The sequence below is a fragment of the Streptomyces griseus genome, from assembly GCF_900460065.1.
Taxonomy (GTDB): domain Bacteria; phylum Actinomycetota; class Actinomycetes; order Streptomycetales; family Streptomycetaceae; genus Streptomyces; species Streptomyces griseus.
In genome coordinates, this window is the sequence record NZ_UAVD01000028.1 from 1 (window position 1) to 115,343 (window position 115,343).

General features: G+C 72.6%; 94 protein-coding genes and 2 pseudogenes. 51 read left to right on the forward strand and 45 right to left on the reverse strand.

The features are described 5' to 3' along the window. The 6 genes from DTB53_RS17795 to DTB53_RS17820 all read right to left on the reverse strand — a co-directional run. On the reverse strand, positions 1-844 hold an 844-nt coding region (locus DTB53_RS17795), incomplete at its 3' end, for a histidine kinase dimerization/phospho-acceptor domain-containing protein (RefSeq protein WP_305889197.1). Then, entirely contained in the window at positions 841-1,941 is a 1,101-nt protein-coding gene (locus DTB53_RS17800; protein WP_172595274.1) for an ATP-binding SpoIIE family protein phosphatase, read from the reverse strand. The genes DTB53_RS17795 and DTB53_RS17800, both read right to left, overlap by 4 nt. Continuing rightward, positions 1,938-2,360 carry an ATP-binding protein gene (locus DTB53_RS17805; RefSeq protein ID WP_003966703.1) on the reverse strand — a complete coding sequence of 141 codons (423 nt, stop codon included), beginning with the start codon at positions 2,358-2,360 and terminating at the stop codon, positions 1,938-1,940. The genes DTB53_RS17800 and DTB53_RS17805 overlap by 4 nt, the downstream gene beginning before the upstream one ends. Then, entirely contained in the window at positions 2,357-2,731 is a 375-nt protein-coding gene (locus tag DTB53_RS17810; protein ID WP_012379300.1) for an STAS domain-containing protein, read from the reverse strand. Before DTB53_RS17810 ends, DTB53_RS17805 begins: the two co-directional genes overlap by 4 nt. Beyond that, positions 2,728-3,579: an STAS domain-containing protein gene (locus DTB53_RS17815; RefSeq protein ID WP_012379299.1), complete on the reverse strand. Its 852-nt coding sequence runs from the start codon at positions 3,577-3,579 to the stop codon at positions 2,728-2,730. Before DTB53_RS17815 ends, DTB53_RS17810 begins: the two co-directional genes overlap by 4 nt. Before the next feature lie 136 nt (positions 3,580-3,715). After that, entirely contained in the window at positions 3,716-4,246 is a 531-nt protein-coding gene (locus DTB53_RS17820; RefSeq protein ID WP_003966700.1) for a MarR family winged helix-turn-helix transcriptional regulator, read from the reverse strand. A gap of 157 nt (positions 4,247-4,403) precedes the next feature. Between DTB53_RS17820 and ilvA the strand changes: the two genes are divergently transcribed. From ilvA to DTB53_RS17840, 4 genes are all read left to right on the forward strand, one after another. After that, entirely contained in the window at positions 4,404-5,633 is a 1,230-nt protein-coding gene (ilvA, locus tag DTB53_RS17825) for a threonine ammonia-lyase (protein ID WP_003966698.1), read from the forward strand. Positions 5,634-5,782: 149 nt separating this feature from the next. Then, positions 5,783-6,805 carry a daunorubicin resistance protein DrrA family ABC transporter ATP-binding protein gene (locus DTB53_RS17830; protein WP_003966697.1) on the forward strand — a complete coding sequence of 341 codons (1,023 nt, stop codon included), beginning with the start codon at positions 5,783-5,785 and terminating at the stop codon, positions 6,803-6,805. Further along, positions 6,802-7,665: an ABC transporter permease gene (locus DTB53_RS17835; protein WP_003966696.1), complete on the forward strand. Its 864-nt coding sequence runs from the start codon at positions 6,802-6,804 to the stop codon at positions 7,663-7,665. Before DTB53_RS17830 ends, DTB53_RS17835 begins: the two co-directional genes overlap by 4 nt. A 27-nt stretch (positions 7,666-7,692) precedes the next feature. Beyond that, on the forward strand, positions 7,693-8,508 hold the full coding sequence (locus DTB53_RS17840) for a DUF899 family protein (RefSeq protein ID WP_012379298.1): 816 nt from the start codon (positions 7,693-7,695) through the stop codon (positions 8,506-8,508). A gap of 138 nt (positions 8,509-8,646) precedes the next feature. On the opposite strand, the gene greA is transcribed toward DTB53_RS17840, so the two are convergent. Both greA and DTB53_RS17850 read right to left on the reverse strand, forming a co-directional pair. Continuing rightward, a complete protein-coding gene (greA, locus tag DTB53_RS17845) occupies positions 8,647-9,144 on the reverse strand; it encodes a transcription elongation factor GreA (protein WP_003966692.1) in 498 nt (165 codons plus the stop codon). A 213-nt stretch (positions 9,145-9,357) separates the two neighbouring features. After that, entirely contained in the window at positions 9,358-9,774 is a 417-nt protein-coding gene (locus tag DTB53_RS17850) for a DUF4307 domain-containing protein (RefSeq protein ID WP_012379297.1), read from the reverse strand. Between the two features lie 222 nt (positions 9,775-9,996). Between DTB53_RS17850 and mca the strand changes: the two genes are divergently transcribed. Further along, positions 9,997-10,878 (forward strand): mycothiol conjugate amidase Mca, encoded by an 882-nt coding sequence (gene mca, locus DTB53_RS17855; protein ID WP_012379296.1) that lies wholly within the window; start codon positions 9,997-9,999, stop codon positions 10,876-10,878. A gap of 1 nt (position 10,879) precedes the next feature. Next, a complete protein-coding gene (locus DTB53_RS17860; RefSeq protein ID WP_042496271.1) occupies positions 10,880-11,119 on the forward strand; it encodes a hypothetical protein in 240 nt (79 codons plus the stop codon). Between the two features lie 191 nt (positions 11,120-11,310). On the opposite strand, the gene DTB53_RS17865 is transcribed toward DTB53_RS17860, so the two are convergent. After that, entirely contained in the window at positions 11,311-14,556 is a 3,246-nt protein-coding gene (locus DTB53_RS17865) for a tetratricopeptide repeat protein (RefSeq protein WP_012379294.1), read from the reverse strand. 186 nt (positions 14,557-14,742) lie between these two features. Beyond that, positions 14,743-15,885, reverse strand: a complete 1,143-nt coding sequence (locus DTB53_RS17870; protein ID WP_012379293.1) for a DUF4190 domain-containing protein — start codon at positions 15,883-15,885, stop codon at positions 14,743-14,745. Between the two features lie 361 nt (positions 15,886-16,246). On the opposite strand from DTB53_RS17870, the gene DTB53_RS17875 reads away from it, so the two are divergent. After that, entirely contained in the window at positions 16,247-18,265 is a 2,019-nt protein-coding gene (locus DTB53_RS17875; protein ID WP_012379292.1) for a thioredoxin domain-containing protein, read from the forward strand. A 67-nt stretch (positions 18,266-18,332) separates the two neighbouring features. Here the strand turns inward: DTB53_RS17875 and trhA are convergent, their stop codons facing one another. Next, complete coding sequence (gene trhA / locus DTB53_RS17880; RefSeq protein ID WP_030705184.1) at positions 18,333-19,025, reverse strand: PAQR family membrane homeostasis protein TrhA; 693 nt, start codon at positions 19,023-19,025, stop codon at positions 18,333-18,335. Positions 19,026-19,249: 224 nt separating this feature from the next. Here trhA and DTB53_RS17885 point away from each other — a divergent pair, with 224 nt between their 5' ends. Next, the gene (locus DTB53_RS17885) at positions 19,250-21,076 is read left to right on the forward strand and encodes a phosphoenolpyruvate carboxykinase (GTP) (protein WP_012379291.1); all 1,827 of its coding nucleotides are present in this window, start codon (positions 19,250-19,252) and stop codon (positions 21,074-21,076) included. Between the two features lie 313 nt (positions 21,077-21,389). On the opposite strand, the gene DTB53_RS17890 is transcribed toward DTB53_RS17885, so the two are convergent. The 3 genes from DTB53_RS17890 to DTB53_RS17900 all read right to left on the reverse strand — a co-directional run bounded on the left by DTB53_RS17890 (position 21,390) and on the right by DTB53_RS17900 (position 24,368). After that, entirely contained in the window at positions 21,390-21,788 is a 399-nt protein-coding gene (locus DTB53_RS17890) for an SCO4983 family protein (protein WP_012379290.1), read from the reverse strand. Positions 21,789-21,996: 208 nt separating this feature from the next. Beyond that, entirely contained in the window at positions 21,997-23,208 is a 1,212-nt protein-coding gene (locus tag DTB53_RS17895) for a pyridoxal phosphate-dependent aminotransferase (RefSeq protein ID WP_012379289.1), read from the reverse strand. Positions 23,209-23,555: 347 nt separating this feature from the next. Next, positions 23,556-24,368 (reverse strand): arylamine N-acetyltransferase family protein, encoded by an 813-nt coding sequence (locus DTB53_RS17900; RefSeq protein WP_012379288.1) that lies wholly within the window; start codon positions 24,366-24,368, stop codon positions 23,556-23,558. Between the two features lie 180 nt (positions 24,369-24,548). Here DTB53_RS17900 and DTB53_RS17905 point away from each other — a divergent pair, with 180 nt between their 5' ends. The 3 genes from DTB53_RS17905 (at position 24,549) to DTB53_RS17915 (ending at position 26,567) form a co-directional block, all read left to right on the forward strand. Then, positions 24,549-24,905 carry a hypothetical protein gene (locus DTB53_RS17905; protein ID WP_012379287.1) on the forward strand — a complete coding sequence of 119 codons (357 nt, stop codon included), beginning with the start codon at positions 24,549-24,551 and terminating at the stop codon, positions 24,903-24,905. Between the two features lie 134 nt (positions 24,906-25,039). Further along, entirely contained in the window at positions 25,040-25,543 is a 504-nt protein-coding gene (locus DTB53_RS17910) for a winged helix-turn-helix transcriptional regulator (protein WP_012379286.1), read from the forward strand. Between the two features lie 157 nt (positions 25,544-25,700). Beyond that, entirely contained in the window at positions 25,701-26,567 is an 867-nt protein-coding gene (locus DTB53_RS17915) for a S1 family peptidase (RefSeq protein ID WP_012379285.1), read from the forward strand. Positions 26,568-26,609: 42 nt separating this feature from the next. Here DTB53_RS17915 and DTB53_RS17920 read toward each other — a convergent pair whose 3' ends face one another. Next, entirely contained in the window at positions 26,610-27,422 is an 813-nt protein-coding gene (locus tag DTB53_RS17920; RefSeq protein ID WP_012379284.1) for a TetR/AcrR family transcriptional regulator C-terminal domain-containing protein, read from the reverse strand. A gap of 126 nt (positions 27,423-27,548) precedes the next feature. On the opposite strand from DTB53_RS17920, the gene DTB53_RS17925 reads away from it, so the two are divergent. Then, positions 27,549-28,397, forward strand: coding sequence for a siderophore-interacting protein (locus DTB53_RS17925; RefSeq protein WP_012379283.1), 849 nt, complete (start codon positions 27,549-27,551; stop codon positions 28,395-28,397). Positions 28,398-28,433: 36 nt separating this feature from the next. Here the strand turns inward: DTB53_RS17925 and DTB53_RS17930 are convergent, their stop codons facing one another. Both DTB53_RS17930 and DTB53_RS17935 read right to left on the reverse strand, forming a co-directional pair. After that, positions 28,434-30,062, reverse strand: coding sequence for an N-acyl-D-amino-acid deacylase family protein (locus DTB53_RS17930; protein WP_012379282.1), 1,629 nt, complete (start codon positions 30,060-30,062; stop codon positions 28,434-28,436). A gap of 51 nt (positions 30,063-30,113) precedes the next feature. Next, complete coding sequence (locus tag DTB53_RS17935) at positions 30,114-31,451, reverse strand: alanine racemase (RefSeq protein ID WP_012379281.1); 1,338 nt, start codon at positions 31,449-31,451, stop codon at positions 30,114-30,116. A 134-nt stretch (positions 31,452-31,585) separates the two neighbouring features. Between DTB53_RS17935 and DTB53_RS17940 the strand changes: the two genes are divergently transcribed. The 4 genes from DTB53_RS17940 (at position 31,586) to DTB53_RS17955 (ending at position 35,573) form a co-directional block, all read left to right on the forward strand. Then, positions 31,586-32,761, forward strand: coding sequence for a sugar kinase (locus DTB53_RS17940; RefSeq protein ID WP_012379280.1), 1,176 nt, complete (start codon positions 31,586-31,588; stop codon positions 32,759-32,761). Next, positions 32,758-33,516: an IclR family transcriptional regulator gene (locus tag DTB53_RS17945; protein WP_012379279.1), complete on the forward strand. Its 759-nt coding sequence runs from the start codon at positions 32,758-32,760 to the stop codon at positions 33,514-33,516. Before DTB53_RS17940 ends, DTB53_RS17945 begins: the two co-directional genes overlap by 4 nt. A gap of 6 nt (positions 33,517-33,522) precedes the next feature. Continuing rightward, on the forward strand, positions 33,523-33,933 hold the full coding sequence (locus tag DTB53_RS17950; RefSeq protein WP_003966665.1) for a RidA family protein: 411 nt from the start codon (positions 33,523-33,525) through the stop codon (positions 33,931-33,933). Between the two features lie 164 nt (positions 33,934-34,097). Continuing rightward, positions 34,098-35,573 (forward strand): GntP family permease, encoded by a 1,476-nt coding sequence (locus tag DTB53_RS17955; RefSeq protein WP_003966664.1) that lies wholly within the window; start codon positions 34,098-34,100, stop codon positions 35,571-35,573. Positions 35,574-35,618: 45 nt separating this feature from the next. Here the strand turns inward: DTB53_RS17955 and DTB53_RS17960 are convergent, their stop codons facing one another. Continuing rightward, a complete protein-coding gene (locus DTB53_RS17960) occupies positions 35,619-36,704 on the reverse strand; it encodes a class I SAM-dependent methyltransferase (protein ID WP_012379278.1) in 1,086 nt (361 codons plus the stop codon). Positions 36,705-36,857: 153 nt separating this feature from the next. On the opposite strand from DTB53_RS17960, the gene DTB53_RS17965 reads away from it, so the two are divergent. Continuing rightward, positions 36,858-38,168, forward strand: a complete 1,311-nt coding sequence (locus DTB53_RS17965; RefSeq protein WP_012379277.1) for an Nramp family divalent metal transporter — start codon at positions 36,858-36,860, stop codon at positions 38,166-38,168. Positions 38,169-38,219: 51 nt separating this feature from the next. On the opposite strand, the gene DTB53_RS17970 is transcribed toward DTB53_RS17965, so the two are convergent. Continuing rightward, positions 38,220-38,825 (reverse strand): recombinase family protein, encoded by a 606-nt coding sequence (locus DTB53_RS17970; RefSeq protein ID WP_012379276.1) that lies wholly within the window; start codon positions 38,823-38,825, stop codon positions 38,220-38,222. A gap of 250 nt (positions 38,826-39,075) precedes the next feature. Here DTB53_RS17970 and DTB53_RS17975 point away from each other — a divergent pair, with 250 nt between their 5' ends. Genes DTB53_RS17975 through DTB53_RS17985 form a run of 3 tightly spaced genes read left to right on the forward strand, consistent with a single transcriptional unit; the run spans position 39,076 to position 41,380 of the window. Continuing rightward, the gene (locus tag DTB53_RS17975; protein ID WP_012379275.1) at positions 39,076-39,480 is read left to right on the forward strand and encodes a GntR family transcriptional regulator; all 405 of its coding nucleotides are present in this window, start codon (positions 39,076-39,078) and stop codon (positions 39,478-39,480) included. Then, positions 39,477-40,373 (forward strand): ABC transporter ATP-binding protein, encoded by an 897-nt coding sequence (locus DTB53_RS17980; RefSeq protein WP_012379274.1) that lies wholly within the window; start codon positions 39,477-39,479, stop codon positions 40,371-40,373. Before DTB53_RS17975 ends, DTB53_RS17980 begins: the two co-directional genes overlap by 4 nt. Next, positions 40,370-41,380, forward strand: coding sequence for an ABC-2 membrane transporter-related protein (locus DTB53_RS17985; RefSeq protein WP_012379273.1), 1,011 nt, complete (start codon positions 40,370-40,372; stop codon positions 41,378-41,380). Before DTB53_RS17980 ends, DTB53_RS17985 begins: the two co-directional genes overlap by 4 nt. A gap of 163 nt (positions 41,381-41,543) precedes the next feature. Here the strand turns inward: DTB53_RS17985 and DTB53_RS37435 are convergent, their stop codons facing one another. The 3 genes and pseudogenes from DTB53_RS37435 to DTB53_RS17995 all read right to left on the reverse strand — a co-directional run bounded on the left by DTB53_RS37435 (position 41,544) and on the right by DTB53_RS17995 (position 46,480). Continuing rightward, entirely contained in the window at positions 41,544-42,812 is a 1,269-nt protein-coding gene (locus tag DTB53_RS37435; RefSeq protein WP_236586384.1) for a Tn3 family transposase, read from the reverse strand. Between the two features lie 1,324 nt (positions 42,813-44,136). Continuing rightward, positions 44,137-44,529, reverse strand: a pseudogene (locus DTB53_RS37440) (DUF4158 domain-containing protein); the annotation flags it as partial. A 226-nt stretch (positions 44,530-44,755) separates the two neighbouring features. Beyond that, entirely contained in the window at positions 44,756-46,480 is a 1,725-nt protein-coding gene (locus DTB53_RS17995; protein WP_012379270.1) for a chitinase, read from the reverse strand. Between the two features lie 804 nt (positions 46,481-47,284). Between DTB53_RS17995 and DTB53_RS18000 the strand changes: the two genes are divergently transcribed. From DTB53_RS18000 to DTB53_RS18075, 16 genes and pseudogenes are all read left to right on the forward strand, one after another. Next, a complete protein-coding gene (locus tag DTB53_RS18000; protein WP_030705211.1) occupies positions 47,285-48,151 on the forward strand; it encodes a hypothetical protein in 867 nt (288 codons plus the stop codon). 295 nt (positions 48,152-48,446) lie between these two features. After that, complete coding sequence (gene cpaB, locus DTB53_RS18005; RefSeq protein WP_003966659.1) at positions 48,447-49,154, forward strand: Flp pilus assembly protein CpaB; 708 nt, start codon at positions 48,447-48,449, stop codon at positions 49,152-49,154. 7 nt (positions 49,155-49,161) lie between these two features. After that, positions 49,162-50,475 (forward strand): CpaE/TadZ family protein, encoded by a 1,314-nt coding sequence (locus tag DTB53_RS18010; RefSeq protein ID WP_012379268.1) that lies wholly within the window; start codon positions 49,162-49,164, stop codon positions 50,473-50,475. 153 nt (positions 50,476-50,628) lie between these two features. Next, the gene (locus DTB53_RS18015) at positions 50,629-50,970 is read left to right on the forward strand and encodes a septum formation initiator (protein ID WP_343236610.1); all 342 of its coding nucleotides are present in this window, start codon (positions 50,629-50,631) and stop codon (positions 50,968-50,970) included. Further along, positions 50,967-51,374, forward strand: a complete 408-nt coding sequence (locus tag DTB53_RS18020; RefSeq protein WP_003966655.1) for a TadE/TadG family type IV pilus assembly protein — start codon at positions 50,967-50,969, stop codon at positions 51,372-51,374. The genes DTB53_RS18015 and DTB53_RS18020 overlap by 4 nt, the downstream gene beginning before the upstream one ends. Positions 51,375-51,477: 103 nt before the next feature. Continuing rightward, positions 51,478-52,815 carry a TadA family conjugal transfer-associated ATPase gene (locus tag DTB53_RS18025; protein ID WP_003966653.1) on the forward strand — a complete coding sequence of 446 codons (1,338 nt, stop codon included), beginning with the start codon at positions 51,478-51,480 and terminating at the stop codon, positions 52,813-52,815. Positions 52,816-52,825: 10 nt separating this feature from the next. After that, positions 52,826-53,770, forward strand: a complete 945-nt coding sequence (locus tag DTB53_RS18030) for a type II secretion system F family protein (RefSeq protein WP_003966651.1) — start codon at positions 52,826-52,828, stop codon at positions 53,768-53,770. A 30-nt stretch (positions 53,771-53,800) separates the two neighbouring features. Beyond that, entirely contained in the window at positions 53,801-54,688 is an 888-nt protein-coding gene (locus DTB53_RS18035; RefSeq protein ID WP_003966648.1) for a DUF5936 domain-containing protein, read from the forward strand. A 158-nt stretch (positions 54,689-54,846) separates the two neighbouring features. After that, positions 54,847-56,268 carry a DUF8745 domain-containing protein gene (locus DTB53_RS18040; RefSeq protein ID WP_042496264.1) on the forward strand — a complete coding sequence of 474 codons (1,422 nt, stop codon included), beginning with the start codon at positions 54,847-54,849 and terminating at the stop codon, positions 56,266-56,268. Positions 56,269-56,294: 26 nt separating this feature from the next. Beyond that, positions 56,295-57,328: pseudogene (locus DTB53_RS18045) on the forward strand (response regulator). A gap of 204 nt (positions 57,329-57,532) precedes the next feature. Then, the gene (locus tag DTB53_RS18050) at positions 57,533-57,763 is read left to right on the forward strand and encodes a Flp family type IVb pilin (protein WP_012379264.1); all 231 of its coding nucleotides are present in this window, start codon (positions 57,533-57,535) and stop codon (positions 57,761-57,763) included. After that, a complete protein-coding gene (locus DTB53_RS18055; RefSeq protein WP_012379263.1) occupies positions 57,760-58,377 on the forward strand; it encodes a pilus assembly protein TadG-related protein in 618 nt (205 codons plus the stop codon). The genes DTB53_RS18050 and DTB53_RS18055 overlap by 4 nt, the downstream gene beginning before the upstream one ends. A 34-nt stretch (positions 58,378-58,411) precedes the next feature. Next, the gene (locus DTB53_RS18060; RefSeq protein WP_012379262.1) at positions 58,412-59,029 is read left to right on the forward strand and encodes a hypothetical protein; all 618 of its coding nucleotides are present in this window, start codon (positions 58,412-58,414) and stop codon (positions 59,027-59,029) included. A gap of 8 nt (positions 59,030-59,037) precedes the next feature. After that, on the forward strand, positions 59,038-59,685 hold the full coding sequence (locus DTB53_RS18065) for an OmpA family protein (RefSeq protein ID WP_030705223.1): 648 nt from the start codon (positions 59,038-59,040) through the stop codon (positions 59,683-59,685). 345 nt (positions 59,686-60,030) lie between these two features. Continuing rightward, a complete protein-coding gene (locus DTB53_RS18070) occupies positions 60,031-61,626 on the forward strand; it encodes a hypothetical protein (RefSeq protein ID WP_052295623.1) in 1,596 nt (531 codons plus the stop codon). Between the two features lie 244 nt (positions 61,627-61,870). Next, entirely contained in the window at positions 61,871-63,331 is a 1,461-nt protein-coding gene (locus DTB53_RS18075; protein ID WP_012379259.1) for an amidase, read from the forward strand. 10 nt (positions 63,332-63,341) lie between these two features. Here DTB53_RS18075 and DTB53_RS18080 read toward each other — a convergent pair whose 3' ends face one another. The 3 genes from DTB53_RS18080 to DTB53_RS18090 form a co-directional block, all read right to left on the reverse strand. Further along, entirely contained in the window at positions 63,342-64,145 is an 804-nt protein-coding gene (locus tag DTB53_RS18080; protein WP_012379258.1) for a haloacid dehalogenase type II, read from the reverse strand. 64 nt (positions 64,146-64,209) lie between these two features. Then, a complete protein-coding gene (locus tag DTB53_RS18085; protein WP_042496250.1) occupies positions 64,210-64,824 on the reverse strand; it encodes a hypothetical protein in 615 nt (204 codons plus the stop codon). Positions 64,825-64,843: 19 nt separating this feature from the next. Beyond that, positions 64,844-66,862, reverse strand: a complete 2,019-nt coding sequence (locus DTB53_RS18090) for an MFS transporter (protein ID WP_012379256.1) — start codon at positions 66,860-66,862, stop codon at positions 64,844-64,846. A 262-nt stretch (positions 66,863-67,124) separates the two neighbouring features. Between DTB53_RS18090 and DTB53_RS18095 the strand changes: the two genes are divergently transcribed. Both DTB53_RS18095 and DTB53_RS18100 read left to right on the forward strand, forming a co-directional pair. Continuing rightward, positions 67,125-67,718 carry a hypothetical protein gene (locus DTB53_RS18095; RefSeq protein WP_003966633.1) on the forward strand — a complete coding sequence of 198 codons (594 nt, stop codon included), beginning with the start codon at positions 67,125-67,127 and terminating at the stop codon, positions 67,716-67,718. 97 nt (positions 67,719-67,815) lie between these two features. Continuing rightward, complete coding sequence (locus DTB53_RS18100) at positions 67,816-69,015, forward strand: putative hexosyltransferase (RefSeq protein WP_042496247.1); 1,200 nt, start codon at positions 67,816-67,818, stop codon at positions 69,013-69,015. A gap of 40 nt (positions 69,016-69,055) precedes the next feature. Here the strand turns inward: DTB53_RS18100 and DTB53_RS18105 are convergent, their stop codons facing one another. Beyond that, entirely contained in the window at positions 69,056-69,451 is a 396-nt protein-coding gene (locus DTB53_RS18105) for a DUF192 domain-containing protein (protein WP_042496245.1), read from the reverse strand. Between the two features lie 104 nt (positions 69,452-69,555). Between DTB53_RS18105 and DTB53_RS18110 the strand changes: the two genes are divergently transcribed. The 3 genes from DTB53_RS18110 to DTB53_RS18120 all read left to right on the forward strand — a co-directional run bounded on the left by DTB53_RS18110 (position 69,556) and on the right by DTB53_RS18120 (position 71,910). Further along, a complete protein-coding gene (locus DTB53_RS18110; RefSeq protein WP_012379253.1) occupies positions 69,556-70,413 on the forward strand; it encodes a prepilin peptidase in 858 nt (285 codons plus the stop codon). A gap of 80 nt (positions 70,414-70,493) precedes the next feature. Continuing rightward, a complete protein-coding gene (locus DTB53_RS18115; RefSeq protein WP_012379252.1) occupies positions 70,494-71,315 on the forward strand; it encodes a class I SAM-dependent methyltransferase in 822 nt (273 codons plus the stop codon). A 148-nt stretch (positions 71,316-71,463) separates the two neighbouring features. After that, positions 71,464-71,910 carry a hypothetical protein gene (locus tag DTB53_RS18120; protein WP_003966626.1) on the forward strand — a complete coding sequence of 149 codons (447 nt, stop codon included), beginning with the start codon at positions 71,464-71,466 and terminating at the stop codon, positions 71,908-71,910. 282 nt (positions 71,911-72,192) lie between these two features. Here DTB53_RS18120 and mgrA read toward each other — a convergent pair whose 3' ends face one another. Continuing rightward, positions 72,193-73,242 carry an L-glyceraldehyde 3-phosphate reductase gene (gene mgrA / locus DTB53_RS18125; protein ID WP_012379251.1) on the reverse strand — a complete coding sequence of 350 codons (1,050 nt, stop codon included), beginning with the start codon at positions 73,240-73,242 and terminating at the stop codon, positions 72,193-72,195. Between the two features lie 262 nt (positions 73,243-73,504). Here mgrA and DTB53_RS18130 point away from each other — a divergent pair, with 262 nt between their 5' ends. The 4 genes from DTB53_RS18130 (at position 73,505) to DTB53_RS18145 (ending at position 78,659) form a co-directional block, all read left to right on the forward strand. After that, on the forward strand, positions 73,505-74,266 hold the full coding sequence (locus tag DTB53_RS18130) for an isoprenyl transferase (RefSeq protein ID WP_003966624.1): 762 nt from the start codon (positions 73,505-73,507) through the stop codon (positions 74,264-74,266). A gap of 388 nt (positions 74,267-74,654) precedes the next feature. Next, positions 74,655-75,977, forward strand: a complete 1,323-nt coding sequence (phoH2, locus tag DTB53_RS18135; protein ID WP_003966623.1) for an RNA 5'-3' helicase PhoH2 — start codon at positions 74,655-74,657, stop codon at positions 75,975-75,977. Positions 75,978-76,365: 388 nt separating this feature from the next. Beyond that, complete coding sequence (locus DTB53_RS18140; protein WP_030705238.1) at positions 76,366-77,079, forward strand: aggregation-promoting factor C-terminal-like domain-containing protein; 714 nt, start codon at positions 76,366-76,368, stop codon at positions 77,077-77,079. Between the two features lie 164 nt (positions 77,080-77,243). Next, positions 77,244-78,659 carry an AI-2E family transporter gene (locus DTB53_RS18145; protein WP_012379248.1) on the forward strand — a complete coding sequence of 472 codons (1,416 nt, stop codon included), beginning with the start codon at positions 77,244-77,246 and terminating at the stop codon, positions 78,657-78,659. Positions 78,660-78,779: 120 nt separating this feature from the next. On the opposite strand, the gene DTB53_RS18150 is transcribed toward DTB53_RS18145, so the two are convergent. Both DTB53_RS18150 and DTB53_RS18155 read right to left on the reverse strand, forming a co-directional pair. Continuing rightward, on the reverse strand, positions 78,780-79,313 hold the full coding sequence (locus tag DTB53_RS18150) for an alkyl hydroperoxide reductase (RefSeq protein ID WP_003966620.1): 534 nt from the start codon (positions 79,311-79,313) through the stop codon (positions 78,780-78,782). A gap of 12 nt (positions 79,314-79,325) precedes the next feature. After that, positions 79,326-79,880, reverse strand: a complete 555-nt coding sequence (locus DTB53_RS18155) for a peroxiredoxin (protein WP_003966619.1) — start codon at positions 79,878-79,880, stop codon at positions 79,326-79,328. Positions 79,881-80,013: 133 nt separating this feature from the next. On the opposite strand from DTB53_RS18155, the gene DTB53_RS18160 reads away from it, so the two are divergent. Beyond that, on the forward strand, positions 80,014-81,000 hold the full coding sequence (locus DTB53_RS18160) for a hydrogen peroxide-inducible genes activator (RefSeq protein ID WP_012379247.1): 987 nt from the start codon (positions 80,014-80,016) through the stop codon (positions 80,998-81,000). A gap of 62 nt (positions 81,001-81,062) precedes the next feature. Here DTB53_RS18160 and DTB53_RS18165 read toward each other — a convergent pair whose 3' ends face one another. From DTB53_RS18165 to DTB53_RS18185, 5 genes are all read right to left on the reverse strand, one after another. Continuing rightward, a complete protein-coding gene (locus DTB53_RS18165; protein WP_012379246.1) occupies positions 81,063-83,450 on the reverse strand; it encodes an FtsX-like permease family protein in 2,388 nt (795 codons plus the stop codon). Next, a complete protein-coding gene (locus DTB53_RS18170; protein ID WP_003966615.1) occupies positions 83,447-84,133 on the reverse strand; it encodes an ABC transporter ATP-binding protein in 687 nt (228 codons plus the stop codon). The genes DTB53_RS18165 and DTB53_RS18170 overlap by 4 nt, the downstream gene beginning before the upstream one ends. After that, complete coding sequence (locus DTB53_RS18175; protein ID WP_003966614.1) at positions 84,130-84,654, reverse strand: PadR family transcriptional regulator; 525 nt, start codon at positions 84,652-84,654, stop codon at positions 84,130-84,132. Before DTB53_RS18175 ends, DTB53_RS18170 begins: the two co-directional genes overlap by 4 nt. An 88-nt stretch (positions 84,655-84,742) precedes the next feature. After that, a complete protein-coding gene (locus tag DTB53_RS18180; protein WP_012379245.1) occupies positions 84,743-85,075 on the reverse strand; it encodes a type II toxin-antitoxin system antitoxin in 333 nt (110 codons plus the stop codon). After that, on the reverse strand, positions 85,072-86,043 hold the full coding sequence (locus DTB53_RS18185; RefSeq protein ID WP_012379244.1) for an SPFH domain-containing protein: 972 nt from the start codon (positions 86,041-86,043) through the stop codon (positions 85,072-85,074). The genes DTB53_RS18180 and DTB53_RS18185 overlap by 4 nt, the downstream gene beginning before the upstream one ends. A 239-nt stretch (positions 86,044-86,282) precedes the next feature. On the opposite strand from DTB53_RS18185, the gene DTB53_RS18190 reads away from it, so the two are divergent. Next, entirely contained in the window at positions 86,283-88,517 is a 2,235-nt protein-coding gene (locus DTB53_RS18190; RefSeq protein WP_012379243.1) for a transglycosylase domain-containing protein, read from the forward strand. Between the two features lie 68 nt (positions 88,518-88,585). On the opposite strand, the gene DTB53_RS18195 is transcribed toward DTB53_RS18190, so the two are convergent. The 3 genes from DTB53_RS18195 to DTB53_RS18205 all read right to left on the reverse strand — a co-directional run bounded on the left by DTB53_RS18195 (position 88,586) and on the right by DTB53_RS18205 (position 92,973). Beyond that, positions 88,586-90,409 (reverse strand): fused response regulator/phosphatase, encoded by a 1,824-nt coding sequence (locus tag DTB53_RS18195; RefSeq protein WP_075025235.1) that lies wholly within the window; start codon positions 90,407-90,409, stop codon positions 88,586-88,588. 384 nt (positions 90,410-90,793) lie between these two features. Continuing rightward, positions 90,794-91,480: a cytidylyl-2-hydroxypropylphosphonate hydrolase gene (gene fomD, locus DTB53_RS18200; RefSeq protein ID WP_012379241.1), complete on the reverse strand. Its 687-nt coding sequence runs from the start codon at positions 91,478-91,480 to the stop codon at positions 90,794-90,796. A gap of 77 nt (positions 91,481-91,557) precedes the next feature. After that, on the reverse strand, positions 91,558-92,973 hold the full coding sequence (locus tag DTB53_RS18205; protein ID WP_012379240.1) for a class II fumarate hydratase: 1,416 nt from the start codon (positions 92,971-92,973) through the stop codon (positions 91,558-91,560). Positions 92,974-93,078: 105 nt separating this feature from the next. Here DTB53_RS18205 and DTB53_RS18210 point away from each other — a divergent pair, with 105 nt between their 5' ends. After that, positions 93,079-94,632 (forward strand): ricin-type beta-trefoil lectin domain protein, encoded by a 1,554-nt coding sequence (locus DTB53_RS18210; RefSeq protein ID WP_042496238.1) that lies wholly within the window; start codon positions 93,079-93,081, stop codon positions 94,630-94,632. A gap of 46 nt (positions 94,633-94,678) precedes the next feature. On the opposite strand, the gene DTB53_RS18215 is transcribed toward DTB53_RS18210, so the two are convergent. The 7 genes from DTB53_RS18215 to DTB53_RS18245 are packed head-to-tail and all read right to left on the reverse strand — an operon-like array spanning position 94,679 to position 110,836. Continuing rightward, entirely contained in the window at positions 94,679-97,282 is a 2,604-nt protein-coding gene (locus DTB53_RS18215; protein ID WP_012379238.1) for an amino acid adenylation domain-containing protein, read from the reverse strand. A 37-nt stretch (positions 97,283-97,319) separates the two neighbouring features. After that, entirely contained in the window at positions 97,320-98,207 is an 888-nt protein-coding gene (locus tag DTB53_RS18220) for an SDR family oxidoreductase (RefSeq protein ID WP_012379237.1), read from the reverse strand. Beyond that, positions 98,204-98,941 carry a thioesterase II family protein gene (locus DTB53_RS18225; RefSeq protein WP_012379236.1) on the reverse strand — a complete coding sequence of 246 codons (738 nt, stop codon included), beginning with the start codon at positions 98,939-98,941 and terminating at the stop codon, positions 98,204-98,206. The genes DTB53_RS18220 and DTB53_RS18225 overlap by 4 nt, the downstream gene beginning before the upstream one ends. Before the next feature lie 55 nt (positions 98,942-98,996). After that, positions 98,997-100,298 (reverse strand): M18 family aminopeptidase, encoded by a 1,302-nt coding sequence (locus DTB53_RS18230; protein ID WP_012379235.1) that lies wholly within the window; start codon positions 100,296-100,298, stop codon positions 98,997-98,999. Continuing rightward, positions 100,295-106,177 (reverse strand): MupA/Atu3671 family FMN-dependent luciferase-like monooxygenase, encoded by a 5,883-nt coding sequence (locus tag DTB53_RS18235; protein WP_012379234.1) that lies wholly within the window; start codon positions 106,175-106,177, stop codon positions 100,295-100,297. Before DTB53_RS18235 ends, DTB53_RS18230 begins: the two co-directional genes overlap by 4 nt. Next, positions 106,174-109,431 (reverse strand): type I polyketide synthase, encoded by a 3,258-nt coding sequence (locus tag DTB53_RS18240; RefSeq protein ID WP_042496235.1) that lies wholly within the window; start codon positions 109,429-109,431, stop codon positions 106,174-106,176. Before DTB53_RS18240 ends, DTB53_RS18235 begins: the two co-directional genes overlap by 4 nt. After that, positions 109,376-110,836: an MFS transporter gene (locus DTB53_RS18245; protein WP_012379232.1), complete on the reverse strand. Its 1,461-nt coding sequence runs from the start codon at positions 110,834-110,836 to the stop codon at positions 109,376-109,378. Before DTB53_RS18245 ends, DTB53_RS18240 begins: the two co-directional genes overlap by 56 nt. An 83-nt stretch (positions 110,837-110,919) precedes the next feature. Here DTB53_RS18245 and DTB53_RS18250 point away from each other — a divergent pair, with 83 nt between their 5' ends. Continuing rightward, on the forward strand, positions 110,920-111,924 hold the full coding sequence (locus tag DTB53_RS18250) for a LuxR C-terminal-related transcriptional regulator (protein ID WP_012379231.1): 1,005 nt from the start codon (positions 110,920-110,922) through the stop codon (positions 111,922-111,924). A 220-nt stretch (positions 111,925-112,144) separates the two neighbouring features. Here DTB53_RS18250 and DTB53_RS18255 read toward each other — a convergent pair whose 3' ends face one another. Next, positions 112,145-113,812 carry a fumarate hydratase gene (locus DTB53_RS18255; protein WP_003966597.1) on the reverse strand — a complete coding sequence of 556 codons (1,668 nt, stop codon included), beginning with the start codon at positions 113,810-113,812 and terminating at the stop codon, positions 112,145-112,147. A gap of 196 nt (positions 113,813-114,008) precedes the next feature. Here DTB53_RS18255 and DTB53_RS18260 point away from each other — a divergent pair, with 196 nt between their 5' ends. Next, positions 114,009-114,701 carry a DUF1707 SHOCT-like domain-containing protein gene (locus DTB53_RS18260; RefSeq protein WP_003966596.1) on the forward strand — a complete coding sequence of 231 codons (693 nt, stop codon included), beginning with the start codon at positions 114,009-114,011 and terminating at the stop codon, positions 114,699-114,701. 184 nt (positions 114,702-114,885) lie between these two features. Further along, positions 114,886-115,260 carry a WhiB family transcriptional regulator gene (locus tag DTB53_RS18265; protein WP_003966595.1) on the forward strand — a complete coding sequence of 125 codons (375 nt, stop codon included), beginning with the start codon at positions 114,886-114,888 and terminating at the stop codon, positions 115,258-115,260. The last annotated feature ends 83 nt before the right edge of the window (positions 115,261-115,343 follow it).

Below are 115,343 nucleotides of genomic sequence, written 5' to 3' on the forward strand. Positions count from 1 at the left end.
GATCGCCCACCAGCGCCAGCAGGGATTCCCCGGAGGCGTCGATCAGGGAGAGCTGCCGGCGCTGCTCGTCGGTGAGCGGGGCGGAGTCCGGGGCCAGCATCAGCCGGGTCAACGCCACCACCGCGTTCACCGGGGTGCGGAGCTCATGGCTGATGTTGCGCCAGAACCGCGTCTTCGCCTCGCTGGTCTCGCGCAACCGGGCCGACTTCTCCTCCAGCTCGGCATGGAGGGCCACGACGCCGCTGTTCGTCTCCTCCAGCTCCCGCGACAGCTCGGTGTAGAGCGCCAGGACGCCGCGGTTGGTCTCCTCCAGCTCCTCGTTGAGCCGGCGCAGCTCCTCGCGCTGGGCCCGGGTCTCCTCCAGGGCGGTGATCAGGTCGCGGGTCTGCGCCCGCTGGTCGTCGGCGAGGGACGGGGACGCGCGGCGGCCGAGCGCCTCCACGACCCGGCGCCGGGCGTCCGGGCCGTCGGCCCAGCCCGCCGGCAACGGATGCTCCGCGACGATCCGCTCCCGGCCGGCGCCCGGCTCGTGGCGGACGCGGAGCAGGAGCCGGGAGGCCGGTTCGAGATCGGGGTCCGGCTTCGTACCGCCGGTCCACGCGAAGACCACGGCGAGGACGCGTTCCGGGCCCGCCGGGAGGGCGAAGTCCACGGTCAGCCCCTCGCAGCCCAGCCGGTCGCGTCCCAGCTCGCTCAGCGCGGTGGCGAAGCGCACCTGGTCCTGGCGTTCCATGCCCAGCGCTTCGGCCGCGCCCTGCCCGATGCGCCGCAGGGCGAAGACGTCCCGCGGGGTGGCGAGGCCGTACGTCGCCAGCACGTCCGGGGCCGTCGCACCCCCGCTCACCAGGCCTCCTTGACGACCACGATCCCGGCGTCGTCGCGGCGGACCCCGGCCTCGCGCAGCAGCTGCCCGGCCAGCACCGCCGGGGTGTGCCGGAGCAGCCCCGGCAGGTCGTCGGCCTTCCACCGTTCGGTCAGCCCGTCGGAGTGCATGACGAGGGCCCCGCCCGGCTTCCACGGCAGCTCGAACGTCCGCAGGCCGCGCATCTGCTGCCCGACGATGCCCGGTGCCGAGAGCAGGCCGTTGCGGGAGCCGGGCCCCAGCAGGATCCCGCTCACGTTGCCGATGCCGCAGTAGAGCACGCGCCCCCTGGCCGGCTCGATCCTGGCGACGGCGACGGCGCCGCCCCGGGTGCCCCGCAGCGCGGCGTGGATGTCCCGCAGCAGGCCCTCGGGGTGGCGTGCGGTGCTCCGGCGGAACGCCGCCACCGCGGCCTCGGAGGCGAGCGCGGCGAGCGGCCCGTGGCCCAGCCCGTCGCACAGCACGACCAGGACCGCCGGCTCCGGGGACGGTGCCGAGCGGGAGCCCCCGCGGGCGGAGGCGGCCGACCGCGGGTCCTCCTGCCCGCCGTCGTCCACGCGTACGGCCCAGGCGTCGCCGCAGCTCGTCTCCCCGCTGATGGGCCGGGTCAGCCCCGAGGCGACCGACGGAGCCCCGCCGGTGGGGCCCGCACCGGCCCCGCGCGCCCAGAACTGGGCGGCCACGACGGTGCCCCGGCCCGGCAGGGAGTGGATGTCGAAGGCGTCGGCGAGCCGGGCCACCGCCCCCAGCCCGATGCCGAGGGTCCCCGCCGAGGAAACCCCGTCCGACAGGGCCGCCCCGACGTCGGGGATGCCCGGGCCGCCGTCGATGGTGAGGAACTCGACGCCGGCCCGGTCCGGGGTGCGCAGGACCCGCAGCAGCAGAGCGCCGTCGTTCGCGTGCCGTTGGAGGTTGGTCGCGGCCTCGCTGACCGCGAGGGCGACCTCGGAGGACCGGTAGCCGTCCAGCCCGATGCGCCGGGCCAGGGTGGCGGCCGCGCCCCGCGCCGCCGAGGGCATCTCCGCGCCGTCCCGGAACCAGGCCACGTCCTCGCAGTCGACGACGGGCAGCCCGGTCATCGCGCCCACTTGACGATGGTGACGGTGGTGCCGCGCTCCACCTCGGTGTCCAGGACGAAGTCGTCGACCAGCCGACGCGCCCCGCTCAGCCCGAGCCCCAGCCCGCCCCCGGAGGTCCAGCCGTCGGTCAGGGCCAGCTCGGTGTCGGGGATGCCGGGCCCGGAGTCCGCGAAGACCGCGGCGACCCCGCGCCGGCCGTGCCGCTCCACCAGCCCGGCCCGCATCTCCCCGCCGCCGCCGTACACCAGGGTGTTGCGGGCGAGTTCGCTGGCGGCCGTGATGAACTTCGTCTGCTCCACCAGTGACAGCCGGCACTCCTGCGCGAGCGCGCGGACCTGCTGCCGCGAGCGTACGACGTCATCGTTCTGGGTGATCGGCTGTGTCTGCGGCGGGGCCTCGGCCGCCCAGGGGACGGTCACTGCAGTTCCGCGCCGGTCGCAGACCGGCGCAGCAGCGCGAGTCCCTTCTCCAGGTCGAGCGCCGTGCGTACGCCGCCCAGGGAGAGGCCCAGTTCGACGAGGGTGATGGCCACGGCGGGGCGCATGCCCACCACGACGGTCTCGGCGTCGAGCAGCCGGGAAATGGAGGCGATCGTGGCCAGCATGCGGCCGACGAAGGAGTCGACGATCTCGACCGCCGTGATGTCGATGATGACCCCGCGGGCCGACCGGGCGACGATCTGGTCGGCCAGGTCCTCCTGGAGGTCCAGCACCGTCTGGTCCTCCAGATCCACCTGGATCGAGACCAGGAGGATGTCACCGATCCGCAGGACCGGAACGCGTTCGCTCATCGGCCGACGCCCTGGTGCGCGACGAGGTCGACACCGGACGCGCGCAGCGCGTGCTGGAGGGCGTCGGCGAGCGTCGCCTTGGTGATGATGTCGCCGAACTCGATGCCCAGCGCCACGATGGTCTGGGCGATCTGCGGGCGGATGCCGGAGACCGTGCACTCCGCGCCCATCAGCCGGGCCGCCACGACCGTCTTGAGCAGGTGCTGCGCGACCTGCGTGTCGACGGCCGGCACCCCGGTGATGTCGATGATGGCCTGCTCGGAGCCGGTGTCCACCAGGGCCTGGAGCAGCTTCTCCATCACGACCTGGGTACGCGCCGAGTCCAGGGTGCCCACGAGGGGCACGGCGATGACCCCGTTCCAGAGCTTGACCACGGGCGTCGACAGCTCCATGAGCTGGGCCGCCTGCGAGCTGATGATCTCCTCGCGGGTGCGGGTGTACGCCTCGACGGTGAACAGGGCCAGGTCGTCGAGGACGCGGGCCAGCCGCAGGTAGGCGGTGGTGTCGTCGGCGGAGTCGTTCCGCAGCGCGGGCTCCAGCGCCTGCTTCAGCGCCAGCACGCTGATCGCGGTCTCACTGGGCGTGAAGCCCTGCCGGGCCCGGTTGCGCGACAGCTCGGTGAGCAGCGCCCGCGCCTCGGAGAGGCTCTCGCCGCGGGTGTCGTCGCCCCCCTCCCGCAGCCCCTCCACGAGCGCCCCGTAGAGTTCGCGCAGCTCCCGGTCGACCTCGGCCCTGCTGATGCGGCCCTGGAGCGACCCGGCCACCGTGTCGATCCAGTCGGCGGTGACCTTCTCCCGGTCGGTGGTCAGCAGCTCCACCGGACCTCTCGGACTAACCTGCTTCGCCACGTCCCGCCCCTTTACTTCTAAAAAGTATTCATCAGGCAACTCTTCTCGAAGCGTACGGCAAGGCCCCCACCACGCCGAGCGGGCAGGGGCCTCCAACGGATGCGACGAGCGGGCCGGCCGGACCGCGGCGGCCGGGTCAGTCGGGCTGCGGCGGCTGGTACGCGGCCTGCCGGGCGGCCAACGACCCGTTGAAGCGGGTGAGCAGGGCGCAGAACGTGTCCCGTTCCTCCTGCGTCCAGCCGTCCGTCACCTGGGACATCAGCTCACGCCGCGAGGCGCGGACCTCCTCCAGCCGGGCCTGACCGCGCGGCGAGAGCTGGAGCACCACGGCCCGGCCGTCCTCCGGGTGCGACGTGCGCTTCACCAGACCGGTGTCGACGAGCGGCGCGACCTGCCGCGTCACCGTCGAGGAGTCGATGCCCATCCCGGCCGCCAGCGCCTTGACGCCCATCGGGCCCTCCCGGTCCAGCCGGTTCAACAGCAGATAGGCCGCCCGGTCCATCGAGTTGCGGACCTGGCCGACACCGCCGAGGCGGGTCTGCTCGGCACGGCGGGCGAAGACCGCCACCTGGTGCTGGAGGGAGTCCAGCAGGCGGTCGGGGCCCGGGTGTTCGGGGACGGCGCCCCCGGAAGGAGACGCAGCAGTCGTCATGTCCTGAGGGGGCATGGCCGGGGGCTCTCTTCGTGCGGTGTCGGATGGGTGGGGGACAGAGTACGCGGCCCCGGGGCAACGCGTACCAGTGCCGCACAAACCTGCGGACACCACCGCAGGCCGCCATGAGACAAGTCTGCCGCGCCCGGTCGGAGCTGCAAGACTTGCGGACATGAGCTTCCGCGCGACCGCCCGCCATCCGGCCCTGATCCTCGACGACGTCCGGGGCGCGCAGAAGATGCTGTCCGGGGTGGCGCGGGTGACCGCCCTGGAGGGCAGCCGCCACCTGACCGAGCTGGTCGGTTCCCCGGTGCACCTCAAGTGCGAGAACCTCCAGCGCACCGGCTCCTTCAAACTGCGCGGCGCCTACGTCCGCATCTCCTGCCTCACCCCGGTGGAACGGGCGGCCGGGGTGGTCGCCGCCAGCGCCGGGAACCACGCCCAGGGCGTCGCCCTCGCCTCGTCCCTCCTCGGCGTGCGCTCCACCGTCTTCATGCCCGTGGGGGCGCCCCTGCCCAAGGTCGCCGCGACCCGGGAGTACGGGGCCGAGGTGCGGCTGCACGGCCAGGTCGTCGACGAGACCCTCGCCGCCGCCCAGCGGTACGCGGAGGAGACCGGCGCCGTCTTCATCCACCCCTTCGACCACCCCGACATCATCGCGGGCCAGGGAACCGTCGGGCTGGAGATCCTGGAGCAGTGCCCCGAGGTCCGCACGATCGTCCTGGGCATCGGCGGCGGCGGGTTCGCCGCGGGCGTCGCCGTCGCGGTGAAGGCCCTGCGCCCCGACGTCCGGATCGTCGGCGTCCAGGCGGAGGGGGCCGCCTGCTACCCGCCCTCCCTGGCCGCGGGGCACCCCGTCTCCCTCGACTCCCCGGCCACGATGGCCGACGGCATCAAGGTCGGCCGGCCCGGCGACGTACCGTACCGGCTGATCGAGGAGCTGGTCGACGAGGTCCGCACGGTCACCGAGGACGAGCTCTCCAGCGCGCTGCTGCTCTGCCTGGAGCGGGCCAAACTGGTCGTCGAACCGGCCGGGGCCAGCCCGGTGGCCGCGCTGCTCAGCGACCCGGGGGCGTTCCGGGGCCCGGTGGTGGCCGTGCTGTCCGGCGGCAACGTCGACCCGCTGCTGATGCAGCGCATCCTGCGCCACGGGATGTCCGCCGCCGGCCGCTACCTGAGCCTGCGGCTGCGCCTCACCGACCGCCCGGGGGCGCTGGCCGCCCTGCTGGCCGCGCTGACCGTGGCCGACGCCAACGTCCTCGACATCAGCCATGTCCGCACCGATCCGCGCCTCGGCCTGACCGAGGCGGAGGTCGACCTGCACCTGGAGACCAAGGGGCCGCAGCACTGCGCGGAGGTCGAGGCGGAGCTGCGGGCGGCCGGCTTCCGGGTGATGGGCTGAGGGACCCGTCGCGGAAGGACCGGTCGGGCCGGGGCACGGCCCGGGTGCGCCCGTTCGCCGGGCGGTGGCGGCCCGCCGATCCTAGGATCGGACCGGAAGGCCGCCACCGGCGACACATCACCATCCGCGAGTGACGGGGGAGCCCCTCCATGCCAGGTGCGATCCACGCCGAAGGTCTGGTGAAGACGTTCGGCGACGTACGAGCCCTCGACGGCGTCGACCTCGACGTCCCCGAAGGCACGGTCCTCGGGCTGCTCGGGCCCAACGGCGCGGGCAAGACCACCGCCGTACGCGTGCTGACCACGCTGCTGCGCCCGGACAGCGGTACGGCGGTCGTGGCCGGGATCGACGTCCTGAAGAGGCCGAACGAGGTACGCCGCTCGATCGGGCTCTCCGGACAGTTCGCCGCGGTCGACGAGTATCTGACCGGCCGGGAGAACCTCCAGATGGTCGGACAGCTCTACCAGCTGAGCGCCCGGGACGCGAAGGCCCGGGCGGGCGTCCTGCTGGACCGGTTCAACCTCGGCGACGCCGCCGACCGCACCGCCAAGACGTACTCCGGAGGCATGCGCCGTCGCCTCGACCTCGCGGCGGCGCTCGTCGTGTCGCCGCCCGTGATGTTCATGGACGAGCCGACGACCGGCCTCGACCCGCGCAACCGGCAGCAGCTCTGGGACGTGATCGAGGACCTGGTGGCGGGCGGCACGACGCTGCTGCTGACCACGCAGTACCTGGAGGAGGCCGACCGCCTCGCGAACGACATCTGCGTCATCGACCACGGCAGGGTCATCGCCCGCGGCACCTCCGACGAGCTCAAGGCCCGCACCGGCGGCGAGCGCGTCGAGGTCGTCGTGCACCGCCCCGACGAGATCGAGCCCGCCCGGTCGGTCCTGACCTCACTCGGCAAGGGCGAGGTCACCGTCGTCCGGCTCTCCCGCAAGCTCACCGCCCCGGTCAGCGGCGGGGCCAAGCTGCTGGCCGAGATCATCCGCGACCTGGACGCCCGGGGCGTGGAGATCGACGACATCGCCCTGCGCAGGCCCACCCTGGACGACGTCTTCCTCTCCCTCACCGGCCACGCGGCCGAGGCGCACGAGAACGGCGACGAGGAGCCCGGCAGGGCCCCGGCGGAACGTTCCCCCGACCCCCGGAGCAAGGAGGACACCCGGTGAGCGCGATCGCCAAGGACGGCCCCTCGCTGGTCCCCCGCCCCGCCGGGGGCGTCACGCAGTCCGTGAAGGACTCCCTCGTCGTCGCCAAGCGGAATCTGATCCGGATGACCCGGATCCCCGAGATGGTGATCTTCGGACTGATCCAGCCGATCATGTTCGTGGTGCTCTTCACCTACGTCTTCGGCGGCTCCATCAGCATCGGCGGCTCCACCGACCCGCAGCTGTACAAGGAGTTCCTGATGGCGGGCATCTTCGCCCAGACCGTCACCTTCGCCACGGCGGGCGCCGGCGCCGGCATCGCCGACGACATGCACAAGGGGCTCATCGACCGCTTCCGCTCGCTGCCCATGGCCCGGGGGGCGGTCCTCACCGGACGGACGCTCGCCGACCTCGTCCAGACCACGCTCACCCTCGTCGTGCTCGCGGGCGTCGCCCTGCTCGTCGGCTGGCGCACCCACGAGAACATCGGCAAGGTGATCTGCGGTTTCCTGCTGCTGCTCCTGCTCGGCTACGCGTTCTCCTGGATCGGGGCCCTGATCGGCCTGTCCGTGCGCACCCCGGAGGCGGCGACCTCCGGCGGACTGATCTGGCTGTTCCCGCTGACGTTCATCTCGAACGCCTTCGTGCCGGTCACCGGCATGCCGACGTTCCTCCAGCACGTCGCCGAGTGGAACCCCTTCAGCGCCACGGTCGCGGGCGCCCGCGAGCTGTTCGGGAACACGATGCCGGGCGTGCCGAAATCCGTCACCGGGGCCTGGCCGATGGAGCACCCGATCCTCGCCTCGGTCATCTGGTCCGTGCTGATCATCGTGGTCTTCCGCACCCTCGCGGTCCGCAAGTACCGCTCGGCCGCCGTCTGACACCCACGCGAGACCACGGAGGCAGCCATGACCAGCACACCGGACGAACCGGCCACCGGGCTGCCCGGCGCCCCGCCCGTCGTCGACGCGGCCACCTGGCAGGCGGCCCGGGACGAGCTCCTGGTCCGGGAGAAGGCCCACACCCGCCAGGGCGACGCCATCGCCGCGGCCCGCCGCCGGCTGCCGATGACGGAGATCGACGCAACGGCCGAGGTGGTCGGAGCCGAGGGCCCGGTCCCGTTCCTGGACCTCTTCGAGGGCCGCCGGGAGCTCGTCGTCTACCAGCACATGTGGTACGACGGCGCCCCGCACCAGGGCCAGTGCGAGGGCTGCACCGACGCGGTCTGGCACATGAGGGACGCCGTCTACCTCAACGCCCGGGGCGTCTCGTTCGCCATCCTGACCACGGGGGCCTGGGACGAGGTGGCCGCCTACACCGCGTTCATGGGCTACACCCAGCCCTGGTACTCGGTACGGGGCCTGGACGCGCCGATCGGCGGCGCGATGGGACACCTCGCCTGCTTCCTGCGCGACGGCGAGCGGGCGTTCCTCACCTACTCCACGATCGGCCGCGGCATCGAGGCGGCCAACGGCTCCTTCGGCCTGCTCGACCTGACGCCCTACGGCCGCGGTGAGGCGTGGGAGGACCGGCCCGAGGGCCGCCCCGCGATCGGCCGCGTCCGCGACGGCTACCCGGGCGAGGGCGGCCAGGTCTGCTGGTACTGGCGCACCGACGCCGACTCCACCGCGAGCTGGGGCCCGGCCAGCCGCCCCACCCCGCAGTGGACCCGCCCCGGAGCGACGCCCGAGAAGACGCTCGGCCGCACCGGCGACTGCTCCTGACCCGCCCCGCGGGAACGGCCGGGACGCGGCCGGTGACGCACGGGAGCCCCGGCCGTCCGTGGCCGGGGCTCCCGTGGCGTTGTGCCGTGATCGTGCCGTTCGGTCGAGACGCGGCCGGTCGGCCGGCGCGGGGTTCGCTCAGCCGGTGTAGGGCTTCGCCGCCAGGATCTTCACCGACGCCGTCTTGCCGTTCGGCAGCTCGTAGTCCGCGTCGTCGCCCGTCCGCTTGCCGTTCACGCCGAGGCCGAGCGGGGACTGCGGGGAGTACGTCTCGATCTCCGTGCTGGCGTATTCACGGGAGGCGAGCAGGAAGGTCAGCGTGTCGTTCTCATCGCCGTCGAAGGCGATCGTGACGACCATGCCGGGCTCGACCACGCCGTCGTCGGCCGGCGCCTCGCCGACCTTCGCGTGCTCCAGGAGCTGGGTGAGCTGGCGCACCCGCAGCTCCATCTTGCCCTGCTCCTCCTTGGCCGCGTGGTACCCGCCGTTCTCCCGGAGGTCACCCTCCTCACGGGCCGCCGCGATCTTGACGGCGATCTCCGTGCGCGCGGGACCAGACAGGTGCTCCAGCTCGGCCTTGAGCTGGTTGTACGCCTCCTGCGTGAGCCAGGTGACGTTTTCGCTGGTCTGGGTCACAGGTGCTCCTCGTCGGTGCTGGGAAGTGCTGGGAATGCTGGGAAGTGTCGGGAATACAAAGCATCGCCCTACCCAGAAGCATGTGCCTCTGCGGGTGGGCGAAACCACGAGCCTAACAATTCCGCAGGAAAAGGGGGAGAAGGTAAACCGTCACACCCCTCACACGGCCGAGGTGACCCGTATCGTCGCAGGTCACAGCGGGTGTGGCGGGGATCAGCCGGTCGGGCCGCCGTCGGCGGTGCAGCCCATCGGCTCGACCGCGGTCGCCCGGGACCGGGTCACCACGGTCACGACCTCGTCGATCCGGTCCGCGGCCCGGTCGAAGCGGACCTCCTTGCGCCCCACCTCGGAGCCGTCCTCGCTGAGCGCCCGCACCACGCAGTAGCCGTGGCCGTCGCGGTCCTTGCGGACCTCCAGGTGGACGTCGGCCCGAGCATCGGAGACGACCTTGAACTTGATCATCTCGGCGCTGATGCCCTGGCCGCCGACGTAGTCGAAGCCGATCCAGCCGATCACGCCGAGCAGGGCGACGCCCAGGACCGATCCGACGATCTTCAGCTTGCGGTCCGCACGCTGATCCTCGGTCCGGCCGTACCGCCCCTCGGGCAGGGCCTCACGAACCGTCGTCATGATCGTTCCCTCCGGACCGGGCATCGAGGAATTTTCCGGCCCTCCGTTCAGTCACTATAGAAGCCGCCCGACACGCATCCGACCGCGCCCCACAGCGATGCCGCGCGGGCGCGGCACCTCTCGGGACGGAGCCGGGTCTCCGTCGACGGAGACCCGGATCGACCTGACCGACCCACGACCGACCCTGATCGACCAGAGCGACCAATGACTGAGGATCGAGCTTTGACTGAGCAGCTGCGACTGATGGCCGTTCACGCCCACCCCGACGACGAGTCGAGCAAGGGCGCGGCCACCATGGCCAAGTACGTGTCCGAGGGGGTGGACGTGCTGGTCGTGACCTGCACGGGAGGCGAGCGCGGCTCCATCCTCAACCCGAAGCTCCAGGGCGACGCGTACATCGAGAAGAACATCCACGAGGTGCGCAAGAAGGAGATGGACGAGGCCCGGGAGATCCTGGGCGTCCAGCAGGAGTGGCTCGGATTCGTCGACTCGGGGCTGCCCGAGGGCGACCCGCTGCCGCCGCTGCCCGAGGGCTGCTTCGCCCTGGAGGACCCCGAGGCCGCCGCGGGGCGCCTGGTGGCGAAGATCCGCGCGTTCCGGCCGCAGGTCATCACCACGTACGACGAGAACGGCGGCTACCCGCACCCCGACCACATCATGACGCACACGATCTCGATGATCGCGTTCGACGGTGCGGCCGACGCGGAGCGGTTCCCCGAGGAGGAGTTCGGCCCGGTCTGGACGCCGCGCAAGCTCTACTACAACCAGGGCTTCAACCGGCCGCGGACCGTCGCCCTGCACGAGGCGCTCCTCGCCCGGGGCCTGGAGTCCCCGTACGGCGACTGGCTGGCGCGCTGGGAGGAGTTCGAGCGCGTGGAACGCACGCTGACCACGCACATCCCCTGCGACGACTTCTTCGAGATCCGCGACAAGGCGCTCATCGCGCACGCCACGCAGATCGACCCCGAGGGCGGCTGGTTCCGGGTCCCGATGGACATCCAGCGCGAGGTGTGGCCCACCGAGGAGTACGAGCTGGCGAAGTCTCTGGTCGATACCTCCCTCCCCGAGAGCGACCTCTTCGCGGGCATCCGCGACAATGCCTGATATGTACGCGACCCAGGCACTGACGCACCTCGTCCCGCTCGCCGCCGAAGAACTCGACAAGAACAAGGTCACCCCCGGCGTCCTCGGCTTCCTCGTCTTCGCCGCGCTCGCCGTCGGCGTGTGGGCCCTGATGAAGTCGATGAACCGCCACATGGGCCGGGTGAACTTCGAGGAGGCCCCCGACCCGGACGCGGTGGCCGCCGAGCCCGGCGGGGACAAGGCGGCCTCGCCCGGCAAGTAGCGCGCCGACGTCGCGCGTACGGGGACGGGAAGGCGTCCGGCCATGCTGCCGGACGCCTCGCTCCCGTTTCCCTGTCCGGCAGGGCCGAGCTCTCCTTCCGGTCGGGTCCGGCCCGGTCGGGCCGGGTTCCTTACGGTGCGGTCGGGCCCGCCCGCCCGCCGCACCGCCCGCCCGCCGCACCGCCCGGCCGGTCACCGCCCGGCCGGCTCCACCGCCACGCCCATGATCTGGCCGGCCGCGCGGGTCGGGGTCAGCCCGAGGCGCCACGCCTGCCAGCCGTCCTCCAGGTTCACGCCCCGCTCCAGGGCCACCGCGAACGCCGCCGCCGACTGCTCCAGCTTGGCGTCCCGGGCCGGATGCCGGGCCTCGACCAGCTCGGCCAGCTCCTGCTGCGCCACCACCGTGCCCACCTCGCTGCCCCCGGGCGAGGCGTACGGCAGCAGCGTGCAGCGCAGGAACCGGGCCCAGTCGCCGCCCCGCGCGTCCCCGTACGAGGCGAACAGCTCCGCCGCCTCACCGCACAGCTCCAGCGCCTGCGGCGCACGCCCGTTGCCCGCGTCGATCAACGCCAGCTCCACGCACGCCCACGCCTCCCCGTACGGCACCTTGATCCGCCGGAAGTCGGCCCGCGCGTCCATCAGCAACTGCCGGGCGAACCCCGAATTGCGCAGGTTGCCCGTCTGCCCGGCCCGCTGGTCCCGGGTCACCCGGCCCGAATGGTGCCGGGCGCACGCCAGCCCGTACACGTCCCGCATCCGGGAGAACATCGTGCGGGACCGCTCCAGCTCCCGCACCGCCTGATCGATGTCCCCGTCCTCCTCCAGCGCCTGCCCCAGGTAGAACAGGGTCCACGCCTCGCCGCGCGCGTCCTCGTTGTCCCGGTGCCGGGCCAAGGCGTCCCGCAACTGCTCCAGCGCGGCGGCCGGGTCCTCGTCCAGCAGCCGGGCCCGGGCCAGCTGGGTGAGCGCCCACGCCTCGCCGCGCCCGTCGCGGGTGCGCCCGTACAGCTCCAGGGCGGTGTTCAGCGCCTCCTCGGCCGGGGCGACCTCGCACGTACGCAGCCGCACCTGCCCCAGCTGGAACTGCGTCCAGGCCTCACCGTGCAGCGACTCGCCCTCCCGGTGCAGCCGCAGCGCGTCCGCCAGCAGGGCCAGCGCCCGCGCCAGATCGCCCCGGTCACGCTCCACGGCCGCCAGCGCGTGCAGGGTCCAGGCCCGGTCCTCGGCCTGCGCGTCGGACGACTGGAGCGCCAGCGCCTCGCCGAGCCGGGCCGCCGCCTCCGTCAGATTGCCCTGGTGGTGCAGGGTGATGCCGAGCGAGCACAGCGCCAGCGCCTCGCCCGCGTCGTTCTGCGCCTCGTGGTAGAGACCGACGACGGACGACAGCGTGGTGCGGGCCTTGTCCAGCTCGCCGAGCTGCCGGGCCGCGATCCCCGTACGCCACTGCACCGACCGCTCCAGCAGCCCCTGGTCCACGGCCTGCGTCAGCTCGCTGATCTCACCCAGCCGGTACAGGTCGCCGCGGAGCAGGCAGTAGTCGCACAGGGCGCCCAGCAGATGCAGCACCGTCGCCTGGTCGACGCCCTCCGCGTGCCGCAGCGCCGCCGTGATGAAACTCGACTCGTCGTCCAGCCAGCGCAGCGCCGAGTCCAGCGAACCGAAACCGTGCGAGCCGAACTGCCCGGCCCGGGTCGACATCTTCCCGTCGACCATCCGGATCACCGCGTCGGCCAACTCCGCGTAGTTCGTCAGCAGCCGCTCCTGCGCCGCCGCCCGCTCGGCCGGCTCCTCCTCATCGAGCAGCCGGGCCAGCGCGAAGGCCCGCACCAGATCGTGCAGCCGGTAACGCGACCCCCGTACGCGGGTCAGGAGCCCCGCCCCGGTCAGCACCGTGAGCAGCCGCTCCGCCTCCTGCTCCTCCGCCGCGAGCAGCGAAGCGGCCGCCGCCGCCCCCAGGCTGGCCCGCCCCGCCAGCGCGAGCCGCCGCAGCAGCCGACGGGCCTGATCGCCCTGGTCGGTGTAGCGCAGCCACAGGGCCCTCTCCACCGCGCCCGCGGGCCCGTGCGCGGCGGCGGGGGCCGGCCCCGCCGCACCCAGATCCTCCGCCAGCGTGTGGCGGCTACGGGCCCCGAGCGCGGAACCGGCCAACCGCAGCGCCAGCGGCAGCCCGCCGCACAGCTCCACCACGGCTTCCGTGGACGGGTAGTCGTAGGGCCCGGCCTCCTCTTCCTCGGCGACCTCGCGCAGCAGTTCCTCCGCGCCGGCGGCGTCCAGCGGGCCGACCGGCAGCTGGTGCACCCAGGCCGGCAGGTCGTCGGGCAGCTCCAGCGGCTCCCGGGAGGTGACGATCACCAGACTGTCCGAGCGTTCCGGCACCAGGGTGCGCACCTGCACGGCGTCCGTGGCGTCGTCCAGCACGATGGTGACCGGCGTTCCCGTGAGGTGCTGGTGGTACAGCTCGGAGAGCCGCCGCACCTGCTGTTCCGCCGACGCGCCCTCCCGGAACAGCAGTTGCTCGCGCGGGGCGCCCAGCCGGTTCAGCAGGTGCAGCAGGGCGTCCCGGGTCGGCAGCGGGTTCTCCCCGGCGACCTGGCCGCGCAGATCGACCACGCACGCACCCCGGAACTGGTCCTTGAGCGCGTGGGCGGCCCGCACCGCGAGCGCCGTGCGCCCCGCCCCCGGCTCACCGTGCAGCACGACGACGGTGGGCCGGGTCCGCGTGGAGGCCCGGGCCGCGTGCACCCACTGGGCGATCTGCGCCAGCTCGGCCCGCCGCCCGGTGAACGGCCCCTCCGTCTTGGGGAGATGCCCGAAGGACTGCTCCAGCACCACCCGGGTGCGGGCCGCCGCGCTGCGGTTCCCGCCGCGCAACTGCCGCCCCACCGGGGCGGCCTGCTTCTTCGGGGTGCGCGCGGCGGGCGTCAGCATGCGCTGCTGGTCGAGGTACGGGCGGATGCCCCGTACCTCCAGGGCGGTCAGCCACTGGAGCCGCAACTGCTCGGCCCCGCCCGGCTGTCCGGCCGCTGCGGCGCGGCGGTGGGCGGCCGGCCAGTGCGAGGCGGTCGCCTTCGCCACCGTCGTCGCCGTGCCGGCCACCGCGACGGCCGCGCCCGCGCCGAGCGCCAGGCCGGTGTTCGCGCCGAGCGCCAGATCCGCGCCGAACGCGGCAGCGGCGGCAACACCCGTCACCAGCATGGGCGTTCCGAGCGTCGCTCGGCTGAACCGCTCCGAGAGCGGACGCTCTCCCGCCGCCACCGAGTCCAGCGCCCGCGTGTACGCGGCGTACTCCTCGCCCGCGCTGGCGGCCATGGTGTCGAGCGCGGCCCGCGCCCGTGACATCAGCGCACCGGCATCGGTCCGCCCGCCGGTCCGCCGCGTCTCCTCCTCCACGGCGCGCACCAACAGCCTCTCCGCTTCTGCCCGATGGCTGTCCCGCATATATGTCCCCCTCCGAATGCCGCGCTCCGGAGCTCGGGTTCCGGAGCGCCGGATACCAAGCGTCGGATACCGAGCGTCGGGGTCAAGTGTCCTGCGTGGCGCGCTCCGGCGCGAGGGGCGCAGGGCAAGGGGCGGGTCAAGCCGGGGCCGCGGGGCAAGGGGCGGGTCAAGCCGGGGCCGCGGGGCTCACCCCTGTTGCCCCCTGCCGTCCTCCTCCTCGTCCTCCACCGGCAGCCCCAGAGCGAGCCGGGCCTCCCATTCCTCGCCGGACGCGTCCTCGTCGCCGTCGTTGTCCCAGCGCTTGTCGAACTCCGCCAGGGTGGGGGCCCTCGACGCGGACCGCCGGACGCCGGCCAGGGCGTCGAGCCGGTTCGCGAGCGCGACGACCGGGCCGCGCGCCCGCTCCGGAAGGCCGTCGATCTCGCGCAGCAGGCTCGCCGACTCGGCCTCGCCCCGCGCCAGCCGGCCGGCCCACGCGGTGGCCGCGGCCAGGTCGGTCTCCTCCTCCCCGGAGGCGCTGAACCACGCCTCGGACGAGGGCCGCATCGCCTTCAGGTAGGCCCGTTGACGGGCGTCCCACGCGCCCGGGTCCTGCCGCAGCGAAGCCTCCGGCAGGCCGGCCTCCGCGCCCAGCCAGCACCGCACGGTCCGGTCCCCGCCGGTCGCGCTGACCGACTCCGGGTAGTAGGAGGAGAAGTCGACGGCCGGCAGGACCCAGGTGTCCGGCGCGAAGTCGTGGAGCAGCGGCACACAGCCCTCGAAGGCCTGCGCGGCGATGGCCGCGGGGTCGGAGACGGCGTGGTCGCCCTTCAGCCGGAACGTTCCGTAGACCTGGGCCGGATGCGGCCCGTCGCACGGCATGATCTCGACCGACGGGTCCGTCATCCGTTCGTGCTCGCCCTCCCGGCCGGAGAACAGCCCGCCCGCAGGCGCGAAGCAGTCCCCGGCCTTCAGGTCGACCAGCGTGGCCGCCTTCGCGTCCCGGGCGCCGATGAGCCCTTCGGCCTCCTCCGTCCAGGTGTCGAACCGTGCCCCGCCGACCACCAGCAGCAGGGTGGCCAGCGCGACCACGGCCCCGCCCACGGCCGTCCCGGCAACGGCGATCCCCTTGCCGCGCCTGCCGTTGCCGGGTATCCGGACGAGAGCGACGATCCCGAGGACCAACCCCAGCGGGGCGAGGCAGACCAGCGAGGACAGCACGAGCGAGGCGACGGCGAGGCCGCTGAGCGGAGGCTGCGGGACCCGGCCGCCCCCGGGACCGTACGGCCCCACCGCGGGCGACGAAGGCGGCCCGGCAGGTTCGGGGGAGGGAGGCGGCGGCACGGTCATGGTCCTGTGCCCTTTCGTCCGAGGTGAGCAGCGCAGGAGTCCGTGTGGGGCCGGGGTGCCGGAACGGTAGCACCGCGCGCCACCGGGTTCGCGACCCGCCCACCCTGTTCCACCTGCACGTTCCTCCACCGCACCGGACCGCGTCCCGGCCGCTCGCCGCGGCCTCGTGGCGCCGCGTCAGGACCCGCCGCCGGGCCGGTGCCCGCCACGTCGTGCGGCGGGGAGCCGAGGCACGAGCGCCCTGTCGGGAGGCGCGTGCCCGACGTGCGCCCTCGGCGCGGCGGCGACCGGGAGGCGGGACACCGGAGCATCCCGCCGTTTCGGCAACTGCCTCGCTGCCCGCCATGAGTAGGGTGGCGTCGTGAATCGCCTTGCTGATGAGACCTCGCCGTACCTGCTCCAGCACGCCGACAACCCGGTCGACTGGTGGCCATGGTCCCCGGAGGCGTTCGCGGAGGCCCGGGAACGGGGGGTGCCGGTGCTGCTGAGCGTCGGCTACAGCTCCTGCCACTGGTGCCATGTGATGGCCCACGAGTCCTTCGAGGACGAGACCGTCGCCACCTACCTCAACGCCCACTTCGTGCCCGTGAAGGTCGACCGCGAGGAGCGGCCCGACATCGACGCCGTCTACATGGAGGCCGTCCAGGCGGCGACCGGGCACGGCGGGTGGCCGATGACCGTCTTCCTCACGCCGGACGCCGAACCCTTCTACTTCGGGACCTACTTCCCGCCCGAGGCGCGGCACGGCTCGCCCTCCTTCCAGCAGGTCCTGGAGGGTGTGGTGGCCGCCTGGACCGACCGGCGTGAGGAGGTCGCCGAGGTGGCGGAGCGGATCGTCGCCGATCTGGCGGGGCGGTCGCTGGTCCATGGCGGGGACGGGGTGCCGGGGGAGTCGGAGATCGCCCAGGCGCTGCTCGGGCTGACCCGGGAGTACGACGAGCAGCACGGCGGGTTCGGGGGCGCGCCCAAGTTCCCGCCGTCCATGGTGGTGGAGTTCCTGCTGCGGCACTACGCCCGTACGGGGTCGGAGGGGGCGCTCCAGATGGCCGCCGACACCTGTTCGGCGATGGCCAGGGGCGGGATCTACGACCAGCTCGGCGGGGGCTTTGCGCGCTACTCCGTGGACCGGGAGTGGGTGGTGCCGCACTTCGAGAAGATGCTGTACGACAACGCGCTGCTCTGCCGCGTGTACGCCCATCTGTGGCGGACCACCGGGTCGGACGAGGCCCGGCGGATCGCCCTGGAGACGGCCGACTTCATGGTGCGGGAGCTGCGGACCGCCGAGGGCGGCTTCGCCTCCGCGCTGGACGCGGACAGTGAGGACGCGGACGGCAGGCATGTCGAGGGCGCCTACTACGTGTGGACGCCCGCCCAGCTCCGTGAGGTGCTGGGCGAGGACGACGCCGCCTTCGCCGCCGCGTACTTCGGGGTGACGGAGAAGGGGACGTTCGAGGAGGGGGCGTCCGTGCTCCGGCTGCCGGGGGACACGGGGCCCGTGGACGCCGCCCGGGTCGCGGACGTACGGGGCCGGCTGCTGGCGGCCCGCGAGGAGCGGCCGCGCCCGGGGCTGGACGACAAGGTGGTCGCCGCCTGGAACGGGCTCGCCATCGCCGCGCTCGCCGAGACCGGCGCCTACTTCGACCGGCCCGACCTCGTGGAGCGGGCCACGGAGGCCGCCGACCTGCTGGTCCGGGTGCACCTGGGCGAGGTGGCCCGGCTGGCCCGCACCTCCAAGGACGGGCAGGCCGGTGACAACGCCGGGGTGCTGGAGGACTACGGCGATGTCGCCGAGGGCTTCCTCACGCTGGCCGCGGTGACGGGGGAGGGCGCCTGGCTGGAGTTCGCCGGGTTCCTGCTGGACATCGTGCTGGAGCAGTTCACGGGGGAGGGCGGTCAGTTGTACGACACCGCCCATGACGCCGAGCAGCTCATCCGGCGGCCCCAGGACCCCACCGACAGCGCCACCCCGTCCGGGTGGACGGCCGCCGCCGGCGCGCTGCTCTCCTACGCCGCGTACACCGGCTCCGAGGCCCATCGGACGGCCGCCGAGGGCGCGCTCGGTGTGGTGAAGGCGCTGGGGCCGCGCGTGCCCCGGTTCGTCGGCTGGGGGCTCGCGGTGGCCGAGGCGCTGCTGGACGGGCCCCGTGAGGTCGCCGTCGCCGGGCCGGTCGGCGGGGAGCTGCACCGTACGGCGCTGCTGGGGCGGGCCCCGGGTGCGGTGGTCGCGGCGGGGGAGGGGCCGGGGGCGGGGGCCGAGTTCCCGCTGCTGGTGGACCGGCCGCTGGTGGGCGGGGAGCCGACCGCGTACGTCTGCCGCCACTTCGTCTGCGACGCGCCGACGACGGATGCGGGGGAGTTGGCGGCCAAGCTGGGCGGGTGAGGCCCGCACCGGGGTGAGGGGCCGGTCGTCGCGTGCGGCCGGCCCCTCGTGTGTGACGCCCGGGTGGTCACCCGTGCTGGTAGGCCACCATCGAGATGCCCACGTAGTGCGCGACGAAGGCCGCCAGGGTCAGCGAGTGGAAGACCTCGTGGAAGCCGAACCAGCGCGGCGACGGGTTCGGCTTCTTGATCCCGTAGATCACGCCGCCCGCGCTGTACAGCAGTCCGCCGACCACGACGAGGACCAGGACCGCGATGCCGCCGGCCCGCATGAAGTCGGGGAGGAAGAAGACCGCCGCCCAGCCCATCGCGATGTAGCACGGGGTGTAGAGCCAGCGCGGAGCGCCGACCCAGAACACCCGGAACGCGATGCCCGCCGCCGCGGCCGCCCAGACCGCCCACAGCAGGGGCCGGGCGGTGGACTCGGGGAGCAGCAGCAGCGTCAGCGGGGTGTAGGTGCCCGCGATGATCAGGAAGATGTTCGCGTGGTCCAGGCGGCGGAGCACCGCCTCGCCGCGCGGCCCCCAGGTGCCGCGGTGGTAGACCGCGCTGACGCCGAACAGCAGGCAGGCGCTGAGGACGTAGACCGCGCAGGCGATCCGGGCCGCCGTGCTGTCGGTCAGGGCGATCAGGGTGATGCCGGCGATCACGACCGCCGGGAACATCCCGGCGTGCAGCCAGCCGCGCATCCTCGGTTTGACGGGGGTGGGGTCGAGTACGACGGGGCCCGGGGTCGCGGCGTCAGCGGCAACGTCAGTCATGACCCGCATGCTACCTACGCCACCGTAAGTACAGGATTTGGGGCGCAAATGAGTGGCGATGCTCACGTGTGAGCCCCCCTGGACATATGGGCGGAACGGTCGGATGATCAAATGAGTGCAGTCGGCACCGGATGAGCGCCAGGGGAATTCGAAGGGTACGAAGCATCCGGGTCGCAGCCCCCACGGGGCCTTAAGACAACTGACACCCTCAACAAGGAGCGATCGTGGCGCGCGACATCGCGGCTCCCCTCACTGTCCCCACCCACCACCAGGAGCTGGTCTCCTGGGTCGACGAGATCGCAGCCATCACCCAGCCGGACCGGGTGGTCTGGTGCGACGGTTCCGAGGCCGAGTACGAGCGCCTGTGCGGGGAGCTCGTGGCCAAGGGCACGTTCACCAAGCTGGACGAGATCAAGCGGCCGAACTCGTACTACGCCGCGTCCGACCCGAGCGACGTCGCCCGCGTCGAGGACCGTACGTTCATCTGCTCCAAGGAGGAGAAGGACGCCGGCCCCACGAACCACTGGAAGGACCCCGCCGAGATGCGGGAGATCTTCACCGGCGGGAACGGTGTCTTCCGTGGGTCCATGCGCGGTCGGACCATGTACGTCGTGCCCTTCTGCATGGGGCCCCTCGGCTCGCCGCTCTCCGCGATCGGCGTCGAGATCACCGACTCCGCGTATGTCGCCGTCTCCATGCGCACCATGACCCGCATGGGCCGGGCCGTCCTGGACGAGCTGGGCACCGACGGCTTCTTCGTGAAGGCCGTCCACACCCTGGGCGCTCCCCTGGAGGAGGGCCAGAAGGACGTCCCGTGGCCCTGCAACACCACCAAGTACATCTCGCACTTCCCCGAGGACCGCGAGATCTGGTCGTACGGCTCCGGCTACGGCGGCAACGCCCTGCTCGGCAAGAAGTGCTACGCCCTGCGCATCGCCTCCGTCATGGCCCGCGACGAGGGCTGGCTCGCCGAGCACATGCTCATCCTGAAGCTCACGCCGCCGCGCGGTGAGTCGAAGTACGTCGCTGCCGCGTTCCCCTCGGCCTGCGGCAAGACCAACCTCGCCATGCTGGAGCCGACCATTCCCGGCTGGACCGTGGAGACCATCGGCGACGACATCGCCTGGATGCGGTTCGGCGAGGACGGCCGCCTCTACGCCATCAACCCGGAGGCCGGCTTCTTCGGCGTCGCGCCCGGCACCGGCGAGCACACCAACGCCAACGCCATGAAGACCATGTGGGGCAACTCCGTCTTCACCAACGTCGCGCTCACCGACGACGGCGACGTGTGGTGGGAGGGCATGACCGAGGAGGCGCCCGCGCACCTCACGGACTGGAAGGGCAACGACTGGACCCCCGAGTCCGGCACCCCCGCCGCCCACCCCAACGCCCGCTTCACCGTCCCCGCCGGACAGTGCCCGACCATCGCGCCCGAGTGGGAGGACCCCAAGGGCGTGCCGATCTCCGCGATCCTCTTCGGCGGCCGTCGCGCCTCCGCCGTCCCGCTGGTCACCGAGTCCTTCGACTGGCAGCACGGTGTCTTCCTCGGCGCCAACGTCGCCTCCGAGAAGACCGCCGCCGCCGAGGGCAAGGTCGGCGAGCTGCGCCGCGACCCGTTCGCCATGCTGCCGTTCTGCGGCTACAACATGGGCGACTACATGAACCACTGGGTCAAGGTCGGCGCCGACAAGGCCGACCAGTCGAAGCTCCCGAAGATCTACTACGTCAACTGGTTCCGCAAGAACGACGCGGGCAAGTTCGTCTGGCCCGGCTTCGGCGAGAACAGCCGTGTCCTGAAGTGGATCGTGGAGCGCCTGGAGGGCACGGGCGAGGGCGTCGAGTCCCCGATCGGCATCCTGCCGGCCAAGGGCGCGCTCGACACCGAGGGCCTGGACCTCTCCGAGGCCGACCTCGACTTCCTCCTCACGGTCGACAAGAAGGTCTGGCGCGAGGAGGCCGCCCTGGTCCCCGAGCACCTGAACACCTTCGGCGACCACACGCCCAAGGAGCTGTGGGACGAGTACCACGCGCTCGTCGAGCGCCTGGGCTGAGCCCGGCGCTCCTCTTGGACCCCGCGGCCGGGTCCGTCGGACATCCGCCCTGACCTGTGGGGCCGAACGACCCGCCGCGGTACGGGGCCTGTCGCAGCCGCCGCTCGCCGGCTCGTGCCGACAGAAGCCCCGGAGGGCCTGTCCCCGACCAAGGACGCCCCTCCCGGCCCCCGGAACCCCTCGTGGTTCCGGGGGCCGACCCGTATCGGGCGGCCCGACCGGCCCGGACGGAGTGCGACGGGCGCCGCCGCCGGCTGGGGCGTCGGCCGTGGCACCCGGTCCGCGCGCCTCGCCGGCACGCGGACCGGGGCCGTCAGTGGGCGCCGACCAGGTGCCCGGAGAGGGCGGGGTCGGCGAGGGCCGCCGTGTGGGCGTCCATCCGTTCGGCGGAGAGGATGGCGGCGGTCGTGTCGGCGCGGGACGCCGCCACCAGCAGGGCGCGGCCCGCGAGGGCGTGCGCGCGGCGGTGGAGGTCCGCGGGGGCGGCGTCGGTCAGGCCGGCGTGCCGGGCGGGCGGAGCGCCGCGCAGCCGGGCCACCTGCTCGGCGATCCGGTCGCCCGCCGCGGTGAGGCCCAGTTCGTCGGTGACCGCGAGGAGCGCGGCCAGGTGGCCGGCGAGCTGGATGTCCAGCTCCTCCTCGCGACTGCGGTGCGGAAAGTCCGCCTCATCGGCCGTGCTGTGGACCGAGGGGCTGCGGATCGGCTCGTACATGGATGGCCTCCCGAAGGTGCGTGGGACCATCCTACATTGGAATCAGTCTAAAGTTGTGCGCGTTCCGGACGGGTGGGTCCCTCGGGGCGTGCCGGTGGCTTCCGGGGCGTGCCGGTGGCCCTCGGGCCGGGACGGCGGACCGCCGGCCTCGGCCGCAAGGCCGCCGCCGGGCAGCCGCTAGGGTCCCAGGGTCCCCCTCGGACAACCGCTAGGGCTGTCCGTAACCGTCCAGGAAGGTGCCGATCCTGGTCACCGCGTCGGTCAGGTCCTCCACCGTCGGCAGCGTGACGATCCGGAAGTGATCGGGCTCGGGCCAGTTGAAGCCGGTCCCCTGCACCACCATGATCTTCTCGGCCCGCAGCAGGTCCAGCACCATCTGCCGGTCGTCCTTGATCTTGTAGACCTTGGGGTCGAGGCGGGGGAAGAGGTACAGCGCCCCCTTCGGCTTCACGCAGCTCACCCCGGGGATCGAGGTCAGCAGGTCGTACGCCGCGTCCCGCTGCTCCAGGATCCGGCCGCCCGGCAGCACCAGGTCCTGGATCGACTGCCGGCCGCCGAGCGCGGTGGCCACCGCGTGCTGCGAGGGCATGTTGGCGCAGAGCCGCATGTTGGCGAGGATCGTCAGCCCCTCGATGTACGAGGTGGCGTGCGCCTTCGGGCCGCAGACGGCCATCCAGCCGGAGCGGTAGCCGGCGACCCGGTAGTTCTTGGAGAGCCCGTTGAAGGTCAGCACCATGAGGTCCGGGGCCAGCGCCGCGGTCGGGGTGTGGGTCGCGCCGTCGTAGAGGATCCGGTCGTAGATCTCGTCGGAGCAGACGATCAGGTTGTGCCGCCGGGCGATCTCGGTGAGACCGCGCAGCATCTCGTCGTCGTAGACCGCACCGGTCGGGTTGTTCGGGTTGATGATCACCAGGGCCTTGGTGCGGTCGGTGATCTTCCGCTCGACGTCCGCGAGGTCCGGCATCCAGTCGGCCTGCTCGTCGCACCGGTAGTGCACGGCCGTCCCGCCCGCCAGCGAGACCGACGCGGTCCACAGCGGATAGTCGGGAGCCGGTACGAGGACCTCGTCGCCGTCGTCCAGCAGCGCCTGCATCGACATCTGGATCAGCTCGGAGACGCCGTTGCCCAGGTAGATGTCCTCGACGTCGAGCTCGATGCCCTTGGTCTGGTAGTGCTGCACCACCGCGCGGCGCGCCGACAGCAGGCCCTTCGCGTCGCCGTAGCCGTGCGCGCCCGCGACGTTGCGCAGGATGTCCTCGAGGATCTCCGGCGGGCATTCGAACCCGAAGGCGGCGGGGTTGCCCGTGTTCAGCTTGAGGATGCGCTGACCGGCCGCTTCCAGCCGCATCGCCTCCTCCAGCACGGGACCCCGGATCTCGTAACAGACGTTGGAGAGCTTCGTGGACTGGATGACCTGCATGTCCGCGAGCTTACGGCGGCGTTTCGCGAGGTGCGCGGGGATTGCTCCCGGCGTACTCCCTCCGGGGCCCCTCCGCGCCCCGCCCCGTCTTCCATCGCCATGCCCGCCGCCGCCCCGGACCGTGGGATCGCCCGGTCGGGGTGGCGTCGCGGCTTGGAAAGGGGCGTGGGCGGCCGGAACGGGTGAGATGCGCCACGCGGGTTCCGGCGGCCGGAGGGCGTCACGGAGACCGGCGGACGAGCCTCCTGGGCGTCACGGAGACCGGCGGACGCGCCTTCGGGGTCGTCACTCCGGCAGCCCGACGCCCTCGGGGAGTCACTCCGGCAGCCCGACGCCCTCGGGGGTCGTCACTCCGGCAGCCGGACGCCCTCAGGGAGCCGGATGCCGAAGTCGTCCGTCAGGACGCGCAGCGCCTCGTCCCCGTCCTCCAGCCGCCGCTCCCGGATCGTGCCGTCGTCGGCCGTCTCCACCAGGTCGAGCCCCGACAGCGCCAGGTGGGAGCCGATCCGGGTGCGCTGCGCGTACACCGCCTGCCGGAACGGTGAGCGCGGGTGCGTCGCGATGAACCAGTTGATCACCTCGTAGTCCGGCTTCTCGTACGGGTCCAGCGTGAAGTCGTACTGCGGCTCCCAGGACCCGCCCTGGCCGGCCTGGAGCTCCCACAGGGGCAGCGGACCGTGGTGCGGTGCGTGGACCAGCCGGTGGCGGCGCGGCGCGTCGGACAGTTCGGCGTCCTCCACCAGCTCGATCGGCTCCAGCAGGGCGCCCACCGCCCCGAACCCGACGTCCGCCAGGTACGGGTGCGGCTCGCCCGCCACGTCCACCCGCATGAGCATGTGCGTACGGGGCCGGATGTCGCCCGGCGCGGCGCCCAGCACCACCCGGGCCGTCAGCGGTGTCACGGAGAAGCCGATCTGCCGCAGCACGGCGGAGAACAGGGTGTTGTGCTCGTAGCAGTAGCCGCCGCGCCCGCCGTGCACGAGCTTCGCCTCCAGGTCGTCGAGGGCCAGCGACGGGGCGGAGCCGAGGACCGGCTCCAGGTTCTCGAACGGGATGCCGATCAGGTGGGCGCGGTGCAGGGACCGCAAAACCTCCAGCGTGGGGCGGGGATTTCCGGTCCAGCCGATGCGGGCGAAGTACGCGTCGAGGTCGAGAGTCATACGCCGACCGTACGCAGCCGGGGCGCGGGCGCGCCTCCTACCGCGGACCGAAGTGCGCGACCCGACGGCCTCGGTCCACGGACCGATGCCCCGGGTCCGCGCAGGTGGCGCGGGGTGCGGCTCGCTCAGATCTTGCTCAACTCGGGTGAGAGCGGGGCCGGGCCGGGTAGCGGTGGTCACATGAGCCTGTTCCGGAAGCCCCAGCCCCTCGCCGTACACGTCCTCCGGGACGCCCCCGAACTCGTCGCCGGGCTCCGGCGTGCGCTGGAGAGCGCCACGGACTCCGACCGCCCCGGACTGGAGCGCGCCCTCGCCCTGGCCGAGGACGCCGCCGCGCGCCCGGACGCGGAGCTGCGCGGCCGGTGGGTGCGGCAGCGGCTCACCGCCGCCGGGCACGAGGGCCCGGCGGACTCCGTGGAGGCCATCAAGATCCTGCGTCGGGCCGAGCCCGGACTGACGCTGCTCCAGGCGGTGACGTACGCGAAGGAGGCGAAGGAAACAGAGGCGTCGGAGGGCGGTGAGGGGGCGGCGGCCTGAGGTGGTCGGGGCGGGAGCGGCATGGTTGTCGGAGCTCCCGCTTAGGCTGGTCGAAAGTGCCGGAGGCGGTCGAGAACCCACTGCGCGGTGGGTGGTCGCCTCGCGGCCGGCGACCGGGCAGGGGAGGGCGGACGATGCGGATCGTACGGAGGCCGGGGGCTTTCGTCTGCGGGATCGACGCGGCGATGGACGTGATCGGCGGCAAGTGGAAGGTGCTCATCCTGTGGGCGTTGAACGAGCGGACCTGCCGCTTCGGTGAGCTGCGCCGGGCCGTGACCGGGGTGACCGAGAAGGTGCTCAGCTCCCATCTCAAGGAGCTGGAGGACGACGGCATCGTGCACCGCGAGGTGTACGCCGAAGTGCCTCCGCGCGTGGAGTATTCGCTGACCCCGCTGGGCCTCTCGCTCAACGCGGCGCTGGAACCGCTGGGGCAGTGGGGGCGCGACCACATCAGCCGCGGTGAGGAGGAGACCGGAGCCGATGGGCCCCTCGGCGCGGAGCGGGCCGGTGCCGACGCGCCGGTCGCTGTCCCGGACGATGCCGGAGCCGGAGCCGGAGCCGGAGCCGCAGCGGGAGTTGCGGCCGGAGTCGGAGCGGGAGCCGGTGCCGGTGCCCAGGCGGTGGCGGGGGTGAGGTAGCGGCGGCTGCGGGGCTGGGGCGGCCACCGCCGCGGCCCCGTCCGGAAGCCGCCCCCGGTGAGGGGACCCCTTGTGATGGCCCGCCATCTGCGCAAGCATGCGCATGTCAAAAGCCGGAAGATCTCCGGCCCTTGGCATCACTGGAGGTACCCCCCACATGAACAAGCCTCTCGTCGGTGCGTTTCTCGCTGCCCTGCTCCTGGGGGCCGGCGCCGCGCCCGTCGCCCAAGCCGCCCCCGCGCCGCAGCCGCAGACCCGGGAAGCCGCGCCCCAGGCCGATCCCGCCGCGAAGGCCGTGACCTTCGCCGGGACCGTCGCGCTCAGCAACTGCTCCGGCTCCGTCGTCCGTTCGCCCGACGCCGCCCCCACCGACCCCGCCCTCGTGCTCTCCAACGGGCACTGCCTGGAGTCCGGCTTCCCGGGGCCCGGTGAGGTCGTCGTCGACCAGCCGTCCTCCCGCACGTTCACCCTGCTCAACGCCTCGGGCAGCGGTGTCGGCACCCTGAAGGCGAGCAAGGTCGCGTACGGCACCATGACCGACACCGACCTCTCGCTCTACGAGACCACCTCCACCTACCAGCAGATCGAGGACAGCTACGGCATCCAGGCGCTGGAGCTGGAGACCGCCCACCCGACGGCGGGCACCGCCATCACGGTCGCCTCCGGCTACTGGAAGCGCACCTACAGCTGTGACATCGACGGCTTCGTCCACCAGCTCAAGGAGGGCCGGTGGACCTGGAAGGACTCCGTCCGCTACACCCCGGAGTGCCGGACCATCGGCGGCACGTCCGGCTCGCCGGTGATCGACGACGCCACCGGCAAGGTGGTCGCCGTCAACAACACCGGTAACGAGAGCGGCCAGGAGTGCACGGACAACAACCCGTGCGAGGTCGACGAGAACGGCGAGGTCACCGTCCGCGAAGGCATCAACTACGCCCAGCAGACGTACACCATGGTCCCGTGCATCGGAGCCGGCAGCAAGATCGACCTCGACCGTGAGGGCTGCGCGCTGCCCAAGCCGTAAACCCCTCCGCCCCAGGAGCGCGCAGGCCGGTCCCGACCCCGGTCAGGGCCGGTCCGCGCGCGCCGCCTCGATGCCGTCCAGCAGCACCCCGAGCCCCACCCGGAACGTCTCGCGCGCCTCCCGCTCCGGGTACGGCACCGCCTCGGCGCCCTCCGGAGCGTTTCCCGGGTACGGCTCCACCGGCCCCTCCGCCTCCAGGCCGCTCACCGCCGGGAAGCGCTCCGCGAAGTCCGGGACCAGCTCCAGCAGGGCCGCCGAGCGCGCCGCCCACCACTCCTCGTCGGAGCTCCCGGTCGCCGCCGCGGCGAGCCGGGCGTCGGCCACCGCCTGCGCCGAGCCCCGGACGAACGGGAACAGGGTTCCCACCAGCCGCCGCACCGCCCCGGCCGGCAGTCCCGTCGCCCGCAGCAGGGTCACCAAGGTGTCCAGACCCGCGTATTCGTGCGGCCCCAGCACCGGACGCGCCTGCGAGACCTGGAGCACCCAGGGGTGCCGGACGTAGAACTCCAGGACCTCCCCGGCCCAGGCGGTGAGCGCCCCCCGCCAGTCGTCCGGGTCCGGTTCGCGGCGGGGGAGCTCCGCGTGCACCGCGTCGTACATCAGGTCCAGCAGCTCGCTCTTGCCGGGGACGTAGGTGTAGAGCGCCATCGCCGTGCGCCCGAGCCGGTCGCCGACCGCGCGCATCGACAGGGCCCCCATCCCCTCCTCGTCCGCGAGCGCCACCGCCGCCGCCACGATCGCGTCCACGCTCAGCCGGGGTCTGGGCCCCGGACCGCCGCGCGTCGGCGGCGCGTCCGCGCGCCACAGGAGGGAGAGGGAACGGCGCGGATCGCCCTGCCCGGCGAAGACCACCACTTGCGACTCCTTACGGCGTAAAGTAACGTCCGGCGGGTAATTCATTACGCCGTAAGGTATCAGCGCCGCCGGGACGGCGGTCGTCGTCGGCCGCGGCGGTCACCAGCGGAAAGGGGTCGGGTCGCGATGAGTCAGGCGCTGCCGGTCACGTACGTACGGGTCGTGGACGTCGAGCGGGTCACCCCGGGGACGGCGAGGATCGGCTTCACCGCCGACGAACTGCCCGGGCTCATGGAGGACCGTCCGGACCAGCAGATGAAGCTCTGTCTGCCCCGCGCCGGACAGGCCGTGCCCCGGCTGCCGGAGCGGGACGCCGACGACCCGCACGGCATGCGCTGGTACGAGGCGTACCTCGCGATCCCGGAGGCGGAGCGGCCCTGGATGCGCGGCTTCACCGTCCGCGCCTACGACCGCGAACGCAACGTGATGACCGTGGACTTCGTGCTCCACGGCGAGGACGGGCCCGCCTCCCGCTGGGGTGCGGTGGCCCGGGCCGGCGACGTCCTCGGCATGGTCGGCCCGTCCTCCCTCTACGCCCGCCCGCTGCCCGCCGCCCGGCGGATGCTCCTCGCCGGGGACGAGACCGCGCTCCCGGCCATCGCCACCGTGCTGGCGGCGCTGCCCGCCGGGACCGGGGCCGTGGTGTACGCCGAGGTCGCGGACGCGGCGGAGGAACGGGAGCTGCCGCCCGCGGCCGGGGGAGCCGAGGTCCGCTGGGTGCACCGCGACCGGGGCGGCTCGCTGGTGGACGCCGTGCGGGGCGCCGGAGCGGACCTCGCCGGGGTGGACGCGGCCTGGGTGGCCGGCGAGGCGTCCGCCGTGCGGGCGCTCCGCCGCCATCTGGTCGAGGACCGCGAACTGCCCAAGGCGGCCGTCGAGTTCAGCGGCTACTGGCGGCGCGCGCTCACCCAGGACGACGCCCCCACCGAGGAGGACCTCGCCTGGGCGGCGGAGCGCGCCGCGGACACCGCCTAGGACTTCGGGCGGCGGAAGCCCCGGGGCCTCGTGGGCTCAGGCCGTGGCCGCCGCCCCCGCTCCCCGGACCGCCTTGCCCGCCAGCACCGACGTCCGCTTGCCGTCCTCGATGACGAACCGGCCGTCGATCAGAACGTGCGGGATGCCCACCGGCAGCGTGCGCGGCTCCTCGAACGTGGAGCCCGCCGCCACCGTCTCCGGATCGAACAGCACCAGGTCCGCGCGGTAGCCCTCGCGCACCAGGCCCCGGTCCGCGAGCCGCAGCCGGGCGGCCGGGCGCGAGGTCAGGTGGGCGACGCACTCCTCCAGCGAGAGGATCCCCAACTCCCGGGCGTACCTGCCGAGATACTGCGGGAAGGTGCCGTACGCCCGGGGGTGCGGCTTGTCGCCCTGGAGGATGCCGTCGCTGCCCCCGGTGTGCACCGGGTGCCGCATGATCTGCTGGACGTTCTCCTCGTGGCCCACGTGCTGGAGGATCGTCGTCCCGAGCCGGTCCTCGGTGAGCAGCCGCCGCGCGGTCACCCAGGGCTCCTCGCCCCGCAGCCGCGCCGACTCCTCGACCGTACGGCCGACGTACTCGCCCAGGTGCGGCACGCTCACGCCGGAGATCTCGATGGTGTCCCACTCGATCGGCACCCCGTGGCAGCCGTCCGAGCCCAGCACCTCCAGGTGGTGCCGGATCCTCTCCGCGCTCGCCGGGTCCGCGAGCCGGGTCAGGACCGACTCCGGCCCGCCCTCGCTCGCCCAGCTCGGCAGCATGGCCACCAGGGTGGTGCAGCCCGGGGTGTACGGGTAGGTGTCGAGCGAGATGTCGGCCCCGGCGGCCAGCGCGCCGTCCAGGAGGGCCAGGAGGTCGGGCGCCCTGCCCTTGTTCACGCCGAAGTTCATGGTGGCGTGGGCGAGATGGAGCGCGCACCCGGCGTTCCGGGTGAGCAGCACCATCTCCTCGTACGCCTCCAGGGCGCCGGCGCCGTAACTGCGGTGGTGCGGGCAGTAGTAGCCGCCGTGGCGGGCCACCACCCGGCAGAGTTCGGTGAGTTCGGCGTCGTCCGCGTACATCCCGGGCGTGTAGGTCAGCCCGGACGACAGGCCCACCGCGCCCTCCCGCATGCCCTGGTCCACCAGCTCCTTCATCCGGGCCAGCTCGGCGGTGGTGGCGGGCCGGTCGTCCCAGCCCACCGCGTACATCCGGACCGTGCCCTGCGGGACGAGGTAGGCGGCGTTCACCGCGATGCCCTGGCCGCCGAAGTTCCGGTCGAGGCGGTCCAGGTAGCCGCCGACGGTGCGCCAGTCGAAGTCGATGTCGCTCCCGTCGCCGTTCCAGCCGGTGATGGAGCGCCGGACCTCGGCGAGCGTGCGGTCGTCGGCCGGGGCGTACGACATCCCGTCCTGGCCCAGGACTTCGAGGGTGACGCCCTGCGCCGCCTTCGCGCTGTGGTCGGGGTCGCGCAGCAGCGCCAGATCGCTGTGGGCGTGCATGTCGATGAAGCCGGGGGCCAGCGCGAGACCGTCCGCGTCCACGGTCCGGGCGGCGGTGGGGCGGGGGCCGGGGGAGCCCTCGGGGTGGATCTCGGCTATGCGGCCGCCGTCGAGGGCCACATCGGCGCGGTAGGAGGGCGCGCCGGTGCCGTCGACGACGAGCGCGTCACGCAGGACCAGGTCCATGGGTCGCCTTTCCGATCGGGGTGGTGGTGCTCGCGGCTCTGGGCCGTGTCCCTAGAAGAACGTGCGGAGGTAGTCGGTGACCGTGCCGTCCGCCTCGACCAGCGGGATCAGCTGCCACTTGTCGAAGCTCGTGCAGGGGTGCGAGAGGCCCATGCCGACCCAGTCGCCCACCTCCAGCTCGGCCCCTTCCTCCGTGCGCACCCAGGTGTGCTGGTCGGAGAGGCCGGTGACCGTGACCCCGGTGGCGGGCCGCACCGAGCCGTCCCGGCCGGAGCGGACCACCTGCGCCTCGGGCAGATCCAGGTCGTACGCCGCGTCGCGCTTGCCCGCGTTCAGGAACGCCTGCTCGCCACAGGGGCGGGAGACGACCTGCGCCCAGAGCCGGAAGGCGGGCTCCAGCGCACCTTCCTCGGGGACGCGGTTGAACGGGGTGAGGTGCTTGTAGTGCCCGTCGTCGTGCGAGACGTACGCGCCGGAGCGCAGCAACTTCAGGACCGGGGCGCCCAGTTCGGGAATCTCCGCGAAGACGTCCGCGACCGCGTCGAACCAGGCGCTGCCGCCCGCGCTCACGACGATCTCCTCGACCCCGGCGAACCGCCCGTCGCCGTCGAAGGAGGCCGCCAGCGCGACGAGCCGCCGCAGCCACGCCCGTACCCGCTCGGGGTCGGCGTCCGGCACCTCGCCCTCGTACCCGGCGACGCCCACCAGACGCAGCGAACCGGCCGCCGCCACCGCGTCGGCCACCGCCGCGCAGTCGGCCTCCGTGCGGGCCCCGGTGCGCGCGCCCTCGCCCGCGCCCAGCTCCACGACCACGTCGACCGGGCGGGTGGCGCCCGCCGCGCCGAGGGCCTCCTCCATCAGCTCGACGCCGCGCACGGAGTCCACGTAGCAGACGAAGCGGAACTCCGGGTCGGCCGCCATCTCGCCGGCCAGCCAGCGCAGGGCGACGGCGTCGACCAGCTCGTTGGCGAGGAAGATCCGGCCGATCCCGTACGCCCGGTAGACCCGCGCCTGGTGCGGCACGGCGGCCGTGATGCCCCACGCGCCGCGCTTCAACTGGTCCACGAAAAGCCGCGGGGACATGGACGTCTTGCCGTGCGGGGCGAACGCGAGGCCGTGCCGCTCGGCGTACGTCTCCAGGAGGTCGAGGTTGTGGGCGACCGACTCGGCGGAGAGCGCGAGGACGGGGGTGGTGAACCCGCCGGTGAAGAGGTTGCGCCGCTCGGCGGCCAGCGCCCCGACGGTCAGTCCCGCCGCGTCCGGGGGCAGGGCCTTGAAGCGGTGGTCGACGCGCTCGTCGGCGAGGCCGGACGCCAGGGACGCGGGGGAGGCGCCGGGGGCGGAAGGCGCGGGGACGGCGGTGTGGCCGGTGGGGCGTACGGCTGCCAAGGGGGGCTCCTCGAAGTTCGTTGCAACATATGCAACACCCATTGCGTATATCGCTCAACGCTGTCTAACATCCGAGCCGATGCCCGGTCAATGGTGACCACCGGCCCGCACGCCGAACAGCGAGGAGCCCTCCAGTGTCCGGACCCGCAGCAGGGACGGCCGACGCCGCCACGAGCACCGATGTCGTCTGCCTCGGTGAGTCCATGGTGACGTTCCTGCCCTCGCAGCCCGGCCGCCTCGCCGACGTGCCCTCCTTCGGGCGCGGGATCGGCGGCGCCGAGTCCAACGTGGCCTGCGCCCTCGCCGCCGCCGGACACCGGGCGGCCTGGGTCGGCCGCGTCGGCGCGGACGGCTTCGGCGACCACCTCGTCGAGACCATCGCGTCGTACGGGGTCGACACGTCGGCGGTCCGCCGGGATCCGGCACGGCCCACCGGCATCTACTTCCGCACGGCCACGGACCGGGGAACCGACACCCACGAGGTCGCGTACTACCGGGCGGGGTCCGCCGCCTCCGCGATGTCCCCGTCGAACGTGCCGTACGAGGAACTGTTCGCGGGCCGCGTCCTGCACCTGTCCGGGATCACGGCCGCGCTGTCCGCCGACTGCCTCGCGCTGCTGCGGGACCTCACGGCCGCGCGGCCGGGGCGCCCGCTGGTGTCGTTCGACGTGAACCACCGGCCGCGACTGTGGCGGGACGGCGAAGCGGACGCGTCCGTGCTGCTGGAGCTGGCCCGCCGCGCCGACCTCGTGTTCGTGGGGGAGGACGAGGCGGAGGAGGCCTGGGGGATCGTCGGCGCGGAGGCGATCCGGGCGGCGCTGCCGGAGCCGGCCGTGGTCGTCGTGAAGCGGGGGAGCGCCGGCGCGACGGTGTTCGCCTCGGGGCTCCGCCCCGGACCCCGCTCCTTCGCCGCCGGAGGGGCCGCCGGACCCCGCTCCTCGGCCGCCGGAGGGGCCGGAGACGCCGCCGGAGCCGGATCCGCGGGAGCCGGAGGGGCTGGAGGCGCCGACACCGTCACCCTCGTCCCCGCCCTCCGCGTCGACGTCGTGGCCGCCGTCGGGGCCGGAGACGCGTTCGCCGCCGGGTTCCTCTCCGCCACCCTGCGCGGGCTGCCCGTGCGGGAGCGCGCCCGGCACGGGCACCTCATGGCCGCCGCCGTGCTCACCGTCCCCGGCGACCTCACCGACCCGCCCGCCCGCGACCACGCCGACCGCCTCGCCGCTCTCGACGACGAGGCCTGGGGGAGACTTCGTCTCGGCCCCGGCTGGACCGCAGCCGACCGGGCCCCCGAGGAGGTACGCACACCATGAGCCAGACCGTCGACCGGGCACTCAGCATCCTGCCGCTGCTCGCCCAGGGACCCGCCGACCTCGGCCAGGTCGCCGAGCGCCTCGGCGTCCACAAGTCCACGGCGCTGCGCCTGCTGCGTACGCTCCACGAGCACGGCCTCGTCTACCGCCAGGAGGACCAGCGCTACCGCCTCGGCGCCCGGCTGTTCGCGCTCGCCCAGGAAGCCGTCGAGAACCTCGACGTCCGCGAGATCGCCCACTCCCACCTGGTCGCACTCAACGACCGGTGCGGCCACACCGTCCACCTCGCCGTGTACGAGGAGCAGGAAGTCCTCTACATCGACAAGGTCGAGAGCCGCTACCCGGTCCGGATGTACTCCCGGATCGGCAAGCCCGTCGCGATCACCGTCGCGGCCGTCGCCAAGCTGCTGCTGGCCGACCTCCCCGAGCCCGAGCGGCGCGCCATCGCCGAGAAGCTCGACTACCCCATGTACACGTCCCGTTCGACGCCGGGCGCCGCCGCGTTCCTCAAGGAGCTCGCCGTCGTCCGCGAACAGGGATGGGCCACCGACCTCGGTGGCCACGAGGAGTCCATCAACTGCATCGGCGCCCCCATTCGCGGCGCGGACGGACGGGTCGTCGCGGCCATGTCGGTCTCCGCGCCCAACGTGGTCGTCACCGCCGAGGAACTCCTCACCCTCCTCCCGTTGGTCCGGCGCACCGCCGAGACCATCAGCCGGGAGTACTCCGGCACCACCCGACCCAAGAAAGCCTGATCAGCCATGACCGAGAAGACCGCGCTCACCCCCTCCACCCACACCACCCCGCCCGCGAAGTTCTCGCACGGCGTGAAGAAGGGGAACATCCTCCAGGTCGCCGGCCAGGTCGGCTTCCTCCCCGCCGTGGAGGGCCAGGCCCCCACGCCCGCCGGCCCCACGCTCCGCGAGCAGACCCTCCAGACCTTCGCCAACGTCAAGGCGATCCTGGAGGAGGGCGGCGCGAGCTGGGACGACGTGATGATGATGCGCGTCTACCTCACGGACGTGGACCACTTCGCGGAGATGAACGAGATCTACAACGCGTACTTCGCCGAGCAGAACCTCAAGGAGGCCCCCTCCGCCCGCACGACGGTCTACGTCGGCCTCCCCAAGGGGCTGCTCATCGAGATCGACGCCCTCGCGGTGCTCGGCTGACCCGTTCCGGCCGCCCGGCCGTTCCCTCCCCCCGAACGCCGCGTCCCACGGATCGCCTTGCCCCACCCGCGTAACCCCTTCCGCACGCCGTACGGCACGGCGCCCCGCTCCCCGGGGGCGCCGTGCCGCGCTCCCCCCTGCCCTCCAGCACCACCGGAGTCCCCATGCTGCTCGCCGCCACCCCACCGCCGGCCGAAGCCCCACCGCACACCGGTGGACTGCTCCTCCTGATCGACGGCACCGCGGGTCTGCTGACCGTCGCCGCCCTCGGCATCGCCCTGCTCCTCTTCCTGATCATCAAGGTCAGGCTCCAGCCGTTCGTCGCGCTGCTCGCGGTCTCCATAGCCGTCGGCCTCGGCGCCGGTCTGTCGGTCACCGAACTCTTCGGCACCGTGCAGAAATCCGCCGCGGTCTCGGTCATCGAGTCGGGCATGGGCGGCATCCTCGGCCATGTCGCGATCATCATCGGGCTCGGCACCATGCTCGGCGCGATCCTCGAAGTCTCGGGCGGGGCCGAGGTGTTGAGCGCGCGTCTGCTGAACGCCTTCGGCGAGAAGCGCGCCCCGCTCGCCATGGGGATGACGGGCCTCGTCTTCGGCATCCCGGTCTTCTTCGACGTCGGCATCTTCGTCCTCGCGCCGATCGTGTACGCCGCCGCCAAGCGCTCCGGCAAATCGATCCTGCTCTACGCGATGCCGCTGCTGGCGGGCCTGTCGATGACCCACGCGTTCCTGCCGCCGCACCCGGGGCCGGTGGCCGCCGCCGGACTCTTCAACGTCTCGCTCGGCTGGGTCATCCTGATGGGCGTCGTCGTCGGCGTCCCGTCCGTCATCGCCGCCTGGGGCTACTCCGCCTGGATCGGCAAGCGCGTCTTCGTCGACGTCCCGCAGGACATGGTGGAGGCCGCCGAGGAGGCCAAGGCCGCCGTCGCGGCCGAACAGCGCGCCGCCGGGGTCACCCCGCACGAGAAGCCGGTGCCGCTCGCCACGGTCCTCGCGATCATCGGCACCCCGCTGATCCTCATCCTCGCCGCGACGTTCTCCTCGATCGCCCTGGACCCGTCCACGCTCCGCTCGGTCATCGAGTTCTTCGGCAACCCGTTCGTCGCCCTGACGATCGCCCTGTTCCTCGCCTACTACCTGCTGGGCATCCGGCGCGGCTGGTCCCGCAAGTCCCTGGAGTCCGTCTCCACGTCCTCGCTGAAGCCGGTCGGCAACATCCTGCTGGTGGTCGGCGCGGGCGGCATCTTCGGCGCGGTCCTCAAGGGCAGCGGCATCGCCGACGCGCTCGCCGACACCTTCAACGACGTCGGCCTGCCGGTCATCCTGCTCGCCTGGCTCATCTCGGTCGTGCTGCGCGTCGCCCAGGGCTCCGCCACGGTGGCGATCGTCACGACCGCGGGCATCGTGGTCCCGCTGGTCGAGGGCCAGGACCTGTCCCAGGCCCACCTCGCGCTGATCATCATGGCGATCTCGGCGGGCTCGATCTTCGCCTCCCACGTCAACGACGGCGGCTTCTGGATGGTGTCGAAGTACTTCGGGATCAGCGAGCGCGACACCCTCAAGTCCTGGACCGTCCTGGAGACGGTGCTCTCGGTCGCCGGCTTCGTCGTCGCCGCGCTGCTGAGCCTGGTCGTCTAGGGCAACCGAGGGCGGGGCCACCCCGCCCCGCCCTCGGGAGACCCCTCAACTCCCCTTGCGCGCCACGTAGTACACGTTCAGGATGTCGCCCTCCACCTCGCGCACCGCCACCTCCCCGAAGCCCGCCTCCGCCAGCATCCGCAGCGCGGTCTGCCGGCCCCAGACGGTCCCCAGCCCCGCACCGCCCTCGCCGAGCGAGACCGTCATGCAGTAGAAGACGGAGAAGGTGTAGAGCGCTGGGCCGAGCGGCAGGCCGAGGTTCTCCTCCAGCCTGCTGGAGGCCGCGATGTCGCCCATCAGGAACACCCCGTCGTCCCGCAGCGCACCGGCGACGGCCGCCAGGGTCTCCGCCGGACGGGCCAGGTCGTGGATCACGTCGAAGGCGGTCACCAGGTCGTACCCGCCGGTCACCCCGGCCGCGTCCGCCACCTCGAAGCGCGCGTTCGGCAGGCCCAGCCGCTCCGCCTCGTCCCGGGCCGCCGCGATGCCGCTCCGCGACATGTCCACCCCGGTGAACCGGCCGGCCGGGAACGCCCGCGCCAGCAGGTTGACCGCGTGCCCCTGGCCCGTCCCGACGTCGAGCACGTCCAGCCCGGCGTCCGAGGCCAGCCGTTCCGGCAGGCCCGGCACCAGTGGGATGATCGCGTCCACCAGCGCCGCGTCGTACACGCGGGCCGTCTCCTCGGCCTGGAGCTCCTGGAACCTCGGGTACGAGGAGTAGGGCACCCCGCCCCCGTCCCGGAACGCCGTGACCACCTCGTCCTCGACCAGCCCGATCAGCGCGAGGTCCTGGAGGAAGGAGGCGAGGTTGTCGGGCCCGGCGTCGCGGCACAGGGAGGCGGCGTGCTCGGGCGGCAGCCGGTACGTGCGGTCCGCCGGGTCGTACACGACGATCCCGCCCACGGTGACCCCGCCGAGCCACTCGCGCACATAGCGTTCGTGCAGCCCGGCCGCCCCGGCGATCTCCTCGCTGGTCGACGGCGGCAGCCGCGCCATCACGTCGAAGAGCCGCGTCCGGTGCCCGAGGCTGCACAGATACCCCAGGCAGGAATCGTTCAGCACCCGCACCATCCGGCCGGCGAACTCCTCCTGCCGGGCCGGGTCCCCTGTCCGCCGGATCGTGTGCGACATGGCGCCTCCTTCGGAAGGTCACGGCGCGCGGCGGGCATCGCACCCGCTTCGTCCCCGGTCCGCCGCTCGCCGCCGGCCGATGGGTCCACCAAAGATTTTACCGCCGTGCACACCCCTTGTGCTGCCCCCGCCGACTGCGCTTCCTTGATCGGCATGGCGGAGACAAGCGCAACCACAGGGACAGGGGAGCCGGCCTCCCGGCCCCGTCGGTCGAGTTGGAAGTACATCGGGCCCGGCATCGTCGTCGCGGCGACCGGGGTCGGGGCCGGGGACCTGGTCGCGACGCTCATCGCGGGCAGCAAGTTCGGGTACACCCTGATGTGGGCGGCGGTGATCGGCTGCGTCGTCAAGATCTCGCTCGCCGAGGCGGCCGGCCGCTGGCATCTGGCGACCGGCAGGACGCTTTTCGACGGGTGGCGCAGCCTGGGCCCCTGGACCACGGTCTACTTCGCGATCTACGTGGTCGTCTGGGGCTTCATCTACGGGGCGACGGCGATGTCCTCCAGCGCCCTGCCCATCGTGGCGCTGTTCCCCGACGGTCCCGGGCTGAAGTTCTGGGCGATCGTGACCGGGCTGATCGGGCTGGCCTTCGTCTGGTTCAACCGGTACGCCGTCTTCGAGAAGGTCATGACGGTCCTGATCGGCATCATGTTCGTGGTGGTCGTGTACGTGGCCGCCCGGGTCGTGCCGGACGTCGGGGCCTCGTTCGCCGGGCTGCTGCCCGTGCTCCCGGACGGCTCGCTCCTCTACACCCTCGGGCTGATCGGCGGCGTCGGCGGCACGATCACCATGGCCGCGTACGGGTACTGGGTCAACGCCAAGGGCTGGAGCAACGCCTCCTGGATGAAGGTGATGCGGCTCGACAACCGGGTCGCCTACATCACCACCGGGGTGTTCGTCGTGGCGATGCTCATCGTCGGCGCCGAGCTGCTGCACGCCTCCCAGGTCGCCCTCACCTCCGGCGACCGGGGCCTGGTCGATCTGGGCGAGGTGCTGGAGGACCGCTTCGGCACGGGCACCGCCAAGCTGTTCCTGGTGGGCTTCTTCGCCACGTCGTTCTCGTCGCTGATCGGCGTCTGGCACGGGGTCAGCCTGATGTTCGCCGACTTCGTGGAGCGGTTCCGGGCCCCGGCGGCCGGTGCGGCGAAGACCGAGGAGCACGAGGGGGCGCGATCCGCCGAGCGCAGGCAGCGGTCGCTGCCGTTCCGCGCCTACCTCCTGTGGCTGACCTTCCCGCCGATGACCCTCCTCTGGCTGGACGAGCCCTTCGGCCTGGTCATCGCCTACGGGGTGCTCGGCGCGTTCTTCATGCCGTTCCTCGCCCTGACCCTGCTCTGGCTGCTCAACTCCTCCCGTACGCCCGCGCAATGGCGCAACGGCGTCGTCAGCAACCTGATGCTCGCCCTGTCCGGGCTGCTGTTCGTCGTGCTGTGCGTCCAACAGGTGCGCGAACTGCCCTGGTGACGGCCTCGGAGTCCTAGCCCGGACACCAGGGAACAAGTAACCCATCGGTAGCTATCTCGGCTTCGTGACCGTGCTCTTCTTCGGTTGGCGTGGGACGGTCCTGGTCTTGTCGAGGTGTCCATACACCGTGGAGCGGGGCACGCCGAACATGTCGGCGATCTGCTGGACGGTCTTCTCCCGCTCGTCGTAGAGGCGTTGGGCGAGCGCGGCTTGGTCCTCGGTGAGGCGCGGCCGGCGCCCGCCGACCCGGCCGCGGGCCCGTGCGGAGGCGAGCCCGTCGTTGGTGTTCGCCACGATCAGCTCGCGCTGGAGCTCGGCGAGTACGGACAGCATCCCGAACATCGCCCTCCCCTCCATTGTGGACGTATCGATGCCCTGCTCGATGACGTGCAGCCCGATGCTGCGCCCACGCAGCTCGGCGCCGAGGGTCACCAGGTGGAGCACGGAGCGGGAGAGTCGGTCGAGCCGGGTGACTTTCAACGTGTCGCCCTCGCGCAGCAGCTGCATGACGAGGTCGAGTTTCGGGCGGGATGCCTTCGCGCCGCTCGCCTTGTCGACGTGGATGTGGTCGCGGTCGACGCCGGCCCGCAGCAGTGCGTCGATCTGGTGGTCGGGGTTCTGGTCGGCGGTCGAGACCCGCGCGTAGCCGATGAGCATGTGTCGGAATCTATCGGCCAGACCGTTCACCGACGTTGATTCCCGACGCGAGTTGCCGACAGTGCCCACCTGCGGGTTCGTGATCACGGTCACGAGTGTCGGTAGACGGTCGTTTCTCGACACCCGAACGAGGTCTGAGGAGCGCCAACCTTGCGCGGCTGGGTCCCCTCGGTGCCGGGCGGCTGGTGCCGGAGTGCACGCCTTGCGTAATGGTCGACGTAGAGGACTATAGTGCTAGGCAACTAGATAAATGGAGGAACCGGTGATTGAGTTCCACCTGAACAGCCGGTCCGGCCTGTCCCCGTACCAGCAGCTGGTCCAGCAGGTTCGGCATGCACTGCGCCTGGGTCTACTGAAGGAGGGGGACCGGCTGCCGACCGTCAAGGACGTGGCGAAGCAGATGGCGGTCAACCCGAACACGGTGCTCAAGGCGTACCGGGAGCTGGAGCACGACGGCCTGGTGGCTGCCCGTCCCGGCGTCGGGACGTTCGTGACCCGGACGCTGGCCGACGGCACGCTCGCCGCGCAGGGACCACTGCGCAAGGAGCTGCAGCGCTGGCTGACCAAGGCCCGCCTGGCCGGGCTCGACGACGAGAGCATCGAGGCGCTGTTCGTGAGCACGTTTCGTAACGCCGCCGGAGAGGACGTAGCGTGAGCGCTGTCTTGCGAGCCCAGGGCCTGGGCAAGAGGTACAAGCAGCGCTGGGCGCTGCAGAACTGCGATCTGGACGTCCCGGCCGGCCGGGTGGTGGGCCTGGTCGGCCCCAACGGCGCCGGCAAGTCGACCTTGTTGAACCTGGCCTCCGGCATGCTGACCCCGACGGCCGGCACCATCGAGGTGTGCGGTGGCCGTCCTGCCGAGGGTGTGGAACAGCTGGCCAAGGTCGGCTTCGTCGCCCAGGACACCCCGATCTACGCCGCGCTGAGCGTCGCCGACCACCTCGATTTCGGCAAGCGTCTCAACCTGAACTGGGACGACGCCGTGGCGCGCGACCGGATTCGTCGCCTCGGTCTGGACCCGAAGCAGCGGGCCGGCAAGCTGTCCGGCGGCCAGCGCGCGCAGCTCGCTCTCACCCTGGGCATCGCCAAGCGCCCGGAGCTGCTGATCCTGGACGAGCCGGTCGCGGCTCTGGACCCGCTTGCCCGACGGGAGTTCATGCAGGACCTGATGGAGGCTGTTGCCGAGCACGAGCTGAGCGTCGTGCTCTCCTCCCACCTGGTCTCCGACGTGGAGCGAACCTGCGACTACGTCATCGTCCTGGTCGACTCCCGGGTACAGGTGGCCGGCGAGATCGACGACCTGGTCGCCTGCCACCACCGGCTCACCGGACCGCGCCGGGACCCGGGCACGCTCCCGGCCGGTCAGCACGTCATCACCGCCAGCCACACCGATCGGCAGACCACTCTCCTGGTGCGTACCGACACCGCGGTCCACGATCCGTCCTGGACCGTCGGCCCGCTCGGTCTGGAAGACATCGTCCTGGCCTACATGACCCGGCCCGCCGATGCGGTACGTGACACCCGACCCGCACTGGAGGTACTTCGATGATCTGGCTGACCTGGCGCCAGTTCCGTACTCAGGCCGCCGTGATGTTCGCCGCCGTGGCTGCGCTCGCCGCCACCCTCGCGGTTACCGGCCCGCAGCTGGCCGAGCTCTACCGGACGGCCGGCAGCGGCCTGGTGGACCAGGTCTCCAGTTCGGACCAGACCCTCTACTACACGGGACTGTTGGTCGTGCTCGCCGTGCCGGCGGTCATCGGGATGTTCTGGGGCGCGCCGCTGATCTCCCGCGAACTGGAGACCGGTACCCACTACCTCGCGTGGAACCAGGGCGTCACCCGCACGCGCTGGCTGGCGACCAAGCTGGGCCTCGGCGCGGCGGCCTCCATGACCGCCGCCGGACTGACCAGCCTCGCGGTGAGCTGGTGGAGCAGCCCCATCGACCGGGCTGTCAACGGCGGCGGCGCGACGGACACGTACTTCCCGCGACTCGACCCCGTGGCCTTCGCCGCACGGGGTGTCGTCCCCATGGCCCACGCTGCCTTCGCCTTCGTCCTGGGCGTCGCCCTCGGCCTGGTCATCCGCCGCACCCTGCCCGCGATGGCCACTACGTTCGCCCTCTACACCGCCGTCCAGATCGCCGTACCGATGTGGATCCGGTCTCACCTGACGGCCGCGGACCAGACCATCCTGCCGATCGAGCCCGACGGCGCCCCTATCAGCATCCAGGACGGAGCCAGGCAGATCGTCGCGCACCCCGAAGAAGTGCCCGGGGCCTGGGTCACCTCCCAGCAGACGCTGAACGCCGCCGGTCAGCCGACCCCGGTGCCGTCGTCCTTCGCCGACTGCCTGCGCACGGAGTCGGGCCCGCCCACCCTGCAGCAGGTCGACCGCTGCGTCGCCGACCTCGGCGCCCTGGGCTACAAGCAGCAGGTGACGTACCAGCCCGCCGGCAACTTCTGGGCCCTTCAATGGGCCGAGACCGGGCTCTATCTCGGCCTCGCCCTGGCCCTGACCGGGTTCTGCGCCTGGTGGATCCGCCGCCGAGTGACCTGACAGGCGCAAGCCCTATTACAGGAGCAGCCGGGAGGGGCAGCCGGGACCCGGCCGCCCCTCCCGGACTCGGCAGGGTCCTCTCACCATTCAAGATCAAGCTCGCCGGTATCGGCTGTCCCTGTGGCCCAAGGCCGGTGCAGGCACCGGCCCGTCGGCACGGGGCTCAACTCGGCTCCGCCGGGGCCTGGTCGGAGGCGTCCGCCGGGGTGCGGGGACGGGGCACTGAGAGAAGCGGCGCGAGGTCGAGTCGCTTGTCCATCTCCAGGCGGAAGGTGCCGTACGGGTTGATGTTGGACCAGAACAGCGCGGTGAGCCCGCGCCGGTCCTCGTCCGAGAGTTTCTTCGCCCAGGCCGGTTCGGCGAGGACCTGCTGAAGCAGCAGCGTGTTGACGTGCACGAGCGCGGACTGGAGCAGGTGCAGGGCGAGCATGGAGGTCTCGGCGTGTTCCTTGTCCGGGCCGGTGAGCGCGCCGTCCTTGCCGTAGTGGAGCACGGTGTTCGCCGAGTTCCAGTTCTCCACGACCTGGAGCCCGCCGTGGATCTCCCGGCGCAGGCCGGGAGCGGCGAGGTAGTCGCAGGCGAAGACCGTACGGACCGCGCGGCCGAGTTCTTCGAGCGCGGCGTACGTGGGGTGCTTGGGCCCGCCGCGGGTGAAGCGCCGCAGCACCTGCTCCGCCTCCGCCGTCCCCAGCCGGAGCGCAGTGGCGTACTTGACCATCTGGTCGTACTGCTGCTCGATCAGGTCCCACCTGATGGCCCGGGTCAGGGAGGCGCCGAGCGCCGGCCAGCCGGGCGGGTCGTCGTCCGGGCGGTACAGGCGGATACTGCCGATGTTCTTCAGCCGGGGCAGCAGGCGGAAGTTGAGCAGCTCGGTGAAGGCGAACCCGACCACACTCGCGCCATGGGTGTCCACGTAGTTCGACTCGATCTCGGCGTCCGTGCAGTGCCGCAGCAGTCCCTCGATCATCGCCGCGACCTCGGACGACGAACAGGACTTCAGCTGCGAGTAGATGCAGACGTTCTTCCGCTCCACGTGCCAGTAGATCATCACGCCGTTGCCGCCGTAGCGTGCGTGGTACTCGGTCATGAAGTTGCTGGACCAGGACCCGAACTTCTTCGAGTCCGAGGCACACGCGTTGCCCTGCCCCCACCAAGCGGTGTCGCGGGCGGCGAAGGTCGCGTTGACCAGCCGGGTGACGGCAGCGCGGAGGTTGTCGACGGTGATGAAGTGCCGCCGGATATGGCGCAGAGCGGCTTCACTCTCGCCATGCTCGCCGGTCGCGACGATCGAGCGGATGCCCATGTTGGTGCCCAGTGCGAACAGCGCGAGCAGCAGACGGCGCTGGAGGGTGGCCCGGTCGATGCGCTCGTACGCGGCGACGGAGGTGAACTCGTCGGTGAAGCCGGAAAGGAAGTCGGCGTTCTTCAGCACGTCCAGGAGGTCGAGGACTCCCCATCGGCGTACGACCTCGTCCTTGAGTGCCTGGAGGCCGGTCGGCTCGTCCAGCTTCTCCAGCTTCGGCACGGTGATCCACGGGTCGCCGTGCCGCGTGGTCACCTTCACCCCGCCCGCCGAGCCGTCCGCGAGCGCCGCCGACAACCTGTCCAGGCCGTCGGTCATCCGCTGCTTCAGGCTCGTGATGAACGCCTGCGGGTCCTGGGGCTGGCGGATCGCCGCGTAGTGCACGGTGCGGGCGGCCTCGAAGTCGCCCGGCAGGTCGTCCTCCGGGTTTCGCCAGCGCAAGGCTCCCTCGACGTAGATCTCCCCGGCGCCGGATCGCGTCCCGCAGCGCGACCAGGACGCACAGCTCGTACGGGATGCGTTCGACCTTGCCCTTGTCGTCCACGACGGCCTCGCGCCAGTCCTTGCGTACGACGCCGTCCATCGGCACCGTGTCGCCGGCGTCGTAGAAGCGGGTCTTGCCGTCGACTTCCGCGTACTTCTCCAGCAGCGCCATCGCGTCCATCACCGGCCGGTAGGCGGTGTTGTTGCACTTGAAGCCCAGCGTCCTCAGCAGCGGCGGCAGCATCTGCCGGTAGTACGAGCTGTAGGAGGACCGCAGGGTGGTGCGGACCTTGGCCTTGAAGACCTTCTCGTTCGCCTTCGCCTCCGCGACCAGGTCGCGCAGCGTCTTCTCCCCGACCACCGGGTACAGGGCCTCGCGTACCACGTCGTCGGGCTTGCCGATCGCCGCGTCAGCGAGCTTGAAGAGGATCCCTTCCTTGCCCCGGACCTTCTTCAACTCCGCGGTGAGCTGCCTCTCCACCCGCCGCTCGGCACGCGCATTGATCTTGTGGACCAGTGCAACCAGCAGCTCCACCAGAGCATCGGTGATCTCCGCCTGACGAGAAGAGCACAGGGCCGCGAGCAGTGTGATCCGGGCGTCCTCGGCGGTGTCCCGGAAGTCCGAGGGGTACATCTTGATCGCCCTCGACCGCCACCCTGCCAGCAGTTTCTCCGAGCAGTCCGCGAACAGTCCCTCCGGAAGCCCGAGTCTGCGTACGTCGTTCAGCTTGGTGATCTCCGTCAGCAGCGAGTCCAGGCCGACCGCGCCGGGATCACGCTTGAGCAAGGCCAGCAGGCCGGCCCCGTCCTCGTTGTCCTCCGCGACCAGCGCAAGCAGCCGGGCCACCCCGACATCGCCCAGGCGCTCGATGGTCCGGGCACAGAACACCTTCTCCCACCGGTTGCGGGCGGCGACCAGCACCTTCTCGATCCGGGTCCGGCCCGGCGGCTCGATCTTCCTCGCCCGGCACTCGACCAGCAAGGCCTCCCGCTGCCGGTCCTCCACCAGCTCTACCGGGCACACCTCCACCGCCAGCCACGCGGTCAGACGCTCCTCGTCGTCCAGCGTCGCAGGCCGGAAGTGCAGAGCTTCCCGGATCTGCTTACGGTGCCGCTTCGCCCCCGCCAGGTCGTACTTCGCAAGCTCGGTCGCAGGGACCTTCACCAGGCCGGCAACGTACTCGACGGCGGGCTGCGGGAACTCCTCGATGAACTCCGGGAATCGGCCCTCCATCTCGAAGAACTTGAGCATCAGGCAAAAGCCGAGCCGGGTCGGACCAGTCTTGTTCGCCACCAGGTCCCAGTCGCCGTCCACCAGCGTCCAACACGCCACCACGTCTTCCGGCGACCACTCCTGCCGCACACCCGCCCCATTTCATCGCCCCACCCTGGGATTCGCTCGTTCAGCCCAACGAGGCGCATGACGACGAGAAACGGGTGGCCTGACCCACTGATATCTACCGGTGGGTTACTTGCTCCCTGGTGTCCGAGCTAGGACTACGGGGCCGTGACCGGGCGGTCGCCGGCAGAACGCCGCAGCGCCGCCGGGGGAGCGGCGGCGCTGCGGGTTTCCGGGTGGTGCGGTGTCGCTACGGCAGGCTGCGGACGTGCGGTCCGACCGCCTTCGACCAGGCGAACCCGGCCGTCGCGTCCCAGTTCGTCGACCAGGTCATCGCGCCGCGCAGCGACGGGTAGGTCTTGGACGGCTTGAACGAGCCGCAGCTGGTGCCCTTGGCGAGGCAGTCCAGCGCCGCGTTCACGATGGACGGGGAGACGTAGCCGCTGCCCGCACCGCGGGTGGAGGCGGGGACGCCGATGCCGACCTGGGACGGGTCGAGGCCGCCCTCCAGCTGGATGCAGGCGAGCGCGGTGAGGAAGTCCACCGAGCCCTGCGAGTAGACCTTGCCGTCGCAGCCGAGCATCGAACCGCTGTTGTAGTACTGCATGTTGACGACCGTCAGGATGTCCTTGACGTTGAGGGCCGTCTTGAAGTACTCGCCCGACGTCGACTGCATGTCGATGGTCTGCGGGGCCATCGTGAGGACCAGCCCGGGGCCGGCCTTCGCGGACAGCTGGCGCAGGGCCTTCGTCATGTAGGTGGCGTTGAGGCCGTTCTCCAGGTCGATGTCGACCCCGTTGAAGCCGTAGTCCTGCATCAGCGCGTACACGGAGTTGGCGAACGCGGTGGCGGAGGCGTCGTTGTCGACGCGGACCGTGCCCAGCTCGCCGCCGATCGAGATGATGACGTTCTTGCCCGCCGCCTGCTTGGCCCTGATGTCCGAGCGGAACTGGGCGTCGGTGTAGCCGTTGAGGCCGGCGGTGTCCAGGTTGAAGGTGACCGCGCCCTGGGTGGCCGTGGCGTCCGCGAAGGAGACCGCGATGATGTCGTAGTCGGCCGGGACGTCGCTCAGCTTCTGGACGGTGGCGCCGTTGTTGAAGTTCTGCCAGTAGCCGGTCACCGCGTGCTTGGGCACGCTGGTCACCGGGCCGGTGCCGTTCTTGGCCGTACGGGCGCTGATGGCGGCCGACTTGACCGACTCGCCGGCCGCGTTGGTGGCGGACACCGAGAACTGGTAGGCGGTGTCCGCGGTGAGACCCGAGACGGTCGCCGAGGTTCCGGTGGAGGTGGTGGCCTGCACGCCGTCCCGGTACACCTTGTAGCCCGTGGCGCCGGAGACGGCGTTCCAGGACAGGGATACGGAGGACGTGGTCGTGGCGCCCGCCGTGAGGCCCGCGGGGGCCCCGGGGATGACCGGTCCGGGCTCCTCGCCGCCACCGCCGTCGGGGCCGGTCACCTCGAAGTCGTCGGCCAGGTAGGCGGCCTGCCCGTACCAGCCGTGGGTGTAGACGGTCACCGAGGTGGTGTTCGCGCCGGTCTTGAAGCTGGTGGACAGCTTGGTCCAGGTGGTGGAGCCCGGCGTCCAGGTGGAGACGTCGGTGGTTCCGGTGCCGCTCACGCCGAGGTAGGCGTAGCCGCCCTGCACCCAGGCGCTGAGCGCGTACGTCGAGTTGGGCTTCACCTTGACGGCCTGCGAACACTTGGCGTTGTCCTGGCCGGCCGGGGTGGCCTTCAGCGCCGACGTGCCGCCGTGCACGGGGGAGGAGACGACGGTGCCGCTGTTCCCGGCGCAGGTCCAGTTGGCGAGGCCCGACTCGAAGCCCGCGTTCTTGGCGTTGTTGACGTCGGCGGCCTGGGCGGTGCTGACGAGTCCGGTGACGGTCAGGGCCGCGGCCGCGACGACGGCCATGGTGCCGCCGAGGACGGGACGGGAGCGACGGCGCCTTCTGCGACTGCTGCCTGCGGAGCGTTCCACTGGTTCCTCCGTGGGGAGTTGGTGGCCTGGCGGGGGTCGTGCGGGAGGGCCGGACGGACGACGGGGCGGCCGGGTCCGCACGGGTGGGCCGGGCGAGGCGGGGGTCCGTGACGATGAAGCACGGTGAAGCGGGGATCGGGGTGAAGCGGGTTCACGGTGAAGCGGGGATGCCGTGCGGCGGTGGTGCGGGGGTGCTGAACCGGGGACGTTGAACACGGGGTGTCCGGCCGGGGGCGGTGGCCACCGCTTGGCGCATAAACTGGTCCAGACCAATCAAGTTGTCAAGACCTCTGGCGGTAAAACGCCTCCAGCGAACGCGCGTACGAGGTCGCGCCGCGGGCTCGGCCGCCGGGCGCCGGGGCGTCCGCGAGGAGTCCGCGGCGGGTGCCGGGCCGGGGTTTTTTCCGCCCGGAACCGCCCCCCGACCGCACATCGCCCCCCGCACGGGTGATCTTGCGGGGGATCTTCCGACGGTCACACAAACGCCCTTACGAAAAGGAGGTCGACGTCCGGGAATCCGGTCTGACGTGCGCGAATGGATGCGTGATCGACGGCCGGACGCGGGCTTCGGTAACGCTCCGCAGTGGCACCCGAGTTGGAGAGAATCGATTTCGTCCCGTTTAGCACCCGGTCCCCGTAGGAACGGTGTTCGCATGATGCCGTACTGGTCTCCGATAACTGTTCTCTGCCTGATGAGACGTGGCTAAAGTGCTGGGTCAGGAGCACGGAGCAGGAGCGATTGCGGCCGACGTCCCCACGTCGACCGGAGCCGAAACGGGGAAGAGCGTGCCGACCGCAATAGCAGTGACGAGCGCAGACCTGGTGCTGCCGCCCACCGACCAGCAGACGCCGACCGCAGCTCTGCTCCAGGCCCCCGAGGCCCAGGCGCTGGAGCTGGCGATCGGCGACATGCACCTGCTGCTGGAACAGCACGGGTATGTGATCGCCCTCTATCCGTCGGGCATCCGGCCCGAGCACGAGCGTCGCCTCCACTCCATCCGCTCGGTGCTGGAGAGCGACCGGATCGCCCTGGTCAAGGTGGACCTCCCGCCCCTCGGCCTGGCCGTTCTGGTGCGCCAGCTCCGTCAGTTGTCCATCTGCGACTTCAGCCCCGGGGTGGTCGCCTCCGCCGCCCGGCTGCTCTCGCACTACATCTACGCGGGTGCACTCCTCAACTCCGTCGCCCGGCTCGACCGGGTCCCGGTCAGCCTCAAGAGCCACGCCACGTCCTGGGTGCCCGGATCCCAGTTCGCCGTGCTCGCCGGACCCGAGTCGCGGTTGGTGAAGGTCGGCCCGAACGTCGAACCCCCGGCGGGACCCGATTTCGGCACGCATCTTCTGGTCGCCCAAGGGAATCTGCAGTCGGACTGGGTACAGGAGACCCTTGCGCCCGCCTGGAAGGTCCAGGCCATTCACGACGCCACGGTTCCGTCCGACTCACCGCGCTGGTGGGGCACGGGAAAGCTGGTGGAGTTCGCTGCCCATCTCCCGGACCTCTCCGTGCTCTACCAGTTGGTCTCCTCCGTACGCCGGGAGAAGTGCCACTGGTGCGCCATGGAACTCATCGGCGACCGTTGCGCATTCTGTTCCGCTCCTCTCGCGGCTTCGGAGAACCGCGCGCTCCCCACCGGTGTCCTCCACCATGGGGCCGGCGAATCACCGGGCCCCTGACGGGACCCGCTCCTTCCCGCAGGACCCGCTCCTCCCGGTTCCTGCCCGTACTCCCCGCACCGCCCGCACTCCCCGCACCGCCCGTACGACACCGTCCCCGTTCCGGTCGGCCCGCAGCAGCGCGCCACCGCAGATGTAAGCGCGTAACCGCTCCAACGCTCCGCTTCTCCACCGCTTCACCTCTCCACCGCCCGATAGCCCCACCGCAGATGTATGCGCGTAACCGCTGCACCGCACCGCTCTCCCTGTCCGCAGTCCGTCCCACGCATCCGAATCGAACGAGGTTGTCCGGACCATGAACTCCCGCCAGCGCCGCGGCGTGATACTCCTGCTCCTGTCGGTCCTGTGTGCCTTCGCGGCCTTCGCCGGCGTGCTCTCGGTGATCAGCGACGTCAACTCGAAGGTCGGACCCGAGGTGACGGCGTACCAGCTGAAGTCCAACGTGGCTCCGTACACCGCCCTGAACAGCGGCCAGTTCGAGAAGATCAAGATGCCCAAACGCTGGCTCTCGGAGAACGCCGTGACCGACCTTCGGGAGGTCGAGTCGAAGATCGCCGTCACCGAGCTCCGCCAGGGCTCCCTGCTCCAGTCGGACATGATGGTCCGCAAGCCCGAACTGCGGGCCGGTGAGCAGGAGATCGCCATCATGATCGACGCCTCCACCGGCGTCGCGGGCAAGATCACACCGGGCGCGACGGTCAACATCTACGCCACGTTCGCCGGCGAGCAGCAGGGCGACCCGGCCCAGTCCAAGGTCATCGTCTCGAACGCCAAGGTGCTGGACGTCGGCGAACTGACCGCCCTGGACCCGAGCGCGGACGACCGGGGCACCCGGGCGACCGAGGCCGTGCCGATCACGTTCGCCCTGAACACGCTGGACACCCAGCGCGTCGCCTATGCCGAGTCCTTCGCCGAGCACGTGCGTCTCGCGCTCGTCGCCCCGGGCAGCGACGGCACCATCCGCCCGGGGGACCGCACCTACACGCTCGACAAGGACAAGTGAGGATGGGATGACCACCAGAATCCTCCCCGCCGTCGGTGACCTCGACGCGGCCCGCTCCGTCACCACCCTGCTCAGCCAGCTGCCCGACGCCGAACCCGCGCCCCCGGTCGGCGACTCCACGCAGCTCATCGACACCCTGGCCCGGCTCGCGGGCGAGGCGATCGACGAGCTGCCCGAGGTGGTGCTGGTCCACGAGCGGATCGGCCCGGTGCCGGCCCTGGAGCTGATCCGGGAGGTGTCGATGAGGTTCCCGTCCGTCGGGGTCGTCATGATCACCGCGGACGCCAGCCCGAGCCTCTTCGCCGACGCGATGGACTCCGGGGCGCGCGGCCTGGTCACCCTGCCGCTGAGCTACGAGGAGCTGGCCAACCGCGTCCAGGCGGCCGCCCAGTGGTCCTCCGGCGTACGCCGCCACCTCACCTCCGCGAGCGACGTCTTCACCGGCCCCGGCGGCACGGTGGTCACGGTCACCGGGGCGAAGGGCGGCGTCGGCGCGACCGTCACCGCCATCCAGCTCGCGCTGGCCGCGCAGGCGTCCGGCAACACCGTGGCGCTGGTGGACATGGACCTCCAGACCGGGGACATCGCCTCGTTCCTCGACGTCCAGTTCCGCCGCTCGCTGGTCGACCTCGCCCTGATCACCGACATCTCGCCCCGGGTGCTGTCGGACGCGGTGTTCTCCCACTCCACCGGCCTCGCCCTGCTCCTCGCTCCGGGCGAGGGCGAACGCGGCGAGGAGGTCAGCGACCGGTCGGCCCGCCAGATCGTCAGCGCGCTGCGCACCCGCTACGAGATCGTCGTCATCGACTGCGGCGGGCAGATGAACGGGGCCAACGCCGCGGCGATCGAGATGGCGGACGTGGCCCTGCTGGTCACGACACCGGACGTGATCGCGGTGCGCGGCGCGAAGCGCATCGTACGGATGTGGGAACGGCTCCAGATCCGCAAGGCCGAGGAGACCGTCACCCTCGTCAACCGCTTCACCCGCAACACGGAGATCCAGCCGCCGCTGATCCAGAAGATCACCGGCACCCGGGTCGCCTCGGCGGCGATCCCCGCGAACTTCAAGGAGCTCCAGGCGTCCATCGACTCCGGACGCCTGCACGAACTGGACGCCAAGAGCACGGTGAAGCAGGCGCTCTGGGGCCTGGCCGGAGAGCTGGGCATCGTCAAGGAGAGCGCGACGGCGAAGAAGAGCGGCAGCGCCCTGGTCAAACGGAACAGCGGCGCTCCCAAGAACGACCGGGGCTCGATCGGACGCCCGCGCCGCCGGCGCGACGGCTCCGGCCGCGGACTCGGAGACTCCGAGGGGACACGTTGAGCGATGACCACCACGAGGACGGCACGAAGCGGCATACGGGGGCGGGCCACCGCCCTACGTGACCGCCGGGACGGGACCGGGACCGGCAACCGCGGGCACGGGTCCGGGAACCCCTGGCCCGGGAAGCGGGACCGCGACCGCGGCCAGACCGCGATCGAGTTCCTGGGCATGACCCCCTTCATCATCCTGATCATGCTCGTGCTCTGGGAGTGCGCCCTGATCGGCTACACCTTCAGCCTCGCGGGCAACGCGGCCGACGTGGGCGCGCGCAAGGGCAGCGGGGCGGAGTTCGGGGCGAGCGCGGCGTGCCGGGCCGGGGCGATGAAGGACCTCCCCGACGCCTGGGCGGACGAGGCGTCGGTGCGGTGCGGCGGCGGCAGCGGCCTGTACGAGGCCACGGTGAAGCTGAAGGTCCCGGTGCTGGTGCCGGGCCTGTTCGACCTCGACACCGAGATCACTGGCAAGGCCGGTTCCCCGAGGGAGGACCAGCGATGACGACGCATCCGTACGGCGGACGCGCCCGTTCCGCCCGCGCGAGGGGCGACCGGGGCCAGGTCGCCATGGAGTACCTCGGCTTCCTCCCCCTGCTGCTCCTCGTCGCGATGGCGGCCATCCAGCTCGGCCTGGCCGCGTACGCGGCCAACCAGGCGGGCACCGCCGCGCGCGCCGGGGCCCGTACCGAAGCCAGCGTGGACGCCCGGGGCAGCGGTCGGGCCAACGCCCGCGAGGCCGTCAGCGACTGGGTCGAGGAGGGCGGATTCCGCTACCGCAAGAGCGGCGGCAGGGACATCACGGTCACGGTCCGGGTCAAGGTGCCCTCCGTCGTGCCGGGCCTGAACGACTGGTGGGCCGAGCGGAGCACGACCATGCCCAACGAGAGATCCCGGATCGGTTTCTGACCCCCACCGCCCCCACCCCCACCCCGCCTCCGGGCCCTGATCCGGCCGGGAGGGGACCCTGCCGGACCAGCACCGTCCGCGAACACCGAGGAGAGCTACGCCGATGAGCCTGCGGGCACGCATGACCGCTCCTGAGGAACAGGGCGGGGCACGGGAGGACGGCCACATGGTGGCCACCTACCGGGCCAAGCTGCTGGAGGAGATCGACCTCGCGGAGATGTCCTCGCTGGCCGCCGCCGACCGGCGGGCCCGGCTGGAACGCGTCCTCGGCCACATCATCAGCCGCGAGGGCCCGGTCCTCTCCACGGTCGAGCGCTCGCAGCTGATCCGCCGCGTCGTCGACGAGGCGCTCGGACTCGGCATCCTGGAACCGCTCCTGGAGGACGCGTCCATCACCGAGATCATGGTCAACGGCCCCGACCAGATCTTCGTCGAGCGCAACGGCCGGGTCGAACAGCTCCCGATGCGCTTCGGCTCCCACGAACAGCTGATGCAGACCATCGAGCGCATCGTGTCGACCGTCAACCGCCGTGTCGACGAGTCCAACCCGATGGTCGACGCCCGCCTGCCCAGCGGTGAACGCGTCAACGTGATCATCCCGCCGCTCTCGCTGACCGGCGCGACGCTCACCATCCGGCGGTTCCCCCGCTCCTTCACGCTCCAGGAGATGATCGGCTTCGGTTCGCTGGACGAGCAGATGCTGGTCCTGCTCGCCGGACTGGTGCAGGCCAAACTCAACATCATCGTCTCCGGGGCCACGGGCACCGGCAAGACGACGCTCCTCAACGCGCTCTCCGGGCTGATCCCCAACATCGAGCGCATCGTCACCATCGAGGACTCCGCCGAACTCCAGCTCCAGCAGAGCCATGTGATCCGGCTGGAGACCCGCCCGGCGAACGTCGAGGGCAAGGGCCAGATCACCATCCGCGACCTGGTCCGCAACTCGCTGCGTATGCGCCCCGACCGCATCGTCGTCGGTGAGGTCCGAGGCGGCGAGTCCCTCGACATGCTCCAGGCGATGTCCACCGGTCACGACGGTTCGCTGGCCACCGTCCACGCCAACAGCGCCGAGGACGCGCTGATGCGGCTCCAGACCCTCGCCTCCATGTCGGAGGTCGAGATCCCCTTCGAGGCGCTGCACGACCAGATCAACAGCGCCGTCGACGTGATCGTCCAGCTCACCCGGCACGCCGACGGCACCAGGAAGATCACCGAGATCGCCGTCCTCGACTCGCACGGCCGCGACCCGTACCGCATCGTCACGGTCGCCCGGTTCAACGCCCAGCCGATGGCCCCCGACGGCCGCATCTACGGCGACTTCCAGTACCTCCCGCTGCCCCGGAAGCTCGCCGAGCGCCTCTACCTGGCCAGTCAGCCCATTCCGCAGGCGTTCGGCGTCGCCCAGTCCGCCGAACAGCTCGCCACCCGAGAGGCCAACTAGGTACCGAGCCATGGACAACGTCAACCTCCCCCTGGTCACCGTCGGCGTCACGCTGCTGGCCTGCGTGCTCGGCGTGATCGGGCTGCACGCGTACTCCGGCGGCAAGGCCGACCGCGACGCCCTGGTCGACCGGCTCTCCCACGTCGGGCAGATCCCGGAGACCGGCCGCCGCCGCCGCTTCAAGGGGTTCGACCGCAGACTGCGCGCCACCGCGCTCGGCCGGAAGCTGGAGATGAAGCTCGCGGCGACCGGTATGGACGTCACCCCCGGCGAGTTCTTCGTGTACGCGCTCGTCGCGATGGCGGGGCTCTGGATGGTCGCCTCCTCCCTGCTCGCCGCGTTCTTCGGCCCGGTCGCCGCCCTGATCGGCCTCTGGGGCACCAACGCGTTCCTCAACTGGCAGCGGATCAAGCGCACCGAGCGCTTCATCAACCAGCTCCCCGAGCTCTCCCGCATCCTCGCCAACGCCACCCAGGCGGGCCTGGCCCTGCGCACCTCGCTGTCCATGGCGGCCGAGGAGCTGGAGGACCCGGCCGGCGAGGAGCTGGCCCGGGTCGCCAGGCGGCTGGCCGTCGGGGAGCCCCTGGAGGACGCGCTCAGCGAGCTGACCGACCGCCTGCCCTCCCGCGAACTCGTCGTCCTGGTCACCACGCTGGTCCTGTCCAACCGGGCCGGCGGTACGGTCGTCAGCTCGCTGCGCAACCTCACCGAGACCCTGGAGGAGCGCAAGGAGACCCGTCGCGAGGTCAAGACCCAGCTCTCCCAGGTCACCGTGACCGCCTACGCGGTGCCCCTCTTCGGCATCGGCGCGATGCTGCTGATGAACGCGGTCATGCCCGGCGCCCTCGACCGCATGACGGGGGCCTTCTTCGGCCAGGTGGCGGTCGTCGTCTCCATCGTCCTCTACGCCATCGGGTTCGTCGTCATCCGCCGCTTCTCCCGCATCGATGTCTGAGACCAGGAACCAGGAAGGAAGGGGACGGACATGGACCTGCTGCTAGCCCTGGTCATCGGCCTCGCCGTCTACGGGGCCATCCACGGCATCCGGATGTACCGGGCCGACGCCAAACTCCCCGGCGACCTGGCCGTGGCCCTGGAGTCCGGGGCCTCCCGCACCAGCGCGGTCGGCTCCGGCATCGACCGCCTCGGCATCCGCTGGGCCCCCGCGGTGCTCCGCATGATGGGCCCCAAGGCCGTCAACAAGAAGCGCCGCCAGATCGACCTCGCGGGCAACCCCGGCGGCCTCACCCTCGACCGCTACGCCGCCCGCCGCGCGGTCTACGGCGCGCTGGGCGTCCTCGGCGCGTTCTCGATGCTCCTGCGGGGCCAGCTGTTCCTGGCCCTCCTGATGGTCGCCTTCGGCCTGTTCTGGGTGGAGGCCGGGATCTGGTCGGCGATCCGGGTGCGCCGCGAGCACATCGAGCGGACCCTCCCGGACTTCCTCGACGTCCTGGCCGTCGTCGTCTCGGCCGGACTCGGCTTCCGGCAGGCGCTGGACCGGGTCGCCGAGAAGTACGAGGGCCCCTGGTCCGACGAACTGCGCATCACCCTGCGGCAGATGGACATGGGCGTCAGCCGCCGCCAGGCCTTCGAGGAACTGCGCAGGCGCAACGACTCCGAACAGGTCGCCATGTTCGTCACGACGCTCCAGCAGGGCGAGGAACTGGGCGCGCCGATCGTCGAGACGCTCATCCAGATCGCCAACGACATGCGCCGCACCGACGCCCAGAACGCCCGCCGCAAGGCGGCCAGAGCGGTCCCGAAGGCCACGTTCGCGGTGACCACGTTCCTCCTCCCGGGCACGCTGCTCCTCCTCACCGTCGGATTCGTGTACGGAGCCGACGTCGACCTCACGTCCCTCACGGGCGGGTGACATGAAGGCGGGCCGGACGACATGAACGAGGGGCCGGGCGACATGAACGAGGGGCCGGACGGGGACGGAACCCGTACGTTCCGGAGCGGTCGCTGAGGTGACGCGTCCGCGCAGTGGAGCGACCGCGTTACGGGGAACGAGACGGAGGTGACAGGCACATGGCATTCCAGCTCAGCGGGGCCCAGCCCGGACTGACACCGGAACTGGCCCGCGCCCACACCGGCACCCCGGCCCGCCCGGCCTTGGCCATCCAGGTCAACGCCCTCCAGGCGATGTGCCGCCAGGTCTTCGGCTTCCGCCTGGCGATGATCGCGATAGCGACTCCGTACGCCATCGGCCACACCGCCCCCGGCCTGCCCACCTGGTTCATCGGCTCGGCGATCCTGGTCACCTTCATGGGCTCGTACCTGCTGTTCCGGGACTGGGAGCGGTTCGGCCCGGTGCTGCTGCGGCACCCCTGGCTGCTGGCCGTCGACGTGTTCTTCGGCGCGCTGCTGCTGATCACGGCGACTCCCGAGTCCACCCTCGCCTACGTCACCGTCTGCACCCCGCTGCTGGCCGGCCTGGTCCAGGGCTGGCGCGGTGCGGCGGTCTTCGCGGCGCTCCAGGTGGTCATCGTCTTCGGCGTGTACGCGAGCGTCCCGAAGCTGGACCCGGGCGGGGCGCCGGCCCTGCTCCTGCCCGGCTTCTGCGTGATCGCCGGAGCGGTCGGGGTGACCCTGCGCAATCTCCTCCTGCGCTTCGGGGCCGCCACCCAGGCGCTCACCGAGACCCGGGCGCGGCTGGCGGTGAACGAGGCGGTGGAGGGCGAACGCACCCGCCTGGCCCGGGAGATGCACGACTCGGTCGCCAAGACCCTGCACGGCCTGGCCCTGGCCGCCGACGGGCTGGCGGGCTCGGCCGACCGCATGGAACCGGCCACCGTGAAGCTCCAGGCGGAACTGGTCGCCCGCGCCGCCCGCCGGGCCGCCGCCGAATCCCGCGAACTGCTCAGCGACCTGCGCCGGGAGCAGGGGCTGGAGGGCGGCGTCGACCTGGTCGCGGAACTGGCGGCCCAGGCCCAGGACTTCACCGACCGCCACCCGGTCACGGCCACCTTCCGCCGCCTCGCCGAGGAGACCCCGGTCCCGCCCGTGCCGCAGGCCGTCGCCCGGCAGCTCCTCACCGTGGCCTCCGAGGCGCTGGAGAACGCCCACCGCCATGCGGGCCCCTCCTACCTGATTGTCCTCGCGGGCGTGAAGGGCGACGTGCTCCGCATCAGCGTGTACGACGACGGGCGCGGCCTCCCCGCCGGGACGACGCTCGACACCCTCCGCCGGGCCGGCCACTTCGGCCTCCTCGGCATGGTGGAGCGGGCCGCCTCCATCGGGGCCCGCATCCGGATCGGCCGCGGCAACGCGGAGAAGGGCACGGAGGTGCGGGTGGAGCTTCCCCTGGCGGCGCTGACCGGCCCGGCCACCGATGAGGAGAACACCCCGTCCTCCTCCTCTTCCTCCTCGCCGCCCGCCGCCGCGCCGCCGCTCGCGCCGCGCACCTCACCACCGCTCGCGACCGAGAACGTCACGACCCCCTACCCATGACCCCGAACCCGAGAGGAGGTCGCAGCATGCCGGACGATGTCTTCCCCGCGCCCAACCGCACCGGGGCGTCGGCCGACCACCACGCCCCCCGGTACGCGTCGTCGCCCGTCCCGCTCGCCCAGGCCCCTGACCCCGGCGGACACCCCCGACACCAGCACACGGCGATCCAGCACCCCGCCGACCCGCCCCGCCCCCCGTGTTCGCGGGGCCCACCGCTTCCCCCTTCCCGCCGGCCCCCGCTCCACCCGGACCGGACCGGCTCCGGGTGGTGGTCGCGGACGACAACCCGGTGGTCCGTGCGGGCCTGGGCGTCCTGCTCTCCGGCCGGGCCGACATCCAGGTCGTGGCGGAGGCGGCGGACGGCCGCGAGGCCTACGAGAGGACCCTCCAGCACCGCCCCGACGTGGTCCTCCTCGACGTCCGGATGCCCGGCGTGGACGGCATCTCGGCCCTGCCGCACCTGGTCGGCCTCGCGCCCGTGCTGATGCTGACGTACAGCCGCGAGAGCGAGATCGTCCACGAGGCGCTGCGCCTGGGCGCGGGCGGCTATCTGGTGCACGGGGAGTTCACGGCGGACCAACTGGTCCGGGCGGTGCGCGACACGAAGGACGGCCGCGCGAACTTCACCGCCACGGCCGCCGACGCCCTGCTGGCCCACATGCGCCTGGGACCGGCCACGCCCCGGGGCCCCCTGCCGGAGGGGCTCGGATCGGCCCTGACGGCGGCGCCCCTCCCGACGCACCCGGCGCCACACCCTCGCGAAACTTCGGAAAGTCTTTCGCAACTGCAACCTTCTGTGGGACAGTCTTCTCTGTCCGGGGGGTCGACACCCGCCCCCAACAGGCAGCAGTACAGGCTGAGTTCGCGGGAGGTGGAAGTCATGGACCTGATTGCGTCCGGAATGAGTAATCAGCAGATCGCCGCCACCTGCTTCATCAGTGAGAAGACGGTCAAGAACCACATCAACCGCATCTTCACGAAGCTCCACAGCACCTCCCGCAGCGAGGCGATCGCCCACTGGCTCGGCACCGCGCCCCGGAACCCCGGGCGGCAGCCATGACCGAGCGATCGCGCGACGAGCGGACCCAGGGAGCCTTTTGGGCCCGGGAATGGGCCCAGGGGCCCTCTGGGCCGGTGTCGGTTCCCCCCTATGTTTCTCACGTCGCCAACGGCACCGGCCGGGAGGAAGCCGGTATCGAGGGCGGCACCGCAGAAACGTGCGAGTCGGCCGGCAATCGGTCGGCCGAACCAGGAGGGGAACACCATGTCGGACATCACCCTGAAGACCGCCGTCCACGTCAACGGCTGGGCCAACACCGCCGTCAGCAGCATCCAGAAGCGTTACGCGGCGAAGGACCGGGGACAGACGGCGTTCGAGTACCTGGGCATCATCCTGGTGGTCGTGGCGATCATCGGTGCGATCGCGGCCTCCGGGATCGGCGGGAACATCTCCAGCCGCATCGACGGACTGGTGACCTCCATCACCTCGAAGTGATTCAGCAGCCACGGTCAGACCGAGGGCAGGCCTTCCCCATCTACGTGATGATGGTGGCGGGCCTGCTCTTCCTTGCGTTGGCCTTCTTCGCTGTGGGCAAGGCCGCGGCCTTGCGCAATGACTCCCAGGGTGCCGCCGACGCCGCCGCGTTGGCCGCCGCACAGAAGGCGCGTGCCAACTTCGGTCCCGGATTCCTCGGTTCGCTGCCCAGCAACACGCTGGACGCCTTCCTCGGCGCGCCTTTCGCCCCGCCCTGCGCCGAGGCCCAGAGACTTGCCGAAGCCAACGAAGCGAAGAAGGAGCTCTGCTATCCGACCCCCGGATACCTGCGCGACAAGATCACGGTCGAGGTGGAGGGGCACGAATCGGTGGACTCGCCGGTGATCCCAGGTTCACAGAGCAAGAAGGCCACGGCCAAGGCCACCGCGCTCATCGAGTTCCGCTGTCCAAATCCGGTGGTCATCGACGCCAACAGCGACGGCTCCCCGGAGGCATTCATCTTCACGTGCAGGAGCGGCGACGTCATCAAGATCGCGACAACCGAAATCGGGCGGCCCGGGCTGTGGGAGAGCGTGAGCAGGACTCTCTTCGACGTGCGGTTGGTCGACCAGTGACAGCGAAGCGAACGACGAGTAGAGGGATCGGACCATGAGCGTGCGGCGGACCACGACGACCAGAAGGGCGATGGCGGCTGTCTCGATGACGGCCGCCCTGGCTCTTGCTCTCGCCGGCTGTGGCGACGACGGAGGCGAGGAGTCCGGCAGCGAGGGCTCCAGCGCGCCGTCCGCCCCGGCCAGCCCCTCCGCGGAGGACAAGGGCGAGACGCAGCAGGAGGACACGGCTGCGGGGGAGAACGTGGACCCGGATGCCAAGTTGGCCGAGGCGCGGGGTGAAGAGGGGCTGACCCTCGTCGTCACCCAGGTGAAGCGTGACGCGGGTGGCTTCGTCACCGTGCAGGCATCGATCAAGAACGACGGCGACGGCACCCGCAACAGCGCCAGTTGGGGTGGACAGGAACAATCGATCGTCCAGAAGAACCCCAACTCGGTCGCCGGTGCGACGCTGGTCGACAAGACTGGCAAGAAGCGCTACTACGTCCTCAGGGACACCGACGCCAGGTGCTTGTGCACGACGGCGATCGCCCCGTTGGCCCCGGGTGAGACAGCCTCGGTCTTCATGCAGTTCCCCGCCCCGCCGCAGGGCACGACCGAGGTCGACTTCAGCCTTCCGACCTTCGCCACCACCTCGCTGAAGATTTCTGGGTGAGTGCGGCCATGAAGACCACCAAGCGCCCCCGGGCGGCCCACAGCGTGGGGCAAGCCGTCGCGGTCGCCGTGCTGATCGCCGGCACCACGCTGCTCGGAGCCTCGCCCTCGTACGCCGACGACGGGCCGAGCGTCCCGCCCGGGACGGAGGCGACCTCGGAGCCGCCCGTTCCCGTCGACCCGAACGACCCGGACCTGAAGATGCCGGAGGGCGGTACCCTCGCCCCCGGCCGGGTCCTGGACATCGTCCAGGTCGTGGAGGACCTCGGCGGTGAGGAACGCCGCGAGGACAGCAACGCCGACATCAAGTTCGCGCTCCAGGCCGAAGTCCTCTTCGGCAAGGACAGCGCCAAGCTCGGTTCGGCGGCCAACGCCCGTATCGCCGCGATCGCCGCCGAGATCAAGAAGCAGAACGCGACCAAGGTCCGCGTCTTCGGCTTCACCGACAACCTCGGCTCCGCCGCCCACGGCGACGTCCTGTCCAAGCAGCGCGCCGACGCCGTGCACGGGGTCCTGTCGAAGGAGCTCGGCGCCACGATCACGTACGAGATCCGGGGCTACGGCGAGCAGTACCCGATCGCCAGCAACAGCAACGAAGAGGGCCGCAAGAAGAACCGCCGCGTGGAGGTCTCCTTCCCGCGCGGCGCGGGGTCCTGACCTCCTCCGCACCCCACGGGAGACGGCCCGGCCCGGCACGCGACGAGCATCGCGCGCCGGGCCGCTCGTCGTCCCGGCGGACGGACCGTCCGGAGGCCAGGCAGCGCCGTAAACCGGCCATATCTTCTGCGGACCCGTCACCCGAACGGCGGACCGTCGTTTGCGTTGTGGATCAAACGCATCCCGTACGGACGGGAGCCTGGCGGCGTCCGGTGTGCGACGGCCGGGATCAGGGCCGGCGGCAGGCGCGCCGGGGCGCAACACGCCGTGTGCCAGGGCCCCATGCGTCAACGGGGGTACCGGGGCGCACGGACGAGCAGGCGCCGAGGAAGGGCGGAAGGGGTGATGGGTGTGGAGGCCCACGCGACGAACGAGCGGGTGACGGGGCGCACATGGACGGTGCGGCTCGACCCGGTCGGCCGTGGCCGCGCGGACGTACGCGTCTCGTGCAGCCGCCCGGCCTGCGCCGCGCGGGTGCTGCCTTCCGCGGCCGTCGGCCGCACGGCGGCGGTCGAGCACCTCAAGGCCCACCTGCGCGCGGGCCCGGCCCCCCGCCCCCTGGCGTACTGCGCCTGCCGGGCCGATGAGTGCCACACCCACATCCGCCCCGCCGGACCGCGTGAGCGCCCCGCGCCCTGGAGGTGCGGCGGCCCGGTCGTCCTCGCCGTCATCACGGACCGGGAAGGGCGCTGGTGGCAGGTGATGGAGTGCTGCTCCCGCTGTGCCGCCGCCCACCCCACCGCGAAGATCGCCGCGACCGCCCCGGCCCCCGACCGGCCGGCTCCGGCCGACGCCTCCCGGTCCGCGACGGCCCCCACGCCGACGGTGTCCGCCTTCGGCCCCCACTTCTCGCACACCGGTTCCGGGGATGCGGCCCCCCACGAGGTGCCGGCCCCCCGGGCCGAGAGGCCCGAGAGGCCCGAGAGGCCCGAGAGGCCCGAGAGGCCCGCGAGGCCGACGCGGAAGCGTGCCCGGCGGGGGAGGATCGCACAGCGCTTCGTCCCCTACGAGCTGCGGCCCGTCTCCCTGCGCGACGAACTCACCGAGCTCGGCGAGGCCTTCCGCGCCTACCAGCAGCGCGCCGAACCCGACCTCGCGCTCCTCGCCGACCTCCACGCCCGCAAGGCGAAGGCCTTCGGCGCCTGGGCCGACGTGAGCGCGGACACCGGACTGCGACGCGAGGCCGAGCGAGCCGAACAGGCCGCCGCCACCGCCCGGCTCCAGCATCTGCACCGCATCGGTGAGGCCCCGGAGGGCGAGGGGCCCGCCGTGGCACGGCTGCTGCCCGCGCCCGTCCAGTGGGACCACGCGCGGGCCGTCCTCGCCCACGTGGCCGGCCACGCGCCCCTGCCGGGGCCGGAGGCCCGCCTGCTGGTGCTGCTGGTGACGCTGCGCACCGCGCACTCCGGCACCGGCAATCTCGTCGGGCAGGACCTCAAAGGGCTGCCCCTGCCGGAACCCGAACACCTCGTGGAGCGACTGGTGGAGTCCGGCTGGCTGAGAATCGCCGGTACGGCCGAGGAGCTGATGGCCTCCCGCCCGGAGAACCCCACCCGCGTCGACGTGCCGTCCCTGACGCCCGACGAGAGCGACCCGGGCCCGTTCACCTTCGGCAGGAAGATGCGCCCCAAGCTCAGCGGATGGGCCCAGCGGGTCGTCGGTGAGAAGAAGCTGCGCAAGGCCAGGACGACGGCCGAGGCCCGCCTGCTCGCCCTGGCCCTGGCCACGGGCGCCGACGGTGAGGGACGGCTGGGGCCCGGCGGGCAGGGCCTCGACCTGGGGTCCCTGTCCTCCTGGTGCGCGGTCGGCCCCGGCGAACTGCCTGAGCTCGTGGACCGGCTGACCGCGGCGGACTGGCTGGCGGAGGCGGCCGTCACCGACACCCTCCTCACCGGCCGGCTGACCGAACGGGTGCTCCCGCTCGGCTGCCCGCTGACCTGAGAGGCGTACGCCCGGCCGGGCGGCGGCCCCGCCGACCGGGCCGCCGCCCCCGGCGGAGCGCGCCGACCGAGCCCTCCGGCGGAGCGCGCCGACCGAGCCCCCCGGCGGAGCGCGCCGACCGGTCCGCCCCCCCCGGCGGAGCGCGATCCGTCCCGTACCGGGAACCGGGCCCACCGGGGCGCCCGATCCCCTTGTGGCCACCGGCATTTCCTGCCCTCTCGACGAGGCGCATACGTTCGCGGTCATGGAGTGGAACTTTCTGACAGCCGAAGAACTCGCGACCGCCCTGCGCACCGGCGAGGTGACCTCGGCGGAGCTGACCGACGACGCGATCAGCGCCATCGAGCGGGACGACCACGCGATCAACGCCGTCTGCGTGCCGGACTTCGACCGGGCCCGGGCCGCCGCCCGCGACGCCGACCGGGCACGGGCACGCGGCGAGGACGGGCCGCTGCTCGGCATCCCGGTGACGGTGAAGGAGTCCTACAACGTCGCCGGACTCCCCACGACCTGGGGCATGCCCGAGCATCGCAACCACCTGCCCGCCGACGACGCGGTGCAGGTGGCGCGGCTGAAGGACGCGGGTGCGGTGGTGCTCGGCAAGACCAACGTGCCCCTGGGGCTTCAGGACATACAGACCTTCAACGAGATCTACGGCACCACCAACAACCCGTGGGATCACGACCGTACGCCCGGGGGGTCGTCCGGGGGCTCCGCGGCGGCCCTGGCCTCCGGGTTCGGCGCGCTGTCCATCGGCTCCGACATCGGAGGTTCGCTGCGCACCCCCGCGCACTTCTGTGGTGTCCACGCGCACAAGCCGACCCTCGGGCTCGTGGCGGACCGGGGAATGATCCCGCCCGCCACGCCCGCGTTGCCGTACGGACCCGACCTCGCCGTCGTCGGCCCGATGGCGCGCAGCGCCCGCGACCTCTCGCTCCTCCTCGATGTCATGGCCGGGCCGGACCCGCTCACCTTCGGCGTGGCCCACACGATGACACTGCCGCCCGCACGACACGAGCGGCTGGAGGACTTCCGGGTCCTGGTGCTCGACGAGCATCCGCTCCTACCGACCGGGGCCGCCGTGCGGGCGGGCGTGGGCCGGGTGGCCGACGCCCTGGCCGACGGCGGCGCCCACGTCGAGCGGCACAGCGCCCTGCTGCCCGACCTGGCCGAAGCCGCCACGCTCTACTACCGGTTGCTGATCGCGGCCTCCGCCGCGCGCTATTCCGCCGAGGAGTACGAGCGGCTGCGGGCCCGGGCCGCCGGGCTGAGCGCCGACGACCGGAGTCTCAGCGCGGTGCGGCTGCGCAGTTCGGTGTGCAGCCACCGTGCATGGGCCGCCGCCCACGACGGCCGGGAACTCCACCGCCACGGCTGGCGGCGGTTTTTCGCCGACTTCGACGCGGTGGTGTGCCCCGTCACGCCCACCCCCGCGTTCCCGCACGACCACGAGCTCGACCCGATGGAACGCCGGATCGACATCGACGGCGTCGACGTCCCGTACCTGGACCAGCTCGTCTGGGCCGGTCTGGCCACCATGCCCGGACTGCCGTCCACCGCCGTACCGGCGGGCCGGTCGCCCGAGGGGCTGCCGGTCGGCGTGCAGATCGTCGGCCCCATGTTCGAGGACCGTACGACGCTGCGGCTGGCCGAGCTGCTGGAGCGCCGGATCGGCGGTTTCCGGGCACCGGCGCGGAGCGCGTAGGGGCCGGGGGTCAGGAGAGCCCGAGCTGCTCCGCCAGGTCCGTCAGGTCCCGCGCGTGCAGGTCGAACCGGTCCGCGGCCGTGGGCGGGTCCCCGACCGGGCGGGCCACGTAGGCCGTGCGCAGGCCCAGCGCCTGCGCGCCGCGCAGGTCCCAGGCGTGGGCGGCGACCATCAGCAGCCGCTCCGGCGGCGCGCCGGATCCGGTGACGGCCAGCCGGTAGACGGCGGGGTCCGGCTTGTAGGTGCGGGCGTCCTCGGCGGACAGCGCCTGGTGCCAGCGCAGTCCGGCGTGGGCGTTCAGTTGCAGCAGGGCCGTCCGGCTCGCGTTGGAGAGGCCGATCAGCGGGAAGCCGCCACCGATCCGGGCGAGCCCCGCCACGGTGTCGGGCCACGGCGGGAGCCGGCGGGCCGACCGGGCGAGCGCCTCCACCGCCGCCGGGTCCTCCACCCCGGCGGCCTCCGCGACGACCCCGGCGGCCTCCCGGTCGAGGAGGTCGCTGGGCAGGTAGGGCCGGTCGCCGTCGAGGACGCGGCGCTGCTCGCGCTCGATGTGCCGCTGCCACAGCAGCAGGAGCCGCTCGGTCCCGGGGCCGGCACTCTCCGCGCCGTCGGCCTTCCCGGCACGACCCGCGGCACCGGCCGTTCCGGGAGCGCCACCGGCACCAAGGCCACCGGCACCGGGGCCACCGGCTCCGGGGGACGGGGTGTCGGAGGGCGGGGCGAGCGCGCGGAGGCCGGCGCGGAGCCCGGCGGGTTCGTCGACGAGGGTGCCGAGCACGTCGAACACGACGGCGTCGATCTTCAGCTCTGCCATGGCGGGGATCTCCTCCGGAGTGGGCGGCGGACCGAACAACACCACAAGCCCCGCATCCCATCCCCTACTTGACGGTGATCGTTTCCACGAACGCGTCCAGGTCCTCCGCGTCGACCGCGTCCTTCACCGCGTTCAGGCGCACCACGAACGGAACGCCCTTCGCGTCCACGCCCGCGACCAGGACCCCGGTCATGGGGGTCCCCGCGTTCGGAGTGTCGTCCCGGCCGTCCGCCGTGAAGTCGTAGTCGATCCGGCGGGCGTCGCGGGCCTCGTGCGCGTCGTCCGGGCCCGCGAGGCGGACGTCCTCGGTCGCCCTGCGGGTGGAGTTCATGCCGATGCCGGCGCCCGCGGCCGCCGCTGCCCCGGCCGCGTCGCTCACCCCGGTGGCGAAGTCCAGCTGGACCGAGATCATGCCCGTCCGGATGCCGCCCTCCTCCTTGAGCGCGACGGCGGCGTTGGCCTCGGCCCGCTCGCCCGCCGGCTGCTCCGCGTAGCCCTCGGCCTTCGGGTAGCCGACGCTCAGGCCGGCGGTCTCCAGCGTGCCCCAGCCCTCGGGCACGGAGGCCGTGCCCCCGCCGTCGCCACACCCGGTCAGCAGGAGGGCCGCTCCCACGACGGCCGCCGTGCCGGCCGTCACCCGTCGCCGGGCCACGCGCGTCCCGCGCTTCCTGACGCTCATCGTTCGTCCCGCCTCCCGTTCAGTTCGCGCAGTAGCTGTACGGAAGATACGCGCGGGCGTCACCCCGCGGGGCCCCGAGGAACCGCGCGTCCGTCAGGGACTCCTTCTTCTCCTCCGAGGAGAGGGAGAAGCCGAGGCTCATGCCGAGCGAGACCTCGAAACCAAAGTCCTGGGCGTCGCTCTCGCCGGTGTAGCGCAGCGAGCTGGACAGCCCGTTCTCGAACATCAGCTGCTGGAAGGGGTCGTTGCCCTCCGGGCGGTGCTCCATGCCCCGGTCGCCGAAGAGGTACTCGAACGGGGCGGTGTTGTTCCCGGAGCCGTCCAGCCACTGTTCGGCGACGCCCCGCCGGGCCTCCGTCTCCGCGTCCGTGTCCTTGCCGAAGACGATCGAGTCGGTCACCACGTCGATGCCGGTGTCGCCCGAGGAGTCCGACGCGCTGCCCTTGCCGCCGCGCTTGTCCCGGCCGCTCTCGCCGTTGTCGCCGCCGACCTCGACCTTGCCGGAGGTCGAACCGCTCTCCACCGTCTGCGTCATGTCGATGCGGACGATCTTCCCGGTCCTCTGGTCCCGGGTGACCGTGATGGCGCCGGTGCGGTTCTGCTTGCCGCCGACGGTCCCCTTGACCGGCCCCACGTTCCCGCCCGCCTTGCCCTCCAGTTCGAGCTTGGCGGTGTACGTGTACGACTCGTTGCCGTTGACGTCGTCCCGGGTGATCGTCACCTCGGGCGAGAACTTCGCCTTCCCGCCCAGCTTCGCGCCGAGTTCGCCCTCGTCGCCGCCCTTCACGGAGAGCCCGCCGTCCGCGTAGGCGTTGAGGCCGACGGTCGAGTAGGAGATCTTCCTGTCGCCGATCTTCCGCTCGATGTCCTCCTTCTTCTCCGCCCACTTCATCGCGGAGTACCAGCCGCCGCCGTAGCCGCCGCTGTGCCTGGTGGAGGTCTCCCACATCTTCATCTCCTCGATGTCGTCCCGCATCCTCTGCGCCTCCTCCTCGCTCGCGAAGATCCAGGTGTCACCGTTGGTGATCTTGATGCCGCCGCCGATGTCGACGTCCGCCTTGCCGAGGCTCCCGAGCTTCACGCCCGGCGTGCCGGCGGTGGCCCCGGCGGACGCGGCGTCGGTGAAGGTCATCGAGACGACCTTGTCCTTCCCGTCGACCGTGCCGTCGCCGTTCACATCGGTGCTCGCCTGCGAGACCTTCTGCTGGAAGCCGTACTCCTCGCCCCACTCGAACCAGCCGATCCTGACCTTGCCGCCCGCCGTGTCCGTGACGCTGGAGACCTGGCACATCCTCGGCTCGTAGTCGGCGTCCGTCCTCGGCTTCGCCTCGGGGTCCGGGCCGCCGGCGGAGCACGAGCCGCCGCCCCCGGCCAGCGAGCTGATCGCGCACCGCAGCCGCTCCCCGATCTTCCCGCCGACCCCGGCCATCGCCATCGCGCCGATCAGCATCGTGACGAGGACGACGAGCCCCAGGTACTCCGTCGCGGTCGCGCCGCCGTCCCGCCAGTTGTACGCGTACCGCGGCGGCTCCGGGGCCCGGGTGGCGCGCTCCTCCAGGAGCCGGTCGACGGCCACCCCCGACGCCGCGCCCGCCGCCAGCGAGACGCCGGGCATGAGGACGCCCTCGATGCCGACGACGTCCCCGGCGACGGCGAAGCCGTACAGCAGCCCGGCCGACGGTACGGCGAGGGCGGCGAGCAGGTACGTGAGGCGGGAGGACTCGCGGTACTCCTCGGGGAGGATCCGGGCCGAGGCCAGGACCGTCAGGAGCGTCACGACGAGAGCCGGCAGATGGAGCAGGGCCAGCCGCCAGCCGAAGGACTCCAGGCGCTCCTCGGTGGCCAGCAGATCGACCAGGACCCGGCTCATGACGAACCCGAGGGCGAGATAGACGAGGCCGCCGGTCACCCAGCTCCGGGTCAGCGCGAAGAACCGGCTGCCCCGCCGGTGGCCGGGGGCGGTGGCCCCCGCGATGCCGTGGCCTCCCGGCGGTACGCGGCCCGCGCCCCGGTCTCCCCAGCCCCCGCCACCGTTCACGGCGCACCTCTCCTCGACCCCGCGCGTGTTGCCCCGACGGCTGGGAGCGTACGGCCGAAAAGCGGCCCCGGCCCGGGCCCCCGGTCCCAAACCAGGGCCCAAGTGCGCTGTCCCGGTGCCGCGTTGCTCCGGCTGTTCCGCTTGGGGCCGCCCGTGGGCCCGTGGGCCCACGCCGCCCCGGCCGCGGCTCAGTACGCTCGGATGTGCCGGTGCCGGTGGTCGCCGACCACGACGCCGCGAAGAACCGCGATGGGGGGCGTCGATGGATGCCGGATTCTTCTACTCGTACCACCTGGGCTGGACCCGGCTGGACGCCCGGACGCTGCTGGGCGACCTGGAGGCCGAAGGGCTCCGCCCGACGCACCCGGTGTCCGGCCGCACCGTGCTCGTCAACCTCGACGCGGCCTCCCTGGGGGCCCGTTCACCCGTCACCCGCGAACAGCTGCTGTCCATCGCCGGGCTCCAGCGGCTGCGCGAGGTCGGATTCCGGTTGTGGACCGACGGAGGCCTCGACCTCCTGGTGCGCATCCGGCAGGCCCGGGCCGGCGTCGTCGCCGTGGAGTTCTCCGTGGGAGAGCTGCCCGAGCCGGAGCGGGAACACGCGGTGAGCGCCATCCGGCGGACCGTCGGACGGGCCTCCGTGCTCTGCATCGGCTTCGTCGTCGACCGCAGCGGGGCGACGGCCGCCACCGACTGGGACGGCGTGGTCATCGAGGGCGACGCGCACCTCCACTCCTGGCCGGACACCGTCGCCGTCCGGGACGAGACGGCCGCCCGCCACCCCCAGCTGGCCGTCATGGACGGGGTGGAGATGTCGCCGTGGAAGGTGTACGGGAACGAGGTGCTCGGCGTCTGAGCCGGGCCGCCGCGAAGCCACCGAACGCCCCCGTGTGCTCCCCGGGCCCCGGCCCCGGTGCGGGGCGACGCCCGCCGCCGAGGTCATAATCGGCCGTATGTCCGATCACCAGCTCCGCACCCGGCCGCCCGCCGGTCCGGCCCCGGCCCCGCGCACCCCCGGGTCCCGGGCCGCGACCGCGCTCCGGGCCGCCGCGCCCGCGCTCGCGGTCTACGCCGCAGCCCGGGCCCTGGGGCTCCTGACCTTCTGGGCAGCCGCGTCCGCCGCCGGCAAGGACCCCCTGGGGCCGCTCAGCAGACGCTGGGACTCCGTCTGGTACCAGCGCATCGCCGAGAACGGCTACGGCTACACCGTCACCCTCCCGGACGGCTCCGTCCACTCCGATCTGGCGTTCTTCCCGCTGCTCCCGGCCCTGGAACGCGCCGTCTCCGCCGTGACCCCGCTCACCCTCGGCGGCGCCGGGCTCCTGGTCGCCTGGACCGCCGGACTGCTCGCCGCCTGGGGCGTCTTCGCCGTCGGCGCCCAGCTGCGCGGACCGCGTACGGGCGTGGTGCTGGCCGTCCTGTGGGGCGTCTACCCGACGGCTTTCGTCCAGTCGATGGCGTACACCGAGACGCTGTTCACCGCGCTCGCCGCCTGGGCGCTGTACGCCGTCCTCACAGGCCGCTGGATCGTCGCGGGCACGCTCTGCGTCCTGGCGGGCCTCACCCGGCCCACGGCGGCCGCGCTCATCGCGGCCCTGGCGATCACCGCCGCCGTCACCCTCGTACGGGAGTGCCGTGCGGGCGACGGTTTCGGTCCCGTCCTCCGCCGCAACGCCCGGATGATCGCGGGCGTGGCGCTCGCACCGCTGGGCTGGCTGGCGTACGTCGTGTTCGTGGCCGTCCGCGAGGGCGGCCCCTTCGCCTACTTCGACGTCCAGGCGCAGTGGGGCAACAACATCGACGGCGGTCGGGCGCTCGCCGCCTTCATCGCCGGCCTCCCGTGGCCCGCCGCCCTCGGCCTCTGCGCGGCGCTCGGGCTGCTGGGGTGGCTGGTGGTGCTGTGCGTGCGGCAGCGGCAGCCGCTCCCCGTGCTCGTCTACGCCCTCACCATCGTCGTCATCTCACTGATCGGCGCCGGGTACTTCGGCTCCCGGCCGCGTCTGATGATGCCCGCGTTCCCCCTGCTCCTCCCGCCCGCCGCCGCCCTCCTGCGGCTGCGCACGACCGGGCGTACGGCCGCCGTCCTCACCGTCCTGGCCTGCGCGTCCGCCGCCTACGGGGCCTGGACCCTGCTGGGCCCGGGCCCGCCGTAGCCCGCCCTCCGGGCGGACGGCACTCCTTTCGGAACACGCCCTAAGGGCTGTCCAGCGGTTCGGGCGCCGTGGCCGACGCCGCCCTCAGCTCCACCCGTACGCCCGGCCGCACCCCCCACCGCTCCATCGCCCCGGCCTCCGCCTCCACCACGTGCCGGGCCCGGAGCCGGGGCAGCCCGAGGCGGCCGGGCTTCATCGTGCGGACGGCCAGGACCGTGAACTTCCGGTCCAGATACGCCACATCGATGGCGAACCGCATCCGGAAGGTGTGCACACTCCCGCACGGGGTGAGCATCATCGCCCCCTCGACGCCGTCCCGCCCGAGCAGCCCCTTCGTACGGGCCCGGTACGACGCCGCTATCCGCAGCGGCACCTCGCGCGTCCCGGAGTCCGTGCCGACCGTGAGTGTCCCGTCGCCATCGCGCCATGTCCTCATGGGCACCGACCGTAGCCCCCGGCGGGCCCGTCCGGGTCCGGTACGGCCACGCTTGGGCCCCCGGACCCATGACCCCCGTTCCCACGGTCCCCTAGGGTCGTCCCGTGGACGCCGCGCTGCTCGCCCTCGCCGCGGTCTGGGGTGCCGTCACCGGACTGCTGATCCCGCGTGCCGCCTACCGGTTCGCCGTCGAACCGGAGGAGCCCTGGCGTACCGCGTGCCCCGCGGGGCACCCCCTCACCGGCCCGGTCCGCGGCTGGCTGGGACCGGCCCGGTGCGCGCCCTGCGCCGCCGCCCCGGGAACACCGGCCGCGCCCGGAGCCCCCACCGGCACGCGTACGAACGTCGGCACGGGCGCCGGCCCCGGTGCGGCCCCCGTCGAGGCGGGCCGCGACACCGAACCCCCCGCCCCTTCGGCCGCCTACGCGCCCGGCGTCCTCGCCCCCCTGGTCACCGCGGTCGCCTGCGTCGCGCTCGCCGCCGCCACCGGGGCCAGGCCCGAGCTCGTCGGGTGGCTGGCGCTGACCCCCGTCGCCGTGCTCCTCGCCGTCGTCGACCGGCGGGTCCACCGGCTGCCCGACCCGCTGACCCTGCCCCTGGCGGCCGCGGCCGTCCTGCTCCTCGGCGCCGCCGCACTGCTTCCCGGGCACGCCGGCTCCTGGACCTCCGGCCTGCTGGGCGGTCTGGCCCTGGGCGGCTTCTACTTCCTGCTGTTCCTGATCAACCCGAACGGCATGGGCTTCGGTGATGTGAAGCTCGCCCTCGCCCTGGGCGTGGCGCTGGGCTGGTACGGCTGGACCGTGCTGTTCGTGGGCGGGTTCGCCGGGTTCCTGTTCGGGGCGGCCTACGGACTCGGCCTCGTGCTCCTGCGCCGGGCCGGCCGCAGGACCGGCATCCCGTTCGGCCCGTTCATGATCGGCGGGGCGCTGACCGGCCTGCTGCTGGGGGCCCTGGCCGGGTGAGGGCGCCCCGCCCCGCGCGGGCGCCCGCACGGGCGCGGAATCCGTTCGCGTGCTCCGGGCCCGCCTGACACGATTCCCGTATGTCCGAACCATCCGAACCCGCCCCCGCTCCCGCACCGCTCCCCTTCGACTCCGCGGCCTCCCGCGACCGGTTCGAGGCCCTCGTCGCCGAGGCCGACGCCGTGTCCGTGGACGGCTGGGACTTCTCCTGGCTGGCGGGCCGCGCCACCGAGGAGCGCCCCTCCTGGGGGTACGCCCGGGCGATGGCCGACCGGCTGGGCCGGGCGCACGCCGCGCTCGACCTCCAGACCGGGGGCGGCGAGGTCCTGGCCGCCGCGCCGAAGCTCCCGCCGGTCACCGTGGCCACGGAGGCCTGGCCGCCCAACATCGCCCGCGCCACCGCCCTCCTGCACCCGCTCGGGGCGGTCGTCGTCGCGGACGAGGACGAGCCGCCGCTTCCCTTCGGGGACGCCGCGTTCGACCTCGTGGTCAGCCGCCACCCGGTCACCACGTGGTGGGAGGAGATCGCCCGGGTCCTTGCCCCCGGCGGCACGTACTTCTCGCAACAGGTCGGCCCGGCCAGCGTCTTCGAACTCGTCGAGCACTTCCTCGGCCCCCAGCCGCCCGAGGTCCGCCGCGCCCGGCACCCGGAGGACGCGCGGGCCGCCGCGACGGCGGCCGGACTCGACGTGGTGGACCTGCGCTCCGAGACCCTGCGCACCGAGTTCCACGACATCGGCGCGGTGGTCTACTTCCTGCGCAAGGTGATCTGGATGGTCCCCGGCTTCACCGTCGAGCGGTACCGGCCCCAGCTGGCCGCGCTGCACCGGCGGATCGAGACGGAAGGCCCCTTCCGCGCCCGCACCACCCGCTTCCTCATCGAGGCCCGCAAGCCCCGATGACGCCGGCCGCCACCGGATTGTGCGTCAACCCGCCTACCCCGTACGCCAGTTCAGCCATGCCCAGCAGGCAACGGGATCGACCGGCCGGCCGTCCTACTCGACGGGACGCACGCACAGCGAAGGGCACAGCGAAGGAGGGGGAGCGGTCATGACCCTGGAGAAGGAAGACTGCGTGGCGCCTGCCGGGCGCGCGCGACACGGCAACGCCGACTGGCTCACGGGGGCCAGGATCACCGCCGTCCTCGGGGTCTACTACCGGCCCGAGGGCCGGGCGGGCGAGCCGGAGGCCGTCGAGTTCGTCCTCTCGGACGACCAGTCCGTCCTGCTGACCTGCGCCTCCGACCGGACGCTGCACGTCACCCCGGGCGCCTGGCCGGGTCTGCCCGCCTGGTGCGTTCCGGTGAGCCGGTGGCAGCACGCCCCGCCCGCCCTCCTCCCGCCGGTGCCGTGCGGGGGAGCGTGGACGGTCGTGGGCACCCGGGAGCTGAGGGACGACGGCGGGGAGGTGCTCCAGGCCGTCATCCGGTGCGAGGAGGGGGACTTCGTGGTGGTCGCCGGAGACACCCTGGCGATCCGCTTCGAGCCCCGCCCCTGACCCGGGTGGACCGGGCCGCGCGGCACCGCGGACACCGCGCGGCCCCCACGGACAGCTCCGCCCACCCTGCCCGTAGCGCAGTCCGGTGAATTCGGAGAGTGATTGTGGAGTGGCGCGGCACGCGGCACTACTTACGAAGGGTTATGGTGGAAACCCCCCCTCGGGCCGGTCCGTATCCCCCCCCACGGACCGGCCCGTTTTTTCACGGGCCGACGGCGGCCCGCCGCGCGACGCCCGGGGCGCGCCCGTTCTTCCCGGCGTGAGGGCCCCCTTGAGCCGATGTCAGCTGCGACCGGCCCAGATGTTCGTGCCCGCCGTGTCCACGGCGAAGGCGTCGATCTCCCGCAGCTCGTCGGCGGTCAGCGCCGGGCCCGCGAGGGCCGCCACGTTCTCCTCGAGCTGCTTCACGCTCGACGCGCCGATCAGCGCCGAGGTCATCCTGCTGTCGCGCAGCACCCACGCGATGGCGAGCTGGGCGAGCGACTGGCCGCGGCCTCGGGCGATGTCGTTCAGCCCGTTGAGCCGGCGGACCACCTCGTCGGAGAGGAGGCCCGGGTCGAGGGACTTGCCCTGGGTGGCGCGCGAGCCCTCGGGGATGCCCTTCAGGTACTTGTTCGTGAGCAGGCCCTGGGCGAGGGGCACGAAGGAGATGCAGCCCATTCCGGCCGCCTCCAGCGTGTCGAGCAGCCCGTCGTCCTCGATCCAGCGGTTGATCATGGAGTAGGAGGGCTGGTGGATCAGCGCCGGCACGCCCATCTCCCTGAGCAGCCCGGCCGCCTCGGCGGTCTGCTCCGCGGTGTACGAGGAGACGCCCACGTACAGGGCCTTGCCCTGCTGGACGGCGGACGCCAGGGCGCCCATCGTCTCCTCCAGCGGGGTGTGCGGGTCGAAGCGGTGCGAGTAGAAGATGTCGACGTAGTCCACGCCCATCCGCTTCAGCGAGGCGTCGAGCGAGGACAGCAGGTACTTCCGGGAGCCCCACTCGCCGTACGGGCCGGGGTGCATCAGATAGCCGGCCTTGGTGGAAAGGACCAGTTCGTCACGGTACGGGGTGAAGTCCTGGGCGAACAGCTTGCCGAAGTTCAGCTCGGCCGAGCCGGGCGGCGGGCCGTAGTTGTTGGCCAGGTCGAAGTGGGTGACCCCCAGATCGAAGGCGCGACGCAGGATCGCGCGCTGGGAGTCCAGGGCCCGGTCGTCGCCGAAGTTGTGCCACAGGCCCAGCGAGAGGGCGGGCAGCTGGAGACCGCTGCGCCCGGTCCGGCGGTACTCCATGGAGTCGTAGCGCGAACCGGCGGCGCGGAAGCGCAGGTCGGGGGAGAGGTAATCAGTCACGTTTCATTCCTTATCACGGAGTTGTGACAGACCGGGTTGGGCCCCTGTGACCCGATCGCAGTAATGTGGCGGCTTCGGGGAATGCCGATGTGCGGCGCGGCGAAGGCCCGCGCGGCCGTGCCAGTGGTAGGGGTGCGGACCGCCGAGGGATCGTGCGGGCGGCGCAGACCGTGCAGCGATCCCCTGCGGGGGACGGCCCCCGGACCCCCGGCGACGGGGAGGGCGGGCCACGGGCCCGTACGGAACCGAGAGGGTGAACGCAGTGAACTTCCGCGACCTGGTGTACAGGCTCTACGCACGCCGGGTAGGAGGACGCCTGGACCACGACCAGGTGCCGAAGCACATCGGGGTCATCCTCGACGGCAACCGGCGCTGGGCCAAGGCGTCCGGCGGCTCGGCCGTGCAGGGCCACCAGGCCGGTGCGGACAAGATCTCCGAGCTGCTCGGCTGGTGCAACGAGACCGATGTCGAGGTCGTCACCCTCTGGATGCTGTCCACGGACAACTTCGACCGGCCCGAGCACGAGCTCAAACCGCTGCTCGGCATCATCGAGAACACCGTGCGCAACCTCGCCGCGGACGGGCGCTGGCGCGTCCACCACGTGGGCACGCTCGACCTGCTTCCGCCGGAGACGCAGACGGTGCTCAAGGAGGCGCAGGAGGCGACGTCCGACATCGACGGGATAATCGTCAATGTCGCGGTCGGCTACGGCGGGCGCCAGGAGATCGCGGACGCGGTGCGCTCCCTGCTCCTGGAGCACTCGGAGAAGGGCACGACCTTCGAGGAGCTGGCCGAGGTCGTCTCCACCGACCTGATCTCCGAGCACCTCTACACGCGGGGCCAGCCCGACCCCGACCTGGTGATCCGGACGAGCGGGGAACAGCGGCTCTCGGGCTTCATGCTCTGGCAGAGCGCCCACTCGGAGTACTACTTCTGCGAGGTGTTCTGGCCGGCCTTCCGCAAGGTCGACTTCCTCCGGGCGCTGCGCGACTACGCCGCCCGCCACCGCCGCTACGGCGCCTGAACACCCCCTGTCGCCCGTCCGGCCGATGGCTCCCCTCTCTACAGAGAGGGGAGCCATCGCGTCTGTGAAGGTGTCACCGCGCGTCCACCGGGACTTCTCCGCACCGTGTCATATGCGGCGGCATGGCTTCGCGCCGAAAAGGGAATACCCCTGTCAGGTCGACGTCCGGTCATCAACCAGGCGGACGTCGCATCCAAGTGAGCGGCGCCAAGACCGCTCGCCCGGGAGGCCCTTTGCACACGAAGGACCGTAGACAGTCTGCGGCCGACGCGGTGGCCGTGGTCCGGCCCGCGCACAGGGGCCCGATCCCGGTCCGTCCTCTCCCTTCGGGAAGCTCCGCGACCGTCCGTCGCACTCCCCGACCTCGTCCGAGGGGGTACGTCCTTCCGTGGTGACCAGCAGCAAGCGCCGCATGCCCGACCGGCGCACATACGTTCTCGACACCAGCGTCCTGCTGGCCGACCCAGGCGCCATGGCCCGCTTCGACGAGCACGAAGTCGTGCTGCCGATCGTGGTGGTCACGGAGCTGGAGGCCAAACGGCACCATCCCGAGCTCGGCTACTTCGCCCGGCAGGCCCTGCGGCTGCTGGACGACTTCCGGGTCCGGTACGGCCGGCTGGACGCCCCGATCCCGCTCGGGGACCTGGGCGGGTCGCTCCGTGTCGAGCTCAACCACTCCGATCCCGGCGTCCTGCCCGCCGGCTACCGGTTGGGGGACAACGACTCCCGGATCCTCGCGGTCGCACGCAACCTCCAGGCCGAGGGGTACGACGTCACGGTCGTCTCCAAGGACCTGCCGCTCCGCATCAAGGCCTCCTCCGTGGGCCTCCTCGCCGAGGAGTACCGCGCGGAGCTCGCCATCACGGACTCCGGCTGGACCGGCATGAGCGAACTGTCCCTCGCCGGGGAACAGATCGACCTGCTGTTCAGCGAGGAGACGCTGTACGTCCCCGAGGCCGCCGAACTGCCCGTGCACACGGGTCTGGTCCTCCAGTCGGAGCGCGGCAAGGCGCTCGGCCGGGTGACGGCCGAGGGCAACGTACGGCTCGTGCGCGGCGACCGGGAGGCCTTCGGCATCCACGGGCGCAGCGCCGAGCAGCGGATCGCCCTCGACCTCCTCCTCGACGCCGACGTCGGCATCGTGTCGCTCGGCGGCCGGGCCGGCACCGGCAAGTCGGCGCTGGCCCTCTGCGCGGGCCTGGAGGCGGTGCTGGAGCGGCAGCAGCACAAGAAGGTGATGGTCTTCCGGCCGCTGTACGCGGTGGGCGGGCAGGAGCTCGGCTATCTCCCCGGCAGCGAGGCCGAGAAGATGAGCCCCTGGGCGCAGGCGGTCTTCGACACGCTCTCGGCGGTCGCCGGACGCGAGGTCATCGAGGAGGTGCTCGGGCGCGGGATGCTGGAGGTCCTGCCGCTCACCCACATCCGCGGCCGGTCCCTGCACGACGCGTTCGTGATCGTCGACGAGGCGCAGTCGCTCGAACGGAACGTCCTGCTGACCGTGTTGTCCCGCATCGGGGCGAATTCGCGTGTCGTGCTCACCCATGACGTCGCCCAGCGGGACAACCTCCGGGTCGGCCGGTACGACGGAGTCGTCGCCGTCGTCGAGAAGCTGAAGGGCCATCCGCTGTTCGCCCACGTCACGCTCACGCGGTCGGAGCGCTCGCAGATCGCCGCGCTGGTGACCGAAATGCTGGAGGAAGGCCACATCTGACCTGTGTGTCCCTTTGATGCCGCCCGGCGAGCCAAGGAGCTTAGCCGGGCGGCCTTGTGCTGCGCCGTCATTTCCGAAAAACCGGAGGGCCAAACGGGGTGTGACCTTTCCCACGTAAGACAGAATTGCCTCTCGGCGCTCCCTTCCGGCAGAGTCTTGCTTCCGTCAGGCCCCGCATACGGCACTTGGGCACCTCCAGAGGCGCCACGCACCACACAACTCCACACGAGACGCCCGTATGCCGCCCGCGAGCACCACGCGGCAGCCCCTCGCCGGGGTTGCCCATCGGGCCCGTGCCTCCCGTGACCCGCGCAGTAGGGAGGCCAGTGTCAGGGGCACGAACGCGCTCGCGAGGTCACCTAAGCGGGCGATGCTGGAAGGACACCATGTGAGCCGGATCTCGGTCCGGGGGTTCGCCGTGGCATCCGCCACCGCGGTCACCACCGTTGGCGCCGTCGTAGGCGTTGCTGCGGGCGGCACACCTGCCCCCGACGACAACAACTTCGAGGCGGCCGCAGCCGACACCACGCTGCTCGCAGACATCCCCGCGGGCCAGCAGGCCCAGGTCCAGACCGCTTCGCTGACGCAGCAGGCCGATGCCCAGGCATCCGCCGCCGACGCCGCCGCGAAGAAGTCGGCCGAGGAATCCGCCCGCCTCCAGGCAGCCAAGGACGCCAAGTCCAAGAAGCAGGCCGCCGAGGACCGGGTCGAGGCCGAGCGCAAGGCGGAGCAGAAGAAGAAGGAAGAGGCCGAGCGCGCCAGCCGGTCCTCCGTCCGCGACGCCTCCTCGTTCTCCGCGCAGGGCTCCTACAGCGTGGCCGACGTCAAGGCGATGGCCCGTCAGATGGTCCCCGCGGACCAGTTCCAGTGCTTCAGCAACATCGTGAACCACGAGTCGACCTGGAACTACCGCGCGACCAACCCGTCCTCCGGGGCGTACGGTCTGATGCAGGCGCTCCCCGGTCACAAGATGTCGTCCGCCGGCGCCGACTGGCAGACCAACCCGGCCACCCAGATCAAGTGGGGCCTCAGCTACATGGACGGCCGGTACGGCAGCCCGTGCGGCGCTTGGTCCTTCTGGCAGGCCAACAACTGGTATTAGAGGGAGCGGGCGAGGTCCACGGACCGCCCTCTCAACCTCGCGAGGCCCCTCACCGTCCGAACGGTGAGGGGCCTCGCGCGTGTACGGTCGCATCCGGCGGTCCCGGGGAGCGTGAGGAAATACGCGGAGCGCTGGGTGGCGAATATGGGGGAAGGAAAGCAAGCATGTCGAAACTGCCGGGCTGGCTGGGCCGCTTCGGGTCCGAACTGACGGAACTGGGCGCGCGACTGGACGAGCGGCGGGCGCGCGCCGCCGCCGAGGACGATGACCCCCTCGCCGTGCGCGGGGCCCCCGTCGTCCCGGACGACGGGACCGGGCAGGTGCCCGCGCCGCCCTCGTACGCCCCCTCGGTCGCCGCCAAGCCGGATCCGGTGGCGGCGATTCCGTGGGGGATGCGGGTCGCCGCCGAGGCGGGCTGGCGCCTGCTCGTCCTCGCGGGGACGCTCTGGGTGCTGATGCGGGTGATCAGCGCGGTCCAGCTCGTGGTGCTCGCCTTCGCCGCCGCGCTGCTCGTCACCGCGATGCTCCAGCCGACCGTGGTCCGGCTCAGGCGGTTCGGGCTGCCCCACGGGCTCGCCACCGCCGTGACCGCCGTGCTCGGGTTCGTCATCATCGGCCTGGTCGGCTGGTTCGTGGTCTGGCAGGTGATGGACAACCTCGACACGCTCTCCGACCGGGTCCGCGACGGCATCGACGAGTTGAAGCGCTGGGCGCTCGACAGCCCCTTCCACGTCACCGAGTCGCAGATCAACGACATCGCCAAGAACCTCAGCGACACCATCGGGACCAACACCGAGGAGATCACCTCCGCCGGGCTCCAGGGCGTCACGGTGATGGTGGAGTTCCTGACGGGGCTGCTGCTGGCGATGTTCTCCACGCTGTTCCTGCTCTACGACGGCCGGCGCATCTGGGAGTGGTCGCTCAAGCTGGTGCCCGCCGCCGCCCGCCCCGGGGTCGCCGGCGCCGGGCCGCGCGCCTGGCGCACCCTGACCGCGTACGTCCGCGGCACGGTGCTGGTCGCCCTGATCGACGCCATCTTCATCGGGTTCGGCCTCTACGTCCTCAACGTGCCGCTCGCCGTGCCGCTGGCTGTCTTCATCTTCCTGTTCGCCTTCATCCCGCTCGTCGGCGCCGTGGTCTCCGGGGCGCTCGCCGTGGTCGTCGCCCTGGTCACCGAGGGAGTCTGGACCGCGCTGTGGGCGCTGGTGGTGGTCCTGGCGGTGCAGCAGATCGAGGGCCACATCCTCCAGCCGTTCATCCTCGGCCGGGCCGTCCGGGTCCATCCGCTCGCGGTGGTCCTCGCGGTGGCGACCGGCGGTCTGGTCGCGGGCATCGGCGGCGCGGTGGTCGCCGTACCGCTGGTCGCCGTGGTCAACACGGTGGTCGGCTATCTGCGCTCGTACGGGGAGCCGGGTGAGCGGGGCGGCCATCACGGGGCCACCGCCCTGTCGATGAGCCCGGCACCTGCGGGCCCCGCAGGATCCGCAGGTCCCGCTGGTCCCGTGGGCTCCGCGGCGCCACCGGAGCCGGAGGACACTCCGGGGGAACCCGCGCTGGAGAAGCGGCCGCCGGAGGAGTAGCCGCACGCCGGCCGGACGCCGGAACGGGGCGCCGCGGAGCGCCGAGGCGAGAAAAGAAGGGCCCCGAGGACGGTCGGTCGTCCTCGGGGCCCTTCTCGTACCAGGGGTGGTGCGGTGTCACTACTCGGCGAGTACGGCCTCGGCGTCGAGGGTCACACCGACCGCCTGGATCACCGAAGCGACCTTGACGGCTTCCTGAATGGTCTCACGGTCCACGCCGGCCTTGCGCAGCACCTGCTCGTGGGAGTCGAGGCACTGGCCGCAGCCGTTGATCGCGGAGACGGCGAGCGACCACAGTTCGAAGTCGACCTTCTCCACGCCCGGGTTGCCGATGACGTTCATCCGCAGGCCCGCGCGGAGCGTGCCGTACTCCGGGTCCGACAGCAGGTGCCGGGTCCGGTAGAAGACGTTGTTCATCGCCATGATCGCGGCAGCCGACTTCGCCGCGGTGTACGCCTCGGCGGAGAGGTTGGCCTTCGCCTCGGGCTCCAGCTCGCGCAGCACCTTCGGCGAACGCGAGGCGATCGCGCAGGCCAGCACGGTGCCCCACAGCTGCTGCTGGGGGAGGTCGCTGTTGCCGATGACCGAGCCGAGGTTCAGCTTCAGGTCCTTGGCGAAGTCCGGTATGGCGGACTTGAGTTCGTCGAGAGCCATGTCGGTATCAGCTCACTCGCCCGAGAGGAGCGCGACCGGGTCGAGGGTGTTCTCGCCCTTGGTCCAGTTGCACGGGCACAGCTCGTCGGTCTGCAGGGCGTCGAGGACCCGCAGGACCTCCTTGGGGTTACGGCCCACGGAACCGGCGGTCACCATCGTGAACTGGATCTCGTTGTTCTGGTCGACGATGAAGACGGCGCGCTGGGCGAAGCCGTCCTCGCCCTCGATGCCGAGGTCGCGCATGAGCTCGTGCTTCGAGTCGGCCAGCATCGGGAAGGGCAGGTCGGTCAGGTCCGGGTGGTCCTTGCGCCAGGCGTGGTGCACGAACTCGGAGTCACCGGAGAAGCCGAGGATCTGGGCGTCGCGGTCCGCGAACTCCTCGTTCAGCTTGCCGAAGGCGGCGATCTCGGTGGGGCACACGAAGGTGAAGTCCTTCGGCCACGCGAAGACGATCTTCCACTTGCCCTCGTAGGTCTTGTGGTTGATCTGCTCGAACTCCTTGCCGCTCTCCAGCGAGACACAAGCAGTCAGGTCGAACTCGGGGAACTTGTCACCGACAGTGAGCACGCGCTCTCCTTGCAACGTCTGGAATTCCCCTTTTGGGGGCGTTCCTGAGGGTTGGACGAGTTCCACCTTGGCACAGAGTGCATTGATCACGGAAATAGCTACACTCGGTCGAGATGATCGGAGGTGCCTATCAGTGGGCCAGGGTAATCAGGGCATACGCCCCAAGCAGTCCGGCAGGCCGGCCGGCAAGCAGCCCAGCCTGTCGCAGTTGCGTGCCTTCACGGCCGTGGCGGAGCATCTGCACTTCCGGGACGCGGCGGCGGCAATCGGGATGAGTCAGCCCGCACTCTCCGGAGCCGTCTCCACCCTGGAGGAGGCACTGGGTGTCCAGCTCATCGAGCGTACGACGCGCAAGGTGCTGCTCTCGCCCGCGGGGGAGCGGCTCGCGGTGCGGGCCGGGGCCGTGCTGGAGGCCGTCGCCGCGCTGATGGAGGAGGCCGAGGCGGTCCGGGCCCCGTTCACCGGAGTGCTCCGGCTCGGTGTCATCCCGACCGTCGCCCCGTACCTGCTGCCCACCGTGCTCCGCCTCGTCCACGAGCGCTACCCGGACCTCGACCTCCAGGTCCACGAGGAGCAGACCTCCTCACTGCTGGAGGGTCTCGCCGCGGGGCGGCTCGACCTCCTGCTCCTCGCCGTGCCGCTCGGGGTGCCGGGCGTCTCCGAGATCCCCTTGTTCGACGAGGACTTCGTGCTGGTCATGGAGCAGGACCACTGGCTCGGCGGCCGGGCGGACATCCCGCGCGACGCGCTGCGCGAACTGCCGCTGCTGCTCCTGGACGAGGGGCACTGCCTGCGCGACCAGGCCCTGGACATCTGCCGGGAGGCGGGCCGCACCGAGGGCGCCCCGGTGACCACGACCGCCGCCGGGCTCTCCACCCTGGTGCAGCTGGTGGCCGGCGGGCTCGGGGTGACGCTGCTGCCCCGGACCGCGGTGACGGTGGAGACCGGCCGCAACGAGGCGCTGGCCACCGGGTACTTCGCGGACCCGGCGCCCACCCGGCGGGTGGCGCTGGCGATGCGGACGGGGTCGGCGCGGGGCGGCGAGTTCGAGGAGTTCGCGGCCGCCCTGCGCGAGGCGATGCGCCCCCTGCCGGTACGGCCGGTGGCGGAGGGCCCGTAGCGCGGAACGCGGGCAGGGGCCCCTGTCTCCAGGAGCCCCTGCCGTACGCGGTCGTGCAGGTGTCACTCGGTGCGCAGTCCGTCCGGACGCATCATGCGCCACAGCGGCGGCAGCGACAGCAGGGTGACCAGCAGGATCAGCGCGCCCCCGACCCCCGCCATCGGCCAGAACAGCCACCAGTCGGAGACCTCCTTCTCGATCAGGTGGACGAGGGTCGCCCCGAGGCCCAGGCCGCCCGCCACCGCCACCACCAGACCGAGCACCACCGGCACGGCGGTCTGCCACAGCACCGACCAGCCGAGCGTGGAGCGCCGGGTGCCGAAGGCGACCAGCACCGACAGCAGCCGCTTGCGCTCACGCAACTGCTCCAGCTGGGCGACCAGCATCGACAGGGCGATCAGCAGCAGCACCGCGCTCGCGCCCACCTGGAGCCCGGTCTGGATGCTGGCGTACTGGCGGTTGCGTTCGACCGATTCGATCGTGACGAAACGCATCCCGGGGTCGATCCTGGCCGCCGTGTTCCGCAGGTGCTCGGCGACGTCCGGAACGCTGCGGTCGACCCGGATCTGGGTGGTGATCGTCGCTCCGGGCACCTTGCCCGCGTCGATCGCACCGGTGGTCGCCATGATCCCGTAGTGGATCTCGCCCATCGGGTCCTTGCGGCCCTGCACGGTCAGGGCGTCGGCGGGCAGCGTCCACCGCATCACCTTGTCCCCGTAGCCGATCTCGACCTCCTCGCCCTTGCGGGCGGTCTCGTCGATCCAGGCGGTCATGTCCTTGTCGCCCGGCGGGTGGGCGACGAACGTGTCACCGTCCTCGCAGGCGCCGATCCGGGCCAGCTCGCGCAGGGTCTCGCAGGTGCCGACGGTCAGTGCGGTGGTGGGCGGCACCTCGTCCTCCGCGTAGTCGCCGGGCTTGGACGCGTACGCCGCCACCGATCCGATGACCACCTCCACGCCCTTGGTGGCACGGAACTGCTCGATGGCCGCGGTGGCCGCCTCGCCGGTGACGTCCTCCGAGTACCCGGCGAACTGGGCCCGGGTGGGGTCCGCCCCCGTCATCCGGTTGAAGTCGGCGTTCATCGAGGCGAACAGCATCTGGAGGGCGATCGCCCCCGCCACCGCCACGGTGACCCCGCTGACCGCGCGGGACGCGGCCCCGCTGCTCAACTGGAGCCTGCGGGTGGCGAGCTGCCAGGGCACCGGCCCGCCGCGCAGCCGGTTCACGCAGGCCTCGACGAGCCAGGGCAGCAGCAGGGCGAGCCCGAACAGCACCAGCACGGCGCCCGCGGTGATCGGGAACGGGTTCACCGGGGCGTACTCCTCGACCCGGCCCCAGAGCGCGAGCACCGCCAGTCCCGCCAGCGGCACCGGCAGCCGCCACCACAGGCGGCGTCCGCGCTCACGCCCTCGGCGCACGACGCCGAGCGGCTCGATCACCACGGACCGCATCGCCACCAGGGTGACGAGGACGGCCGTCAGCGGCACGGCCACCGCGATGAGCGTCGCCAGCCGGAGGTCGGGCGCCAGGTCGGCCGGGAACGCGCTGACGTCCCAGATCTCCACCGCGCCGACGAACTGCCGGCCCACCAGGAAGAAGGCCAGGCCGAACAGCAGCCCGAGCAGCGCGCCGAACAGCGCCTCCCCGGCGGCGATCCGCCGGGTCGACCGGATGTCCGCGCCGACCAGGCGCAGCGCGGCCAGCCGCCGGTCGCGGCGGTCGCCGCCGAAGCGCACGGCGGTGGCGATGAAGATCGCGACCGGCGCGAGCAGCACGACGCAGACCATGATGACGAGCACGATCAGCAGCGGCGGGAGGGGGTCGCCCTGGCGGTTGTCGCCGTACCCGGCGATCCGGTGGCCGCCGTTGGACGTCGTCAGGGTGTCACTGCCCGCGTAGTAGAGGAGCTCGCCGGGGGAGCGCAGCCCCGCGTCCCCGATCGTGCCGGTGATCCGGTAGGGCAGCCGCTCCCGGAGCAGCTCGTTGCCCGGCTCGTCGAGCAGCTCCCGCAGGGCGGGGGAGACGACCATCGTGTTCGGCGCGGGCATCCGGTCGATCCCCGGCGGCAGGGCGGGCGTCGAGCCGTCGGGACGCATCAGATAACCGGCGACGGTCCGGTCGTGGTACTCGGTGGTCGTGTTGATCCGCAGCACCGAGCTGTCCGACTTCGGGGCGTTGGCGTCGGAGAAGGCGGAGATCCGCGTCTCGCTGCGGGCCTGCTCGCGCGCGTTCCGCTCGTCGAGCAGATGCGGTACGGAGGAGGCGAGCAGCAGCAGCGCGACGCCGAGGCCGACGCCGACGGCGGTCAGCAGCGTACGGATCCAGCCCTCGCGGCCCCCGGCGGCGGCGAACCGGATGCCGAGGCCGAGGTCGCGGAGGGTCACCGCGCCCCGCGGGAGGGCGGCCGGCCGCGGCGGTGCCACGGGGCGCTTCTCTTCGAGCAGCGTCATACGGCGTGCTCCATGTCGCGGGCCCGGCCGTCGCGCACGGTGACGTCCCGGTCGGAGTAGGCGGCGACGCGGGCCTCGTGGGTCACCAGGACCACCGCGACGTTGGCGGAGCGGGCGGCCTCGGTGAGCAGCTGCATCACCCGCTCGCCGTTGAGGGAGTCGAGGGCGCCGGTCGGCTCGTCGGCGAAGATCACCTTCGGCGAGCCGGCCAGCGCGCGGGCCACGGCGACCCGCTGGCCCTGTCCGCCGGAGACCTCGCCGGGGCGCTTGGTTCCGAGGTCGTCGACCTCCAGGCGCTCCATCCACTCCAGGGCGGTGCGCTCGGCGGCCCTGCGCCGGACGCCGTTCAGCCGCAGGGGCAGGGCGACGTTCTCCACGCAGGTCAGTTCCGGGACGAGCTGGCCGAACTGGAAGACGAAGCCGAAGTCGCTGCGGCGCAGGGCGCTGCGCTCGGCGTCCGACATCGCGGACAGCTCGCGGCCCGCGTAGGTGATGGTGCCGGAGTCGGGCGTGATGATCCCGGCCAGGCAGTGCAGCAGGGTCGACTTGCCGGAGCCGGAGGGGCCCATCACGGCGACGACCTCGCCGGGGTGCACGGAGAACGACGCGCCGTCCAGGGCGGGGGTCGAACCGTAGGTCTTGCGCAGATCGTGCGCGGCGAGGAGGGAGCCTTCGGGAATCACGGAGCCACCACCTTGGCGAGCTGGTCGAGACGGGCGGAGGTCAGTTCCAGCCAGCGCAGATCGGCTTCCAGGTGGAACAGGGCGTGATCGCAGATCAGCTGGTCGGCGAGGTCGCCCTGCCGCTTGCGGTCGGTGAGGACGCGCATCATCCGCAGGTGCGCCGAGCGCTGGGTGTCCAGCAGATCGGCCGCGCTGCGACCGGTCAGGAGTGCCAGGACGACCTTGGTGTAGAGCGTCGACTGGAGGTAGGGCTCCGGCTTCTCGGGCTGGGCCAGCCAGTGCGAGACATCGGTGATCCCGGCGTCGGTGATGGCGTACCGCTTGCGCTCGGGGCCTCCTTCGCTCTCGACGCCGTCGACCTCGACGAGTCCGTTCTTCAGGAGCCGGGACATCGTCGAGTAGACCTGGCCGTAGTGGAGCGGGCGGTCCTGGCCGAACTTCTCGTCGAAGGTCCGCTTCAGGTCGTAGCCGTGTCGGGGGCCGGACTCCAGGAGTCCGAGGAGGGTGTGACCGATAGACATGAGCAGAACTGTACACGGGGTGTATACCTGCCGTGTATACGCGTCCGGAAAGCGACCCCGGCCCATGGGGTGGACCGGGGTCGCGGTGCTACGGGGTGTCCTGGGCGCCGGTCGCGGGCGGGGGGCGCGGTGTGCCCGTCCCGGGCTCGGGCGGGGTTTCCGGCCGCCTCTCCGGCCCCTCCGGCGACTGTCTGGGCGGCCGCCCGCGGCGGGCGATCGGACGCGCGGTCCCCGGCAGCCGGCCCGCCTCCGCCAGCGCCCGCCGCAGCAGGAACTCGATCTGCGCGTTGGCGCTGCGCAGTTCGTCGGAGGCCCAGCGGGCGAGCGCGTCGTGCACCGCGGGGTCCAGCCGCAGCAGCATCTGCTTGCGCTGCCGCGACCGGGCCGCCGGTGTCGGCCGGGGAGGCGTCTGGTCGGTCACTGGTAGAGGGAGCCCGTGTTGAGGACCGGCTGGGCCGCGCGGTCGCCGCACAGCACCACCATCAGATTGCTGACCATGGCCGCCTTACGTTCGGAGTCCAGCTCCACGATGTCCTGCTCGGCGATCCGGGCCAGGGCCATCTCGACCATGCCCACCGCGCCCTCGACGATCTGCTGGCGGGCCGCGACGACCGCGCCGGCCTGCTGGCGCTGGAGCATGGCGGACGCGATCTCGGGGGCGTACGCGAGGTGGCTGAAGCGCGACTCGATGATCAGGACGCCCGCGGCCTTCACCCGGGCGGTCAGCTCGACGGCCAGCTTCTCGGTGATCTCCTCCGCGTTGCCGCGCAGCGAGAGGCCGTCCTCCTCGTGGGCGTCGTACGGGTACTCGATGGCGATGTGCCGCACCGCCGCCTCGGTCTGGGTGGCGACGAACTCCCGGAAGTCGTCGACCTCGAACAGCGCCTGGGCGGTGTCCTCGACCTTCCAGACGACGATCGAGGCCAGCTCGATCGGGTTGCCGTAGGCGTCGTTGACCTTGAGGACGGCGGTCTCGTGGTTGCGGACCCGGGTGGAGATCTTGCGGCTGGAGGTCAGCGGGTTGATCCAGCGGAGCCCGTCGGTGCGGATGGTGCCGACGTACCGGCCGAAGAGCTGGATCACCCGGGCCTCGCCCGGAGCGACCATCTTCACACCGCTCATGCAGAAGAACGAGGTGATCACCAGGAGCACCCCGAGGATGAGCAGCGGGACGCCGACCGCGTTGTTGCCGCCGGTCCCCGTCACCCCGCCGACGATGGCGAGGCCGACCCCCGCGAACACCCCGACCACGGTCAGGAGCAGGCCGACGCCGCCCGGGATGGAGTGCGCGGTGACCTCCCTGACCTGCGGCGCGGGCAGGTCCGGGGCGTCGACGGGGAGGTCGGTCGAGGGCGCGCCCGGGCGGTGGTCGTCGTGCTGTGCGGTCATGGGATCCCCCGTTCGGCGCGGCCGTTCACCGCGCTATCAATGTGATTACACATTAATGGTTCTCGCAACCTTGTCCAGCCCTGGTGAGTCGGTTCCTAGGGAACGGGTGCTGATTCTCACGTCCGCAAAAGACCGGATCACTTGTCTTTTGTCCCTGTCGGCGGTGTTAGCTGGCAGGTCTGAGCGGACTGAGGAAACCGAGCGAGCCGGTCGAGCAGAGAAGCGGGAGCAACACACCAATGGGTCGAGCGGATGCGCGACGAGCCCAGGCGCGGGAGTCGCGCGGGGGCCAGAAGAGCGGCGGCATACGCAGACTCTTCACGTGGAAGAAGCTGCTGGGCGCGTTCTTCGGGATCGTCCTGCTGGGCATGGGGGCCTTCGGGGCGCTCTACGTGTACGTCGACGTCCCCGCCGCCAACGCCGCGGCGGAGCGGCAGAGCAACGTCTACAAGTACAGCGACGGCACGGTCCTCGCCCGGACCGGCAAGGGCGTCAACCGCCAGATCGTCGACCTGGACGAGGTGCCCCAGAAGGTCCAGCACGCGTTCGTCGCCGCCGAGAACAAGACCTTCTACAAGGACGACGGCGTCGACCTGAAGGGCACCACCCGCGCCCTCCTCAACACCGTCAGCGGCAAGGGCAAGCAGGGTGGCTCGACCATCACCCAGCAGTACGTGAAGAACTTCTACCTGACGCAGGACCCCACCGTGAGCCGCAAGCTCAAGGAACTGGTGATCTCGCTCAAGATCGACCAGCAGAAGTCCAAGGACGAGATCCTCGCCGGGTACATCAACACCGCCTACTACGGCCGCGGCGCGAGCGGCATCCAGGCCGCCGCCCAGGCGTACTACGGCGTCGACGCCAAGGACCTGGACGTCTCGCAGGGCGCCTACCTCGCCTCCGTCCTCCAGGCGCCCAGCCAGTACGACTGGAACTCCGCCACCGACACCGGCAAGAAGCTGGTCAAGGAGCGCTGGGCCTACACCCTGCGCAACATGGTCGAGATGAAGTGGCTGACCGAGTCCGAGCGGGCCGGCCTGGAGTTCCCCGTCCCCCAGAAGCCCAAGCCCGCCCAGGGCATGGAGGGCCAGGCCGGCTATCTGGTCGAGGCCGCCAACAAGGAGCTGGAGAAGCAGGGCGTCACCGCCGAGGACCGCGACGCCGGCGGCTGGACCTTCACCCTCACCGTCGACAAGAAGCGCCAGAAGGAGCTGGAGAAGGCGGTGGACGACCAGCTGGAGTCCAAGCTCGACCGCGAGGGCAACAAGGTCGACGCCACCGTCCAGGCCGGCGCCACCTCCGTCGACCCGAAGACCGGCAAGGTCGTCGCCCTGTACGGCGGCGAGGACTACATCAAGCACTACATCAGCAACGCCACCCGCCAGGACTACCAGCCCGCCTCCACCTTCAAGCCGCTGGTGCTCGCCTCGGCCCTGGAGAACGAGTCGAAGACGCAGGACGGCAGCCTGATCGGGCTCAACACGGTCTACGACGGCACCAGCAAGCGGCCCGTCGTCGGCAGCGACACCCCGTTCGCCCCGCAGAACCAGGACGACCGCAGCTACGGTCCCGTCTCCGTCCAGAAGGCCCTGAACAGCTCGGTCAACTCCGTCTTCGCGCAGATGATCGTGGACGTGACGCCCGCCGCCGTGAAGGAGACCGCGCTCGCCCTCGGCGTACCGGACAAGAACTTCCCCGAGCGCCCCGCCGTCACCCTCGGCACCATGAACGCCTCGACCTGGGACATGGCCGGCGTGTACGCCACGCTCGACAACCACGGCCGGAAGGTCACCCCGCACATCCTCCAGTCCGCCGAGCACCGCGACCGCACGGTGAACGCCGAGAAGCCCAAGCGGGAGCAGGTCATCAGCCGCGCCTCGGCCGACACCGTGACCAAGGGGCTCACCGGGGTCGTCGACGCCGGTTCCGGGGGCGCGGCCAACAGCCCCGCCTACGACGCGGCGGCCAAGACCGGCACCTCCGAGGACAACAAGTCGGCCTGGTTCGCCGGCTACACCCCGGAGCTGAGCACGGTCGTGGCCCTCTTCGGCGAGGGCGACGGCGGCCGCAAGCAGGTCTCCCTCACCGGCACGGCCAACTCCGGCCGCGCCAGCGGCAGCGGCTTCCCGGCGAGGATCTGGGCCGACTACACCCTCGGCGCCCTCGACGGCGAGTCCGGCAAGACGTTCGACCTCCAGGACGTGGAGCGCGGCGAGGTGCCCGCCCCGCCGACCCCGTCGGACACGCCCTCCGAGGAGCCCACCCCCACCGAGGACCCGACCCCGTCGGACACCCCCTCCGAGACGCCGAGCGAGACGCCCACCGAGACCCCGACCACCCCGGCCCCGCCCACCAGCAGCAGCCCGCCCGTCACCACGCCGCCGACCAGCCCGGAGATCCCGCCGCAGCCCGGCGACGGCGACGGCCAGCCGGGCGAGCGGCCCGGCGGCAACGGGCTGCTGCCCGGACAGTAGGCGCCCGGGCGCACGCAGGTGAGGGGCGGACCCACCCGGGTCCGCCCCTCACGCGTCCGGTGCCGCCCCTACTGCCCCCGGGCCGCCATCTCGAACCAGACGACCTTGCCCGTCGAAAGCCGCGTCGCACCCCACCGCCGGGCCAGCCGGTTGACCAGGAACAGGCCGCGCCCGCCCTCGTCCGTCTCCCGCGCCCGGCGCTGCCGGGGCAGCTGCGGGGAGTCGTCGCCGACCTCGCAGCGCAGGACGTCCGTCCGCAGCAGCCGCAGCGTCACCGGCCGCTCGGCGTAGCGCACCGCGTTGGTGACGACCTCGCTGACCAGCAGCTCCACCTCGTCGGCCAGGTCGTCCAGACCCCAGCGGCTCAGCGCCCGCCGGGCCAGCCGTCTGGCCCGGCCCGGGGCCGCGTCCTCCGGCTCCAGATACCAGTAGGCGACGTCGCTCGGCGCGATCCCGTCGAAGCGGGCGGCCAGCAGCGCGATGTCGTCGTCCCGGTCACCCGGGCCGAGCATGTCCAGCACGTCGTCGCAGAGGGCTTCCAGCGGGGGTGAGTGGTCGTCACCGGTGAGCTGCGCCGTCGCCGCGAGGCGTTCCCGCAGCTGCTCGATGCCCGTCCACACGTCCCGCAGCCGCGACTCCACCAGGCCGTCGGTGTAGAGGAGCAGCGTGGCGCCGGCCGGGGCGTCCAGCTCGACGGCCTCGAAGTCGACGCCGCCCACCCCGATCGGGGCGCCCGGCGGCACCACCAGCACCTCGGCCCGCCCGCCCAGGTGGAGCAGCACGGGCGGCGGGTGTCCGGCGTTGGCGATGGTGATCCGGTGCGCGACCGGATCGTAGACCGCGTACAGGCAGGTCGCCATCCGGTCGCTGCCCAGCCGCTGGGCCTGCTCGTCCAGGTGGTGCAGGACCTCCTGCGGCGGCAGGTCGAGCTGTGCCAGGGTCTGCGCCGTCGTCCGGAGCTGGCCCATGATCGCCGCCGACGTCATGGAATGGCCCATCACATCGCCGACGACCAGCGCGACCCGGCTGCCGGTGGGCTGCGGGAGCGAGTCCGGCAGCATCGTGCGCTGCAACTCGTCGGCGATGTAGGCCTCGCGCCCGTACAGCACGGCCTTGTCGATGCCGAGCGCGGTGTGCGTCGCCAGCTGCGCCGCGACCAGCAGATCGCTGGCCTCGAACGGGGTGCGCTCGGTGCCGCGCACGAACACCGCCGCCCCGATGACCCGGCGCCGGCCGCGCAGCGGGGCGAGGATCGCCCGGTGCCCGGTGGGGACGGAGCGGCCGGGGCCGAGCAGCTCCGGCAGGGCGGCCCGTGCCGCCGCGGAGTCGCCGAAGACCGGCCGCACCCCGCGCAGCACCTCGGCCAGCGCACCGCCGGCCCGTACCTCGCACAGCTCGGCGGCCGGCATCAGGTCGGCCTGCGGGTCGAGGATCAGCGGACGCAGCCGCTCGGTCTCGGAGCCGGTCGCCTCGCCGGCCTCCTCGTCGCTGACGCGCAGCCGGTCGCTGCGGCGCAGCCGCAGGACGAACGGGCTCACCGGGCGCTCGTCGCCCACCGGGAGCGGGTCGCGCAGATAGACGAGGATCGCGTCGGAGAACGTGGGCACGCTGGCCCGGCACAGCCCGAGGACGATCTCGTCCAGGTCTATGCCCCGGGCGATCCGCCGGGTCGCCGCGCCGACGAAGCGCAGCCGGTCGCCCTCGCGGCGGGTGGCCGCCTGCGCCTCGGCGACGGCGGGCGCTCCTGGACCCTGGGCCGGCGCGGCGGCCGGAGCCGGGACCGCGGCGGCGGCGGCCGCTGCCGCGGCGTCCTGCTGCCGGGGCCGGGTGCGCTCCTGCTGCCGGGCCGCCAGGGGCTGCCGGCCTTCGTGGGAGGTGGGGTGCTCCGTCACGCGTGGGATTCCGTCCGGCCGGGCCGGTTGTATGAGGCAGTCACCTCGTGGGGCGCTACTGTGCCCCGGCAAGCGCGGGAAGAACAACGGCTGTCACCGGATGCCCTTGATGAAGGGGCCGAAACCGAGCGCATCGGAGATGGCCGACGGGCGACCTCTCCGGCGGTGGGCGCGGCGAGAGGGCAGCGGACAGCGTGCACGTCTCCACCCCCTCGTAGTGGTTTCCGCGACCGAGCGGAACGTCCGGGTCCGTGGCCCGTACCTCCGCGCGACCGGTGTGGTGACTTGTGGTCAGTTCCGGTGTGGCGCCCGCTGGTTGCGGCGATCATCCCTCCGTGCGTCCGGACCTGCCGACCGGGCCGCCCGAAGGATCTCTCCAGGGTCTCACGACGGCATACGGGCAGGGGTGCGGTCCCAGTCATCCGGCAGCGGCGGCACCTGCCACCGCGGATCGGGCCGCCAGTGCTCCCAGCCGTCCCGGAACGGCGCCCCCCACCCGGTGATCACCTCGACCGCCGCGAGGCCCGCCTCGCGGACCCGGGCCGCGGTCTCCCGGTCCATCAGACCGACCTGCTGGGCCTGGGCGAACTCGTCCTCGTCGAGCCATTTCCAGCTCCGGTCCGGGTTCACGGAGATGTCGAGAAAGTGATCCTCGGAATCCACCCCTCCGGACCACCGGGTGCGGGGCTCCTCCAGATTCACGTACCAGTTGCGGAACATCCAGCCCCGGTCCCAGAACAGCCACACCGACCACGGGTCCCCGGGCCTGGCCAGCTTCAGCACCCCGGAGCCGAACCAGGTGGAGCGGGCCGTGGTGCGGGGCGCGGTGTAGCGGGTGGCCAGTGGCTCGGCGTGCACCTGGGTGCCGTCGGCCAGCACCGGCCGTACGCATTCGGTGCCCGGCGCCATCCAGACGGCGAGCAGCTCCTCGGTGTCCTGGACGACGGTCACCGGACGGCAGATGTGCACGGGCGGGACCCCGGCCGTCCGGTGGGCCCGGCCGTTGTCGCGGTAGCGCCAGAGGATCTGGTCCCCCGGCGCCCAGCGTGCGTACTCTCCCGTACCTGTCATAGAGAGATCTTACGGAGCGCTCCCGCCCGCCCGCTGCGACTCAGGTCACCCGGACGTCGGCGACGGGCCCCCCGCGCTCACGGGCGTGTCATCCGCAGCACGTCCAGCGCCTCGTCGAGCTGCTCCATCGTCAGGTCGCCGCGCTCGACGTACCCCGAGGCCAAAACCGTCTCGCGGATCGTCGTCCCGTCCTTGAGGGACTTCTTGGCGACCTTCGCCGCTTCCTCGTAGCCGATGTACTTGTTCAGCGGGGTCACCACGGACGGGGAGGACTCGGCGTAGGCGCGGGCCCGTTCCACGTCGGCGGTGATCCCGTCGACCGTGCGGTCCGCGAGCAGCCGGGAGGCGTTGGCCAGCAGCCGTACGGACTCCAGGAGGTTCTTCGCGATGACCGGGAGCATCACGTTCAGCTCGAAGTTGCCCGCGGCGCCGGCCGTGGCGACCGTCGCGTCGTTGCCGGTGACCTGGGCGGCGACCATCAGGACCGCCTCCGGGATCACCGGGTTGACCTTGCCCGGCATGATCGACGAACCGGGCTGGAGGTCGGGCAGCGCGATCTCGGCGAGACCGGTGCGCGGGCCCGACGCCATCCACCGCAGATCGTTGGAGATCTTCGTCAGGGACACCGCGATGGTCCGCAGCTGGCCGGACGTCTCCACGAGCCCGTCCCGCGCGCCCTGCGCCTCGAAGTGGTCGCGGGCCTCGGTGAGCGGCAGCCCCGTGGCCTCGGCGACCTCCGCGATCACGGCGGCGGAGAAGCCGGGCGGGGTGTTGATGCCGGTGCCCACCGCCGTACCGCCCAGCGGCAGTTCGGCGAGCCGGGGGAGCGAGGCGCGCAGCCGCTCCACGCCGTAGCGGATCTGGGCCGCGTAGCCGCCGAACTCCTGGCCGAGGGTGACCGGGGTGGCGTCCATCAGATGCGTGCGGCCGGACTTCACGACCTCCGCGAATTCGGCCGATTTCCGCCCCAGGGATTCCGCCAGGTGGACCAGGGCGGGGATCAGGTCGGCGGTGACGGCGGCGGTGGCGGCGATGTGGATGGAGGACGGGAAGACGTCGTTGGACGACTGGGAGGCGTTCACATGGTCGTTGGGGTGGACCTCGCGGCCCAGGCGTTCGGTGGCGAGGGTGGCGATCACCTCGTTGGTGTTCATGTTCGACGAGGTGCCCGAACCCGTCTGGAACACGTCGACCGGGAAGTGCGCGTCCCAGCGGCCCGAGGCGACCTCGGCGGCGGCCTCCTGGATCGCGGCGGCGATGTCCGGATCCAGCACCTTCAGCTCGGCGTTGACCTTGGCCGCCGCGCCCTTGATCCGGGCCAGCGCCTCGATGTGGGCGCGTTCCAGCCGCTGCCCGGAGACGGGGAAGTTCTCCACCGCCCGCTGGGTCTGGGCACGCCACTTGGCGTCCGCGGGGACCCTCACCTCACCCATCGAGTCGTGCTCGATCCGGAAACCGCTGTCACGGGGCTGCTCGCCCGACGTGTCGACCATGGTGTTTAAACCTCCTGAAAAAGATGAGCACTTCTCTTGTTCTATGTATTCCCAAGTCGCCTACCGACCAGTAAATACCGGGGGTAACCACTACCGGGAGGCGCAATGAGGCGCACCAGCACCAGAGTTCGAGGGCTCGGAAGCCTTCGCCGGCTCCGCTGTACCGTCGCGGCGGCCGTCGCTCTCGCGGCCGCCGTCGGCGGTATGGCCGCCGCCGGACCCGCGGGCGCGACGGAGCCGGGTACCAGCTCTATCGCATCCACCCCTCTCCCGCCCGCACTGGAAGCCGTCCGGGCCGCCGAGGCCACCCAGCTGTACGGCAGCCCCGCCGAGCGGCCGCTCGGCGACCGCAAGACCGGGCTGATCTCGCTCGGCGACAGCGAGATCTCCGGCGAGGGCGTCGGCACCTACGACCCCGGCACCAACGGGCCGGACAACTGGTGCCACCGCTCACCGGACGCCGCCATCCACCGCACGGGCATCGCGGCGGACGTCACGTACAACGTCTCGTGTTCCGGCGCCTCTACCGGAAACATCAAAATCGGCGGGAACAAGCAGTACGCCGACGAGCTCGTGCAGAGCGACAGCCTCGCGATCAAGGCCCGCAACACCCGGATCAAGATGATCGTCCTGGTCGCCGGGGCCAACGACGACCTCCAGTTCGGCCCGGTCATGACCGACTGCGTGGTCCGCTACATCAGCCTCCAGGGCCCCTGCGAGCCGAAGTACGCGGGCGGCTGGCAGGCCCGCGTCGACGCGCTGGTCCCCAAGGTCGAGCAGACCGTCCGCGACCTGCGCACCGTCATGACGGGCGCCGGATACGCCGACGGCGACTACAAGCTCGTCCTGATGGGCTACCCGAGCCCGATCGGCCCGGACTTCCGCGACAACCCGAAGTTCCCGGGCAAGCTCGCCTGCGGCGGACTCGGCTACGACTCCGACACCGTCTGGGGCCGCGACACCGCCGTGCCCGCCTTCCAGGTCGGCATGCGCAAGGCCGCCGCCGCCACCGGGGCCACCTACCTCGACAACTCGCGCCTCTTCCACGGCCGCGAGGTCTGCACCGAGAACCCGTGGGCGCGCGGGCTGTTCATCGACGTGACCAAGCCGGGCCTGCCCGACGAGAACTCCGTCCGCCAGTCCTTCCACCCCAACGCCGCCGGCCACCGGGCCTTCGCCTCCTGCCTCACCCAGCTGTACGACTCCGGGCTGCGCGAGGCGGGCTGCGCCGACCCGGCGAGCACGGGGAACCCGGTCCTGACCGGAGCGGCCTTCGACGACCTGTTCGCCCCGCTGAAGAACCAGGCGACCGGGACCTGCGTGGACGTGCCCGCCTCGGTCACCCGCAACGGCACCGCGGTCGGCGGCTGGGACTGCCACGGCGGACGCAACCAGAACTGGTGGTACGACGCCGGTACGCAGACGGCCCGCACCGCGCTCAGCCACGACCGCTGCCTGGACGTGCCGGGCGCGAAGTACGACGCCGGCGCCACGCTCGTCGTGTGGGACTGCTCGGGCGCGGCCAACCAGAAGTTCGTCCGGCAGGCGGGCACCCTGCGCCCGGCCGCCGCGACCGGGCTGTGTCTGACGCTGGCGGGGGGCAAGGACCCGCTCAGGCTCCAGAGGTGCGACGGCGGGGCGAACCAGCGCTTCGTGTAGCCGGACCGTGGGCGAGGGGCGGCCGTCGTGCGGCGGGCGCCCCTTCTCACGCCTCCCGGGCCAGCGCATCGGACAGCGCCCCCAGCGTCGGCGTCAGATACAGCTGCCGCAGCGGTATGCCGGGCAGCCCGCGCTCCCGGGCGAGCGTGCCGATCCGGATCGCGTACAGCGAATTGCCGCCCAGGTCCCAGAAGTCGTCGTCCGGGCCGATCTCCGCGACGCCGAGGACGTCCCGCCAGATGGCGGCGAGGACCCCGTCGGGCGCGGCCTCCCGGGGAGCGGCGGCCGGTTCCGGCGTCCGGCGCGTGCCGGGCGCGGGCAGCCGGGCCGCATCCAGCTTGCCGTTCGCGGTGAGGGGCAGGACCGGCAGCACGGTCACCGTCGCGGGCACCATGTGCGCCGGGAGCAGCCGCGCCGCCCGCTCCCGGACGGGCCCGGGGTCCTCGCCCGCTCCCGGGGCCGGGACCACGTACGCGTCGATCCGCACGGCCGCCGCGTCGCCGTCCCGGCCGCCGGTCACGGTGACCGCCGCCGCCGACACCGCCGGGTCCTCCAGCAGGACGTGCCGGATCTCGCCCGGCTCGATCCGGAAGCCCCGCACCTTCACCTGGTCGTCGATCCGGCCCAGGTGCTCCAACGCCCCGTCGGGGCCGAGCCGTCCCAGGTCGCCGCTGCGGTAGAGCCGTCCGGCCGGGTCCAGGGGGTCCGGGACGAAGCGTTCGGCGGTCAGCGCGGGCCGGTTCAGATAGCCCAGCGCCACGCCCGCCCCGCCCACGTGGATCTCCCCGGGCGCACCCGGCGGCACCGGCCGCCCGTGCGCGTCCAGGACCCGGACCGACCAGCCCGGCAGGGGCCGTCCCACCGACCGTGACCCGGCGAGCGCCTCGCGGCGGGTCACCGTGGCCGCCGTGACATGGACCGTCGTCTCGGTGATCCCGTACATGTTGACCAGCCGGCAGCGGTCCTCCGGGTGCCGGTCGAACCAGCCCAGCAGCGGGCGGGTGTCGAGCGGCTCGCCGCCCAGCACCACCAGCCGCAGGGCGGACAGGTCACCGCCGGTCCGGTCGGCCGCCGCGAGCTGGGTGAACGCGGAGGGGGTCTGGCTCAGCACGCTCACCCGCTCCCGGACCAGCAGCGCGTGGAAGTCCTCCGGCGAGCGCGAGGTCCAGTGGTCCACGAGGACCAGCCGGCCGCCCGTCAGCAGCGCCCCCCAGATCTCCCACACCGAGAAGTCGAACGCCGCCGAGTGGAAGCACGTCCAGGTGTCGTCGGGGCAGAGGCCGAAGTCGTCGCGGACGGCGTCGACCAGGGCCGTGACGTTGGCGTGCGGGACGAGGACCCCCTTGGGGCGGCCGGTCGAGCCCGAGGTGTGGATGACGTACGCGGGGGCGCCGGCCACCCGCCGTTCCCCGGCGGGGCGGGGCGGGTGGCCGGTGAGGGCGGCCGGGTCCCCGACGGTGAGCCGGACGCCCGCGTCCCGGGCGGTGCGCTCCCGCCGGTCCGCCGGATGCTCCGGATCCAGCGGTACGTGGACGGCGTCCGCCTTCAGGACGGCGAGCATCGCCACCACCAGGTCGGCCGAGCGGGGCAGGCAGAGTCCGACGAGGTCGCCCGGGCGGACGCCGTGGGCGTACAGACCGTCGGCGAACTCCTCAGCCCGGTCGTTCAGTTCGGCGTACGAGAGGGTGACGGCACCGGCGGTGAGCGCGGCGGCGTCCGGCCGGGCGGCGACCTGGGCGGCGAGGGCCTCGTCGATACGGAGCGGGGCCGGGGCCTTCGGCGTCGTGCCCAGGGCCCGTTGTTCCGCCGACTCGGACGCGGTGAGGGGATCCAGGCGGTGGAGCGGTGTGCCGGGCGGGCCGTCGAGCAACTGCCGCCGTACGTGCTCCACCTGGTGCGCCGGTACGGGGAGAGCGTCCGGGGCGGTCGGCAGGGTGGCGGGACCGGCCCCGGTGCCCGCCGCCAGCTCCAGAGCGGGTGGCTCCGCGCCCTCGGCCGGTGCGAGGAGCGGACCCGGGGCCCCGGCCGGGGCGACCGGCTCGGTGGCCAGCAGCTCCGCGACCGTACGGCCGGGTGACAGGTCCGCCGTGAGGACCGCGTATCCGTCGAGCGCTCCCAGCGCGTACGGCGGCCGGTCCAGGGCCGGTACGGGGACGGCGACGCGCACCGCGGGCTCGCCCGTGTACCGGCCGACGGTGACCGCGAGCGCCGCGGCGAGCCGCCGGGTCTCCTCGTCCAGGCGCAGGTCCGGGGCGAGCGGCCCGTCCAACGGCGTCACCGCGTCCGCCGCGAGCTCGCCCCGCAGCACCCGGGCGACCAGCCGCAGCGAGCGGGCGTCCAGCGCGGACCCGTCGGCGGTCAGGACGAGGTCACCGTCCGTGGCGGCGGCCCCTGCCCGGAGCCCGTCCGCGTACCGCAGCAGCACCGCGCGCAGCCGGTGGCCGGGCGCGACCGGGCGGCGGGCCTCGGCCGCGCGCCGCCGGGCGGCCGTGTCGGACCCGGCCGGCGCGGGCACGGTCTCCGACCACAGCCGGGGGTGGCGGCCCCCCGGCCACCACAGCTCCGCCGCCGCCGCGAGGGCGGTGGCGAGCGCGGTGTCGGTGACGGTCGGCGGCAGGCTCACCGTCAGGGTGTGATGGGCAGGCGGCACGGGCGCGACTCCTCGCAGGGGAAGGGGAAAACGACGGTCAGCGGGCGGTGAACCCGCCGTCCACGGTGACCACGCTGCCGGTCACCCGCCGGGACTCGTCCGACGCCAGCCAGAGCACCGCGTCCGCCACATCGCCCGGCTCCACCAGCGCGTTCATCGGCTGGTCCCGGACGAACGCCGCCTCGTGCTCCGCGACCGGCACCTCCAGCGAGCGGGCGATCTCCGCCAGCATCCGGCCCTCCATCGCCGCGTCGTCCCGCACCGAGCCCGGACACACCGCGTTGACCCGGACCTTCCGGGGCGCGTAGTCCAGGGCCACCGCCTTCGTCAGGCCGACCAGCCCGTGCTTGGCCGCGACGTACCCCGCGAAGTGCCGGTAGCCCACCAGGCCCGCCGTCGAGGCGATGTTGACGATCGAGCCGGACCCCTGGGCGGCCATCCGGCCGCCGACCGCGCGGATCGCCCGCCACGCACCGCCCAGATCCACATCGATCATCAGCTGCCACTCCGCCTCGGTGATCTCGTGCGCCGGACGGCCCGAAGGGGCGGCGATGCCGGCGTTGTTGACCAGTACGTCGATCCGCCCGAACCGCTCCTCGGCCGCATCGGCCGCCGCCTCCAGCGCCGCCAGGTCCCGGACGTCGGCCTGCCGGGTCAGCACGGCGGCCCCCGCCTCACGGCAGAGGGCCGCGGTGTGCGCGAGCTGCGAGGCCGATCCGAGCGGATACGGCACCCCGGGCAGCTCGCCCGCCACGTCCAGCAGCACCAGGTCCGCACCCTCGCGGGCGAGGGCCAGCGCACAGGCCCGGCCGAGGCCGCGCGCCGCCCCCGTGACCAGCGCCGTCCGCCCGGCGAGCCGGGCGCCGCCACCGGCCGGGGGCCCCGTACCGCCGTCGGCCGCCGGCCCCCGGTCGCCGCCCGTCACCGGCCCCTCGCCGCACGCACCCCGGAGGCCACCAGCTCCAGCAGCTCGCCCGGCCGCTCGGTGAGGTACATGTGCCCGCCGGCCGGCTCGGCCACCGTCAGCTTCCCCGTCGTCGCCCGGCCCCACTCGGCCGCCTCCGCCGCCCCGACCAGGGTGTCCTCCCGCCCCCGGACGGAGATCACCGGAACACCCAACGGCCGATCCGTGGACGGCGCGTACGTCTCGTGGAGCCGGACGTCCGCCCGCAGCGTCGGCAGCAGCAGCTCCCGCATCTCCGGGTCGGCCAGCGCCGGGTGGTCGTACCCGGCGAACGCCCGGACCCGGGTGGCGAACTCCTCGTCCGGCAGTCCGTGCGCCCGGTCCGTGCGCGGCGTCCACGGACCGGGCGCACCGCTGACCACGAGCGCCGCCAGGCGGACCGGCCCGCCCGACCGCTCGATCCGGTGGGCCAGTTCGTACGCGAGGACCGCGCCCATGCTGTGCCCGAACAGCACGACCGGGCCGCCGCCGCTCCCGTCCCCTCCTCCCAGGGCCGCCACCACCTGCGCGTACGCGTCGTCGACGGCCGGGGCCGCCGAGGTGTGAGCGGGCTCCGGGAACCGCTTCTCACGGCCGGGCAGCGACACCGGGAGGATCCGCAGACCCTCCGGGGCCAGCTTCTGCCAGGGCGTGAAGAAGGAGGGACCCGCCCCGGCGAAGGGCAGGCAGATGAGGACGGTCTCTTCGTCGGCCACGGTCGTTCCTGTTCTCTTTCTCTGCTACCGGAGTTCGGGGCTACCCGGAGTTCGGTCAGTCCCCGACCATGATCGTGGTGAGGATCGCGGCGAGGTGGCCCGGGTCGCGCACCCCGCACAGCTCGCGCGCCGAGTGCATCGACAGGCCGGGCACCCCGACGTCCACCGTGGTGACGCCGAGCCGGGCCGCCGTGAGCGGGCCGATCGACGTGCCGCAGGGCATCGCGTTGTTGGAGACGAACGGCTGCCAGGGGGCCCCGGCCCGCTCGGCCGCCGCGGTGAACACCGCGATGCCGGTGGAGTCGGTGGCGTAGCGCTGGTTGACGTTCACCTTGAGGGTCGGGCCGCCGTTGGGGAGCGGACGGTGGTCGGGGTCGTGCCGCTCCGCGTAGTTGGGGTGCACCGCGTGCGCCATGTCGGCGGAGACGCAGAACGCGCCCGCCAGCGCCCGCGACCAGTCCTCGTCGCTGCCGCCGCGCGCCGCGACGGACCGGGACAGGATCCGCTCCAGCAGCGGGCTCTGCGCACCCGTCTCGGAGCCGCTGCCGACCTCCTCGTGGTCGAACGCGGCCAGCACCGGGACGAAGGAGGGCTGGGCGGCCCCCGTCGCCGCGTCCACCAGGGCGGTCACCCCGGCGTGCACCGAGACCTGGTTGTCCAGCCGGGACGCCACCACGAACTCCTGGTCCGCGCCCAGGTATCCGGGCGGCTGGACGTCGTGCAGCATCAGGTCCCAGCCCAGCACGTCCGCCGGGTCCTCCCCGGCCGCCGACGCGACCCGGCCGAGCAGCTCGCCCTCCCGCGGCTCGCCCAGCGCCCAGATCGGCGCGATGTGCCGCTGCCGGTCCAGGGCCACGCCCTCGTTCACCGTACGGTCCAGGTGGATGGCCAACTGGGGTACCCGCAGAAGGGGTTCGTCGATCTGTACGAGCCGGCTGCGCGGTGCGCCGTCGGGACCGCGCAGGGCGAGCCGGCCGGAGATGCCCAGGTCCCGGTCGAGCCAGGTGTTCAGCGGGACCCCGCCGTAGATCTCCACCCCGATCTGCCGCCACCCCGAAGTCCCGGTGTCCGGAGCCGGTTTGATCCGCAGGTTCGGGGAGTCGGTGTGGGTGCCGACGATCCGGAACGGGGTGTGGGCGGGCGCGCCCTCGGGCACGTACCAGGCGATCAGCGCACCGGCGCGGCTGACGAAGCAGCCGCCCGTCGCCCCCGTCCAGTCGTCCGTGCCGCGCAGTTCGCGGAATCCGGCCTTCTCCAGGCGCTGGGCGGCACTGGCCACCACGTGGTACGGGGAGGGACTGGCGGCGATGAAGGAGAGCAGGTCGTCGGTGTGGCTGCGGTGGGGGGCCGGAGTCATACGGCGTCCGCCTTTCCGGTGTTCGGCAGTGACTGGGAGGGTGACGGTCCGCCGGGCTGGTCGGGCCCGGCGCTGGCGTTCCCGGCGGAGCCCCCGGAGCCGAGGCCCGGGAGCCCCCGCGAGGGGCGCTCCCCGAGGAGTTCCCGCACCGGCCGGTCGGGCCGGGCGCAGAACTCCGCGAGCACGTCGGTGTACGACGCGAGGAGGTCGTGGGCGGTCGTGTGGTCCCACAGGTCGGTGGAGAATTCCAGGAACGTTCGATAACCCTTCGCGGCGTCCCGGCGCGGCGCAAGTCCGAAGCACAGCTCGCTGCGGGAAAGCGGCGGTGCCAGATCGGCCACCTCGACCCGGAGCCCGGGGATCTCGATGTCCGTGTCGACGGAGTTCTGGAACGCCAGGATGTGCGGGACCCGGTCCGGGACGCTGACAGCGCCCGCGTCCCGCATCGCCCGCATGATGCGCGCGGTGGGCAGCACATGGGCCATGGCACCGAGCGCGCCCTCGCCCGTTCGGACCGCGAGCTCCGCGCAGGTCTCGTCGAGATTGGCTGAATCCAGTCGTACGCGGACCATCACGGCGGTGGACGTCATCGCCACGAGCGACTCCGAGGCGGTGCCCTCGCGATGGGCGTACGGCACGCTCAGCAGGGTGTCCTCCTCTCCCGAGAGCCGGGTCAGGAACACCCCCAGAGCCGCGGCCGCGACCGCGAACGAGGTGGTGCGCCGGTCGGCCGCGAGCCTCTCCACGGCCGCCCGCACCTCACCGGAGGCGACCCCGCGCACGGTGTCCCCGTGCCCGCTCAGCTTCTGCGGGCGCGGCCGGTCCGTCGGTACGGGGACGGCGGACGGCACCCCGTCGAGATAGCGGGCGCAGAACGCGGCCCGCTCCGCCTCGGCCCGGGGGTCGTGGTGCGCGCGCTGCCACCGGGCGTAGCCGGGCGCCTGCATCGCCGGTTCGGGCAGGCCGTGCGGGACGCCCGCGGCGGCAGCCGTGTACAGCGCGGCGATCTCCGCGAGCACCACGGACAGCGACCAGCCGTCGGCGCAGATGTGGTGCAGGACGAACATCAGCTCCCAGCGGTCCTCCTCGACCCGCAGCAGCCGGGTCCGGGGCAGCAGGGGCCGCCCCAGGTCGAAGGGGGCCGCCGCGTCCGCCCGGCACAGGGCGTCCGCCCGGGGCCGCCGCTCCCCGGCGGGCAGCCCGGTCAGGTCCTCCACCGGCAGCGCCACCGGCTCCGCCGCCAGGATCTCCTGCCACCACGGCCCGTCCGGCGCCCCCTCCTGTGTGAACCTGGTCCGCAGCCCGTCGTGCCGGGCGACCAGCTCGGACACGGCGGAGCGCAGGGCCGCCGGGTCCAGCGCCCCGGTGAACGTGATCCGCGTCGGCACGTTCCACACGGCGGGGTCGGGCACGACGTGGTGCCCGGCGATCATCCGGTCCTGCTGGTCGCTGACGGGGGCGCGGTCGACGACGGCCGCGATGCCCGCCCCGGGCCGGTCGGTGTCCGGCAGGCTCTCCTCCGGCAGGCTCTGCTCCGGGCGGTCCGTGTCCTCCGTGTCCTCCAGGTCCTCCTCCGGCAGGCCCCGCCCCGGCGGGTCCGTCTCCGCCCCGCCCGCCCCCTCGTGGTCCGTCTCGGCCCCGCCGGCCAACTGCCGGGTCATGGCCCGCAGGGTGGCGTCCGCGAAGAAGTCCGCCAGCGGGTAGTCGACGCCGAGCGTGTCCCGGACCCGGTTCACCAGGCGGATCGCGGCGATCGAGTTGCCGCCCAGGTCGAAGAAGTTGCCCTCGGCGGGGAAGCCGCGCAGGCCGAGGACGGACTCCCAGACCTCGCGCAGGAGCGCGGCGGTGTCGGAGGCCGTGCGCGCGCCCGGCTCCGCCGCGGCGGTCGCGCCGGTTCCCCCCGCCCCCGCCGCGCCCTCCGCCACCGCGTCCGGCATCGCGTCCAACCGCTGCTCCAGCTCGGCGAGGTACCCCTCCGCCGTCGCCGCGTCGAACAGGTCCGCGTCGTAGCGCAGCCGCAGCCGCAGCCCCCCGTCCCGCATATGGGTGGCCATCAGCGCCAGCTCCAGCGGCGCCGACTCCGTCCCGGCCGCCACGGCCTCGGCGCGCAGGCCGGGCAGGTCGATTCCGGCCAGCGCCGCCCGGTCGAGGTCGACCGAAACGGTCACCAGCGGGCGCGGGCTGCCCGGGTCCGGATGGACGGCCGCCAGCAGCGCGTCCAGGTCCACCCCGCTGTGCTCGTCCGCCGCGAACAGCACCCGCCCGGTGGCCCGTACGGCCTCCGGCGACGAGGTCGCGTCGGTGGCGGACAGCGGCAGCGGCAGCAGCGCCACATGGAACCCGACCGTGTCCGCCGTCGCGGCCGGCCGCCGCCCGAACGTCGTGCCCAGCAGGAAGGCGTCCTGCCCCGACCGCTTCCGCAGCACCAGCTGCCAGGCCGTGCACAGGGTAGCGAACAGGGTCACACCCTGCCGCCCGCTCCACTCCCGCAGCCGGTCGGCCCGCCCGCGGCCGACGGTCCGGGCCACCGCCCCGCCGCGCCCCGCCACCCGGCGACCGCGCGGCCGGTCCGTGGGCAGGACCAGCACCGGCGGCCGGTCGCCCAGCGACGCGCGCCACCAGGCCAGGTCCGCCGCGTCGGCCGGGGGCTCGGGGGCGCCGACGGTCGTCCCGGCGGGACGGTCGAAGACCGGCGTCCGCCCGGCACGGGCCGCCGTGTACAGCTCCTGGAGGTCCCCGGCGACCAGCGCGGCCGAGTGCGCGTCCGTGATGATGTGGTGCGTACCGAGGACGAGGACGTGGTCCTCCCCGGCCAGCCGCAGCAGCCGGGGCGTGAACAGCGGGCCCCGGGCCAGGTCGTAGGCCCGGCCGCTCTCCTCGGCGAGGAGCGCCCCGATCGCCCGCTCGGCGTCCTGCCCCCGGGCGTCGGTCACCGTCAACGGGATGCGGAGCCCGTTCCGCACGACCTGGACGACGCCCTCCTCCTCGCCCCGGAACACCGTCCGGAGCCCCGCGTGCCGCTCGACCAGGCCGTCCACCGCAGCCCGCAGGGCCGCCAGGTCCAGCGGGCCGCGCAGCCGTACCGCGCCCGTCTCGTTGTACGCCGCCGGGTTCTCCATCAACTGCGCGGCCAGCCACAGCCGCCGCTGGGCCGAGGTGGCGGGCGCCACGGTGTCCTCGGGCCGGGCGTGGCTCGCCTTCGTCCGGCGGCGCAGCACGTCCAGGCGCTCCAGCCCCGCCCGCAGCCGCTCCCGGTCCATCCCGAAGTCGACCAGTGCGGCGATCTCGTCCACCCCGGCCCCGTGCAGCGCGGCCACGAAGGGGGCGACGCTCGTGGGCGTACCGATCAGGGCCCGCTGGTCGCAGTAGCGGTCGTAGGCCCGGCGGAAGAGGTAGTCGAGGTCCTCCTCGCTCGCCGCCGCCACGTCCTCGCGCCGCTGCCCGGCCGCCGTCGCCGCCGAGCGCATCAGCAGCGAGGAACGCAGGTAGCGCACCATCGGCTCCAGCGCCTCGGCCCGCGCGGTCGCGTGGTCGTCGCCGAGGTACGTGTGCACCAGCACCGTCACCCGTCCGGTGGCCGGGTCGAGCCCGCACGCCGCACGCGTACGCCGGTAGTGGGCGATGTTCGCGGCCAGTTCGTCCACGGTCTGGCCCATCAGGTTGGTGACGACCCCGAGGCCGCGCCGGGCCGCCTCCTCGTACGAGCCGCGCTGCCCGGAGGTGGCCAGGAAGAACGGCGGCTCCTCCTGCACCGGGCGCGGCCGGATCCGGATCTCCGCCTCCGCGCCCTCGCCCGTGCGCCGCCGGACCGCCTCCCCGCGCCACAGCCGGCGCACCTCGTCGAGATGGTCGAAGGCGATCCTCCGCCGGTCCGCGAACCTGTCGGGGTGCAGGGCGAAGTCCCGGGCGTGCCAGCCGGTGGCACAGCCGACGCCGACCCGGCCGCCGGAGAGGTTGTCCACCACCGACCACTCCTCGGCGACCCGCACCGGATCGTGCAGCGGCAGCACGACCGAGCCCGCGTTGATCCGGACGCTCCCGGTCTCCCGGGCCACGGCGGCGGCGAGCACGGCGGGGTTCGGGAAGATCCCGCCGAACGAGTCGAAGTGCCGCTCGGGCAGCCAGACCGAGGAGAAGCCGTGCTCGTCGGCGAAGCGCGCGGTCTCCAGGACCGTGGCGTACGCCTCGGGGACGCCGGCCTCCCCGGTCTCCGGGTAGTCGCCGAAGAAGTAGACGCCGAAGTCGGGTGCGGGGCGCGGCGCGTCGGCCGGCTGCGCGGTCCTCGCCGGGCGGGGGGCGGTCCGGGGGAAGAACCCGCCGTCGCGCAGCTCCCGCAGTGATCCCTCCACCGCCTCCGCGACCCGGTTCACGTCCTCCTCCGTGTGGGCGGTGGAGAGGTAGAAGCTGCGCCACTCCCATACGTACACGCCGCGCAGTTGGAGGTGGTGGTAGAGCAGCTCCAGGTCGGCGCGGTGCCGGAAGCGGAACATCGACCCGAAGTGCGCCAGCTCCAGCGGGAATTCCTCGTCGCGGAAGAAGGCGTTGAGCCGGTCGGCGAGCGCCTGCGTGCGGACGTTCAGCCCGCTCTGGAGTCCGGGCCCCCGCTCGGTGAGATGGGTGAGCACCGCGCGGGCCGCCGCCATCGACAACGGGTGCTGCATGTACGTGCCGCCGATGAACGTGGTCTCGCGCGAGGGCCCGCCGGGCTCTCCGTACCGCCAGAAGCCGCCGTCCACCCCGTCCAGCAGATCCGCCCGCCCGGCCACCGCGCCGATCGGGAAGCCCGCCCCCAGCGCCTTGCCGTACGTGGCGAGGTCCGGCACCACCCCGAAGTGCTCCTGCGCGCCGCGCGGGTGGGGGCGCAGCCCGGTGAGCATCTCGTCGAACAGCAGCACGATGCCCCGGCGGGCGGTGAGGTCGCGCAGCGCGCGGACGAACTCCACCGGCCGCAGCCCCGGGTTGCGGCACTGCACCGGCTCGACGAGCACGGCGGCGATCGCGTCCCCGAGGGCGTCGATCGTCTCCAGGGACTCCTGGGACCCGTACTCCAGCACGATCAGCTCCGCCACCGCGCTGGCGGGGATGCCCCGGGAGACGGGCACGGCGTGCTGCCCGGGACCGCCGGGCCGGCCGAGGACGGAGTCGATGTGCCCGTGGTACGAGCCCCGGAACATGACGACCTTGTCGCGCCCGGTCGCGGCCCGCGCCAGCCGGATCGCCGCCGAGTTCGCCTCCGTGCCGGACGAGGCGAAGGCGACCCGGTCCATCCCCGTCAGCGAGGCGAGCAGGGCGGCGGCCTCCCCGGTGTCGGGGGACCGGGGGCCGAAGCGCAGCCCGTCGGAGAGGTGGCGGCGCACGGCGTCGGTGACGGGCTCCGCCTCATGGCCCAGCAGCAGCGCGCCGAAGCCCATGGTGATGTCGGTGTAGGTGTTGCCGTCCACGTCGGTGAGCCGGGAGCCGTGCGCCGAGCGGGCCGCGACCGAGTACAGCATCTCCTTGGTGGCGTCCCGGAACCCCACGACGGCGCGGCTGTCGGCCAGCACCGGACGGTGCCGCTGGGCCAGCTCCTTCGAGGTGCGGGTGCGCTCGGTGAACCGACGGATCAGCGATGCGGTGTGGGCCCGCTGGGCCTCGTCGGCCCCCGCCCCGGCCATCCCGCCCGCCGCGTCCACGACGAGACGGGGCCCGTGCGGGGCCTCGGCCTCCCCCGCGCCGGGCCCGGTGTCCTCCGTCGCGACCCGGCGGGCCTCCGCGAGCCGGGCGGTGAGCGCGCGGGACAGCTCGGCGGCCCGGGCCACGGCCTCGGCGGCCGATCCGGCGGCGTTCGCGGTGGCGGTCGTGGTCCCGACCCCGTCCGCTCCGGGTATCCCCGCGCTCATCGCCCGTCCTTCCCGGTGGTGCGGGCGGTCAGCAGCGCGACGGCCTCGGTGAGCTGGGTGATCATCGCGGCCTGGGTCTCGGCCAGTTGGCGCAGCTGCTCGGACAGGGCCGCCACCTCGGCCCGGGTGGCGTACACGGTCGTGTCCGTGCCCCCCGTCGCCGCCGGCCCCACACTCACCTGTGCCGGTTCCCCGGTCACCGACGCCGGCCTCACCGTCACCGACGCCTGCTCCCTGGCCACCCGTGCCGGATCCACCGCCACGGGCAGCGTCGCGGGCGCCGCCCGCCCGGCTATCAGGGCCGCCGTCAGCCGGGGTGTGCCCGCCTCCTCCAGCACCTCCCGCATGCTGATCTCCGTGCCGAACTCGGCCTCCAACTGCCGCACCATCCCGATGAGCTGGAGCGAGTCCGCGCCGAGGCCGACGAAGGTGCGGTCGGCGCCGACCTCGTCGGGCCGATGGCCGAGATGGCGCGCGGTCAGCTCCAGCACCCTGTCCAGTACGGCCTGTTCGGTCATGCGGTCCTCCGTGGAGCGTGTCGGTGAAGGAGCGGCCCCGCCGATCGGGGCGGGCTGCTCCATGAGCGGGGCGGGCGGTGCCGGGGCCGTGTACGGGGCCGGCCCCCGCCAGTGCGACCGGCGCTGGAAGGGGTACGTGGGCAGCCGGACGCGCCGGCCGCCGCACCGGTCGAGCAGCGCCGCCCAGTCCACTCCGGCCCCGCCGCAGTGCAGCGCGGCCACCGCCCGCTCCCACTGCCGCGTCGGGACGCAGACCGCGTCCGGCAACGCCCGGCGGACCAGACCCGTCAGCACGGCGGACGGCCCCAGCTCCAGCAGCAGCGGGGAGCCGGCCAGCCGGTCCAGCACGGCGGCGAAGTCCGCCGTGCGGCGGGCCTGCGCGACCAGGTGCGCGGCGTTTGGCCGCCACCCCGCGGGGCGGACCGTGCCGTCGATCCCGTCGACGAACTCGGTGTGCAGCGGCCGGAGTTCGACCTTGTCGGCCAGCACCCGGAAATCCTCCAGGGCCGGGTCGAGCAGCGCCGTGTGGAACGCGCGGTCCACCGGCAGCACCTCGTACGCCTCCCCCCGCGCCGCCAGCAGCGCCCGGGCCGCGTCCACCGCCTCCGGGGTGCCGCCCAGCACCTGGTGCGTGGCCCCGTTGACCACGGCGAGCTCAAGACCGGGAACGGCGGCCAGCAGCTCCCGCGCCCGGGCCCGGGGCACGAACGCGGAGACCATCGCGCCCGGGGCCGCCCGCTCCAGCATCAGCCGCCCGCGCCCGCACACCAGCCGCATCGCGTCCTCGGTCTCCAGCGCCCCGGCCACGCACAGCGCCGCGTACGCGCCGACACTGTGCCCGGCGACCCGGGCCGGGGTGATCCCGAGCCGTTCCCACAGCCGGGCCTGGGCGATCTGGAGGGCGAACAGGGCGGGCTGCGCGAAGGCGGTGTCCCACCGCTCGGGGCCCTGCCCCCCGACGATCCGGTCCAGGAAGTCCTCCCGGCCGGTCTCCTCCGCGTACACCCGGGCGCAGGCTGCCAGCACCTCGGCCACCACCGGGAAGCGCGCGGCGAGTTCGGCGCCCATGCCCCGGTGCCCGCCGCCCTGGCCGCTGAAGAGGAACACCGGCCGCCGCTCCCGTACGCCGTCCGCCACCCCGGTGGTGTACGCCCCGCCCGCCGGGGCCCCGGCCAGGAACGCGTCGAGACCGGCCACCGGGTCCGCCCCCGTGACGACCAGCCGGTGCGGGAGATGCCGCCGGCCGAGTGCGGTGGTGGTCAGCAGGTCGGCGGGGGACGGGGGCGACCCGCCCGCGAGAAGGTCCCGGAGCAGGACGGCGTACGCCCGCAGCGCGTCGCCGTCCGCCGCCGAGAGCGGCAGCAGGGCGGGCGCGGGCACGGTGTCGGAGACCGACGCGGCGTGCGGCGTCTCCGGCGCCTGTTCCAGGATCACATGAGCGTTCGTACCGCCCATGCCGATGGAGTGCACACCGGCTCGCCGCACCCCCGCCAGCGGCCAGGGCCGCTCCCGTACCGGCAGCAGGAACGGGCTGTCGTCCACCGCCAGCGCCGGGTTGGGCCGGGTGAAGTTCACCAGCCCGGGGACCACCCCGTGCCGCAGCACCTCGACGGCCTTGATCAGCCCCGCCAGCCCCGCCGCGCTGTCCAGGTGGCCGATGGCCGGTTTCGTCGAGCCCAGCGCACAGAAGCCGGTCCGGTCGGTGTGCGCGCGGAACGCCTCGGTCAGGGCCGCGAACTCGATCGGGTCGCCCTTCAGCGTGCCCGTGCCGTGTGCCTCCACGTAACCGATCGACGCCGCGTCCACACCCGCCGCGCGCAGCGCCCCGAGCACCGCGTCCCGCTGCCCGGCGACCCCGGGGGCGGCGAACCCCCGTTTGTCCGCGCCGTCGTTGGTGACCGCCGAGCCCAGGATCACCGCGTGCACGGTGTCGCCGTCGGCCAGCGCCCGGGCCAGCGGCTTGAGGAGGACGGCGGCGGCCCCGTTCCCCCCGACGGTGCCGTCCGCGTCCGCGTCGAACGCCCGGACCGTGCCGGTGGGGGAGAGGGTGGAGCCCTTCACCGGGACATGGCCGCTGACCTGCGGCAGGTGCAGGGCCGCGGAGCCCACCAGCATCAGCTCCGCGTCCCCGGCGCGCAGCGCCTGGCAGGCCAGGTGGACCGAGACCAGGGCACTGGAACAGGCCGTCGAGACGGTCAGCGCGGGCCCGGTCAGACCGAGTCGGAAGGCGGCCCGGGTGGCGGTGAAGTCGGGGTAGGTGCCGACCTGGACCTGCTTGGCGGTCATCCAGTCGCCCGAGCCGGCCTCCGCCGCCAGGTTCTCCGTCAGATAACCGTGCAGCGAGTACAGGCGGTAGCCGGAGCTGCCGTACACCCCGATCCGCACGGCGCCGCCCGTACGGCGGTCCTCGCCGCCCGCGTACCCCCCGTCCTCCAGGGCGTGGAAGCAGCACTCCAGAAAGAGCCGCTGCTGCGGATCGGTCAGCTCCGCCTCCCGCCCGCTCATCCCGAAGAACCCCGCGTCGAAGCCGTCCACGTCCGTCAGGAGCGCGCTCGCCCCGCCGAACCCCGGCCGCTCGTACTCCGCCGCCGGGACCCCCGCCGCGGCGAACTCGGCCCGGGTGAACCGGCGCACGTGGCCGGTCCCCGCCCGGACGTCGCGCCAGTACGCCTCCGGGGTGTCAGCCCCCGGAAACCTCAGCGCCGTCCCGATCACCGCGATCCGGTCGTCCCTCAACGGCCTCTTCCTTTCGCAGCCCAGCCCGCCCCGCACGCTCCGCCCGCCGCACTCCCGCCACCCTCAGCAGGAACACCACGGCGACGACGATGGCGGCGCCGTGGGACCAGCCCACCACGGCCAGCGGGGAGAACCGGTCGAGGGCCGCCGCCACAAGGATCATGCCGACGCCGAAGCCGAGGTTCTCGAAAGTGGCCGAAAGACCGAAGGCGTGGCCACGCAAGGTGGCCGGAAGTGTCTGGAGGTGCGAGGTGTAGGCGACCTCGGTGAGGCCGTCCGCGGCCCCCGCGATCAGCGCGATCACCGCGGTCACCGCCAGCGGGAACCCGGCGAACGCCGCGATGAACGCCGCCGACATCACCACCGTGCCGTAGCCGAATCCGAGCGCTCCCACGGAGCGTCCGGTGCGCTGCGCGTACCGCTGGATCACCTGCTGGGCCCCGATGTTGCCGAGCGCCCACACACACCAGAACGCGCTCACGAACACCGCGGGATTCGACGCGTCGAGGGTCGTGGAGTAGATCGGCAGCGCCGCGTTGTGGGAGGAGGAACCGAACGCGTCGACCCCGCGCAGGGCCACCATCAGGCCCATCCCGGGTGCGGCGGCGAGCGCGAGGAGGGCCACGGGCCGCCAGCGCCCGCCGCCCTTCGCGGACGAGGCGTCCTTCCCGGCCCCGGAGCCTTTGGCGTCCGCGCCCGCCGCTCCCTCGGCGTCCGCGCTCGCACCGCCCGTGCCCTCGGCGTCCGCTTCCCCGGCCTTCGCTCCCTTGCCTCCGGCGATCGGCAACAGGGCCACCGTCACCGCGCAGACCACGAACGTCGCCATGTCGACCACGAAGGCCGCCGTGTAACCGACGAGGGACACCACGATGCCGGCCGAGGCGAACCCCGCCACCATGGCCAGCGAACGGCCGGTGATCGAGAGGGAGTTCGCCCACGCCCTGCGGTCCTCCCCGACCATCTCCGGGATGGAACTGCGCAACGCCACCATGAACAGCGTCCCGCACGCCCCGATCACCACCGAGACGGCCATCAGCGCCCCGGTCAGCAGACCGTCCGGCGCCAGGATGAGCACCAGCATCACGGAGCCCTGTCCGACATTCGCCCACAGCATGATGCTTTTCGCGCTGAAACGGGCGAGCAGACCGCCCACGACCAGACCGGCGACGAATCCGGAGGCGAGCCGCACCGCCATGAACAGCCCCATGGCCAGCGCCCGGCCCGTCGTCTCGTAGACGAAGAGATTCAGCGCCACCATATTCAGGAAAGTGCCGTAGGAAGACACCGCGTATCCGGCGACGAGGAATCGGAAACGGCGCTCCGATACAGCCGTATCCCGGGCCTCCCGGGCCTTCCGGGCGTCGCCCTCCGCCTCGCCCGTCTTCGGCCCGTCCGCACTGCCCATTCCAGATCTCACCCGGACATACTCGTCGAGCACGGACGCCGGACGGGGGGACTCCCGATTGCACAAAGGTAATCTGCATCCTTGTGAAGGACGATCATTCCCCCTCACCGGTATGTGATTGCCGTGAATCACCCTCGGACCGGTCGATACCGGAACAACCCTGCGAGGCGGCGCTCGCGGCCTATCGCCGTGCGCTGACGGAGGGCTGCCTCCCGGCCGGCGCCGCGCCCCCCTGCCTGCGGTCCCTGCACCTGATGGTGGCCGACCAGGAGTCACCCGGCTACCTCATCCCCGTACCGCCGGAGACCGCCTCGTTCGCCGCGCTCGCCCCGATCGAGGAGGCGATCGTCGAGCAGCGCCGCACCCTGCGCTCCGCCCGCGCCACCCTCGCCGCCTTCGAGGGCCTCTACGCCGAGATGCACCGGCAGGAACGCCCCGCCCTCACCCGGCTCTCCGGCACGGCCGTCATCGGCAAGGCCCTGGACGCCGGGGTCAGCGGCTGCCGCGCCGAGGTCCGCACGGCCCACCCCGGCGGCGGGCGCCCCGCCCACGTCCTGGAGCAGTCGCTCCCGCGCGACCTGGGCAACCTGCGCCGGGGCATCCGGCAGCGCACCCTCTACCAGCACACCGTCCGCTCCGACCGCACCACGCTCGCCTACATCGAGCAGGTGACGGCCGAGGGCGCCGAGATCAGGACCCTGGCCGAGGTCGCCGACCGCTTCATCGTGTTCGACCGGGACCTCGCCCTCATCCCGTTCTCCGACGAACCGCACACCGCTCTGCGCGTGCAGCACCCGTCGCTGGTCCGCTTCCTGGTCCGCCACTTCGACGAGGCGTGGTCCCGCGCGGTCCCGGTCCGCCCCGAACGCGCGCCCCTGCGCACCCCCGTCGTCACCTCCGACCTCCAGCGCGCCATCCTCCAGGCCGTCGTCAACGGCGAGACGGACGCCGCGATCGCCCGCCGGATCGGCATGAGCCGCCGCAGCGTCGCCGAGCACATGCGCAAGGTCTCGGAGCAACTGGGCAGCAACAGCCGGGCGCAGCTGGGGTATCTGGTCGCCACCTCGGGCCTGCTGGACGGCCGCTAGGTCCTGTCGTCGAACTGCCGTCGTCACCCGAAGGGCGGCCCTGCGGGGTCGGGCGGCAGTTCGACGACAGGGCCGGGGGAGGGCCCGGCCGGCCCGGTGCGGGAGGACCGTCCGCGGTGCACCGGAGGGCCGGGCCGCAAGGCCGGGGAAGGCCGGGCCACGACATGCGGGAGGGCCCGTCCGCGCGGACGGGCCCTCCCGGTGACGACTGCGGGGCGGGTCAGCCGAGACCCGGCCCCCGTACCGGAATGCTGGTGAACGTCGGAGCCGGGGCGGGCTCGGTGAAGAAGTCGTTGCCCTTGTCGTCGACGACGACGAACGCGGGGAAGTCCTCGACCTCGATGCGCCAGACCGCCTCCATGCCGAGCTCCTCGTACTCGACGACCTCGACCTTCTTGATGCAGTCCTGGGCGAGCCGGGCCGCCGGGCCGCCGATCGAGCCGAGGTAGAAGCCGCCGTGCGTGCCGCAGGCGTCGGTGACCTGTTTGCTGCGGTTGCCCTTGGCGAGCATCACCTTGGAACCGCCCGCCGCCTGGAACTGCTCGACGTAGGAGTCCATCCGGCCCGCCGTCGTCGGACCGAAGGAGCCGGAGGCGTACCCCTCGGGCGTCTTCGCGGGGCCCGCGTAGTACACCGGGTGGTCCTTCAGGTACTGCGGCATCTCCTCGCCCGCGTCCAGCCGCTCCTTGATCTTCGCGTGCGCGATGTCGCGGGCCACGACCAGCGGGCCGGTCAGCGAGAGCCGGGTCTTGACCGGGTACTTGGTCAGCTCGGCGAGCACCTCGTCCATCGGCCGGTTGAGGTCGATCTCCACCACGTCGCCCGCCTCGTCGAGGTGCTCGTCGGTGGTGTCGGGGAGGAAGCGCGCCGGGTCCTTCTCCAACTGCTCCAGGAAGACGCCCTCGGCGGTGATCTTCGCGGTGGCCTGGCGGTCCGCCGAGCACGACACGGCGATGGCCACGGGCAGGGAGGCGCCGTGCCGGGGCAGCCGCACCACGCGCACGTCGTGGCAGAAGTACTTGCCGCCGAACTGCGCGCCGATCCCGATCCGCTGCGTCAGCTCGAAGACCTTCTCCTCCAGCTCCTTGTCCCGGAAGCCGTGCCCGGTGGGGGAGCCCTCGGCGGGCAGCTCGTCCAGGTAGTGCGCGGAGGCGTACTTGGCGGTCTTCAGCGCGAACTCCGCCGAGGTGCCGCCGACCACGATCGCCAGGTGGTACGGCGGGCAGGCCGCGGTACCCAGCGAACGGATCTTCTCCTCCAGGAACCTCATCATGGAGGCCTCGTTCAGGACGGCCTTCGTCTCCTGGTAGAGGAACGACTTGTTGGCCGAGCCGCCGCCCTTCGCCATGAACAGGAACTTGTACGCGCCGCCGTCGGTGGCGTACAGCTCGATCTGGGCCGGGAGGTTGGAGCCGGTGTTCTTCTCGTCCCACATGGTCAGCGGGGCCATCTGCGAGTACCGCAGGTTGAGCTTGGTGTACGCGTCGTAGATCCCGTGCGACAGGGCCTCCTCGTCACCGCCCTCGGTCAGCACGTTCTGCCCGCGCTTGCCCATGACGATCGCCGTGCCGGTGTCCTGGCACATCGGCAGGACGCCCGCGGCGGCGATGTTCGCGTTCTTCAGGAGGTCCAGCGCCACGAACTTGTCGTTGGAGGACGCCTCCGGGTCGTCGACGATCCGCCGCAGCTGCGCCAGGTGGGCCGGGCGCAGGTAGTGCGAGATGTCGTGCATCGCCTCGGCGGCCAGCGTGCGCAGCGCCTCCGGGGCGACCTTGAGGAACGTCCGGCCGTCGGCCTCGAAGGTGGACACACCCTCGGCCGTCACCAGACGGTACGGCGTGGTGTCCTCCCCCAGGGGGAGCAGATCGGAGTACGCAAACTCTGCCATGACGGCCATTCCTCACTCGGCGACGGCGGCTGACCTCCCTCGGGCAGCGCACCCACCAGGGTAGAGCGCCGCCCCCGGGAGGATCCTGTGAGGTAAGGCTCACCTCGACAGCGCCCCGCCGGACGGCGGGTGCGGGGCCGGGGCGCGCCGGTTGGAGGGGTAGTCGCGATCTATCGCGTTTGGGTACGCTGGGGCGGTGGACCTAGAGAAGCAGCCCCAGCAGCCCGTCGCGCCGGCCGCCCGGCCGCCCGCCGAAGCCCTGGACAGCGATGGCATCCGCGCCTCCGACGCCGACCGCGACCGGATCGCGGACATCCTGCGGGAGGCGATGGCCGAGGGCCGTCTGACGGCGGACGAGCACGCGGAGCGGATCGACCTGGTCTACCGGGCCAAGACCGTCGGCGAACTCCAGCCGCTGGTCCGGGACCTGCCCGCCGCCTCCGGTCCCACGGCCCGTCCGGATTCCCAGCCGTACGCCTACGGACCCGAGGGCCCCGACGGCCCCGCGGAGAATCTCGTCGCGGTCTTCAGCAGCGCCAACCGCAAGGGCCGTTGGCGGGTCGGCGGACGGACGAACGCCTTCGCACTCTTCGGCAGCGTGGAGATCGATCTCACCGAAGCGCTTTTCGGCCAACGCCTCACCGTTATCAATGCGACGTCCATCTTCGGCAGCGTCGACGTCCGGGTGCCGGAGAACATTTCCCTGCGCGGCAGCGGCACGGGCGTCTTCGGCACCTTCGACGTGCGGACGCTCGAATCGGCGGACCCGGAAGCACCGGTCGTCGTGGTCAACGGCTATTCCGTGTTCGGCAGCGTGGAAGCCAGGCCGAAGCGGGGCAAGTTCGTGGCGGACCTCCAGCAGCGGCTGCGCAAACACCTCGGCCACTGAATACGGTGGTGCGCACGGTATACGGCGGGGCGCGCGACCTCCGGTAATCGGCCAAAAGGCCGCGGGGGCGCATTCCGGTACCCCGCGCGCTGGTGGCGCTCCGTGCTTAGGCGTACGCACAGCGGGTAGGGAGAGCTGCATCGACTCATCCTCGCGAAGCCGTAGCCGTCGTCAGGAGTAGACCGTGCTGCAACCGCCGCATCAGCCTCTGCCGTTCGCCGCCGTTCCGGCCCAGCGGACCCCCGCACGGGAGGACGACGCGGGCCCCTGGCATTCCGATGCGGCCTGCCGCCGCGACGAGGCCGGCCTGTTCTTCGCCCCGTCGAAGGAGCCGACCGCCGCCCGGCTGGCCCGCGAGGAGGCGGCCAAGCGGGTCTGTGCCCGGTGTCCGGTGATGGTGGAGTGCCAGGAGCACGCGCTGATGCAGCCCGAGCCGTACGGAGTGTGGGGCGGGCTCACCGCAGCGGAGCGCCGGGTGGCGCTGGCCCGGCGGCGACGGCGGGACATCGAGCTCACGGCCGCCGCGACGACGGCCGAGCACATAGCGGCGGCGGGCTGAACGCCGCGCACCGGCGGGACGCGCACGGCCTACGGGCAGGGGCGGGAAACGGACCACCGTTTCCCGCCCCTCCCCGTTTTGTC

Coding starts and splice junctions, on each gene's coding strand:
- DTB53_RS18100 (WP_042496247.1), top strand. CDS start 67,816: ATGTCCGATCACCAGCTCCGCACCCGGCCGCCCGCCGGTCCGGCCCCG.
- DTB53_RS18120 (WP_003966626.1), top strand. CDS start 71,464: ATGACCCTGGAGAAGGAAGACTGCGTGGCGCCTGCCGGGCGCGCGCGA.
- DTB53_RS18060 (WP_012379262.1), top strand. CDS start 58,412: ATGAGCGTGCGGCGGACCACGACGACCAGAAGGGCGATGGCGGCTGTC.
- DTB53_RS18175 (WP_003966614.1), bottom strand. CDS start 84,654: ATGTCTATCGGTCACACCCTCCTCGGACTCCTGGAGTCCGGCCCCCGA.
- trhA (WP_030705184.1), bottom strand. CDS start 19,025: ATGACTGACGTTGCCGCTGACGCCGCGACCCCGGGCCCCGTCGTACTC.
- DTB53_RS17985 (WP_012379273.1), top strand. CDS start 40,370: ATGATCTGGCTGACCTGGCGCCAGTTCCGTACTCAGGCCGCCGTGATG.
- DTB53_RS18075 (WP_012379259.1), top strand. CDS start 61,871: ATGGAGTGGAACTTTCTGACAGCCGAAGAACTCGCGACCGCCCTGCGC.
- DTB53_RS18115 (WP_012379252.1), top strand. CDS start 70,494: ATGTCCGAACCATCCGAACCCGCCCCCGCTCCCGCACCGCTCCCCTTC.
- DTB53_RS17850 (WP_012379297.1), bottom strand. CDS start 9,774: ATGACGACGGTTCGTGAGGCCCTGCCCGAGGGGCGGTACGGCCGGACC.
- DTB53_RS18185 (WP_012379244.1), bottom strand. CDS start 86,043: ATGACCGCACAGCACGACGACCACCGCCCGGGCGCGCCCTCGACCGAC.
- DTB53_RS17945 (WP_012379279.1), top strand. CDS start 32,758: ATGAGCCAGACCGTCGACCGGGCACTCAGCATCCTGCCGCTGCTCGCC.
- DTB53_RS18255 (WP_003966597.1), bottom strand. CDS start 113,812: ATGGCAGAGTTTGCGTACTCCGATCTGCTCCCCCTGGGGGAGGACACC.
- DTB53_RS18050 (WP_012379264.1), top strand. CDS start 57,533: ATGTCGGACATCACCCTGAAGACCGCCGTCCACGTCAACGGCTGGGCC.
- DTB53_RS18095 (WP_003966633.1), top strand. CDS start 67,125: ATGGATGCCGGATTCTTCTACTCGTACCACCTGGGCTGGACCCGGCTG.
- DTB53_RS18150 (WP_003966620.1), bottom strand. CDS start 79,313: ATGGCTCTCGACGAACTCAAGTCCGCCATACCGGACTTCGCCAAGGAC.
- DTB53_RS18070 (WP_052295623.1), top strand. CDS start 60,031: ATGGGTGTGGAGGCCCACGCGACGAACGAGCGGGTGACGGGGCGCACA.
- DTB53_RS17925 (WP_012379283.1), top strand. CDS start 27,549: ATGAGTCAGGCGCTGCCGGTCACGTACGTACGGGTCGTGGACGTCGAG.
- DTB53_RS18165 (WP_012379246.1), bottom strand. CDS start 83,450: ATGACGCTGCTCGAAGAGAAGCGCCCCGTGGCACCGCCGCGGCCGGCC.
- DTB53_RS18105 (WP_042496245.1), bottom strand. CDS start 69,451: ATGAGGACATGGCGCGATGGCGACGGGACACTCACGGTCGGCACGGAC.
- DTB53_RS18040 (WP_042496264.1), top strand. CDS start 54,847: ATGGCATTCCAGCTCAGCGGGGCCCAGCCCGGACTGACACCGGAACTG.
- DTB53_RS18080 (WP_012379258.1), bottom strand. CDS start 64,145: ATGGCAGAGCTGAAGATCGACGCCGTCGTGTTCGACGTGCTCGGCACC.
- DTB53_RS17965 (WP_012379277.1), top strand. CDS start 36,858: ATGGCGGAGACAAGCGCAACCACAGGGACAGGGGAGCCGGCCTCCCGG.
- ilvA (WP_003966698.1), top strand. CDS start 4,404: ATGAGCTTCCGCGCGACCGCCCGCCATCCGGCCCTGATCCTCGACGAC.
- DTB53_RS17960 (WP_012379278.1), bottom strand. CDS start 36,704: ATGTCGCACACGATCCGGCGGACAGGGGACCCGGCCCGGCAGGAGGAG.
- DTB53_RS18085 (WP_042496250.1), bottom strand. CDS start 64,824: ATGAGCGTCAGGAAGCGCGGGACGCGCGTGGCCCGGCGACGGGTGACG.
- DTB53_RS17840 (WP_012379298.1), top strand. CDS start 7,693: ATGACCAGCACACCGGACGAACCGGCCACCGGGCTGCCCGGCGCCCCG.
- DTB53_RS17800 (WP_172595274.1), bottom strand. CDS start 1,941: ATGACCGGGCTGCCCGTCGTCGACTGCGAGGACGTGGCCTGGTTCCGG.
- DTB53_RS17905 (WP_012379287.1), top strand. CDS start 24,549: ATGAGCCTGTTCCGGAAGCCCCAGCCCCTCGCCGTACACGTCCTCCGG.
- DTB53_RS17895 (WP_012379289.1), bottom strand. CDS start 23,208: ATGCAGGTCATCCAGTCCACGAAGCTCTCCAACGTCTGTTACGAGATC.
- DTB53_RS17860 (WP_042496271.1), top strand. CDS start 10,880: ATGTACGCGACCCAGGCACTGACGCACCTCGTCCCGCTCGCCGCCGAA.
- DTB53_RS17830 (WP_003966697.1), top strand. CDS start 5,783: ATGCCAGGTGCGATCCACGCCGAAGGTCTGGTGAAGACGTTCGGCGAC.
- DTB53_RS17870 (WP_012379293.1), bottom strand. CDS start 15,885: ATGACCGTGCCGCCGCCTCCCTCCCCCGAACCTGCCGGGCCGCCTTCG.
- DTB53_RS17865 (WP_012379294.1), bottom strand. CDS start 14,556: ATGCGGGACAGCCATCGGGCAGAAGCGGAGAGGCTGTTGGTGCGCGCC.
- DTB53_RS17890 (WP_012379290.1), bottom strand. CDS start 21,788: ATGTACGAGCCGATCCGCAGCCCCTCGGTCCACAGCACGGCCGATGAG.
- DTB53_RS17970 (WP_012379276.1), bottom strand. CDS start 38,825: ATGCTCATCGGCTACGCGCGGGTCTCGACCGCCGACCAGAACCCCGAC.
- DTB53_RS17910 (WP_012379286.1), top strand. CDS start 25,040: ATGCGGATCGTACGGAGGCCGGGGGCTTTCGTCTGCGGGATCGACGCG.
- DTB53_RS17810 (WP_012379300.1), bottom strand. CDS start 2,731: ATGAGCGAACGCGTTCCGGTCCTGCGGATCGGTGACATCCTCCTGGTC.
- DTB53_RS17900 (WP_012379288.1), bottom strand. CDS start 24,368: ATGACTCTCGACCTCGACGCGTACTTCGCCCGCATCGGCTGGACCGGA.
- DTB53_RS18035 (WP_003966648.1), top strand. CDS start 53,801: ATGGACCTGCTGCTAGCCCTGGTCATCGGCCTCGCCGTCTACGGGGCC.
- DTB53_RS18020 (WP_003966655.1), top strand. CDS start 50,967: ATGACGACGCATCCGTACGGCGGACGCGCCCGTTCCGCCCGCGCGAGG.
- DTB53_RS18210 (WP_042496238.1), top strand. CDS start 93,079: ATGAGGCGCACCAGCACCAGAGTTCGAGGGCTCGGAAGCCTTCGCCGG.
- DTB53_RS17950 (WP_003966665.1), top strand. CDS start 33,523: ATGACCGAGAAGACCGCGCTCACCCCCTCCACCCACACCACCCCGCCC.
- DTB53_RS18245 (WP_012379232.1), bottom strand. CDS start 110,836: ATGGGCAGTGCGGACGGGCCGAAGACGGGCGAGGCGGAGGGCGACGCC.
- DTB53_RS17820 (WP_003966700.1), bottom strand. CDS start 4,246: ATGCCCCCTCAGGACATGACGACTGCTGCGTCTCCTTCCGGGGGCGCC.
- DTB53_RS17975 (WP_012379275.1), top strand. CDS start 39,076: ATGGAGGAACCGGTGATTGAGTTCCACCTGAACAGCCGGTCCGGCCTG.
- DTB53_RS18235 (WP_012379234.1), bottom strand. CDS start 106,177: ATGAGCGCGGGGATACCCGGAGCGGACGGGGTCGGGACCACGACCGCC.
- DTB53_RS18010 (WP_012379268.1), top strand. CDS start 49,162: ATGACCACCAGAATCCTCCCCGCCGTCGGTGACCTCGACGCGGCCCGC.
- DTB53_RS18145 (WP_012379248.1), top strand. CDS start 77,244: ATGTCGAAACTGCCGGGCTGGCTGGGCCGCTTCGGGTCCGAACTGACG.
- DTB53_RS18230 (WP_012379235.1), bottom strand. CDS start 100,298: ATGACTCCGGCCCCCCACCGCAGCCACACCGACGACCTGCTCTCCTTC.
- DTB53_RS18190 (WP_012379243.1), top strand. CDS start 86,283: ATGGGTCGAGCGGATGCGCGACGAGCCCAGGCGCGGGAGTCGCGCGGG.
- fomD (WP_012379241.1), bottom strand. CDS start 91,480: ATGACAGGTACGGGAGAGTACGCACGCTGGGCGCCGGGGGACCAGATC.
- DTB53_RS17955 (WP_003966664.1), top strand. CDS start 34,098: ATGCTGCTCGCCGCCACCCCACCGCCGGCCGAAGCCCCACCGCACACC.
- cpaB (WP_003966659.1), top strand. CDS start 48,447: ATGAACTCCCGCCAGCGCCGCGGCGTGATACTCCTGCTCCTGTCGGTC.
- DTB53_RS18025 (WP_003966653.1), top strand. CDS start 51,478: ATGAGCCTGCGGGCACGCATGACCGCTCCTGAGGAACAGGGCGGGGCA.
- DTB53_RS18065 (WP_030705223.1), top strand. CDS start 59,038: ATGAAGACCACCAAGCGCCCCCGGGCGGCCCACAGCGTGGGGCAAGCC.
- DTB53_RS17930 (WP_012379282.1), bottom strand. CDS start 30,062: ATGGACCTGGTCCTGCGTGACGCGCTCGTCGTCGACGGCACCGGCGCG.
- DTB53_RS18030 (WP_003966651.1), top strand. CDS start 52,826: ATGGACAACGTCAACCTCCCCCTGGTCACCGTCGGCGTCACGCTGCTG.
- DTB53_RS18205 (WP_012379240.1), bottom strand. CDS start 92,973: ATGGTCGACACGTCGGGCGAGCAGCCCCGTGACAGCGGTTTCCGGATC.
- DTB53_RS17915 (WP_012379285.1), top strand. CDS start 25,701: ATGAACAAGCCTCTCGTCGGTGCGTTTCTCGCTGCCCTGCTCCTGGGG.